Raw genomic sequence first — 115,343 nt, 5'->3', positions numbered from 1 at the left:
ACGGTCTTAACAGCTCACTGGAAATTAAATCCATTGACTTACACCGTTCAATATGTCGATGCTGATAACAATGAAAGTAAGTTAGCACCTGACAAGGTGGTAACAAGTCCGGCTCTTCAACTTGGCGATACCATTACTGAAACAGCCCTTGCTATCACAGGTTACCGTCCAGGTAATAACCAAAAATCTGTAACCCTTGGTTATGAAAATAATGTGATTACTTTCTACTATACTAGAAAACAACCTAGTGTAGATTACACCGTTCGTTACTTACTAGAAGGTACTGAGACTGAATTAAGTCCATCAGTTACTAAGACTGTTACTGGTGATACGGTTCGTGTTAAGGAAGTCGCTCCAGATGTTGGTAGTGACTACTATCCACTAGATGATACTTTGAGTTTGACTTTGACATCTAATGCGGCAAATAACGTCATTACTTTCTACTACAGTCAGAAGTCTGATGGTCACATTACTTTCCACTATCTTGATATGGATGGTAATCCAATTCCTGGTCAAGCACCAGTTGAAGAAACCTTCCATGAAGGTGGTACTTGTAATACTATCGACCATCATCTAGACATTTCAGGTTACACTTATGATTCAGGACAAGATGTCACAAATCAGAATAACCCGACAAGTGTCAAAAATATCTATACCTTTAGAGGTGGTGAAAATATTGATATCAATCTTTATTATAAGAAAGATATTAATATCGTAGCGCGTGATAAAGAAAAATCTTACGATGGTCAAGCTCTTAAGAGTAGTGGTCTATCGGATTTGACAGATGTCTATCGTCAATCCCTTCAAAGTGGTGATAAGTTAGCTTCGGTGACTTACTCAGGTTCACAAACTAACGCTGGAACAAGCAGTACAACACCAACAGCCGTTACCATTACTGATGACGATGGTAATAATCGAAATGATTACTACAATATCATCTATACTCCTGGTACCTTAACTGTTGGACAACAATATGTTTCAGTTATCATTACTGGTGATACGATTTCTAAAGTCTATGACGGAACTTACTCAACAGTAGGTTATGAAGTGACACGTATCAGTACAAATCTGTATTCAGAAAATAAAATTCAATTTAACGGTGCTGAGCCATCTATCACTCAAAAAGACGCTGGTACTTACTTATTGAATTTGTCTAACCAATTTACAAATACAGATCCTAACTTCGATGTTCACTTCCAAGTGTCAAATGGTGCTCTTACTATTTATAAGCGTGATGTTGTTTTGACATCTGCTGAAGCAACGAAGACTTACGATGGTACACCATTGACAGCGCATACCGTCACACCAAGTCCAATGACTGACACCGAAGGATTTATTTTAGGTGAAGGTATTCAATCTTACAACTTCACTGGTAGTCAAACCTATCCTGGTACAAGTTATAACCGCTTTACTTATACTTTGTTACCAAATACTAAACCTACAAACTACAACATTTCCATTACACATGGTCACTTGATTGTTACGCCAACAATTAATTTACAAGTAACTGGAAGTGGCTGGTCACCCGCTCTTTCTGGTGGAAATTTCAAACTTGAAAAACGTGGTGCTGGTGTTTGGGAAGATATCAGTAACGAGTTTAATAGCTTTGATGTGACATCCACAGATGGTTTTAATATCAATGGATTAATGCCAGGACGTTATCGTCTCACTCAAAATTCTGCTCCAGATGGTTATAGAGTTATTAATAAATATGTTTGCTTCAATGTTCTTGAAGATCGTGATGAATTTGATAATTCTATTTATACCATGGAACTTTGTGATGAAGATGGTCACACTGTTTCTGCTGATGATAATAAGCGAATTGTGAATGGTATTGGAAATTACAACTACCGTCTTCAAGTCGTTAACCAAGCTGGTAGTGAATTACCAAGTAGCGGTGGTATCGGAACGAAGAAATTCATTATTGCAGGTGTTATATTAATGGTTGTCGCTGTACTAGTTACTATCTTTAATAGATGGAAAAAAGCTATTAACGATAGTGGTTAGGAGGTGATGCCAAATGATGTCGTTTTAAAACTTTTAGGATAAAATTAGAAAGAAGGTTCACTATGAAAAAGATCAGAAATGTGATGACATTACTCCTCGCAGCTCTTGCACTTCTTTTCACCGGAAGTCAAGTCTTTGCGGATACAACCGGAACCATTACGGTTCAAAACGCCCAATTGGGACAAACTTATACCCTTTATAAACTTTTTAATGCCACAGTAGGTGATAATGGAGCTATTGCTTATACACTACCAGATGGTAAATCAGCAGCAGATGTTGCAACTTACTTTGATGTTGACTCTGCTGGAAACGTCACAGCAAAATCAACGACTACTCAATCTGTAGTGGGAAGTGATGCATTTAAAACTTGGGCTAAAGGTTTTGGTACTCAAGTAGGAAGCCCAGTAGAAGCAACTGGTAACACTGTGTCATTCTCAGGATTGTCATTCGGTTATTACTTTGTTGAATCTTCACTTGGTGCAGCAATTACAGTAGACAGTACCAATCCAAATGCATACGTTGTAGATAAAAATACTCCAAGTCCAAGTGATGCAACTAAGACAGCAAGTGCAGAATCAGCAACAATCGGTGATACTGTTAACTACACAATTCATTACAAAGCAACAAACTATGTGGTGAAAGATGGTGAAGGTAAACAAATCACTGACTACACTATCGTCGATACTCCAACAAACTTGGCTATCAATGCAAGTAGTGTTGTAGTTAAAGTAAAAAGTACTGTTACTCAGACTGAACAAACAATTACTCCACAATCAGTTAATGTAGATTCAACTACTGGTAAATTAACAGTTGTTCTTCCTTGGATTAATACATCAACTGGCGAATCACTTTATGATACTCCATCAGAAGTAACTCTTACTTACTCAGCTACTGTATTGCCTGGTGCAGCTGGTGTTACTAACCGTACTGGTGAAGCAACCAACAGTGCGAAAGTCACTTACAATTATGATGGTGGTTCAGGTAACATCACCACAGAAACTGAAACTGTTAAAACATATGGATTCACAATTAACAAAACAAATGGTACTACTACTTTGACAGGAGCTGAATTCAAAGTTTATGATTCTGAAACAAGTACAACTCCAGTCAAATTTGTGAAACTTTCAGATACTATGTATCGTATTGCTGTTTCAACTGATGCTGCTTCAGATTGTGTAGAAGTTATCCCAGCTGGTATGACTCACATCTCAGGTCTAAAAGATGGAACACGTTTCTTCCTTGAAGAAATCAAAGCACCTGCTGGTTATAACAAATTGACTAGCCGTCAAGAAGTTGTTGTTAACAAAGACCAAACTACAGCTAGCGTTCTTAACCAAAAAGGTACAGAATTGCCATCAACTGGTTCATTTGGTACTAAAATGCTCTATGTCGTAGGTGCTACAGCTATTCTAGTTGCTTTCGTTTACATGGTTGCAAAACGTCGTGTTAAAAATCTTTAATGATTAAAGGATTGGAACATCTTCGAAAGTAGCACGAGTCTATTTTCGAAGATGATTCTTTTTAGAGAAAGTTTGCCAGCAGAAAGGAGAAAAAGCAGTGGCGTGGTTAAAGCAACATTGGAAATCTTTGATAATGCCCTTCGTCTTTCTCATTGGGCTGGGCTTGGTTAGTTACCCTTCATTGAGTGACTATTGGAATTCCTTTCACCAGACAAAAGGAATTATGAATTATGCTAAGAGCGTCTCAAAAATGTCTGATGAAGAATACGCTAAGATTTTAAATCGGGCAAAAGATTACAATAAGAGATTGACTAGCATGAATTGGGACATGAATGATGCGCAAAAAGCAGACTATGAATCTCAGTTAAACTTCAATCATGATGGTGCCATGGGTTACATTAGTATTCCTAAGATCAATATAAAATTAGGTGTTTATCACGGAACAGACGACAAGGTTTTGCAGACATCCATCGGACATCTGGCGGGGACATCTCTTCCAGTTGGCGGAAAAGGCACACACTGTGTCTTATCTGGTCACCGTGGATTGCCTTCAGCTAAGTTGTTTTCTGACTTAGATAAATTGCGTGAAGGAGATACCTTTACCATTCACGTTTTAAATGAAACCTTGACTTATGAAGTCGATCAGATTCGAGTGGTTGAACCAACTGATTTTAGTGATTTGACCATTGATCCAAATCAAGATTATTTAACCTTGGTGACATGTACACCTTATGGTGTTAATACCCAACGTTTGTTGGTTCGTGGGCACCGCATTCCAAATGCTGATGGCGAAGCTAAGACCACTTCCGATGCCCTTCAGCTAAATGCACTTTATATTGCACCGTTTATCGGTATTCCAATCTGTCTTGTTATCGTTATCTACATCTTTGTTGTAACAAGTAGCAGGTACCTCAAACGTCATGGTGACCGAGTTGGTAAATACCTCAGTCAAAAGGGACTTAAACGACCACAAATGAACTCTAAAAACTATCAAGAAACGATTAATCAATTAAAAAGAATTTTTAAGGATGGTTAAAAAAGATTGAAGATGAGCGATAAGCTCATCTTTTTTTGTTACGCTTTCACAAAGTTTTTGTTAAGTCAATTTGAAGTTTATATTAAAAGTTAAATACAAGACTTAATTTTGCAACAATTCATAAAATTTATGCTATAATTGGAGTTATACTAGCGAAAAGCGAGGTAAGGATATGTGGGTTGTTAGGAAGATGTACTGGCGCAGTGGTCAACAGTACGTTCAAGCACAAAAGATTTTTGAAAGTCGTGAAGAAGCAAATGCTTTTAGAAAAGAATTAGATTTTGCAACGGAGATTTATGAGACAAACTTAGCCGTTTCTAATAAAGGCGATTTTTAAGCAAAGAAGCAGAGCACACCTGCTTTTTTGTTTTGGGGATTTTGGGGATATAAATTGATAAAAAAATTTAGGATAAAAACACTTTCTTTCCCGCATATCTCTTGCGCAATTTCTGAAGCTATAGTATAATAGTTTATTGTGAGTATACCTCACTTACTCGTGATTTCGGTCACGGGTCATTAGACCAAAAGGAGGAAAAATATCAATGGCTAAATACGAAATTCTTTACATTATTCGTCCAAACATTGAAGAAGAAGCTAAAAACGCTTTGGTAGCACGCTTTGACTCTATCTTGACTGACAACGGTGCAACTGTTGTTGAATCAAAAGACTGGGAAAAACGTCGTCTTGCATACGAAATCAAAGATTTCCGCGAAGGACTTTACCACGTTGTTAACGTTGAAGCAGAAGATGCTGTAGCTCTTAACGAGTTCGACCGTCTTTCAAAAATCAACGGTGACATTCTTCGTCACATGATCGTTAAACTTGACGCGTAAGAAGGTATTTTATGATTAATAATGTAGTACTTGTCGGTCGCATGACCCGCGATGCAGAACTCCGTTACACACCATCTAATCAAGCAGTTGCGACATTTACACTTGCTGTAAACCGTAACTTCAAGAATCAAAATGGTGAACGCGAAGCAGATTTTATTAACTGTGTTATTTGGCGTCAGCAAGCTGAAAACTTGGCTAACTGGGCTAAAAAAGGCACATTGGTTGGTGTTACTGGTCGTATTCAGACTCGTAACTATGAAAACCAACAAGGCCAACGTGTTTACGTAACTGAGGTCGTTGCAGATAATTTCCAAATCTTGGAAAGTCGTGCTACACGTGAAGGTCAATCAGGTGGTTCTTACAACGGTGGATTTAACAACAATTCATCATTTGGTGGATCTTCTAATGGTGGTTTCTCATCACAATCTTCACAACAAACACCTAACTTCGGTCGTGACGAAAGCCCATTTGGTAATTCAAACCCAATGGATATTTCAGATGACGATCTTCCATTCTAATGGATATGGACACCTCAAGTGTTAAACTTGAAACAACAATAATATAAAGGAGAATAAAACATGGCTCAACAACGTCGTGGCGGATTCAAACGCCGTAAAAAAGTTGATTACATCGCAGCTAACAAAATTGAATATGTTGATTACAAAGATACTGAGCTTCTTAGCCGTTTCGTTTCAGAACGTGGTAAAATTCTTCCACGTCGCGTAACTGGAACTTCAGCTAAAAACCAACGTAAAGTAACAACAGCTATCAAACGCGCTCGCGTTATGGCTCTTATGCCATTCGTAAACGAAGACTAATTCGTTGCGGTGATCAGAAAAAACGACTTCGAAAGAGGTCGTTTTTTTGTGTGGAAAAATCTTTTTTGAGTTTACAAGTTGAAATTATTGTTTTATAATAATTTTAAGAACACGATTATTGTAAAACAATAATTTAGAGGGAGACTTATGAAAGAGATTGCTTTAAAAGTTGGAAGAGAAGTTGTTAAAATAATACGCTATCTATCTCTTGTAGGTATGATTTTGATGGGATTTGGTATTTTTGCAGTATTTTTTGCTGGGCAAAATCATGGTGGCTTATTTACTTTGGATTATGGTTATCAAAGTGTTCAGGTCTCTGTCTGGATTCCGATTGTTGTCTTAATAATGGCTATGATTATTTTTTACCTTCTGTTTAGGATAATGCGAGCTTTGGATAAGCTGTTGATAAATTTTCAAGATGAAGAGTATTTTTGCTCCGAAAACATCAATTTGCTTTCTAAAGTTCTTCTTTACCAGATTTTATTCACAGGTATTCAATTACTTGTTAACATCTCATTTAATTTTTCTAAAATAGCAGATGCAAGCAGCTTATTTGATTTATCTTTAAAAGATTATCTTGTGAATATTGTCTTTATTATTATCAATGATATTGCTATTGTTGTGCTAAAACGTGGTTATGAATTGCAAAAAGATCACGATGAGATTATTTGATATGGAAGAAATAAAAGTACATTTAGATAAGGTGTTAAAATCAAGAAATATCACCTCTAAGGAGCTGGCTGAGAAAATAGGAATCACCGAGGCGAATTTGTCTATTTTGAAGACCGGGAAGGCAAAAGGGGTCAGGTTTAATACCTTGATGAGTATTTGTAGAGAGTTGGATTGTCAGCCGGGAGATATTTTAGAATATAGGAGAGATTATGATGAAAGTAATTAAGGTTTTGGGAGTGGCTTTATTATTTGGGTTGCTATCTGGCTGTGGTATTGTCTCAGAAGCTTCTTATGATACCGCTGGTGCCATTAAAGCAGAAAGTAGTAAAGCTTATCAAAGTGAAGAAGAACAACTAAATGTTAAAGATATTTTAGTAGTAAACAAAGATGAGGTTTTACCTTTAGAGAATCACTTTTCTGGGACAGTGTATGTCATGTTTACAAAAGAAGATTTGAAAGAAGGTCTGAAGACTGATTTTTCACTGAATGACAAATCATTAACAGATGTTAAAGAAGATAGTCAGGATGATTTCAATATCCGCTATCATAAGAAAACATATTTCTCAGCTAAAAAAATTTCGGTTGAAAACCTTGATCAGATTAAAATGACTTCAACTTGGCCAGATGACATTGCTTTAACTTTGCGTTCTAAATAAAAAATAACCTCACTAAAACTTATGCTTAGTGAGGTTATTTATTTTTATTGTTGTGGTGTCATTGCGTTTAGGATGTTGTATTTCTTTTGTAGGAAATAACGTCCGACAAGTGATACAACACCGATGATTAACATTACGATTGGTGGTAATTGTGGATTAAGAACGGCTGGTAAGAATGCAGTTGCGGTGTATAGGAGAACCCAACCAAGCATTGATAAACCAAGTACAAGGAAAGTTTTTTTCCAACCTGGACGTTCGCTCTTAGGTTTACCAGCGAAGCGATAGATGAAGTGGTAAGTTGCGTACATAGCAGCACCTCCACCAAAACCAAGGGCAAGAAGTGAGAAAAGTCCAGAGCTAGTTGCTGCTGAATTAAAGAATCCCATAAGGGCGTTAAGTAGAGCAACGATTCCGATGAAAAGAAGTGATGTATCTAACCACATTAACCAAGGGTTATCATTTTTCTTTTCTTGGTTTGCTTTAGCATCAGAAGCTTTTTCAGTGAAAGAAGCAGCCCAAACCGTTGGTGCACCAAGAAGGGCACGAGCAGTTAAGCCTTTTTTCTGATTTTCAATGATTGTTGGTAAAACTTCTTCCAAAATTGCTTGGATTTCTTCGTCAGATTTACCATCTTCAATCAATTGATTAGTAGCAATGTGAATAAATTCTTGGTTCTTTTTAGTAAGATTAGTTAAATCCATAAATATTCTCCTGTATAAGGTCTTATAAGATAAAGCCAGTTATTAGTTAGAGAAAACAAAACCTTTGCTTTTTCTAACTAGTAAATGCCCAAAATTCATTTTCAATAAAGTCACAACAAGAGAAAAGCGATTCAGTATTAATCACTTTTCAAACTAGTCAGAGAGTTAGGAAATCTCCAACAAAACTACGAATTAGTAAGCTGCCTAGGAAGAATCCTGATAGCTATTTAGTCGCGTAAGTAGGTGATGATTGTTACGACGAGAGAAAAGTGATTCGACATTAATCACTTTTCGAGCTAGTAAGAGAGTTAGGGAAGTCATATAAGACTTCCCGTCGTTTTAAGAGTAGCTTTAGCTACCTTAAAACGTACTCTATTAAAACCATTTCTTCCTGAAGAAGTAGAATACCACAGACAAGCTCATGGCAGCGGCGATGAAGACAATGTACCAAAAGGCATGTGGTAGACCATTTAATGGTAACCAGTTGTTTTGGAAGTTCATCCCGTAGGCAGAGAAGATAACCGTTGGAATATCAAGTGCCATGGTCATCAAAGCCAAGGTTTTCATGATGGTATTCTGGTTGTTGTTGATGATTGAAGCGGTTGTTTCAGTCATGGCATTCAAGACATTTTCGTAAATGCCAGCCATCTCAATGGCCTGTTGCGTTTCAATCAGAGTATCTTCAAGCAAATCTTCGTCTTCGATGTATTTTTTCAAAGAGCTGGTACTACTCGAAAGTTTTTTAACGATACGTTCATTGAATTTCAATGAGGCTTTCAAGTAGACGATAGATTTTTCAAGCTCCATCATGTCGATTAATTGTTCGTTACGTGTAGCATTTTCCAATTCTGCTTCGATTCGGTCGCTTTGACGGTCGATAGAACGAAGGGCTGTTAGGAATAGCTCTGCGTTACGATAAAGCAGTTGAAAAACAAAACGTGTCTTCATGAAGGTATAGAAGTTTTTCACACGACGATTGAAGAAGTTATCAAATAATGTTAATTCTTGTAAACACGTTGTGATAACCGCGTTGTCAGTTACGATGATACCTAGCGGAATTGTCACATAATAGCTTTTGTTATTACGTTCTTCGTAGGTTGGGACGTCGACGATAATCAAAGTATAATCGTCTTCGACAGAGATACGTGACGTTTCTTCAAGGTCGAGTGGTGCACGAAGGTCTGTGATATCGATATTAAATTGTTCGGCTAAACTCACAGACTCTTCCTGGGAGGGGTTAACCAAATTAATCCAAGCTCCTGGCTCGAATGTATTGATTTCTTTAAACTCTAACGCTGTTGATAGAAACATTTGTTCCATAAAAACAACCCCTCCTTTTGCGATGAGATACAAGAACTATTAAACTATGATAACTAGTTAGGACCACCAGCGATAGTGCCGTCTTTAGTTCTTGTTCAATGATTTTTTTAAGTTGTAAAATAATCTCTTTTTAGACAAAACTCTACATACTAGTCTATTATACTACAATTAGCAGTTTTTGGGGACAGAGAAAAGTAGAAAATTTGTTATAATGAAATAAGAAGAAAATGTACTCGCAAAGAAAGGATGGAAAGCTAAGCGTGGCCTAGTGTCAAGCTTAGCTTATCTCATAGATTATGCAAGATAAATTAATTATCCGTGGGGCTCGTGCCCACAATTTAAAAAATGTCAATGTTGAGATTCCGCGGGACAAATTGGTTGTTGTGACTGGTTTGTCAGGGTCTGGAAAATCAAGTTTGGCATTTGATACGATTTACGCAGAAGGGCAACGTCGTTACGTTGAAAGCTTGTCTGCTTATGCCCGCATGTTTCTTGGTAACATGGAAAAACCTGATGTGGATTCGATTGAAGGTCTTAGCCCAGCTATTTCCATTGACCAAAAAACGACAAGTAAAAACCCACGCTCTACCGTAGGGACAACGACAGAAATCAATGATTACCTGCGCTTGTTGTATGCTCGTGTGGGAACGCCTTACTGTATTAATGGGCATGGTGCCATTACAGCGTCATCGGTTGAGCAGATTGTTGATCAGGTTTTAGCTTTGCCAGAACGGACGCGTATGCAGATTTTAGCGCCAGTGGTTCGTCGTAAAAAAGGGCAACACAAGACAATTTTTGATCGCATTCAAAAAGATGGCTATGTGCGTGTGCGTGTGGATGGTGAGATTTATGATATCTCAGAAGTGCCAGAGCTTTCTAAGAGCAAAATGCACAATATTGAAATTGTCGTGGACCGTTTAATTAATAAAGACGGTATTCGTTCACGTCTTTTTGATTCTGTGGAAGCTGCGCTTCGCTTGGCAGATGGTTATGTCATCATCGATACCATGGATGGCAATGAATTGCTCTTTTCTGAACATTATTCATGTCCTGTTTGTGGTTTTACGGTGCCAGAGCTAGAACCGCGTCTTTTCTCATTTAATGCGCCGTTTGGTTCATGTCCAACTTGTGATGGTTTGGGAAATAAATTGGAAGTTGACTTGGATTTGGTGATTCCTGACCGTAGCAAAACGCTTCGTGAGGGAGCGCTAGCGCCATGGAATCCAATCTCATCAAACTATTATCCTGCTATGCTTGAACAAGCCATGGAAGCCTTTGGGGTTGATATGGATACGCCTTTTGAGGATTTGAGCGAAGACGAGCAAAATCTTGTCCTTTATGGTTCAGGTGAGCGTGAATTCCATTTCCACTATGTCAATGATTTTGGTGGCGAACGCAACATTGACCTTCCATTTGAAGGGGTGGTTAATAATATTAACCGTCGTTACCACGAGACAAATAGTGATTTTACCCGCAATGTCATGCGCGGTTACATGAATGAATTGCCATGTCCAACTTGTCATGGTTACCGCTTGAATAATCAAGCGCTCTGCGTTCGTGTAGGTGGTGAAAATGGTTTGAATATTGGACAAGTGTCTGATTTGTCAGTTGCTGACCACTTGGAACTCTTAAATCACCTAGAACTCTCTGAAAATGAAAAGACGATTGCCACACCAATCGTTAAAGAAATCAAAGACCGTTTGACTTTCTTAAATAACGTGGGATTGAATTATTTGACCTTGTCACGTTCTGCGGGGACTTTGTCAGGTGGTGAAAGTCAACGTATTCGCTTGGCAACACAAATTGGTTCAAACTTGTCTGGCGTTCTTTATATCCTTGATGAACCGTCGATTGGTCTTCATCAACGTGACAATGACCGCTTGATTGACAGTTTGAAGAAGATGCGTGACCTTGGCAATACCTTGATTGTTGTTGAACACGACGAAGATACTATGCGTCAAGCTGATTGGTTGATTGATGTCGGACCAGGAGCTGGTGAATTTGGTGGGCAAATCGTCGCTTCAGGAACGCCAGAAGAAGTTGCTAAGAACAAGAAATCAATCACAGGGCAATATTTGTCAGGTGCAAAAGAAATTCCTGTGCCACTAGAACGTCGTAAAGGTAACGGACGTTTCCTACGTGTTCTTGGTGCTTGCGAAAACAATTTGCAAAATATTGACGTGACTTTCCCGCTTGGAAAATTCATCGCAGTGACAGGGGTATCTGGTTCTGGTAAATCAACCTTGGTCAACAGTATTTTGAAAAAAGCTGTCGCTCAAAAATTAAATCGTAATTCTGATAAGCCAGGTAAGCACAAAGCGCTTGAAGGCGTGGAAAACATTGAACGTTTGATTGATATCGACCAAAGCCCAATCGGTCGTACACCGCGTTCAAATCCTGCAACTTATACAGGTGTCTTTGATGATATCCGTGAATTGTTCGCTAAGACAAATGAAGCTAAGATTCGTGGATACAAGAAAGGTCGTTTCTCATTTAACGTCAAAGGTGGACGTTGTGAGGCTTGTTCTGGTGACGGAATTATCAAAATTGAAATGCACTTCTTGCCAGATGTTTACGTGCCATGTGAAGTTTGTCATGGCACACGTTATAACAGTGAAACGCTTGAAGTTCATTACAAAGATAAAAATATCGCTGAAATTCTCGATATGACAGTTAATGACGCGGTTGAGTTCTTTGCGCCAATTCCTAAAATCGCCCGCAAATTGCAAACCATCAAAGATGTTGGTCTTGGCTATGTCACACTTGGTCAGCCAGCCACAACGCTTTCTGGTGGTGAAGCACAGCGTATGAAATTGGCTAGTGAACTTCACAAACGCTCAACTGGTAAGAGTCTTTACATCCTTGATGAACCAACGACAGGTCTTCACACAGATGACATTGCCCGTCTGCTTAAAGTTCTTCAACGTTTTGTGGATGACGGCAATACCGTGCTTGTCATTGAACACAACCTTGATGTGATTAAGACTGCTGACCACATCATCGACCTTGGACCGGAAGGTGGTGTTGGTGGTGGACAAATCATCGCTACAGGCACACCAGAAGAAGTCGCCAAAGTCAAAGAATCTTACACAGGACAATATTTAAAAGATAAATTGAAATAAAAATCACAATTAGTAAGCTTTTTGAAAATTATGGAATTATAAGTGGACAAATCGTAAGCGAGGATATGGAAATTATGGCATTATATTTAGGAATTTTTACTGTTTTTGTTGCAAGTCTTGCAATTTATTTATCGGATAAAAAGAAAAAATAACCCCCAAAAATAGCTTTAGATTTCATCAAGGTAATTTGGAAGAGTACGAAAGGTATTCTTCCATTTTTGTTAAATACTTAAATGTTCTTCTATCACTTGGGATTCTTTGTGTTATAATGATTCTAATTTATGGGAGACGGTATTGGTTACTGTTGAGATTTATTGGAGGATTTATGTCTTATTCAAAAGAAGTTAATCGCTATGTTTTTCCATTGATTGCGACCAATATTGCACAGCTTTTGATTAATCAATTGTCACTGCATTTTGCGGTTAATGATTCCAGTGTTGCCCTTTCTGGAATATCTGTGATTCAAAATTTCTTATTTGCCTTTGGTGGGATTTTAGGGGCTTTTAGCTTGTCTTTTAATATCAAAGGGGCACGTGCTTTTGCAGAAAATGACAAGAAGCGTTTTAAAGATTTGTTTAAGTCCTCTTTCTTACTTGATGTGGTGATAGGTGCTAGTTTTTTAGTCATCTGTGTAGTTTTTGGAAAATCCTTTTTACGTTTATTTTATGGATTTTCAGGAGAATTGCTTGACTTATCAACACTTTACCTCGTTATTATGTCACCGTATATTCTTCTGACCTTGTTAACATTTTTGTTGACAAATGTTTTAAAAGTTGAAAAGAAAACCAAGCCGATTTTTTGGATTGGGCTTGTTAGCTCGCTGCTTGATGTGGTGATGAATTACTATTTGGTTCCAATTTTTGGAGTGAAGGGCGCAGCGATTTCTGCTATAACTTCTTTGTTTTTAGTGGTTTTGGCTTATTTTTATTTAGTTCATGATGTGATTTTTGAGGCTTTGAAATCTCAGTCAACTTGTAAAAAAGAGTTAATTCTTTTTGGGATTCCTTTAACCATTCAAGAAATTTTAGAAAGTGTCCTTTTTATCATGGCTTTTGATGCTTTGATGGGACGTCAAGGCCTAAAAATACTTTCTATCTATGCAGTGATTAGTCAGCTCTTTTCAATGGTGCGTTTGCCTGCTTATATGTATGCTAGTGCGGTTTCTGTCTTTTTGCCGCAAGCTGGTCAAAAGCATGAAAATAAGTCATTTATGCGCGTGATTTATCGAAATAGTTATCTAATGAGTTTTGGATTTGCTGTGATAGTGACGCTTTGTGCTAATATCTTTGCTGAATTCTTATCAAGTCAAATTAATACAAATATCATTGCGCTTACGGCATTTACTATGCTAGTCATGGCAGCCACCCCACTTTACGAAAGTTCAAAAATGCTTTTGCAAAGTAGCCATGCTGAAAAATGGGTGGTCAGTATGACGACTGTGGTCAATCTGCTAAGCATCGCTGTTTTACTGATCATTCAATTTCTGGGTCTTCAAAGCTACCAATCGCTTTATTTTATTTACGGCTTAAGCCTAGTTATTCTAAGTATTTTGTTCATCAAAAAAGCAAATTCAATAACTTAAAAGAACCTGATGGTTCTTTTTTTACGATAAAATTGATTTACCAGCTAAGTATTTTGTGAAAAAACGTGAAAAAGGCGATTGTTTCAAGGATTTTCTGGTATAATTATTTTAAAAAACGAGAGAGGGAGAGGTTCATGTTAGCAAGACTGAAAAGATTTGATGCTAAGTTAGATGAAAAAGAGCTGGACGCCATGTTGGTGACTGGTCAAAATAATATTTATTATTTGACAGGTTTTTGGGGGACAGCAGCAACTGTCTTTATTTCCAAAACACGTCGTTTGTTCGTAACGGATGCTCGCTACACTTTGATTGCTAAGCAAACGGTTCAAGGATTTGATATCATCGAAAGCAGAGATGCACTTTCTGAAATTGCTAAGGCGATTGCGTCTGATGCGATTTCGACGATTGGTTTTGATAGTCAGGTGTCATTTGCTTATTATCAGACTTTGCAGGGTGTGTTTGCAGGTTATGATTTGGTAGCTACGACGAATTTCATGGAAGAATTACGCATGATTAAAGATGCTTCTGAAATTGCGACTATCCGAAAAGCTTGCTCGATTTCTGACCGTGCTTTTGCGGACATGCTAGACTTCATCAAACCAGGTCAGACAACAGAATTGCAAGTAGCGAATTTTCTTGATTTTCGTATGCGTGAGTATGGAGCTTCTGGGGTATCTTTTGAAACCATTGCAGCATCAGGTTACCGCTCTGCTATGCCTCACGGCGTAGCCAGTGAGAAAGTTATCCAGTCAGGCGAAACCTTGACCCTCGATTTTGGTTGCTACTACAATCATTATGTCAGCGACATGACGCGTACTATCCACATCGGTGAGACGACAGATGAAGAGCGTGAGATTTATGATGTGGTTTTGCGCGCTAATCAAGCTGTGATTGATTCGGTCAAAGCTGGTATGACACGCCGTGATTATGATAAGCTAGCGCGTGATGTGATTGAAAAAGCTGGTTATGGTGAGCACTTCACACACGGAATTGGTCATGGAATTGGACTTGATATTCACGAAATCCCATTCTTTGGAAATTCTGATGAATTGGTTGAAGTCGGCATGACCATCACCGATGAACCAGGCATATACCTTGATAACAAATACGGTGTGCGTATCGAAGATGACCTTGTCGTCACTGAAAAAGGGTGCGAGGTTCTGACCTTGGCACCGAAAGAATTGATTATCTTGTAATAACTAAACGTTTAGAAAAGGAGGAAAACAATGACTGAAAGACTTTCTTGGGAAGATTATTTTATGGCAAATGCGGAGTTGATTTCAAAACGCTCAACTTGTGATCGTGCCTTTGTCGGAGCTGTTTTGGTTAAAGATAATCGTATCATCGCCACTGGTTACAATGGTGGTGTTTCTGAAACTGATAACTGTAGCGAAGCAGGACATAAAATGGAAGACGGTCATTGTATCCGTACCGTTCACGCAGAAATGAATGCCCTTATCCAGTGTGCTAAGGAAGGCATTTCAACCAAAGGTACAGAGATTTACGTGACACATTTTCCGTGTATTAACTGTACCAAAGCGCTTCTTCAAGCAGGAATTAAGAAGATTACTTACAAAACAGCTTACCGCATGCATCCATTTGCTATCGAATTGATGAAACAAAAAGGTGTCGAATGCGTTCAGCACGATGTCCCAGAAGTGAGACTTGGCATGGATGATTTTGATGACTAATAAAAAGAGCACTCAAAAGAAGTGCTCTTTTAGTCTTTTTAGTTCAATTTATCTTTTAGAATTTTTTCGTCAATTTCGGAAGCTGGCGTCCAACCTTTTTTTAACAAATCATTGATGTAAAAGTTGTTGTATAAAATAGCAAAAGCAATGTTTAAGCCAAGTCCGATGCCAGTATCGACATTAAGACTTAGTGAGAGCATTCCCCCTAAAATCATTGCTCCAAGCATAATGCCAAGCCATTTCCAATCCTTACGAAAAAGTGGCACAAAGCAATAAAAGAATAGCGTTGTCCAGCTGAAACCAACTTTAACTTCTTTAATCTCTCCCTCTGGACTCTCAAGTTTCACTTTCATATTCAGTAAATCTCCCTTTTTAATAAATTTCTAAAGTTTTATTGTATCAAAATTGGATTTTTTTAACAATGAAGTCTAAAATAGTAGGAGAGGGTTATTCTTTTGAAAACCAAAAAGATTTGAGCCATAGCGTATTTTATGGTAAAATGAAGTGATAAATAATTTATAAGAGGTAATGAATAAATGATTGAAGCAAGTAAGCTTAGAGCAGGTATGACTTTCGTAACATCTGATGGAAAACTCATCAAAGTTCTCGAAGCAAGCCACCACAAACCAGGTAAAGGTAACACAGTTATGCGTATGAAACTTCGTGACGTACGTACTGGTTCAACATTCGATACAACTTACCGTCCAGAAGAAAAATTCGAACAAGCAATCATCGAAACACGTGCTGCACAATACCTTTACAAAATGGATGACACAGCATACTTCATGGATACTGAAAGCTATGAACAATATGAAATTCCAGTTGCTAACGTAGAACAAGAATTGCTTTACATTCTTGAAAACTCAGAAGTTAAAATCCAATTCTACGGAACTGAAGTTATCGGTGTGACTGTTCCTACAACTGTTGAATTGACAGTTACTGATACTCAACCATCAATCAAAGGTGCTACAGTTACTGGTTCTGGTAAACCTGCAACTCTTGAAACAGGTCTTGTTGTTAACGTACCAGACTTTATCGAAATCGGTCAAAAATTGGTAATCAATACGCAAGAAGGTACTTACGTATCACGTGCCTAAGCTTGCCAGTAGAGCGGGTAGAGAGGGCACCGCTCTCTTTACTTTTTAATCCTTAAATTTAATTAGAAAGGAAATGCTTATGACAACTGAAAATATCGGTGATATTGTTATTTCACCACGAGTACTAGAAGTTATCACAGGTATTGCTGCAACAAAAGTTGATGGCGTTCACTCACTTCGTAACAAAGCCATGACTGATACTTTCAGCAAAACAGTTTTAGGTAAAGGTGTTTACCTTCAAACAGAAGAAGATGGTACAGTTAACGCTGATATCTATGTATATCTTCAATACGGTGTCAACGTTCCTGCTGTTTCAATGGCTATCCAAAAAGCTGTTAAAGCTGCAGTTTACGAAATGGCAGAAGTGACTATCTCATCTGTCAACATTCACGTTGAAGGAATCGTTCCTGAAAAAACACCAAAACCTGATTTGAAAGCATTGTTCGACGAGGATTTCTTGGATGACTAATAACTTTACAAATTCAAGACGTGACCTTCGTGAACGTGCCTTCCAGGCACTCTTTAGCCTCGAATTTGGTGGAGACTATTTGGCAGCTGCTGAATTTGCCTACACTTACGACAAGAAAATTGAAGAAGACGAAGAAGTTCAAGTTCCAGTATTTCTTTTAAACCTTGTCAAAGGTGTATGTGATTTGCAATCAGAACTTGATCAACAAATCGAAGCACACTTAAAATCAGGCTGGTCACTAGAGCGTTTAACACTAACTGACAAAGCTTTGCTTCGTTTAGGTCTTTATGAAGTGAAATACTTCGAAGAAACACCTGGACGTGTAGCGGTCAATGAAATCATTGAAATTGCTAAAAAATATTCAGACGAAACATCAGCAAAATTCGTCAATGGATTGTTGAGTCAGTTTGTTACTGAATAATACATGAAAGAGAGATGCTTGTCATCTCTCTTTTTTTTGTACCTAAAAAGCACAGACATAAATGCCTGTGCTTTTGTGTTTATTAGATACTTCCACCGGGAAGAAGTGAAATTGGTAAGATGTAGTCTTTGCTTGTTTTTTCGCCTTTAATACGTTTTAGGAGAATGTCCACAAGTAGACTAGCGATTTCATCGATTGGCTGACGGATAGTTGTCAATTGTGGGAAGAAGTTCTCGATAAATGACGTACCGTCGTACCCGATAATTTTCAAATCTTCAGGGATTTTTAAATCTAATTGTTTTGCGATTTTCATGGTTAAAATGGCTGTCAAATCATCGGAAACAAAGATACCATCAGGTCTAGTTCGTGCGATGATGGATTTGATTTCCATTTCACGGCGAATTGTGGATAAGTTGTTAGGAACTTTGAAAACTTCACCGTGAGGAATTTGAAATGTAAAACCAAGGGCACGTAATTCGGTTGGAGAATCAGTGTTATCGTGTCCGGTGATCATGATGATATTTTCGCAACCATTTTTTTGAAGGGTACGAGCAGCTAGCTTACCTCCTTCAAAGTTATCTGAAGCAATGATAGGAACGTTTGGGGCCAGGTTTCTATCAAAAGCAATAATAGGTGCACTGACGCGTTCGTAATCATCGATACCAAGGTTATGACTTGATGAAATGATGCCGTCAACTTGGTTAGCTTCAAGCATTTCGATGTATTCACGTTCCTTGGCAGGGTCATTTTCACTGTTGCAGATAATCGTTTTATAACCATGTTTGAATAGTTCGATTTCAAGATATTCAATCAGTTCAGAATAAAAGATATTGCTAATATTAGGAAAGATAAGTCCGATGAGTTGGGCTGATTTTCCTTGAAGTCCACGAGCGAGGTTATTAGGTTTATAGCCTAAAGTTCTCATAGCTTCTTGAACTTTTTGTTTTGTCTTTTCTGACAAATAACCTTTGTTGTTGATAACGCGTGAAACGGTTGTTGGGCTAACCCCAGCAAGTTCAGCAACGTCAGTTAATTTTGCTACCATATTAGTACTTCAAATCAAAGTATGTACCAGTAACGTCTCCAGATTTAATAGCGATGCCATTTTGGCCAGCTTCAGGGAAGACACGGCTAGTAAATACTTTTTCTCCTTTATTGATAAAGATTTCAACGACTGAATTATCTACAAAAATATTAGCACTTGTTTCTTTCGCATCGATTGTGCATTCACGGCTTGTGCCAAATTCTGTAGCGTATTGAACACCAGCTTTACTGCGGTCAAGAATAATTTTACCGTCTTTAGTATCGACCGTCAAGCTGAGTCCATTGCCTTTGTCATCAGCAAAGAGAAGGATTTCAGATTTTTGATTTGCAGGGAAATTTAATTCTAATTCATAAGTATTAGTTGTCTCAGATTTATTAGCAAATGCTTCAGAGTCAGCACGAAGTGAGGTGATTGCTTCAACTGGGTATTGGTAAAGTTTACCATCTTTAATAGAAAGTTCTTTAACAAGACTTAAAGCACCTTGGTAATCGTATTTATCTGTTGGGTAATCAACATCAGGAAGTCCAATCCAGCTGACAACTAATGTGCGCCCGTCAGGGGCATTGAATCCTTGAGTAGCATAGGCTTCAAAACCATAGTCAAGGTTTTGAATGTCTGAAGCGCCAACTAATTTTGCATGTTCTGTGTCAAACGATTGACATACTTTATAAGTATTTGGATAAATGTTGCGGTAATCAAGTTCAGATTTATCAAGGCCTTGTGGGCAGTAAAGAAGAACTGGTTTATCATCAACAAAAACAAGGTTTGGACATTCAATCATGTACTCTGAACCAGTACCGCCGAAGTCGAGATTGCCAACTTCTTCCCAGTTTTCAACATTGTTATCAACTGCTTTATAAAGTTTAACAAAGCCTGATTTTTCAGGGCTTTGAGCACCTACGATAGCGTAGAATTGCCCTTTGTAATTGAAAATTTGAGGGTCACGGAAGTGCTCTGTGGCATCTTCAGGTTGGCGGATAAGAACGTCATCCATTTTAGTGATCTTGTGGTCTTTATCCATCCAAGCACCGATTTGAAGTGGGTCACGTACCCAGTTTTCGTCACGAACATTTCCTGTATAGAACAAGAAGAGTTTGTCATTGATTTCATAGGCAGAACCAGAGTAAGCTCCGTGGCTATCGTTTTTAGTGTCAGGGCGAAGTTCTACATTAGTTTCATGGAAATGAACCAAGTCTTCAGATTCAGTGTGAACCCATTGTTTTAGGCCGTGAGCAGCGCCAAAAGGCCAATTTTGATAGAACAATGTATATTTGCCGTTAAAGTATGAGAAACCGTTAGGGTCATTTAATAGTCCAGTTTTAGGCTCGATGTGGTAGCTGGTATGCCAAGGTGATTTTTTCACATTTTCAGTGATTTTAACCACCTCTTCCTCGCTCCAATCAGCGTAAGCACGGTATCGTACTTCTTGAGGTAAATTCATAATTTTCTCCTTTAGTTTATCTATCTACTATTAATATAGTAAACGTTTTCCGCCTAAAAATCAATTATTTTCCCGCAAAAAGAAAAAAATATGATAAACGCTTGACATAAAGCGTTTTTATGATAAAATGTAAATGTAGTTAAGTGAAACGCTTACAACCAAGCTTACAAAAGTAATTTTATATAAAGGAGTTTTTGCAAATGGATAACGCACAGATTGCAAAAGAGATTGTTGCTGCTTTAGGTGGCCGCGAAAACGTACGCAGTGTCGCTCACTGTGCCACACGTTTACGTGTTATGGTTGTTGATGAAGCAAAAATCGACAAAGACAAAATTGAAAATCTTGACAAAGTTCAAGGAGCTTTCTTCAACTCAGGACAATACCAAATTATCTTTGGTACTGGTCTAGTTAACAAAATGTACGATGAAGTTGTTGCTCTTGGTTTGCCAACAGCTTCAAAAGATGAACAAAAAGCAGAAGCTGCTAAACAAGGAAATTGGTTCCAACGCGCTGTCCGTTCATTCGGTGACGTATTTGTTCCATTGCTTCCAGCTATCGTAGCGACTGGTCTTTTCATGGGTATCCGCGGAGCTATCAACAATGATACAATCCTAGGACTCTTCGGAACAACTTCTGAAGCATTCTCATCTACAAACTTCTACACATACACTGTTGTATTGACAGATACAGCCTTTGCTTTCTTCCCAGCTTTGATTTGCTGGTCTGCATTTAACGTATTTGGTGGAAGCCCAATCGTAGGTCTTGTTCTTGGTCTTATGATGGTTAACAACTCACTTCCAAATGCTTGGGATGTTGCCTCAAAAGCTGCAGAACCTATTAACTTCTTTGGATTCATTCCAGTTGTTGGTTACCAAAACTCAGTTCTTCCAGCATTCTTCGTAGGTTTGCTTGGTGCGAAACTTGAAAAATGGTTACACAAAAAAATTCCAGATGTGCTTGACCTCTTGTTGGTTCCATTCTTGACATTCTTGGTAATGTCAATCTTGGCACTCTTTGTCATTGGTCCAGTTTTCCACACTGTTGAAAACTACGTTCTTGCAGGAACTAAATTCTTGCTTAGCTTGCCATTTGGTCTTTCTGGTCTTGTTCTTGGTGGTATTCATCAAGTTATCGTGGTTACAGGTGTTCACCACATCTTCAACTTGCTTGAATCTCAATTGATTGCTGCTGATGGTAAAGACCCATTCAACGCTATCATTACTGCTGCAATGACTGCCCAAGCTGGTGCAACTCTTGCTGTTGGTGTTAAAACAAAAGATGCTAAACTTAAAGCTCTTGCTTTCCCAGCTGCTCTTTCTGCAGGACTTGGTATCACAGAACCAGCTATCTTCGGTGTGAACTTGCGCTTTGGTAAACCATTTGTATTAGGTCTTGTTGCTGGTGCTTGTGGTGGTTGGTTAGCTTCAATCTTCAACCTTGCTGGTACTGGTTTTGGTATCACAATTATCCCAGGTACTCTTCTTTACTTGAACGGTCAAGTTCTTAAATACATCATCATGGTTCTTGCAACTACAGCTCTTGCCTTTGTATTGACTTACATGTTCGGTTACGAAGATGATACAAAAGATGTTAAAGCTGCTAAAGAAGCAAAAGAAGTAGCTGAAGAAGTTACTGCACTTGCTCAAGCTGGTGTTTCTGAAGAAACAGTTGTAAGCCCACTTTCAGGTCAAGCTGTTGAACTTTCTGCAGTTAATGACCCAGTCTTCTCATCAGGTGCTATGGGTAAAGGTATCGCTATTAAACCAAACGGAGACACAGTTTACTCACCAGTTGATGGTACTGTTCAACTTGCTTTTGAAACAGGTCACGCTTACGGTTTGAAATCTGACAACGGTGCTGAAATCCTTATCCACATCGGTATTGATACTGTCTCAATGGCTGGTAAAGGATTTAACCAAAAAGTTGCTGCTAACCAAAAAGTTAAAAAAGGCGATGTTCTTGGAACATTTGATCGCGCAGCTATTGCAGAAGCAGGTCTTGATGACACAACAATGATCATCGTGACAAATACAGCTGACTACCAAGAAGTAACACCAGTTGCTCAAGGTGAACTTGCTGAAGGTGCTGCATTGCTAGAACTCAAATAAGTATATATCTATAATAAAAGAGGTTCTAATGAACCTCTTTTTATATGGAGTTAAATACTGATACAATAAGCTTTGTAGCACTTTTGTACTTGATATATCTTTTGATTTTTTGTATAATATTTGATAGAAAACTAGCAATTAAAAGGGAGATAACATGACTAAATTATACGGTAGTGTCGAAGCAGGTGGAACAAAATTTGTTTGTGCTGTTGGTGATGAGAATTTTCAAGTTATCGAAAAAGTTCAATTTCCAACAACAACACCTTATGAAACAATTGATAAAACAGTAGCTTTCTTCAAACGTTTTGAAGAAGATTTGGCAGGGATTGCTATTGGTTCATTTGGACCAATCGATGTTGATGAAAACTCAAAAACATACGGTTACATCACAACAACTCCAAAACCACATTGGGCTAACGTTGACTTGGTTGGCTTGATTTCAAAACACTTTAAAGTGCCATTTTACTTTACAACTGACGTAAACAGCTCTGCTTACGGTGAAACAATCGTTCGTAAAGGCGTTAAGAGTCTTGTTTATTACACAATCGGTACTGGTATTGGTGCTGGAGCTATTCAAAACGGTCAATTTATCGGTGGTCTTGGTCACACAGAAGCAGGTCACGTATACGTTGCTCCACACCCACAAGATGTTGCTAAAAACTTTAACGGTGTTTGCCCATTCCACAAAGGTTGCTTGGAAGGTATGGCAGCAGGTCCATCACTTGAAGCACGTACAGGTATCCGTGGTGAATTGATTGAACTTAACTCTGATGTTTGGGATGTTCAAGCTTACTACATTGCACAAGCTGCTGTTCAAGCAACACTTCTTTATCGTCCAGAAGTGATTGTCTTTGGTGGTGGTGTTATGGCACAAGAACACATGCTAAAACGTGTTCGTGATAAATTTAAAGCTTTGATGAACGATTATGTTCCAGTTCCAGATGTTACAGAATATATCGTGACACCAGGTGTGGCTGAAAATGGTTCTGCGACTCTTGGTAACTTTGCTTTGGCTAAGAAAGTTTCAGAACGTTAATCGCTTGATTAACAAAATGTTAGCGAGATTGAGGAAAAGTCCATTTGGGATGATTCTTCAATCTTTTTTTACGCTGACAATTCCTTGTGAATTACAGTGCTTTCTTGTTGTTAAGGTGAAAAAAGAGTATAATCGTAGCAGGTGAAATACTCAGAAAATACTAAGAATGATATTAATATAAAACTAAAATATCAAGGCATTTTTATCGCTTGTAGAAGAGAGCTGCAATGGTAGCGCATTCTTGTAATAGAGCGCTTTTTATGATAAAATGTGATGATAAGTTTATCGAAAGGAATTGGGATGGCAAATATTCTACGAACTGTTATCGAAAACGATAAAGGCGAATTAAGAAAATTAGAAAAAATTGCAAAGAAAGTTGAGTCATACGCTGATGCGATGGCTGCTTTGTCTGATGAAGAATTAAAAGCAAAAACACCAGAATTTCAACAACGATATCAAAATGGTGAAACCTTAGATCAATTATTGCCAGAAGCTTTTGCGGTTGTTCGTGAAGCGGCTAAACGTGTTCTTGGTCTTTACCCATACCGTGTCCAAATCATGGGTGGTATTGTAATGCACAATGGTGACGTGCCTGAAATGCGTACTGGTGAAGGTAAAACATTGACTGCGACTATGCCAGTTTACCTTAACGCCCTTGCTGGTGAAGGGGTTCACGTTATCACAGTCAACGAATACCTTGCAACACGTGACGCAACTGAAATGGGTGAAGTCTACAGTTGGTTGGGACTTTCTGTAGGAATCAACTTGTCTGCAAAATCACCATATGAAAAACGTGAAGCCTACAACTGTGATATCACTTATTCTACAAACTCAGAAATCGGTTTTGACTACCTTCGTGATAACATGGTTGTTCGTCAAGAAGATATGGTTCAACGTCCACTAAACTTTGCTTTGGTCGATGAAGTTGACTCAGTTTTGATTGATGAAGCAAGAACACCTTTGATTGTTTCAGGTCAAGTAACTTCTGAAACAAGCCAACTTTACGTTCGTGCTGATAAATTCGTTAAGACTCTTGAAAGTGTTGATTACGTCATCGATGTGCCAACAAAAACAATCGGCCTAACTGACAGTGGTATCGACAAAGCTGAAGAATATTTCCGCTTAGAAAATCTTTACGATTTGGAAAATGTTGCCTTAACACACTACATTGACAATGCCCTTCGTGCAAACTACATTATGCTTTTGGACATTGACTATGTGGTTAGTGAAAATGGCGAAATCTTGATTGTCGATCAATTTACAGGACGTACAATGGAAGGCCGTCGCTTCTCTGATGGCTTGCACCAAGCCATTGAAGCTAAAGAAGGCGTGCGCATTCAGGAAGAATCTAAGACAAGTGCCTCAATTACTTACCAAAATATGTTCCGTATGTACAAAAAATTGGCAGGTATGACTGGTACAGCGAAAACTGAAGAAGAGGAATTCCGTGAAGTTTACAACATGCGCATTATTCCAATTCCAACAAACCGACCAGTAGCACGTATTGACCATCCAGATTTGTTATACCCAACACTTGCTTCTAAATTCAGAGCAGTAGTTGAAGATGTTAAACGTCGTCATGCTAAAGGTCAACCTGTCTTGGTTGGTACGGTTGCCGTTGAAACATCAGACCTTATTTCTAAAAAATTGGTTGAAGCTGGTATTCCACACGAAGTCTTGAATGCTAAAAACCACTTTAAAGAAGCTCAAATCATCATGAACGCTGGTCAACGCGGTGCGGTTACAATCGCAACCAACATGGCTGGTCGTGGTACAGATATCAAACTTGGCGAAGGGGTTCGTGAACTTGGTGGTCTTTGCGTCATCGGTACAGAACGTCACGAAAGCCGTCGTATCGATAACCAGCTTCGTGGACGTGCAGGTCGTCAAGGTGACCCAGGTGAATCACAATTTTACCTATCACTTGAAGATGATTTGATGCGTCGTTTCGGTTCAGATCGTATCAAAGCATTCCTTGATCGCATGAACCTTGATGAAGAAGAAGCTGTTATCAAATCTAAGATGCTCACACGTCAAGTGGAATCAGCTCAAAAACGTGTTGAAGGTAACAACTACGATATGCGTAAACAAGTCCTTCAATACGATGATGTGATGCGTGAACAGCGTGAAATCATTTATGCTGAACGTCACGATGTTATCACAGCAGACCGTGATTTGGCACCTGAAATCAAAGCAATGATTAAACGTACAATTAATCGTGCTGTTGATGCACACAGCCGTGCAGACCGCGAAGAAGGTATCAAGGCTATCTTGAATTTTGCTAAATCAAACTTGGTTGCGGAAGATTCTATTAAACTAGCTGACCTTGAAAATCTAGATTTTGAAGAAATCAAAGAAGAACTTTACAAACGTGCTTTGGCAGTTTACGATGCTCAAATCGCTAAACTTCATGATGAAGAAGCTGTTAAAGAATTCCAAAAAGTTTTGATTTTGATGGTTGTGGATAACAAGTGGACAGACCACATTGATGCCCTTGATCAATTGCGTCAATCTGTTGGTTTGCGTGGATACGCTCAAAATAACCCTGTTGTTGAATACCAATCAGAAGGTTTCCGTATGTTCCAAGCTATGATTGGTGCTATTGAATTTGACGTGACACGTACAATGATGAAAGCACAAATTCACCAACAAGAACGTGAACGCTCAACAGAACGTGCAACAACTATGGCTGAAAAGAATATCTCTGCTCAACATGTTCAAGCACAATCTGATATCGATTACTCTAACGTTAAGCGTAACGATTTGTGCCCATGTGGATCAGGTAAAAAATTCAAAAATTGCCACGGTCGCAAACATTTTTAAAAAAGACAACAGAAAATTCTGACAATTTATTGAAAAACCTCTTGAAAATGGTATAATATATGAAATCTTAACTAATTTCAGGAGAGGGAAAATATATGTCATTTAAAGCAACAAGTAAAAAGATTAATTTCGATGCTCTTAAAGAAGAATCAAAATTAACTGGTGACGTTCTAGCTAAAAAAGAAGCTCGTGATCGCGAACTAGAAGCTATCATTAAAGGTGAAGATGACCGAGTTCTTTTGGTCATCGGCCCTTGCTCATCTGATAATGAAGATGCTGTGCTTGAATACGCTCGTCGTTTGGCTAAACTTCAAGAAGAAGTCAAAGATCGTGTCTTTATGGTAATGCGTGTCTACACAGCAAAACCACGTACGAATGGTGATGGTTATAAAGGTTTGATGCACCAACCTGATACATCAGAAGCACCAAGCTTGATTAACGGTATTAAAGCCGTTCGTCACCTTCATTATCGTGTGATTTCAGAGACTGGCTTAACAACAGCAGATGAAATGCTTTATCCAGAAAATCTTCCATTGGTAGATGATTTGGTATCTTATATTGCTGTTGGTGCGCGTTCGGTTGAAGACCAACAACACCGCTTTGTTGCTTCAGGCATTAGTGTCCCAACAGGGATGAAAAATCCTACTTCAGGTAACTTGAATGTGATGTTTAACGGTATCTATGCCGCTCAAAATAAACAATCATTCTTGTTTAACGGTGAAGAAGTAGAAACATCTGGTAATCCATTTGCACATGCTATCCTTCGTGGTGCACTTAACGAATACGGTAAAAATGTGCCAAACTATTACTACGATAATGTCATCGATACTATCGAACAATACGAAAAAATGGGACTTGAAAATCCGTTTATCGTTATCGATACTAACCATGACAACTCAGGAAAACAATATTTAGAACAAGTTCGTATTGTCCGTCAAACATTGATTAACCGTGATTGGAATGAAAAAATCAATAAATACGTTCGTGGTTTCATGATTGAATCATACTTGGAAGACGGACGTCAAGACAAACCTGAAGTCTTTGGTAAATCAATCACAGACCCATGTCTTGGTTGGGATAATACTGAAAAACTTGTTCACGAAATTTACGATACACTAGGTAAATAATTTATGGGAATACATCAAAAGAGTGCAACGATTGATATTGCACAAGTCAAAGAACTATCAAAACTAGAAGGTGATTTTCTTGCTAAGAAAAAAGCGCGTGATGCTGAATTGGCAAAAATCATCAAAGGTGAAGATGACCGTATTCTCTTGGTCATCGGTCCATGCTCGTCTGATAATGAAGATGCTGTACTTGAATACGCTCATCGTTTAGCGAAAATTCAAGAAGAAGTGAAAGATAAGATTTTCATTGTTATGCGTGTTTATACAGCAAAACCGCGTACAAATGGTGATGGTTATAAAGGGTTGATGCATCAGCCTGATACGTCAAAACTTCCAGATTTGATTAATGGTGTTGCTGCTGTTCGTCATTTGCATTATCGTGTCATCACAGAAACTGGTTTGACAACTGCAGATGAGATGTTGTATCCTGATAACCTTACCTTGGTAGATGATTTGGTGTCATATCATGCTATTGGAGCTCGTTCGGTTGAAGACCAAGAGCATCGTTTTGTTGCCTCTGGAATTGATGCCCCTGCAGGGATGAAAAATCCAACATCTGGTAATTTGAATGTGATGTTTAACGGTATTTATGCCGCACAAAACAAACAAAACTTCATCTACCATAATGCAGAAGTTGAAACTGATGGTAATCCATTGGCGCATGCTATTCTTCGTGGTGCACTAACTGAGCATGGCGAAAATGTACCAAATTACTATTATGATGACTTGTTGAAAGCAATTGCTCATTACGAAAAAATGGGACTTGAAAATCCATTTATCGTTATCGATACGAACCATGACAATTCTGGTAAACAATATCTTGAACAAATCCGTATTGTACGTCAAACATTGATTAATCGCGACTGGAGTGATAAAATTAACAAGTATGTACGTGGATTCATGATTGAATCTTACTTGGAAGATGGTCGCCAAGATACACCAGAGGTATTTGGAAAATCGATCACAGACCCATGTCTAGGATGGGATAAAACTGAAAAATTGATTCGTGAAATCCATGCAACCTTAAGTCATGATTCTTATGAGGAATTGCTATTCTAATTAATTGAATAACCTATGGGGCTGGGGATTTTTCTCAGCTCCTTAGTTTTGGAAATCATTAAGCGATTAAGCTGATAAGAGTTTTGATTTGGTTTAAAATCGTTTTTCACAAAGGAGACGTATGATTATTGGTCATGGCATTGACTTGCAAGAAATAGATGCAATCAAGCGAGCGTATGAGAAGAATAATAGATTTGCAAAGCGCGTGCTGACGGAAAAAGAATTCCAAGTTTTTTCAGGTTTTAAGGCTGAGAAAAGGCAAATGGAATTTTTGGCAGGGCGTTGGGCTGCAAAAGAAGCTTTCGCTAAGGCAATGGGAACTGGAATTGGGACACTTGGTTTTCAAGATATTGAAATTTTGAACAATCAGCTTGGTGCTCCTGAGATTACCCAGTCACCGTTTACGGGTAGATGCTTTATCTCACTTTCTCATACGGGGAATCTTGTGCAAGCCAGTGTTATCTTAGAAGATGATGAGTAACAAGTTTTTTGAAAAATGAAAAGTAGGATTAATCGAGAAATTTTTTACTAGCTTTGGAGGAGAAAAAATGATTTCAAGTTTACACCGACCAACAAGAGCCTTAATTGATTTAGGGGCTATTTGTGATAATATTGAGGCGGTTAAAGCTAATATTCCAGAAGGGAAAAAAGCCTTTGCGGTTGTTAAAGCTAATGCTTATGGACATGGTGCTAAAAAGGTTGCGCAAGCAGTGCATCACTTAGTTGACGGTTTTTGTGTGTCAAATGTCGATGAAGCTCTTGAACTTCGTGAAGCAGGTATTGAAGAAACAATCTTAATCTTAGGTGTTATTATGCCTAATGAAGTTGCTCTAGCGCGTGATTATGACATTACCTTAACAGTGGCTAGTCAAGAATGGCTTGATTTGGCAATTGAGCAAGACATCAGTCTTAAAGGGGTTAACGTTCATTTGAAAGTTGATTCTGGTATGGGACGTATTGGTGTGCGTAGTCTTGAAGAAGCTGAAAGCTTAATGGCTAACTTGAAAAAAGCTGGCGCTAATGTGGAAGGTATCTTCACTCACTTTGCTACAGCTGATGAAGCGGATGATACTAAATTTAATGAGCAATTGGCATTCTTTACAAATATTGTTAATAACTTGAGTGAAAAACCTGCCCTTGTTCATGCTAGTAACTCAGCGACAAGTATCTGGCACAGCGAAACAATCTTCAATATCGTTCGTCTTGGTATCGTGATGTACGGATTGAATCCAAGTGGAACAGATATTGCTCTTCCATATCCGATTAAACCAGCTCTTGGCTTGGAATCAGCTCTTGTTCACGTGAAGACAATTCCAGCTGGTGCGACTGTTGGTTACGGTGCAACTTATAAAGCTCAAAAAGAAGAATATATTGCGACTGTTCCAATTGGTTATGCCGATGGATGGACTCGTGATTTGCAAGGTTTCTCAGTTCTTGTGAATGGACAATTTTGTGAAATCGTTGGGCGCGTGTCAATGGACCAAATCACTATTCGCTTACCAGAAAAATTCCCAATCGGAACTAAAGTAACTTTGATTGGTCAAGAAGGTGACAAGGTTATTTCAGCTACTGATTTGGCTCAAAAACGTGGTACTATCAATTATGAAGTGCTTTGTCTTCTAAGTGACCGTATTCCACGTTTCTATTCAAAATAAGATAAAAAGGATTCTAGATTGTCGTGATTTTCTTACGGCGATTTAGAATCTATTTTTTGTTATAATAGTAGCAAAGTGAGGTCTTATGAATTTACAATCATCAATTGAGGAATTAAAAGGCTTAGGTCCTAAGTCGGCAGAAAAATTCCATAAATTAGACATTTATACGATTGAGGATTTGCTGCTTTATTATCCTTTTCGTTATGAAGATTTTAAGAGCAAGAGTGTTTTAGATTTAGTTGACGGGGAAAAAGCTGTTATTGTCGGAACAGTGGTAACGCCAGCAAATGTCCAGTATTATGGCTATAAGCGTAATCGCCTGTCTTTTAAAATCAAACAAGGCGAAGCCGTTATTGCGGTATCTTTTTTCAATCAGCCTTATTTGGCAGATAAAGTTGAGCTTGGCAGTGATGTAGCGATTTTCGGAAAATGGGATGCTCTAAAATCTGCAGTGACTGGTATGAAGATTTTAGCGCAGGTTGAAGATGATATGCAGCCTGTTTACCGTGTGGCGCAGGGCATTTCGCAAAATGCTTTGATTAAAGCTATAAAAGCCGCTTTTGCTCTAGGTGCACAAAATTGGTTGCCTGAGAATCTACCCCAAGTTTTCTTGGACAAATACCGTTTATTAGGTCGTGCAAAAGCAACAGAAGCCATGCATTTTCCAAAGGATTTAGCAGAATACAAACAAGCCCTTCGTCGTATAAAGTTTGAAGAACTTTTTTATTTTCAAATGAATCTGCAAGCTTTGAAGGCAGATAATAAATCAGAAGCCAATGGTCTTATGATTGCTTACGATGAGCAAAAAGTGACTGATAAAATAGCGAGTCTCCCTTTTGATTTGACGGGTGGGCAAAAGCACAGCCTTAGTGATATTTTGTCTGATATGCGCTCTGGTGGACATATGAACCGTCTTTTGCAAGGGGACGTTGGTTCTGGTAAAACAGTGGTTGCAAGTCTTGCTATGTATGCGGCTTATACGGCAGGTTATCAGTCAGCCTTGATGGTGCCAACAGAAATCTTGGCTGAACAACATTTTGAGAGTTTAACGCAGCTGTTTCCTGATTTATCCATTGCTATTTTGACATCAGGTATGAAGGCAGCTAATAAAAAAGCCGCTCTTGCTGCGATTGCGGATGGTTCTGTGGACATGATTGTGGGAACGCATGCGCTGATTCAAGATGCGGTGAGCTACCATCGTCTTGGACTTGTTATTACAGATGAGCAGCACCGTTTTGGGGTTAATCAACGTCGTATTTTCCGCGAAAAAGGCGAAAATCCTGATGTGCTCATGATGACAGCGACGCCTATTCCACGTACGCTTGCCATTACCGCTTTTGGTGAAATGGATGTTTCCATTATTGATGAATTGCCTGCAGGGCGAAAAACAATTATCACACGCTGGGTCAAGCATGAGCAGTTGGAGGTTGTCCTTGACTGGGTCAAAAAAGAATTGCAAAAAGGTGCGCAAGCTTACGTCATTTCACCTTTGATCGAGGAATCTGAGTCTCTGGATTTGAAAAATGCCATTGCTTTGCATGAAGATTTGTCTGATTATTTTGCAGGATGTGCCAAGGTGGCTTTGATGCATGGTCGTATGAAAAATGAAGAAAAAGAAGCTATCATGCAAGACTTTAAAGCTCAAAAGAGTCAAGTTCTGGTTTCAACGACAGTGATTGAAGTTGGGGTCAATGTGCCAAATGCAACCATCATGATTATCATGGATGCTGATCGTTTTGGACTTAGTCAGCTGCATCAGCTGCGCGGACGTGTTGGGCGTGGTGATAAGCAATCTTATGCGATTTTGGTTGCTAATCCAAAGACCGAGACAGGAAAAAAACGCATGAAAATCATGACAGAAACCACAGATGGTTTTGTGCTGGCTGAAGCTGACCTTAAAATGCGTGGGTCTGGTGAAATTTTCGGAACACGACAATCGGGAATTCCAGAATTTCAAGTGGCAGATATTGTGGAAGATTATAATATTTTAGAAGAAGCTAGGCGAGTTGCTAGCCAGATCGTTTCAAATCCAAATTGGCGGCAAGAACCACAATGGCAAATCATCACTCAAAACCTCAAAGACAAAGGTAACTTTGATTAAGGATTCATTGAGATGCAGACAAATCTGTTTTTAGCTTTACATCAAATGGTTTACAAGCTTCGCTCCTAACAAAAGGAGACTTTCCGCCGTGGTGAAAGTGGCTGTAATATTTAGAATAAGCCACCGGGAAGTTTTGAGACCTTGGACTCAAAACTTAGGCATGGAATTCTGCAGGAATTCGCTGCCGACCACACCACTTAAGGAAAGTATCAAAAAAGACTTTTTCTTGAATCTAAGGAAAGCTTAAGCTTTCCTTTTTATAATGGCTTTACCAAATGAAAGATGAGGTAAGCTTATGATAATAAACGTAACTTATAAGATGACATTTGCTAAAAAAGTCGATGAGAAACCAGCTTACGGTAAGTAGGCTGATAAAAGAGGACTCTTTTTTGATAAATGCTATGGCAGTAAAATCCTTAAAAGACATAAGACCATAGTGATAATTGGCTCAGTCGAATGCGACTGGGCCTTTTTTTAGTGTCATTTGTTGGGAAAAGCCCTTGATTTTGGATAAAATTCTTAAAAAATTACGCAAAAAAATAAAAAAATATCGATTTTCGATAAAAAAGTGTTGCAAAACGAAAAACTTGTGGTATACTAAATATATCGAAAAACGATAAAAGGTTTTCGAAAAAGAATAATTTAATATCGCAAAACGGATTTAACAATTGAGCTCAACCACAAATCCAATAGGAAAACATTTTTTAGGAGATTTATCATGAACACAAAAACTATTGAAAACATCGTCAAAACAGTCGCTAAAGTTGCTATCAATCTTACAAATGTTGTTTTAGTCTTAACAATCCTTGCGGATTTGGTCTCACATGTTTACGGCTACGATACTAAAGCCGTTGGGCAATACGGTGTGATTGAATGGGCAGTCGGAAAAGATACAAACACTTGGCTAGTAACAGCACTGACAATCTTGACAAACAGTGCCATGATTTACGGATTGACAAAACTCAAACATTTCATTGCAAACTTCACTGTAAAAGAAGTACTAGCTGACAAAACATATCGCTTCTTAAAACAAGCAAGCATCTACACATTCTTTGTCTCATTTCTTCAAAACTTTTTATCAACATCAATGCACCAAGCTCAACTTGTTTTTGATTTTTCAATTTGTGCTTATTTCTGCCTTGCTTTTCTACTTGTTAAATACCTACGTGGACGTCACGTGGCCTAACCCAAGAATCATTGTCATTTTACCAATTATCAATTAACTTTAAGAGGAGATTTATCATGAACACAAAAACTATCGAAACTGCTGCTAAAACTATTGCTAAAATTGCTATCAATATCACTATTGTAAGTCTTGTTTTAATCATTCTTGCTGATTTTGCTTCACATTTTTACGGTTACGATAAAATGGCTCTAGGTCAATACGGTATGATTGAGTGGGCAATTAGCAAGAGCCAACATACTTTGGGCATTACATTTTTGACTTGTCTGGTAAATGGTGCCATTATTTACGGACTTACTAAATTGAAAACTTTCCTTTCTGATTTGACAGTTGCTGATATTCTTTCAGACCGAACTTATAGCTTTTTGAAAAAAGCAACTCTTTACACATTTGTGGTATCAGTTTTCCAAAACATCTTGACAAATGCTTCTAATACAAGTAATATGACAGTTGACTTTTCAGTTTGTGGTTTTTTTGCCCTTGCTGTTGTGATTAGTAAATGGCTTCGCGCTCGTCGCTTAGCTTAACGGGAAAATAATTTTAAGGAGACAATCATGAAGAAAACAAACTATAAAGCGTTGAAAGTTGCCAATGTTGTGATTAATATTGCAATCGTCTTAATCGTTTTATCTACAGTAGTTGCTATTTCTCTTTCGTTGACACAACCACATTTGAACTTGATGAATCAAGCTGGAGATGGTTTTTCATTTGATGTTAATATTCCAGAAAAGCTTTTGCATTCACCATCATTTCTTAGTTTGTTTGCTGTAAATTCATGCCTTTGGATTGCGCTCCTTGTTTTTGTGAAAATGTTTTTCAAAAATATTATCGACAATAATATTTTTACTCCAGAAAATGTAAAATTGGCACGTTATGTTGAGTATAATTTTATTGCCCTTGCATTTTTAGATAGTTGGTTCCAAAGTTTGTGTTCTGGTTCAGGAGTTTTGTCTTTTGTTAACTGGGCTTATCTAGTAGCGGCATTTGTTGTTTGGGTATTTTCAATGATTTTAAGAGAAGCTAATGTCATTGCTGAAGAAAATGAATTTACAATTTAGAGGTAGTCATATGATTCAAATTAATCTTGATGTTGAATTAGCAAAACGAAAAATGAAATCAGGTGAATTAGCTGAACGTATCGGTATTACAAATGCCAATCTGTCAATTCTTAAAACAGGGAAGGCAAAAGCAGTTCGTTTAACGACACTAGATGCGATTTGTCGTGAGTTAGGCTGTCAACCTGGTGATATTTTAGAATACATTCCTGATGAAGAATAATAAAAAGCTGAAGCAAATGCTTCAGCTTTTTAGCGTTAATCAGGTGATTAACCTTCGATGTATTCTTTTAATTCTTGTCCTTTTAAGCCTGCATTTAAAGCGATGAGAAGTTTTAAGCGAGCTTTTTGGGCATTGAGTTCTTTGACGAACATAACCCCAGCGTTAGCGAGTTGAACGCCGCCTCCTTCGTAAGCATAAACAGGTTCAGCAATACCGTTAAAGCAACGTGAGACAAGGACAACAGGGACGCCTTGCTTGATGAGGTCGTAGATTTCTTCAGCAGCGCGTGGTGGCATGTTTCCAGCACCAAGTGCTTCGATGACCACACCTTGAACGTTGCTTGGATTAAGGAAGCTAATGATACCATCGCCACCCATACCAGCATAGGCTCTGATAATTGGAACAGTACCTGAAATATCTTGTAAGTCAAAACGAACACGTGGCTCAGCTGTTCGGAAGAAGAGGATATCGTGTTTCATGATGATGCCTAAGGGTCCATGGATTGGTGTTTTAAAGGTTGAAACGTTAGTAGTATGAGTTTTTGTCACGTATTTTGCGGCGTGAATTTCATCGTTCATGACCACTAAAACGCCTTTACCAACTGCTTTTTCGTGACTCGCAACACGAAGGGCGCTGAGGTAATTGTAAACACCGTCACTCCCTAGTTCATTTGATGAGCGCATGGCACCAGTGAGCACGATTGGGATGTTAGGAACTTCCATGGTATCAAGGAAATAAGCTGTTTCTTCAAGAGTATCTGTTCCGTGAGTGATAACCACACCATCAAAGTTGTCAGCTTCCTCTTTAATTTTTTGATAGAGTTTTAACATGTGTTTTGGTGTGATGTGAGGACTTGGAACATTAAAAAAATCAAGTGCTGTCACTTGGATATTATCGAGATTAACACCGACATGATTCATCGGATTATCATTTTCTGGGCGGACATGGCCAGCTTCGTCAGCCTGCATTGAAATGGTTCCACCCGTGTGCAAGACAAGGATTTTTTTCATGACAATAAAACTTCCTTTTAAAAATGTGATATAATCTATTTTAACATAAAGAGGGAGGGCGAGAAACGGTTTGGCAATAAAAGCAGTATTTTTTGATATTGATGGGACACTTTTGAATGATCGTAAGAATGTGCAACAATCGACCTTGAAAGCTATTAATAGCTTGAAAAAACAAGGAATTTTTGTGGGAGTGGCAACAGGACGTGGTCCAGGTTTTGTGCAACCATATCTAGAAAATCTTGGTTTGGATTTTGCGATTTCTTATAATGGTCAGTACATTTTTACACGAGATCAGGTGCTTTATCATAATCAAATGGCTGTGTCGACAATTTATCGTCTGATTCGTTATGCCAACGATCATCGCCGTGAAATCTCTCTGGGAACAGCTTCAGGTTTGGTTGGTTCTCGCATTATCAATATGGGGACAAGTCGTTTTGGTCAAGTTGTCAGCACACTTGTTCCCAAACGTTGGGCAAAAGGAGTAGAACGTAGTTTTAAACATTTTATCCGACGTTTTAAACCTCAAAATTTAAATGGCTTGCTAGCGATTATGCGTCAGCCAATTTATCAGGTGGTATTTGTGGCAACTGAAGGTGAAACAGCCAATATTCAAAATGCTTTTCCTTATATTAAAGTCACACGTAGTAGCCCTTATTCAGCTGACTTGATTTCAAAAGGACAATCCAAAGTCAAAGGAATTGAGCGAGTCGGTGAGATGTTTGGCTTTAGCCTAGATGAGGTCATGGCCTTTGGTGATTCTGATAATGATATTGAAATGTTATCTGGTGTCGGCACTGGCGTTGCCATGGGAAATGCTATCGAGTCTGTCAAGTCCGTAGCAACTTATACAACAGATACTAACAACAATGATGGTATTTCAAAAGCCTTAGCTCACTACGGTTTGATTCATGTTGAAGTTGGTGAACGCTTTGATAGTCAAGATGATAACTTCAATAAAGTCAAAGATTTCCACCATCAAATGGACGGTGAAACTTGTGAGACTCCTAGACTATATGGGGTTGAGGAAGCTGACCATCGCTCTGATTTCAAAGTTGAAGAGATTGTCGAGTTCTTATATGCGACAAGTAAGGGAAATCCAGAAGCTTTCGAGCAGTCAGTAGCTAACTTGCATGAAGCTGTTGATAAAGCTGTGACTAAGATTAAAAGTAAAGAACACCCAGAAACACCGCTTGTCGGTCAGGTGGATGCTCTGACAGATTTATTATACCTGACTTATGGTTCCTTTGTTTTAATGGGAGTTGACCCAAAACCTTTCTTTGATATTGTTCATGAATCAAATATGGGAAAAATCTTCCCTGATGGTCAGGCACACTTTGACCCGACTACTCACAAGATTTTAAAACCAGATGATTGGGAAGAAAAATTTGCACCAGAACCAGCAATTAAACGTGAGCTGGACCGACAAATTCAAAAATCATTAAATCGTAAAAAAAGAAACCAAGCTAGTCATTAGACTAACTTGGCTTTTTTCGTAATTATAGAATAGTTGATTAAAAATTATTATTAAAGAGAATTGATATTACTCAAGACTTAGAATGTCTTTTCGCTATCACGAACAACTAGCAAATCGACTTTTGCATGGCGCATAATGTATTCTGATGAAGAACCGATAAGAAGTCGTTCAAATGTGTTAAGACCAGTAGCCCCAACCATAATCAAATCAGCTTTTTCTTTATCAGGAATATCACGAGCTAGGAGTGTTTTTGGATTACCAAATTCAATAACTTGTTTGATTTTAGTCAATCCTTTATCGCGAGCTTGTTTTTCGTAGTCATCCAATACTTCTTTAGCTTCTTGTTCGAGTTTTTCATAGACGTAAGTATCGAAAGTAGCTACGCTTTGCAAAGCGCGTGTATCAATGACGTGTGTAAGTAGTAACTCTGCGTTATTGCGAAGTGCAATGTTTACCCCTTTTTCAAAAGCCAATTCTGATTCGTAAGAACCATCAATAGCAATTAGGATTTTTTCATAATGATGTGACATAAGCTGCCTCCTTAATTATGCTAGCAAGAGCGTAAAAGTGAGCGAAAACGTAGACTGGTAAGAAATCTTGGTTTTTATCGAGAACTAAGGTTAGTTATCCGTCAGCTGTTAGTAAGTTAACAGCCTTGCGCATTCCAAACTTCCTGCCCATATCAATAATTTTAATAAGCTAGTCGGGATAAGATAATCAAACGTTAACCGCTTACAATTATCATAAGAAATATCCCTAAAATTATTATACTCTATTTGGTTGAAAAATGAAAGCGTTTAAGGAATTTTTCTGAATATTTTTGCTATAATGGTAAAAGTGAGGAAAAGTATGATTAAAGATATAAAATCGGTTTTAAAAGATTTGAATCAACACAAGTATATTTATGTCTTAAGAACAAGTATTCTCCAGTTTTTAATGACGACAATTGGCGCTTATGGATTGTCCCTTATTTTAAGAGTTATCTTGATTAGTTCAAATATTCCAGGAATGACAACGGATAATATCGTAAGCTTTTTAACGAATCCTCTAACTCTAGCTGTCCTTTTTGTGTATTTTTTGTTGCTCGCATTCTTGGTTTATCTAGAATTCTCTTTATTAGTAGAAATCATTGAGTGTAAGGAAGCTAAATTAGGAGTGGGACTTTCTTATTTTAAGGAAAGAAGCTATCATTTTTTTAAATCTATTTCAGGTTGGCATTTTTTAGCTTTTCTCTTCTATTTGATATTAACAATTCCTTTTGTAGAATTTTTGGTGTCATCAGCTTTGTTAGAAAATCTTTATATTCCTAATTTTATTTCTGGAGAGCTGGTGAAGTCCACAAATGGAAAAATAATTTATTTTGGATTATATGCTATCTTTGCTTATCTCAATCTTCGTTTTATCTACGCCCTTCCTTTGGCGGTGACTAAGAAAGACAATCGCTTTGCGGTTGCATTGAAAGAATCTTGGTGGTTGACTAGGGGAACGAAAATCTTTCGAGTGTTGGGCTTTGCTTCTGTTATTTTAATTATCGTGGCTATTATCAGCCTTTTAAGTGCTGTGGGAATTGGCTTAGCAGCTTTGGTTGATGGCAGTGAGAAGACTTTTTGGGTTGAGACGCTATTTTTATCATTTGTTTGGGGTGTTCTTTTTGCAGGACGTTTGGTCTTCAAGTTAGCTTTCCTTTCCTATTTATTAAAAGGTTTTGACGACGAAGCTCCTCAAAAGCTGCCGATAAAAGAAAATAAAAAGCAACATCGCATGTTAGCTTTGACTGGACTTTTACTAGTTATTGGTGGTATTAATTTTACATACAACGCTTTGAAAGCTTCTGGAGGACCTTCAAAAAACTTATCCGTTATCGGACACAGAGGCATGGTTTCTCAAGGTGTTGAAAATTCTTTAGAGTCTTTAGAAGCAGCTGCCAAGGCAGGGGCGACTTATTCAGAATTAGATATTATCTTATCAAAAGATGGCCATTTTATTGTCAGTCATGATGATAATCTTAAACGTCTGACAGGGAAAAATATTACGATTTCTCAATCTCAAGCTGAAGATATCCTTGGTTTGAAGATAAAACAAAATGGTCATGAGTCACACTTGGTTTCTTTTGAAGACTATGTGGCTAAGGCGAAACAACTAGGTATTAAGTTGTTGGTGGAGTTAAAACCAACTGGAAATGAACCTGACAATTATGAGCAACTCTTTGTGGATAAAATGAAGGAGTTGCATGTAGCCTCTTCTTATCTAGTTATGTCGTCTGACTTGAAAACCATTGAGAAGGTCAAAAGGCTTGATTCTGCTATTCAGTCTGGTCACACCATTTCCTTTCAACTGGGTGATTTTACAAGTCAAAAAGTGGATTTTTATGCAATTGAAGACTTCTCTTACAATGAACTTCTAGCGCGTAAAGCTCACCAAAATGGTAAGAAAATCTACGTCTGGACAATCAATTCTAGAGACGATATTGAAAGGTACTTAGAAACGAGTACAGACGGCGTTATTACAGACTATACAGCTAGCGTTCGGAAAATTGAAAAAGAGCTGGCAGCTGATGACAGTTATCTTGATTATTTTTTACGATTAACGAACCTTTCTTGGATTGAAAAATTATAAAGGAAAGTTTATAATGTTTGAAACGAGGTAAAATCTATGAAAATATTTGATAAATCTTCAAAGCTAGAACATGTTGCATACGATATTCGTGGGCCAATTCTTGATGAAGCCAATCGTATGATTGCTAACGGTGAGAAAATTCTTCGCCTTAATACCGGAAACCCAGCTGCCTTTGGTTTTCAAGCGCCAGATGAGGTTATCCGTGACTTGATTGCTCACGCTCGTAATAGTGAAGGATATTCTGATAGTAAAGGGATTTTTTCTGCTCGTAAAGCTATCATGCAATACTGTCAGTTAAAAGGATTTCCACATGTGGATATCGATGATATTTATCTAGGAAATGGTGTCTCTGAGCTTATCTCAATGTCACTTCAAGCCCTTCTTGATGATGGTGATGAAGTCTTGGTTCCAATGCCTGATTACCCATTATGGACAGCTTGTGTCAGTCTTGCTGGGGGAAATGCCGTGCATTACCTTTGTGATGAACAAGCTAATTGGTATCCTGATATTGATGACATCAAATCCAAAATCACATCAAATACCAAAGCCATTGTTATCATTAATCCAAATAACCCAACAGGTGCTTTGTATCCCGATGACCTTTTGAAAGAAATCGTGGAAATTGCTCGTCAAAATGACTTGATTATTTTTGCTGATGAAATCTATGACCGTTTGGTTATGGATGGCAAAAAACATACTGCCATTGCTAGCTTAGCACCAGATGTTTTCTGTGTGTCAATGAATGGTTTATCAAAATCACACCGAATTTGTGGTTTTCGTGTTGGTTGGATGGTCCTATCAGGTCCAAAACAAAACGTTAAAGGATACATTGAAGGACTTAACATGTTAGCCAATATGCGTCTTTGCGCAAATGTCTTAGGACAAAATGTTGTTCAGACTTCTCTAGGTGGTTATCAATCAGTCGATGAACTTTTGATTCCTGGTGGTCGTATCTATGAACAACGTAACTTCATTTATAAAGCAGTAAATGAAGTCCCTGGTTTGTCTGCAGTGAAACCAGAAGCAGGACTTTACATTTTCCCTAAAATCGACCGTGACATGTATCAAATTGATGACGATGAACAGTTCTGTTTAGAACTGCTAAAACAAGAAAAAGTCATGTTGGTTCCAGGTAAAGGTTTCAACTGGAATGAACCTGACCACTTCCGAATTGTCTATTTGCCACGTGTTGAAGAATTAGCTGAGGTTCAAGAGAAGCTAACACGCGTTCTTAGTCAGTACAAACGTTAAGGATTAATTCATTAGAATGATATCGCTTTTTTAGCTTGATAAGGCTTTAAAAGCGAACGTTCTAATGAATTTTTTTAATTAAATTCAGGTTAAAAAGTATCCGCTTACAAAAATGTCAGAAGATACAGAAATTTTCTGATAATTGTTTGCAAAATAAGGGTTCCTTTGATATAATTGTAACGCAAATAACGCAAAGGAAGTAGAAAATGCCGAATTTATTAGAAAAAACACGTAAGATTACATCAATTTTGCAACGCTCTGTTGACAGCCTAGATACTGAATTGCCATATAACACAATGGCCGCTCAACTTGCTGACATTATTGATTGTAACTCTTGCATCATCAATGGGGGAGGAACCCTTCTTGGTTATGCAATGAAATACAAAACTAATACTGACCGTGTTGAGGAATTCTTTCAAGCAAAACAATTCCCAGAAAGTTATGTAAAAGCAGCTAGTCGTGTTTACGATACTGAAGCTAACTTGTCTGTAGATAATGATTTGACAATTTTCCCAGTTGAATCAAAAGATATCTATCCTGATGGATTGACAACAATCGCCCCAATCTATGGTGGTGGTATGCGCCTTGGTTCTCTTATCATCTGGCGTAACGATGAAGAATTCTCAGAAGACGATTTGATCCTTGTTGAAATCGCCTCTACAGTAGTTGGTATCCAATTGCTTAACCTTCAAACTGAAAATCTTGAAGAAACAATCCGTAAACAAACAGCCGTTAACATGGCTATCAACACACTTTCATACTCAGAAATGAAAGCCGTATCTGCTATTTTGGGTGAATTGGACGGAACTGAAGGTCGTTTGACTGCATCAGTTATCGCTGACCGTATCGGTATCACACGTTCAGTTATCGTTAATGCCCTTCGTAAATTGGAATCAGCAGGTATCATCGAAAGCCGTTCATTGGGTATGAAAGGTACATACCTTAAAGTTATCAATGAAGGTATCTTCGACAAATTAAAGGAATATAATTAATGACAAAAGCTCTTATCTCAATTGATTATACCTACGATTTTGTAGCTGACGATGGTAAATTGACTGCTGGAAAACCAGCGCAAGCTATTGAAGATGATATTGTCCGAGTAACTAAAGAAGCGTATGAAGCTGGAGACTATATCTTCTTTGCCATTGATGCTCATGATGAAGGTGATGATTTTCATCCAGAAGCAAAATTGTTCCCACCACATAATATCAAGGGAACAAGTGGACGTGATTTGTATGGTAAACTAGCCGACTTGTATGAAAAAATCCAGTCAGATCAACGTGTCTTTTGGATGGATAAGCGTCATTATTCAGCTTTTTCAGGGACTGATTTAGATATTCGACTACGTGAACGTCGTGTCACAACAGTAGTTTTGACAGGTGTTCTAACGGATATTTGTGTTTTACACACAGCTATTGATGCCTATAATCTTGGGTATGATATTGAGATTCCTGCTGCGGCAGTAGCGAGCTTAACACAAGAAAATCATCAGTTTGCTTTAAATCATTTCAAAAATGTTTTAGGTGCAAAGATTATTTAAGTTGAAAGAAGTGGGTGACCACTTCTTTTTTTGCTTTAGAAGAAAAGTGTGAAAAATTCTCTGGAAAGAGCTTTCTCCCTTTCTTTTACGTGTTAAAGAAAAGTAAAATATGGTATAATTTTAGGGACTATGTTGTAAATTTGGTTTACGATTTAATTTAATCAAGGAGAGATAGAGATGAAAATTTCTGAAGAAGAAGTTCGTCATGTAGCAAATCTGTCAAAATTGTCATTTTCTGAAGAAGAAACAACAGAATTTGCGACAACTTTGTCTAAGATTGTCGATATGGTAGAACTCTTGAACGAAGTTGATACAGAGGGTGTCCCTGTAACAACGACAATGGCAGATCGTAAGACTGTTATGCGCGAAGACGTGGCAGTAGCTGGTGACGATCGCGATGAGCTCTTTAAAAACGTGCCTCAATCTGAAAATTACTATATTAAAGTTCCTGCTATCTTAGAAGACGGAGGAGATGCATAATGTCATTTAATACAAAATCAATTGATGAGTTGCACAATCTTCTTGTCAATAAAGAAATCTCAGCAGTTGAATTAACAAAAGCAACACTTGAAGATATTAAAGAACGTGAAGCAGCTGTTGATTCATTCATCACTGTTTCTGAAGAAGCTGCGCTTGCACAAGCAAAAGCTATCGATGAAAAAGGTATCGATGCTGATAATGTGATGTCTGGTATTCCTTTGGCTGTTAAAGATAACATTTCAACACGTGGTATCTTAACAACTGCAGCATCTAAAATGCTTTATAACTACGAACCAATTTTTGATGCGACTGCTGTTGAAAAAGTTTACGGCAAAGATATGGTGGTTATCGGTAAAACAAACATGGACGAATTTGCCATGGGTGGTTCAACTGAAACATCATACTTCAAGAAAACTAAAAATGCTTGGGACCAAACTAAAGTTCCTGGTGGATCATCTGGTGGTTCTGCAACTGCAGTAGCGTCAGGTCAAGTTCGTTTGTCACTTGGTTCAGATACTGGTGGTTCTATCCGCCAACCAGCAGCCTTCAATGGTGTTGTTGGTTTGAAACCAACATACGGGCGTGTGTCTCGTTTTGGTTTGATTGCATTTGGTAGCTCACTTGACCAAATTGGTCCATTTGCTCAAACTGTTAAAGAAAATGCGCAATTGTTGAACGTTATTGCTGGTCATGATGCAAAAGATGCAACATCATCTGATCGTGAAGTACCTGATTTCACTGGTAAAATCGGTCAAGATATTAAAGGCATGAAGATTGCCCTTCCAAAAGAATATCTTGGTGAAGGTATCGACCCAGAAGTTAAAGAAACAATTCTTAATGCTGCAAAACACTTTGAAAAACTTGGTGCTACTGTTGAAGAAGTTAGCCTTCCACACAGTAAATACGGTGTAGCAGTTTACTATATCATCGCATCATCAGAAGCTTCTTCAAACTTGCAACGTTTCGATGGTATTCGTTATGGTTACCGCACTGAAAACTACAACAACCTTGAAGACATCTACGTGAACACTCGTAGTGAAGGATTTGGTGATGAAGTGAAACGTCGTATCATGCTTGGTACATTTAGCTTGTCATCAGGTTATTACGATGCTTACTTCAAAAAAGCTGGTCAAGTTCGTACATTGATTATTCGCGACTTCGAAAAAATCTTTGCTGACTATGACCTTATCTTAGGTCCAACAGCACCAAGCGTAGCATTTGGCTTGGATACACTTAACCACGATCCTGTTTCTATGTACTTGGCCGATATTTTGACAATTCCTGTTAACTTGGCTGGTCTTCCAGGCATTTCAATTCCTGCAGGATTTGCTCAAGGTCTTCCAGTTGGTATGCAATTGATTGGTCCTAAATATAGCGAAGAAACAATCTATCAAGCAGCAGCAGCTTTTGAAGCAACAACTGATTATCATAAACAACAACCCGTTATTTTTGGAGGTGACAAATAATGAACTTTGAAACAGTCATCGGGCTTGAAGTCCACGTTGAGTTAAATACTAATTCAAAGATTTTTTCACCGACATCAACACATTTTGGTAACGACCAAAATACCAATACAAACGTTATCGACTGGTCATTCCCAGGTGTTCTTCCTGTAATGAACAAGGGTGTTATCGACGCTGGTATTAAAGCAGCACTAGCCCTTAACATGGACATTCACCAAAACATGCACTTTGACCGTAAAAACTATTTCTATCCTGATAATCCAAAAGCTTACCAAATTTCACAATTTGATGAACCAATTGGATACAATGGTTGGATTGAAATTGAACTTGAAGATGGTTCAACTAAGAAAATTCGTATCGAACGTGCTCACTTGGAAGAAGATGCTGGTAAAAACACTCACGGTACTGATGGTTACTCATATGTTGACCTTAACCGTCAAGGTGTGCCACTTATCGAAATCGTATCTGAAGCTGATATGCGTTCGCCAGAAGAAGCTTATGCTTACCTAACTGCTCTTAAAGAAGTTATCCAATACACTGGTATTTCTGACGTTAAGATGGAAGAAGGTTCTATGCGTGTGGATGCCAACATTTCTCTTCGTCCTTATGGTCAAGAAGAATTTGGTACAAAAGCTGAGTTGAAAAACTTGAACTCATTTAACAATGTGCGTAAAGGACTTATCTACGAGCAAAAACGTCAAGCGCAAGTGCTTCGTTCAGGTGGTCAAATCCAACAAGAAACTCGTCGTTACGATGAATCAACTGGTGAAACAATCTTGATGCGTGTCAAAGAAGGTGCATCAGATTACCGTTACTTCCCAGAACCAGACCTACCACTTTATGAAGTGTCTGACGAATGGATTGAAGAAATGCGTCAAACTCTTCCAGAGTTTCCAAAAGAACGTCGTGCTAAATACATTAATGAATTTGGCTTGACAGCTTACGATGCTGCTCAATTGACTGCAACAAAAGCAACTTCTGATTTCTTTGAAAGTGCAGTAGCTCTTGGTGGTGACGCTAAACACGTTTCTAACTGGTTGCAAGGTGAAGTGGCTCAATTCCTTAACAGCGAAAACAAAACACTTTCTGAAATCTTGTTAACACCAGAAAACCTTGTTGAAATGCTTGCTATCATTGCTGATGGTACCATTTCATCAAAAATTGCCAAGAAAGTCTTTGTTCACTTGGCTAAAAACGGTGGTTCTGCGCGTGAATACGTTGAAAAAGCTGGTTTGGTTCAAATTTCTGACCCTGCAGTGCTTATTCCAATTATTCACCAAGTCTTTGAAGACAATGAAGCTGCTGTTGCTGACTTCAAGTCAGGTAAACGTAATGCTGATAAAGCCTTCACTGGATTCTTGATGAAAGCCACAAAAGGTAAAGCAAACCCACAAGTTGCCCTTAAATTGTTGGCACAAGAGTTGGCAAAATTAAAAGAAGAATAAGATAACTAAGAAATCATCCTTCGGGGTGATTTTTTAGCTAATATAAGCCAGATTATAATCTAAAGCTCAGCAAGTGCTGGGCTTTTTATAATGCACAAAACTGAAAGAATTTTTAGAAAGATTACTTTACAAAAAGTGTGAGAATTGGTGTGTTTTCTAGCTGCTAAATGTGTTATACTTGGAGCTGAATTTTATTTGGTAAGGTAGATGGAGTTAAGATGAATAAGATGTTTAAGGGAACTATTATGGTTCTTGTTGCAGGGATATTCTGGGGGATTTCTGGGGTTTCTGGGCAATATTTGATGGCCCATGGAATGAATGTCGATTTATTGTCTTGTGTGCGTTTAATTACCGCCGGTGTGATTATGACGACTATTGCAGCACTTAATCAGCGTGAGACGTTTTTGAAGGCTGTAACGTCATTAAAAGCGCTTGGTGGTATTGCCTTATTTTCTCTGATTGGGCTTGTGCTAAATCAGTACGCTTATCTAAGAGCAATCGAAAGTACCAATGCTGGAACAGCAACGGTTATACAGTACATGGCACCGATTCTTGTTTTGGGGTATGTTTCGATTAGAAAAAAGCAACTGCCACGAGGAAGTGAAGTTCTAGCGATTATTTTAGCTATTTTTGGGACCTATATTATCGCAACGCACGGACGTCTAGATGGCTTAGCAATCACGCCAGTAGGTTTTGCTTGGGGATTATTTTCTGCGGTAACTTATTCGTTTTATATTATTTTGCCAGCGAAATTAATTCGTGAGTTTGGTAGTTTCACGGTGATTGGTCTTGGAATGATTATGGGTGGAATTCTTTTCCCAATCTTGGTAAAACCATGGCAATACACTTTAGTACTAAATCCAGGAAATTTGCTAGGATTGTTTGGCATCATCATTGTCGGGACAGTTTTTGCTTATAGCTTATTTTTAAAAGGAACAGCTATTGTCGGTGCAGTCAAAGGAAGTTTGCTTGCTGCTGTTGAGCCGATCTCTTCAGTATTCTTTTCATTGACGATTATGCACGAAATCTTTTACCCAATGGATTTTCTAGGCATGATTTTCATCGTCGGTGCGGTCCTATTAATTTCTTTACGAGATTTAGTAGTCGTCAAAAAACAATTGCATTAACAATTTCATTAAAGAGTGGTTTTCCACTCTTTTTTATTAAATTAAGGTATTATCCAATTCGCCATATTGGTCTAAATATGTTAAAATAAATAGTAAAATATATTTTTTTGGAGAGTAATTTGAGTATAGACGATTATAGGCCGACCTTCGTGGTAGAGGCAGTTTATGATTTAAAAGCAGATGATTTGTTGCGACATGGTATTCATGCCGTTTTAGTTGACTTAGATAATACACTAATTGCATGGAATAACCCAGATGGAACACCAGAAGTAAGGGCGTGGTTGGATGAAATGACTATGGCTGATATTTCTGTGGTTGTCGTATCAAATAACAGTTATTCGCGTGTTGATCGTGCGGTATCACGCTTTGGCGTGGACTTTGTTAGCCGTTCAATGAAACCTTTCACACGTGGTATTAATAAAGCCATCAAGCGTTATGGATTTGACCGTGATGAAGTTATCATGGTTGGAGACCAGTTGATGACAGATATTCGCGCTGCGCATCGTGCAGAGATTCAATCTGTTTTGGTTAAACCTTTGGTTAAATCTGATGCTTGGAATACTAGAATTAATCGTTGGCGTGAACGTCGTGTTTGGGCTAAACTTGAAGAAAAATACGGAAAAATCCAATATCAAAAAGGAATTTAATGGAAGAATTATTATGTATTGGCTGTGGAGCCAAAATTCAAACAGAAGATAAAGAACAAGCAGGATACACACCGAAAGCAGCTCTTGAAAAAGGCTTAGAAACAGGTGAATTGTATTGTCAAAGATGTTTTAGACTGCGTCACTACAATGAAATCACTGACGTGCACATTACTGATGACGAATTCTTGAAACTTCTTCACGAAGTTGGGGATAGTGATGCACTTGTGGTTAACGTTGTGGATATCTTTGATTTTAATGGGTCAGTTATTCCAGGTTTGTCACGTTTTGTATCTGGCAATGATGTTCTTCTTGTCGGAAATAAAAAAGACATTTTACCAAAATCTGTTAAGACAGGTAAAGTCACTCAATGGTTGACTGAGCGTGCCCACGAAGAAGGTCTTCGTCCAGTTGACGTTATTTTGACTAGTGCACAAAATCATCAAGCTATTAAAGACTTGATTGAAAAAATTGAGAAATTGCGTCGTGGTCGTGATGTCTACGTGGTAGGTGTAACAAACGTTGGTAAATCAACACTTATCAATGCCATTATCAAAGAAATCACAGGAGAAAAAGACATTATCACAACGTCTCGTTTCCCTGGAACAACGCTTGATAAAATTGAAATTCCACTTGATGATGGTTCTTACATTTTTGACACACCAGGTATCATCCACCGTCACCAAATGGCGCACTACCTTGGTGATAAGAATCTAAAATACATCAGTCCGAAAAAAGAAATCAAACCAAAAACTTACCAACTTAATCCAGAACAAACCTTGTTCTTAGCTGGTTTGGGTCGATTTGATTTTATCTCAGGTGACAAACAAGGTTTCACAGCTTATTTTGATAATAATTTGAAATTACACCGTACTAAATTAGCTGGCGCTGATGCCTTTTACGACAAACACGTTGGTAGTCTTTTGACACCACCAAGTGATAAAGAATTGGCTGAGTTTCCAAAATTGGTTCGTCATGAATTTACCATCAAAGATAAAATGGATGTAGTTTATTCAGGACTTGGTTGGATTCGTATTAAAGCCTCACAAGCTAACCCAGTGAAGATTGCAGCTTGGGCACCAGAAGGTGTAGCTGTTCTTCTTCGTAAAGCATTGATTTAAAGAAAACTAAAAGAAAGGAAGTTCAAGTCAAAACAACTTGATTTGAACGGGGCTAGACACCAGGAAAATTGCCTGGTGTTGATAATGCCTTTATATCAAAGAGTATGCTAACAAGTAAACAACGTGCTTTTTTGAAATCACAAGCACATTCAATGAAACCAATTGTACAAATTGGGAAAAATGGTCTTAACGACCAAATTAAAACAAGCGTCCGTAATGCACTTGACGCGCGTGAATTGATTAAAGTCACTCTTCTTCAAAATACTGACGAAGATATTCATGAAGTGGCTGAAATCTTGGAAGATGAGATTGGTTGCGATACTGTCCTTAAAATCGGACGTATCATCATTCTTTACAAAGAATCATCTAAAAAACAAAACCGTAAAATCTCACCAAAAGTAAAAGAACTGAATAAATAGTCTGTTTTTAACGGGCAATGTAGTTGAATGAGCTTGGTAGGTAATACCTAGCTCGGAGGTAGTCGTATGGCATTAGAATTAGTTACTCCATTTACCAAAGTGGAACTGGAGAAAAAAGAAAAAGATAAAAATCGTAAGCAAATTGGTATTTTGGGCGGCAATTTTAACCCTGTCCACAATGCTCATCTCGTGGTTGCTGACCAAGTCCGCCAACAATTGTGTTTGGACAAAGTTCTTCTTATGCCCGAATATGAGCCACCACATCTTGATAAAAAAGAAACGATTGATGAAAAACACCGCTTGAAAATGCTTGAGCTAGCCATTGAAGGTGTTGAAGGTCTGGATATTGAAACAATCGAATTAGAGCGTAAGGGTATCAGCTATACTTACGATACCATGAAACTTTTAATCGAAAAAAATCCAGACGTGGATTACTATTTCATTATCGGTGCTGATATGGTTGATTACCTTCCAAAATGGTACAAAATTGATGAATTAATCAAAATGGTTCAATTCGTTGGTGTGCAACGTCCTAAATACAAGGCAGGAACATCTTATCCTGTCATTTGGGTAGATGTGCCAATGATGGATATTTCATCAAGCTTGATTCGTCATCACTTTGAAACTGGTTGTCGTCCAAACTTCTTATTACCAGAAGCTGTTATCGACTACATTGAGAAAGAAGGTCTTTACCGTGACCTATGAGACTTACACAGCGGGAATCGAACGTGCTGAGCTTTTAGAAAAAGTTGCTGCGGCAATGAGCGAGAAACGCTTTAAACACGTTCTTGGTGTGGAAAAATCAGCGATTGAACTAGCCGAGCGTTATGGTTATGACACCGAAAAAGCTGGACTTGCTGGTTTGATTCATGATTACGCCAAAGAGCTTTCTGACCAAGAATTTTTAGACTTGATTGATAAGTACAAGCTTGACCCAGAACTCAAAAAATGGGGCAACAATGTCTGGCATGGCATGGTTGGTATTTACAAGATTCAAGAAGACTTGGGTGTGACAGATAAGGAAATCTTGCGTAGCATTGAGACGCACACTGTTGGCTCTGGAGCTATGTCACTACTTGATAAGATTATCTATGTTGCTGACTATATCGAGCCAGGTCGCCGTTTCCCATTGGTGGAAGAAGCGCGTGTGATTGCCAAAGAATCGCTTGACAAAGCTGTCGCTTACGAAACAGTTCACACCGTCGAGCACCTAGCCCACCAAGCCTTCCCAATTTTCCCACAAACCATTGAGACTTATAATGCTTATGTGGGGTATATGAGGTCTGATAAATGAAAACTGCTTTGCTAGTCGTAGATATTCAAAATGATTTGATTGAAAATGTACCTTATCAAATGCAGGAGTGCCTGTCTATTTGGCAGCAATTAATAACAAGTTGTCGTGAAAAAGGTGTTGAAGTCATCTATGTTCGACATCATGACGAAGAATTAGTTTTTGGTAGTCATGGATGGAAAATCTACGACGGTGTTGCTCTGAAAGCAGGAGAAAAAATCTTTGACAAGCAATATAATAGTGCTTTTAAAGAAACCTCACTACAAGAATATCTGGCTAGCCAAGCGTTTAGTCATTTAGTGATTATCGGAATGGCAACTGATTACTGTATTGATACGACTGTTAAGGTGGCGTTTGAACTAGGGTATCAAGTGACTATTCCAAAGAATGGAACGACTACTTTTGATAGTGATTTCCTGACAGCAAAGCAACTACAAAAACATTACGAAGCTATTTGGCATAATCGATTTGCCAAGGTAAAGACGATAGAAGAAATATTGAAAGAGGATTTATATTGACTAAAGAAGAACTTTTAGCTGTTGTTGTGAAAGCAGCTGATGAGAAACGTGCAGAAGATATGGTCGTTTTGGACCTTTACGGATTGACTAGTGTGACTGACTATTTTGTGGTCGTTAGCGCTATGAACACTCGTCAATTGGATGCTATTGCAGAAAATATCCGTGAAAAAGTTAAAGAAGCAGGTGGAGATGCTAGTCACGCTGAAGGTGATAGCCGTACTGGTTGGGTACTACTTGACCTTAACGACGTTGTTGTTCACATCTTCTCAGAAGACGAACGTGAACACTACAACATCGAAAAATTGTGGCACGAAGCACCTATGGTCGATGTGTCAGAATACCTTGCTTAATGATAATCTTACCTTGCCTTGCCATTTGGCAAGGTTTTTGAAACTTGAAGAGAAACGAAAATGAACAAAAACTACGAAAAATTTGCAGCGGTTTATGATGCTATCATGGACGACAGCCTTTATGACAAATGGACAGACTTTTCGCTCCGCCATTTTCCAAAAGATAAGAAAAAACTCTTGGAGTTAGCCTGTGGAACTGGGATTCAGTCAGTCCGCTTTTCTAAAGCTGGCTTTGACGTGACTGGGCTAGATTTGAGTGAAGATATGCTTGAAATCGCAAGAAAACGTGCAAAAGCTGCTGGTGAAGATATCGAGTTCAAGCAAGGCAACATGCTTGATTTGTCGCAAGCTGGCAAATACGATTTGGTGACATGCTACTCAGATTCTATCTGCTATATGGCTGATGAAGTTGAAGTCGGTGACGTCTTTAAGCAGGTTTATGACAGCTTAAACGACGGCGGAGTCTTCATCTTTGACGTGCACTCAACTTATAAGACTGATACTGTCTTTCCTGGCTACTCTTACCACGAAAATGCTGAAGAATTTGCCATGGTCTGGGATACTTACGCGGATGAAGCGCCTCACTCAGTTGTCCACGAATTGACTTTCTTCTTGCAAGACGAAGATGGACGCTTCACACGTTACGACGAAGTCCATGAAGAACGCACATACGAAGTCTTGACTTACGACATCCTCTTGGAACAAGCAGGCTTCAAATCATTTAAACTCTACGCTGATTTCGAAGACAAAAAGCCACGCAAAAAATCAGAACGCTGGTTCTTTGTGTGCCAGAAGTAGGAGAGAAGATTCTCTAAGGAGCACATCATGACTATCACTGGTATCGTTGCTGAATTTAATCCTTTTCATAATGGGCATCGTTATTTGTTGTCGCAGGCTGAAGGGGTCAAGATTGTTGCCATGTCTGGGAATTTTGTGCAGCGTGGTGAACCTGCGGTTGTGGACAAGTGGACGCGTGCGGAAATGGCGCTGAAATGTGGGGCTGATTTGGTGGTTGAGTTGCCATTTTTGGTTGCTGTTCAGTCAGCTGACTACTTTGCTCAAGGTGCGGTGGACATTTTAGAGCGTCTTGGTGTGGATAAGTTGGCGTTTGGCACGGAAGAAAATCTGGATTATCAACACTTTTCACAGATTTATGCGGATAATCAACAGAAAATGGTGGATTACTTGCAAAGTTTGCCAGATAATTTGTCTTATCCACAGAAAACGCAGAAAATGTGGGAGACTTTTGCTGGTGTTAAGTTCACAGGTGATACGCCAAACCACATTTTAGGGCTTTCTTATGCTAAAGCTTGTGCTGGGAAGGCGATTAAGCTCAGTCCTATCAAGCGTCAGGGAGCTGGTTATCATTCGCTAGACACCGATGTGGCTTTTGCTTCCGCGACAAATTTGCGTATGCACAGGCAAGACAAGGATTTTGTGGACAAATTCATGCCAGAAGCTGACCTTTTCCTAAGTGCTCCACAGGTGACTTGGGACAATTATTTTCAATTGCTCAAGTACCAAATCTTGACAAATCCTGATTTGACGGGGATTTTCCAAGTAAATGAAGAACTTGCCAGTCGTATCCGCTCTGCTATTAGGAGCGTAGCGACTGTGGATGAATTGGTGGATAAAGTCGCCACGAAACGCTATACGAAAGCCCGTGTGCGCCGCATTTTGGCATATATCTTGGTTGGAGCTGTGGAAAAACCACTGCCAGAGGCGGTACATGTGCTGGGATTCACTGAAAAAGGGCAAAAACACCTGAAAACGGTGAAAAAGTCTGTGGATATCGTTGCTCGAATCGGTGCCAAACCGTGGGATGCGGTGACCCAGCAAGCTGACCAAGTCTATCAGCTAGGTAATCCACACCTTCAAGAACAAATTTGGGGAAAAGTCCCGATTAGAATCACAAAATAAGCATTTTTCTCTTGACTCTAACGTAACGTTATAGCCTATACTTGTCATCAAGAGGAGGTAACTCATGAAAACTGTAAAAGAGATGAGTCAGATATCAGGTATTAGTGTGCGGACTTTGCACTACTATGACCATATTGGTCTTTTAAAACCATCCTTTATCGGAGAAAATGGCTATCGCTTTTATGATATGGATGCATTTGAACGCTTGCAAGAAATTCTTCTGTTTCGTGAGCTAGAATTTCCTCTTAAAAAAATAAAGGAAATCCTGTCGGATCCAAGCTATGACAAAAAAGAAGCTTTACGTGAGCAGATAAAGTGGCTTGAATTAAAAAAAGACCATTTGGAAAAAGTTATTTGTCATGCCAAGTCCTTGCAGGAAAATGGAGAAAATATGATGACATTTAGAGCCTATGACAAGACAGATTTAGAAGCTTTCCAAAAAGAAGCTAAAGAACGCTGGGGAAAGACAGAAGCCTACCAAGCTTTTGAAAAAAGTTCACAAGCTGATTTTTCGGTTATTACAGAAGAAATGGCAGCAATCATGAAAGACTTTGCAGCACTAAAAGAGCTTTCTCTTTCTGATAACAAAGTTCAAAAACAAGTTGAAACCTTACAAACTTACATTAGCGAGAAATTTTACCCGTGTGATTTAAATGTGCTGTCTGGTCTAGGACAGATGTATGTCGCTGATAATCGTTTCACAACTTTTATCGACAAAGCGGCAGGTCAAGGAACAGCTAGTTTTGTTAGTTCTGCTATTGCAGAATATGTCCAAAATAGATAATTTTAAAACCAAGCTTTGAGAAAATCTGCGATTAGAACCAAAAAAGCGCTTACATAAATAAACTAAAAACTGGGCTTTTGTTGAGCTCAGTTTTCGCTTTTAATTTTTAGGAACATTTTACACAGCCCTGTCAAAGTGCTATAATAAAAAGGATTACGAATTTAGCTTTGCTAATTCAGTAGTTCAATGATTTGGCTATTTTATTGGTCAAATCACTTAATCATGCTAAAATAAATAATAATCTTTACAAAGGAGACTACCCATGGGACGTAAGTGGGCCAATATTGTTGCCAAAAAAACTGCCAAAGATGGTGCTAACTCAAAAGTTTACGCTAAATTTGGTGTTGAAATCTATGTAGCTGCTAAAAAAGGTGAACCAGATCCAGAATCAAACTCAGCTCTTAAATTCGTACTTGAACGTGCAAAACAAGCACAAGTTCCAAAACACGTTATCGACCGCGCAATCGATAAAGCAAAAGGTAATACAGACGAAACTTTCGTTGAAGGTCGTTACGAAGGATTTGGACCAAACGGTTCAATGATCATCGTTGATACTTTGACAAGTAACGTTAACCGTACTGCTGCTAACTTGCGTACTGCATTTGGTAAAAACGGTGGTAACATGGGAGCATCTGGTTCAGTTTCTTACATGTTCGACAAAAAAGGTGTTATTGTATTTGACGGTGACGATGCAGATAGCATTTTTGAACAATTGCTAGAAGCTGATGTTGATGTTGAAGATGTTGAAGCAGAAGATGGTGTAGTAACTGTCTACACAGCCCCAACTGACCTTCACAAAGGTATCGAAGCTTTGCGTGCTAACGGCATCGAAGAATTCAAAGTTACTGAACTTGAAATGATTCCTCAATCAGAAGTAACTCTTGAAGGTGAAGACCTTGAAACATTTGAAAAACTTGTTGACGCTCTTGAAGATGACGAAGACGTTCAAAAAGTTTACCACAACGTATCTGATTTCTAATCTGATAGTATAAAAAAAGAGGACATTCAGTCGAAAGACTGGGTGTCTTTTTTTGGTTATAGCTAAAGCCTATCTCCCTGATAAAAAATAACTATTGGTAATCTTTGAGTATTTGGTTTACAATATTTCTAACTTAGAAAATGGCTTCTTATAATTGATAGAAAGTGGGGTGCTTGTATGGAGAAAGTTATTGTTGGCATTTCGGGAAATATCAAAGAATTTCCAGCACGGTCTGGTTTGCCATATGATATGGTGTCAAGACGTTTATCTGACGGGGTCAAGGAAGCTGGGGGACTTCCGATTGTTATTCCTGTTGCTAGTCCAGACTTGGCTAAAGATTACATCGACATGATTGATAAATTAATCCTCTCAGGCGGCCAAAACGTGACTCCTGAGTTTTATGGTGAAAGAAAATCAATTGACAGTGATGATTATAGCTTGGAACGTGATGAATTTGAATTGGCTTTGATTAAAGAAGCTTTGAAGCAAAAGAAACCGATTTTTGCAGTTTGCCGCGGTATGCAATTGCTTAATGTTGCTTTGGGTGGAACCTTGAACCAAAAGGTTGAACACCACTGGCAAAAAGAGTTTTCAGGGACATCACAAGAAGTGGAGATTCTACCAAATAGCCGCGTTAGTAAGCTAGTTGCTAATGGTGCTTGGGTTAATTCTTTCCACCAACAAAGTGTGAAAGAGTTGGCACCGAGCTTGGTTGCGACAGCGCGTGACCCACGTGACGGCACAATTGAAGCTTATGAAAGTAAGGATGGAACGCCCATTTTAGGCTTTCAATGGCATCCAGAATTACTGTTAGAAAAAGCAGAAAGCCGGAAGATTTTTGACTATTTAGTACAGCAACTGTAGTTTTAGTGGAGTTTGAGGTATGAAAATGAAAAAAAGTTTATTAGGATTAACTATTTTATTAAGTGCAGGACTGACAGTTCATGTTGAGGCAGATGATCAGAAAGCTGTCGTTGCCACAGCAGGGGATATCAAACCTTTTTCTTATCAAAATACTAAAGGTCAACTGACTGGCTATGATATTCAAGTGATTAAATCAGCTAGTAAATACATTGACGGTTATGAGTTTACTTTTAAAAAGACAGCTTGGGATTCTATTTTTGTCGGGCTCGATAGTGAAATTTACCAAGTGGCTGCCAATAATCTATCTTACACGAAAGAACGTGCAAGCAAATATCTTTATTCTGTGCCAATTGCCAAAAATCCGCTGGTGCTAGTCACTAAGGATGGTTCTGACATTAAGTCACTTGATGATATTGCTGGTAAGGTTACCCAAGATGATACGGGAACATCAACAGCAAAATTTGTCGATGATTGGAATAAGAAGCACAGTAATTCACCGTCAAAAATTGAATATTCTGGCGAAGACGTGACAAAGCGTTTGCTTGATTTGGACAGCGGCGAATTTGATTATTTAATCTTTGATAAAATTTCCGTTGAGACGATTATCAAGCAAAAGGAACTCGACTTGACTGTTACTGATTTAAAAACAGATGATAATCCAAATAATTATATTATTTTCTCAAGTGACAGCAAGAAGTTGAAGTTAAAATTTGATAAAGCAGTGAAAAAACTTTATGATAAGGGTGTCTTAGAGACGTTAAGTCAAAAATATTTAGGTGGTAGTTACTTACCAGATAAGCAAGCGATAGAGGAGTCAAAATGACATCAGATTTTTATGCTAAATTAGCAGAGATTCGTCATCATATTCATGCGCATCCTGAGGTTTCGGAGAATGAATTTGAGACGACAGCCTTTTTGAAAGAATACATTTCAAATTTAGGGATTCGTATTCTTGAAACAGATTTACCAACGGGTTTTATTGCCGAAATTGGGCATGGTAAGCCCGTTATTGCTTTGCGTGCAGATATTGATGCTCTACCAATCAAGGAGCGAAATACCTTTGATTATGCCAGCCAGAACGGCGCTATGCACGCCTGTGGACATGATTTCCACCAGACTAGTCTTTTAGGTGCTGCTGAGATTTTAAAAGCAAAAGAAGAGCAGCTAAAAGGAACTGTGCGCTTGATTTTTCAGCCAGCTGAAGAAGTGTCGGTTGGTGCCTATCAAGTGATTGAAGCTGGCGGTCTTAAGGATGTTTCAGCTATTATTGGTTATCATAATTATCCTCATCTTAAGTCTGGGCAAATCGGACTTCGCTCAAAAGCTATCATGGCAGCGGTCGATAAGTTTAAAGTCACTGTTAGTGGTGTGAGCGGGCATGCTGCGCGTCCAGATTTTGGGACAGATACGGTCTTAGCCATTACAACTATTGTCAATAATCTTCAGGCGATTGTCAGCCGTACGGTATCGCCTTTTGAGCCTGCAGTCTTGTCAGTGACACACATTGATGTGGGCAGCGCGTGGAATGTCATGCCAGAATCAGGTTATTTTGAAGGGACAATGCGCTCATTTTCTGCGGAGACACGTCAGCATTTGCGTGAGTCATTTACTAAAATTATCGAAAATACAGCTGACCAATTTGCGGCTCAAGTATCGATTGAATGGGGCAAAACGCCGACATTAACTTTTAATGATGAAGAGTTAACCCCCTTAATTGCTAAAAATTCTGAGCGATTTGCCAAGGTTTTAGAAGTTGAACCTCTGACCATTGGTGAGGACTTTGCGGCTTATCAAGAGAAGATTCCAGGTGTTTTTGCTTTGATTGGAAGTAATGGCGATGAAAATGCGGCAGGGCTTCATCAAGATACTTTTACGGTCAAAGACGAAGCACTCAAAACAGCCGTGCAGTATTTTGTTGAGAATGCTCTTTATTTGCTAGATTATTTTGCAAAGGGAAAAGACTAGCTGGGTGATAAGATTTCTTTATCGCGGTGATAGAATTTAAGTATTTGTTAAGAAGTCGCTTGGATGTTAAGATGTAAGCAACTCTTAAAGAAGGTAGGAAACGATATGACGATTATGAAAAAAATGCTAGGAATAACAGGACTAGCTCTCGTCTCAGCAACGCTTCTTGCAGCTTGCTCATCAAAGTCATCATCAGATGCATCATCTGATAAGAAAGAGCTGACTTTTGCGACAGTTGGAACGACAGCACCTTTCTCTTACGAAGAATCAGGTAAACTAACTGGTTATGATATCGAGGTGGCAAAAGCTGTCTTCAAAGATTCTGATAAGTACAAAGTGACTTTCAAGAAGACAGAGTGGTCATCTATTTTCACAGGACTTGATTCTGGGAAATATCAGCTTGGCGGCAACAATATCAGTTATACCAAAGAACGTTCAGCAAAATACCTTTATTCTTATCCAATCGGGTCAACACCATCAGTTTTGGTAGTGCCAAAAGACTCAGATATTGCTTCATACGATGATATTGCAGGACATTCAACACAAGTGGTTCAAGGAACAACAACAGCAGCACAGCTTGAAAAATTTAACACTGAAAATAGCAGCAAACCTGTTGACCTCAACTACACTAACGAAAACATTACTCAAGTTTTGACAAATCTGAATGATGGTAAGTTTGATTTCAAGATTTTTGATGCTCCTACGGTAAATACCATTATTAAAAATCAAAAATTGAATAATTTGAAAACTATCGAGTTGAAATCTGATGAACAACCATTCATTTATTTCATTCTGGGACAAGATCAAAAAGACTTGCAAAGCTTTGTTAATAAGCGTTTGAAGACCTTGCAAAAGGATGGCACTTTGTCAGACTTGGCACAGAAATATCTTGGCGGAGATTATGTCCCAAACGCGAAAGACTTGACGGTTCCATCAGAAAAATAATTTAGTTATAGTTTAAAACTATAACTAAACCTTGATTTTAACAATTTGAAACCTATAACTAATTAGGTTAGAATGAAATCACGAGTTAAAGGAGAGAGGAAATAGATATGAAATTAAAAAAATTACTTGGATTGGCTAGCGTAGCTCTTGCCTCAACACTTTTATTGGCAGCATGTGGTGGTTCAAAATCAGCTTCAAATGATTCAAAACTTAAAGTTGGTATCATGACTTTGGATGATGCAACTGAACCACTTTGGGATAAAGTCAAAGAATTGGCTAAAGACAAAGGCGTGGAAATCGAATTGGTTGAGTTCACTGATTACAACCAACCAAACGAAGCTCTTCAAAATGGTGAAGTTGACGTCAATGCCTTCCAACACAAATATTTTTTGAACAACTGGAACTCTGAAAACAAAGGAACTTTGGTAGAAGCCGCTGACACACTTCTTAGCCCAATCCGTATCTTCTCAGGTACAGAAAATGGCAAAGCTAAATACACTGATGTCAAAGACATTCCTAACAAAGCAACTATCTCAGTTCCAAATGATGCTTCAAACGAAAGCCGTGCTCTTTACCTTCTTCAATCAGCAGGTTTGATTAAATTGGACGTTAATGGTGACGAACTTGCAACAATCAAAAACATTTCATCAAATCCTAAAGATTTAGATATCAAAGAAGTTGATGCTGCACAAACGGCTTCAACATTGTCATCAGTCGATGCCGCTATCGTTAACAACTCTTACGCTCAAGCAGCAAAAGTTGATTACAAAACAACACTTTACAAAGAAGCAGTTGACAAAAACTCAGATCAATGGGTCAACGTTATTGCAGCTCAAAAAGATTGGAAGAAATCTGACAAAGCTAAAGCTATCAAGACTTTGATTTCAGTTTACCAAACTGACGAAGTTGGTAAAGTCATCCAAGATGCTTCAAATAACGTTGATATCCCAGCATGGAAGGGTGCAAAAGTTTCTTCTAAAGACTAAAGGATTTTATTGAAGATTTAGAGTTGGCGTGTGTGAAACACGCCATTCTCTATTTTTAAAAACAACAGAATATGGTAGAATATGATGTTGGAAAGTTTTGAAAATTGTTTTAAAATGATAGAATTGATAAAACAATAAGTGAGTAAATCTTGAGGAGTTGAGTAAGAGTTATGACAAAACCGATTATTAATTTAGAGCATATCGATATTACTTTTCGCCAGAAAAAACGTGTGATTGAAGCGGTAAAAGATGTTTCAATTGCGATTAATAAAGGCGATATTTATGGAATTGTTGGGTATTCTGGTGCCGGAAAATCAACTTTGGTACGTACGATTAATTTGTTACAAGCCCCAACAGCAGGAAAAATCACAATTGGTGATGATGTGACATTTGCGGATGGAAAAGTTCAATTAAAAGGAGCTGCCCTTCGTCAAAAACGTCAAAAAATTGGGATGATTTTCCAACACTTTAATTTGATGGCACAAAAAACAGCGCGCCAAAATGTAGCATTTGCTCTTCGTCATTCAAAATTAAGCAAAGAAGAAAAAGATCAAAAAGTTGCTGAATTGTTGGAATTGGTAGGTCTAGCTGATCGAGCTGAAAACTATCCATCACAATTATCAGGTGGTCAAAAACAACGTGTGGCGATTGCGCGTGCGCTTGCTAATGACCCAGAAATTTTGATTTCTGATGAATCAACATCAGCTCTTGACCCAAAAACAACCAAACAAATTTTGGCACTATTGCAAGAATTGAACCAAAAACTTGGTTTGACAGTGGTTATGATTACTCACGAAATGCAAATTGTGAAAGACATCTGCCATCGTGTCGCTGTCATGCAAAATGGTCGCTTGATTGAAGAAGGATCAGTTCTAGACATCTTCTCAAATCCTAAAGAATCATTAACACAAGAATTTATTAAAACAGCAACTGGTATTGAAGATGCCTTGGTTAAAATTGAAAAACAAGCTATTGTACAAAATCTGCCAAAAGATGATTTGCTTGTTCAATTGAAGTACGCTGGAACATCAACTGATGAACCAATTCTTAATCAAATCTACAAACAATTCGAAGTTACAGCTAATATTCTTTACGGAAATATTGAAATTTTAGATGATACACCAGTTGGTGAGATGATTGTTGTCTTGTCTGGTGAAGCCTTTGCACTGGCGGGTGCGCAAGAAGCTATTGTTGCTGCTGGAATCGAATTAACAGTATTGAAACGAGGTGCCTAAATGATTGAATGGATTTCTACAAATATGCCTGATGTTTACCGCATTGGTTGGGAAGGGACAAATTCTTGGTCAGATGCCTTTTCAGCGACTATTTATATGACAGGTTGGTCTTTTGTCATTGGTGGTCTTTTAGGACTTGTTATGGGCTTGTTTTTGGTTCTAACAGGACCAAATGGTGTTTTGAGCAATCGTTTTGGTTTTAAAGTTTTGGATATTTTCACGTCAATTGTGCGTGCCATTCCATTTATTATCTTGCTTGCGATTTTAAAAGGTTTCACTTATGCTCTTGTTGGAACTAACCTTGGTAAAACAGCGGCTTTGATTCCACTGTCTGCGGCAACATTTGCCTTCTATGCTCGTCAAGTTCAAGTTGTCTTTTCTGAAATGGACAAGGGAGTTATCGAAGCGGCACAAGCTTCAGGTGCGACACTTTGGGATATTATCAAGATTTACCTTAGCGAAGGTTTGCCAGAATTGATTCGTGTGTCAACTGTGACTCTAATCTCACTCATCGGTGAAACAGCAATGGCTGGTGCCATCGGTGCTGGTGGTCTTGGTTATATTGCTATTTACTACGGATACAACCGTTCAGCAACGGATGTCACAATTATCGCGACACTATGTATTTTGGTTCTTGTCTTTATCATCCAATTTGTCGGTGATTTCTTAACTAAAAAACTTAGTCATAAATAAATCTAAAAAGAGGCTCACATTTGTGAGTCTCTTTTTAGATTAACTTTTTAAGGTTTTTCAGGGAGATTTTTGAAATCTATTTTTTCTAATTGCTGGTCCATATCCTCAATCAGGTTTGCTAGGTTAACGGCTTTTAGGGATGCTTGGAAAGTTTCCTGAATTTTGTTAATGCGTGGTTGAAGAACTGAATTAACCACACGACCAACAGGACAATTTGGATTGGTATCATCACTAGCTTTGAAAATCGGTTTATTCTTATCTTCAACAGCTTGGAAGATATCCCAGAGTGTTAGTTCTTCAGGTTTCTTTGTTAAATGAGCTCCGCCAACACCAGCTTCTACTTTGACTAAGTCAGCTTTTTGCAATTTTCCTAGTAAGTTACGCACAATAACAGGGTTAGTCTGGATACTTTTAGCTAGAAAAGTAGAAGTTACTTTTGCTTCATTTTCAAAATGATAAATGGCTAACAGAATATGAACGGAAGTTGCTAGTCGAGTTGAATAGGGCATTTTTTCTCCTTATGGGAATTTAGTTAAGCTCATTATAGCATATTTGAGTTGTCATTAAAAAAGTTACAACTTTTTGTTGTAACTCTTGACATTACATCGAGATAAAGGTATATTAAAAGTGTAGTTGTAACAAAAGGTGTTACAACGAAGAAGGTAATTTTTTCGGAGGAATTCTTATGAAAATTGCAGTCGTTGCCGCAAATGGTAAAGCAGGTCGATTAATTGTTGAAGAAGCTCTTAATCGTGGCCATGATGTCACAGCAGTTGTTCGTAGTTCAAATAAATCAAAAGCTCAAAAAGTTATTGAAAAGGACTTATTTGACTTAACCAAAGAAGATTTGGTAGGGTTTGATGTTGTGGTTGATGCTGTTGGATATTGGAAAGAAGACCAACTTCATCTTCACAGCGATTCGCAAAAACATTTGGCTGATTTGCTTTCAGGTACTGACACACGTTTGATGATTGTCGGTGGTGCAGGAAGTCTTTATGTTAACCCAGAGCACACGGTGCAATTGGTTGACACACCAAAATTTCCAGAAGCTTTTAGACCACTTGCTAGTGCTCAACGTCAGTCCTTAGCAGAAATCCGTGAACGTCATGATGTCAAATGGACTTTCATCAGTCCAGCCATTGATTTCCAAGCAGATGGTAAACGTACAGGAGAATACATTCTTGCTGGTGAAGAATTAACTTTCAATGATAAAGGCGAAAGTGCTATTAGTTATGCGGATTATGCTCTTGGATTTGTTGATGAGGTTGAAAATGCCAAACACATTCAAGAACGTATTAGTTTACTTGGAAAATAAACAACAAAAAAGCCAACCCTCGTTATGAAGGTTGGTTTTGCTATTATTAAGCTTTTTTAGTCTTGTGTAGGATAAATCCAACAATGAATCCAACGATGGCAAAGCTAATCCATTCAAGGGAGAATTGTCCTAGTGGAACGAATCCATTGAAGAAATTAACAAGGCTTGCTGGTAGGCTGAAAAGTCCAGTCATTTTAGCAAGTGTTGAGAGGGCATCGTAAAGAGCTGGGATAGCTGCAAAACCAATTGTAATTTGGTAAACGATGCGATCTTTCTTGAAGAATTTTGATAGCAAGGCTAAGAAGATAATAACGACTGTTAATGGATAGAGCAAGTAAAGTACTGGAAGTGACCACTTAATCAATTCAGAAAGGCCACCGAAGTAGAAGAATAGTGCAATCAAAGTGAAGAGAGTTGCCCAAGAAACGTGAGAAACTTTTGGTTGCAATTTGTGGAAATACTCTGCACAGGCAGTAATCAAACCAGTTGCTGTTGTTAAGCAAGCAAGGAAAATAGCTGCAGCAAGGATGATTTGTCCGATACTTCCAAGATAGAAGTGAGCTGCTTGTCCAAGGATGTTACCACCATCGATTGCTTCACCTTTAAACATAAAGTGTCCGTTAGAAAAATCAAAGAGATTTTGTGATGAAGCTCCGATACGAGCTACAAAGATATAAATAAGAGCAAGTAGTACAGTAGCAATTAATCCTGATTTGAAAGTAAGTGTAGCAACTTCAGCTTTTCCTTTTGCTCCGTGTGATTTGCTAGCGTCGATAACGATAATGGCAAAGGCTAGTGAAGCAAGGGCATCCATTGTTCCATAACCTTGAATGAGTCCCGCAACAAATGGAACATCTTTAAAGGCATTACTGATATCATTGGCAGCGTTGTAAGCTGTTCCGATATCACCAGCTGGTTTTACAAATGAAGCTACGACTAAAATTGCGATGATAATCAAAAGTGCAGGTGTTAGGTATTTCCCGATACGGTCTGCGATTTTATTGGGTTTAATCGCTAAGAAGTAAGAAATACCAAAGAAAACCAAACCGTAGACTACTTTAGCAATCAGATTGTCACCAAAGATAGGTTCAATACCGATTGAAAATGAAGTAGCACCCGTTCTTGGAATGGCAAAGAATGGCCCGATTGATAAGTAAAGTGCGATTGAAAATAGCAAAGCATAGTGACGAGAAACTGGACGTGCAAAATCTTCAATATCACTCGCACCTGAATAGGCTACTGCGACTACCCCTAAAAGCGGAAGAGTCACACCAGTTAAACAGAAACCAAGAATGGCCAATGCAAGGTTACTACCAGAATATATCCCTAAAAAGGCGGGATAAATCAGATTACCTGCCCCAAAGAATAAAGCAAATAACATGAAACCGATGATAATATAGATATTTTTGACAGGTTTCATTAATGTCCTCCTAATAAAAAACGATATAGCATTTTGCTTAGTTAAACTCTCTCATTAAGCAAAATGATGCGCAGCTTATTATATCGAACTCCATTTCTAACGTCAATAGAAGAAAATCGCTGTTTTTTTACTAAAAAGCTGACATTCCTTGTCATATCAAGGAGGAGCCATGTTAGAAATAATCACAAAATTTTCAAAAAATTGAAAAAACCCACGATAAAAGCGCTGTCATGGCATAAAAACTGCCATAATTCGTTTGACGAAGCGCTTGTTTTATATTATGATTAAAACCGTTAATATTTTTTTGAGGAGCTACCATGAAACGATTTATTAATGTTTGGAATAGAACTAGTCTCATCAAACGAATCATCATTGGTGTTATTCTTGGATTTATTTTAGGAATGACTCTTCCTAAGGTTTCAGCTATTGGTATCCTAGGTGATTTGTTCGTTGGTGGGCTAAAAGCGGTAGCGCCATTACTTGTCTTTGTTTTGGTTGCTAGTGCATTGTCACAAAATGAAAAGGGACAAAAGACCAATATGTCAACGATTATTGGACTTTATCTTGTTGGGACCTTAGCAGCTGCCCTAGTAGCAGTTGTGGTGAATTACCTTTTCCCAATCACTCTGACCTTGGATACTGCCACGCAACCAAAATTGTCATCTCCGGAAGGAGTTGGGCAAGTTTTCCACAGTCTTCTACTAAAAATGGTTGATAACCCAATTAATGCATTGGGAACAGCTAACTATATCGGTGTATTGACTTGGGCTGTTATCTTTGGTCTTGCTTTTAGAAATTCAAATAAAGAAACGAAAGAGCTTTTACAAACCATCGCTGATGTTACGTCACAAGTGGTTCGTTGGATTATTAATTTAGCACCATTTGGTATTTTAGGCCTTGTCTTTAAGACAATCTCAGATAACGGGGTTAAGATTTTAGCAAACTATGGTTTCTTGATTTTAGCTCTTGTGGGGACAATGCTTTTTGTAGCTTTAGTAATTAATCCGTTTATTGCTTTTCTCTTCATGCGCAAAAATCCATATCCATTGGTTTTCCGTTGCTTGAAAGATTCTGGATTGACAGCTTTCTTCACACGTAGTTCTGCAGCTAACATTCCCGTTAATATGAAACTTTGTGAAGAGTTAGGCTTGAACAAAGATACTTACAAGGTATCTATCCCACTTGGTGCTACAATCAATATGGGTGGTGCTGCCATCACAATTAATGTTTTGACACTTGCTGCGGTTAATACGCTAGGCATTCACGTCGATTTTCCAACAGCTTTCTTGCTAAGTGTCTTGTCTGCAGTATCAGCTTGCGGTGCATCTGGTGTTACTGGAGGCTCACTTCTTCTAGTACCAGTTGCATGTAGCTTATTCGGTATTTCAAACGACCTTGCAATGCAAGTAGTTGGTGTCGGATTTATTGTTGGGGTTGTTCAAGACTCATGTGAAACAGCCCTAAACTCTTCAACAGATGTTCTCTTTACAGCAGTTGCTGAAAAATCTGTTTGGGGTAAAAAGAAAAAAGTTAATTAATACTAGATAGCTGGGCGAAAGCTCGGCTATTTTTTATATAAAGCCCTTTTATGACTAGTTCAAATAAATAAGCGTCTTTAAAATGTCCTTTATTTGTGGTAAAATAAAACGGCGTTAAAATAGGGTTTCTAAAGCATTATACTTAGAAAAATAGATAAGTTTATTATAAAGGAGAATAAGTCATGAAAAATAATTCAATCAAGACTGTTGTGGCTACAGGGATTGGTGCTGCACTGTTTATTATCATCGGAACATTGGTTAATATTCCAACACCAATTCCAAATACAAATCTTCAATTGCAATACGCAGTGGTTGCTCTATTTGCCGTTGTTTATGGTCCAACTGTTGGATTCTTTTCTGGCTTTATCGGACATGCTTTGAAAGATGCTCTTCAATATGGTTCACCATGGTGGACATGGGTCCTTGTGAGTGGTTTGATTGGTCTAGCTATCGGACTTGTGGCTAAAAAAATCAAGATTGAAAAAGGTCAATTAACTGAAAAAGATTTGGTATGGTTTAACAGTGCACAAATCCTAGCTAATGTTATTGGTTGGGGCATCATTGCACCGTATGGTGACATTTTGATTTATAGTGAACCAGCAAGTAAAGTCTTTACTCAAGGTATTCTATCAGCTGCTATTAATAGCTTGACAATTGCTATTGGTGGGTCATTGCTTTTAGCTGTCTACTCAAAAACACGTACACAATCAGGTAGTCTAACAAAAGATTAATTCTTTTGAAAAGCAGGGCTAGGAGTTCTGTTTTTGGCTATCACATAGCATTCTAGTATTATCCAGGCTCGCATGAGAGCCGTTTTTAACGGGGTAGGATGACAAGGTTATCCTACTCTTAATCATTTTTTAGGAGAAGATTCATGGAGCCCCTTATTCAGTTTAAGGATTTCACTTTTAAATATGATGCTCAAGCAGAGCCTACCTTAAAATCCCTTAATCTATCTATTGAGAAAGGGCAGAAGGTATTGATTGTTGGACCATCGGGATCAGGAAAATCAACCATTGGACAATGTTTAAATGGGATTATTCCAAATATTAATCACGGAGAAAAAAGTGGTCAATTAACCATTGCAGGTAAAGATGCTTTTAATTTGTCGATTTATGATAAATCGCATCTTGTGTCTACGGTGTTACAAGACCCAGATGGCCAGTTTATTGGCCTAACAGTGGCAGAGGATTTAGCATTTGCGCTTGAAAATGACTGTCTTCCGTTGGATCAAATGACTGACAAGATCAATTATTGGGCTAGTAAGCTCGATTTGACGGCATTCCTAGATAGCCGTCCACAGGATTTATCGGGTGGTCAGAAACAGCGTGTGAGCTTAGCAGGTGTTTTGATTGATGAAAGTCCAATTTTACTTTTTGATGAACCACTAGCTAATTTAGATCCTAAATCTGGGCAAGAAACGATTGAACTGATTGATCGTATTCACCAAGAAGGGCAAACGACAACGATTATTATTGAACACCGTCTTGAGGATGTGCTTTATCGTCAGGTGGATAAAGTTATTTTGATTAATGATGGTCAGATATTATTTGATGGGCATCCAGATGATCTTCTAAAGACTAACTTGTTGGTTGAAAATGGAATTCGTGAGCCTCTTTATGTGACAGCTTTGAAAGATTTAAATGTCGATGTGACCAAAGCAGAGCATTTGTCAGATTTAAATCAACTGGACTTGTCAGATATTACTGTGACAGGTTTGAGCCAATCAGGAAATATGGTGCCAGCAGAGCCGATTCTAGAAGTGAAGCAACTGCAGTTTGCTTATCGGCCCGATACTCCGATTTTAAAAGATGTCAGCTTTGCTATTCATAAAGGTGAACGTATTGCCATCGTTGGGAAAAATGGTGCAGGAAAATCAACCTTAGCCAAAGCTCTTTGCCAATTCATCAAACCAACAGCAGGTGATATTTGCTACCAAGGACAATCAATCATGGAAGATTCTATCAAAGAACGCGCTGAGAAAATCGGCTACGTCCTTCAAAATCCAAATCAGATGATTAGTCAAACTATGATTTTTGATGAGGTTGCATTAGGTCTTCGCTTGCGTGGGGTGAATGAGCAAGAAGTTGAAAAACGTGTTCTTGAGACCTTAAAAGTTTGTGGTTTGTATGAATTTAGAAAATGGCCGATTTCAGCTTTATCATTTGGACAGAAGAAACGTGTGACCATTGCTTCTGTTTTGGTTATGAATCCAGAGATTATTTTATTGGATGAGCCAACAGCTGGGCAAGATAAACGCCATTACACTGAAATCATGACCTTCCTCAATCAGCTAAACAAAGCTGGACACACTATTATCATGATTACGCATGATATGCAGCTGATGTTAGAGTATTCAGACCGTAGTATTGTGGTGAGCGATGGGAAAATCATTGCAGATTGTTCCCCAGTTGCCCTTTTTAGTCAAGCCGAAGTATTGGAAAAAGCTAATCTGAAAAAAACAAGTCTTTTTGACTTGGCTGAAAAAATCGGTATTAACCCGATTGATTTGACGCATTATTATATTAAACAGCAAGGAGGATGCAATGGCTAATCATTTTATTGGTTATCAAAGTGGTCAAGGCTTCCTGTACCACTTATCTGGAGCTAGTAAATTAATCTTTTTCATCTTGGTATCAGTAGCTTGCATGACAACTTATGACACACGCTTAATTGCACTTGTTGCTGTGACTTCGCTTTTATTATTTAAATTGGCAAATATCCGCTGGAAACAAGTATCATTTGTGATTAAGTTCATTGGCTTCTTTGCGCTTTTGAATGTGATAATGGTCTATTTATTTGAACCAAGTTATGGTGAGAGCATATACGGCGCTAAAACGGTCTTATGGCAAGGTTACGGGCGTTTCTATCTAACTAGTCAGGAATTATTTTATCTCTTTAATTTGGCCTTAAAATACTTCTGTACAGTGCCCTTGGCAGTTCTGTTTTTGATGACAACCCATCCAAGTCAATTTGCATCAAGCCTTAATCAAATTGGTGTTCCTTATAAAGTGGCTTATGCCGTTAGCTTAACGCTGCGCTACATTCCAGACGTGCAGGAAGAATTTTACATGATTCGAATGTCTCAAGAAGCTCGCGGTCTTGAATTATCTAAAAAAGAGAAATTGCTAGCGCGCATCAAAGGAAATTTACAAATTGTGATTCCCTTGATTTTCAGCTCTCTTGAACGTATTGACACGGTCTCAACTGCGATGGAGCTGCGCCGTTTCGGGAAAAATAAAAAGCGTACTTGGTACACTTATAAAAATTTCACCCCAGCAGATATTATGACAATTGTTTTAGCTGTTTTGATTGTGGCAGTGACATTGTTACTTTTTAAATGGAATCATGGTAGATTTTACAATCCATGGCAATAAAATAGAAAAGCGTAATGCTCTTTAGAGCATTACGCTTTTTGTTTATTTTAAATAACCAAGGTAATCGAATTTTTCAAAGGTATCATCACTGGCGATTGCAATGACTTCTGTATCAGCTTCAAATGCTTTGTTGGGATCGATGTGAGTATCGATAGCTGATGATGTTGTTTGACGAGTGCCGATGATATTGATTTCGTATTTGTTTCGAACATCTAATTGAATTAGATTTTTACCAACCCAAGAATCTGGAACAGAAAATTCTACCATGGCTAATTTTTCTTCCAAGTGAACGATGTTTTCGATGTGATGGCGAAGCATATTGGCTGCAACACGTTTACCTGAGTCGCGTTCTGGCATGATGACTTTGCTAGCCCCAATACCGTAAAGAACTTCTTCATACGTTTTGGTTTTAGCTTTAGCGATGATATTTTTCACACCAAGTTTCTTACAGTGCATTACCGCTAGAACTGATGATTCGAGGTTATTACCAGTAGCAACCACGACAGTGTCACATTGATTAATCCCAAGAGCCTTCAAAAAGTCAATGTCAGTAATGTCTCCCACGGCAGCTTTTTTGACCACCTCAGAAACATTTTGAACAAGGCTTGGGTTGGCATCAATAGCGATAACGTCTTGTTCAAATTTACTAAGTTCTTTGGCAACGTTTCGTCCGAAAATTCCAAGGCCAAGAACACCAAATATTTTTTTTCTCATAAATTTCCCTCTCTAACCGACGGTAATATTTGTCTGTGCGTATTGAATATCTTTTTCTTTCTTTTGAAGTAGGCTAAGAAGAACGGTAAGCGGACCGACACGTCCGATAAACATCATAGCCATGATAATGAGTCTTCCACCAGTTGATAATTGCGGTGTTAAATCCATGGAAACTCCGACCGTAGCAATGGCAGAGACAGCTTCAAATAGCAGTGCTAAGGGGTCGTGATGTGGTTCTAGTTGAAGAAGAAGCACATAGCCAACAATTAAGACTGAGAAGAAGAAAATCAGAACTGTCAACGTTTGTTTGATGACACGATTTGGAATAATGCGGTGGCGGAAAGTTACTTCTGTTTGACCAGCTAATTCTGATTTAAAGAGTAAGAAAGTAATGGCTACCGTTGTCACTTTCACCCCACCAGCAGTACCACCTGGAGCACCACCGATAATCATCTGAATCATGTAGAGGATGTTAGTGGCGGGATGAGTGTCCAGATAAGAAATGGTTGCAAAGCCAGCGGTCCTCATTGTGACCGTTTGAAATAAGCTAACCATAAGTTGCTGGAATGGATTGTATTGCCCAATGGTTTTAGGGTTATTAGCCTCGATAAGCCAAGTTAACACAGTTCCTAGAAGTAAGAGAACAGCTGTAGTGGCAAGCACCAAGCGTGTTTGATTGCTTAGTTGGCGTGTAAAAGTTTTGAAGCGATATGGTCTATCCGCAAAGAAGTGCTTGATAGCTCTTTTGATATCAACCCAAACAGCAAAACCAATCCCCCCAGAAATAATCAAAGCCATAAAGAGTAGATTAAGCAGTGGATTGAGAACAAAAGGTTTTAAACTATCTCCACCAAGGTTATCAAAACCAGCATTACAAAAAGCAGAAACTGCAAGGAAGATAGCATTGAAAATTCCGTGTCCCAGTCCGAATCTCGGAATAAAATCGATGAGAAATAGCGCTGCAATCAAGCTTTCAATAATAAAGGTAATCTTATAAACGTTGAACAAATAACGTTTAAGGTGACCACTATTGTCATAACTAAGGGCGGATTGTAAGATATGTTGTTCAGATAAGTTCATCCTTTTTCTAAGGATATAGGTACTAACGGCAAGCAAGGTTACCAATCCAAGACCACCAATTTGCATCAAAATGACAGCAATGACTTGTCCAAGACCGTTGTAAACATCAGCCACAGGAAAGACCGATAAACCAGTCACACAAACCATCGAAACCACTGTAAATAAGTGGTCAAGATATCCTGTTGCTGGGGCGTTTTGGTAGTGGGTAATAGGAAGTGATAACAAGATGCTTCCTATCAAGATGACAATCAAAAAACTAAAGGTTAACCGTTGAGTGCCAGATAGCCGTTTTAAAAATCTAGTCAATTGAAATATCCCTTTCCATAAAGATAGCAATTAAGTGGCTATTATAGCAAGCCACTTAGTTTTTGTATCGTCCCATTAAAGAGGTTTTTTATTTGGCATACCTGCTTTGCGTGGGTATTTGTTTGGTGTTTCTTTTTTCTTTTCAAGAATAGTGATTTGACGACTATCACCATTTGGTAATTCATAATGATAGTTTTCAATGAGTTTTGAAAAGAGAACTGACATGGCATTTTTGGCATCAGCTAATTCTTCTTCGGCAGCAGAAGCTTTAAGTGCAATCAATTGACCGCCGACTTTCAAGAAAGGAATAGTTAATTCTGTTAGAACTTGAAGACGGGCAACAGCGCGTGCTGTTACGATGTCATAGCTAGCGCGAAAAGCCTTATCTTGTCCATAATCTTCAGCGCGTCCATGGTAGAAGTGAACACCGTCTAAACCAAGTTCATCAGCCAAAAGATTAAGGAAATTGATGCGTTTGTTTAGTGAATCGATGATTGTCACATCAATAGCTGGGCACAAGATTTTGATAGGAATACTTGGAAAACCAGCTCCAGCTCCAATATCCAAGAGGCGAACATCTTGATTAGTGATTTTGCCTTGCAAAACAGGTGCGATAGAATCGTAAAAGTGTTTAAGATAAACGCCTTCTTTGTCAGTGATGGCTGTCAAATTGATTTTTTGATTCCATTCAACCAAAAGCTCGAAGTAGCGTTCAAATTGTTTCTTTTGAGTATCAGTCAAGTCAAAGCCTTGCTGACGAAGTTTGTCATAAAATTCTTCAGGTGTCATATTGTTTGTTTAAAGAAAGTGATTTAAACTCCTTTTCTTTAAGTGTCCTTTCCATTTCAATCTATATCACCTTATTTTACCATAAAAAGTTTTGGAGTGATATCTATGACCTGTTTTGGATACGGTCAATTTTAACAGACTTTAGCTAATTTCTTTTAGATTGTGATGAAAATTGATATAATGGTTTTGAAAAGATTTAAATCGTTTTCGTGGGAAGCTTTTTACCTAGAGCCTTGGGGTTAGAAAGCTTAATTCAGTTAGAATGGGTGTCATACCCGAGGAGGAATTTATGATTTTTATTATTATTGCTATCATTGCCGTTCTAGTACTCTGGGGAGTTACTGCTTATAATGGACTTGTGAAAAGCCGCATGCAAACCAAAGAATCTTGGAGTCAAATCGATGTTCAATTGAAACGTCGTAATGACCTGATTCCAAACTTAATTGAAACAGTTAAAGGTTATGCTGCTTACGAAGAAAAAACATTTGCTAAAATTACAGAATTGCGTAGCCAAGTAGCACAAGCACAAAGCCCTGCAGAAGCAATGCATGCTTCAAACGCTCTTACAAAACAATTGTCAGGCTTGATTGCTGTTGCTGAAAATTATCCTGAACTTAAAGCAAATAATAGCTTTATTAAATTGCAAGACGAATTGACAAATACTGAAAATAAAATTTCTTATTCACGTCAATTGTTCAACACAACTACAGCAAACTACAACGTGAAGTTGGAAACATTCCCAACTAATATTATTGCAGGTCTTTTCGGATTTAAACCAAGTCAATTCTTGGAAACACCTGAAGATGAAAAAGAAACACCAAAAGTATCATTTGATTTTTAATCAATTCAAAAAATAACTTTTAAGACAAGTTATCTTAAACGAAAGGAATATAAAGAGTCTCTTTAGGTGGTTCAATGAGCTTAGAGAGACTCTTTCATTATAAGAGAAAATTATGTTATATGATCAAATTGCCAGCAATAAGCGCAAGACAGTTGTTTTGCTTTTTGTCTTCTTCTTGATTTTGGCAGCTATCGGTGCAGCAGTTGGATACCTTTGGTTAGATAGTTTAAGTTTTGGTGTTGTCATTGCTCTGATTATCGGTGGTATTTATGCAGTGAGCATGATTCTTCAATCCACTAATGTCGTCATGGCAATGAATAATGCGCGTGAAGTGACTGAAGAAGAGGCACCACAACTTTATCATATCGTTGAAGATATGGCTATGGTTGCACAAATTCCAATGCCACGTGTCTTTATTGTTGAGGATGAGTCGCTTAATGCTTTTGCCACAGGGTCAAGCCCTGAAAATGCTGCCGTGGCAGCAACAACAGGTTTGTTAGCTTTGATGAATCGTGAAGAACTTGAAGGAGTTATCGGACACGAAGTTAGCCACATTCGAAATTATGATATTCGTATTTCAACAATTGCTGTTGCTCTTGCTAGTGCTGTAACAATGATTGCAAGTTTTGGAAGTCGTATGATGTGGTTTGGTGGAAGTAATCGCCGCCGCTCTAATGATCGTGATGAAGGTGCTATGGGAATTATCGTGCTTATCTTGTCATTGATTTCGCTTTTCTTGGCACCACTTGCTGCTACCTTAGTTCAGCTTGCCATCTCACGTCAACGTGAATTTCTTGCCGATGCCAGCTCTGTGGAATTGACACGAAATCCAGAAGGCATGATTAAGGCACTTCAAAAACTTGAAGACTCATCACCAATGCATCATTCAGTAGACCAAGCTAGTGCTGCTTTGTATATTAATGACCCACTTAAAAAAGGTGAACGATTTAGTTCACTCTTTAACACCCATCCATCTATTGCCGATCGAATCGATCGTCTTCGTCATATGTAAATGGTAAAAGCTCACAAGTTATTGTGAGCTTTTATCCATTATTCATAAGAATTCTAATATAATGAATTTGACATCAATATCATAAAGACAAGAGCTAAAAAAGCTGGTATAATGGTAAGGAAATTTAAAAGAGGTAGAATAATGATGATAGCTATTTCAGAAATAAAGAAAAATGCTGAGGGGATTGCTTTTAATGAATCTTTTAATATTAAAGAAAAATTAATGCAACGCTCAAGCGAAGTTTTAGACGTCAAAGCAGTTTCTGTAAACGGAATTGTTTCATACGATGATGGATTGTACCTATTGAATTATCGATTGGATTATACAATTACTTTACCATCAAGTCGTTCAATGCAACCTGTCGATGTTCATCAAGTTGAAGACGTTTCAGAGGTCTTTGTTGAGTCAGCTGACCTTCACGCCAAAGAAGACTTGGTCAAAGAAAATCTTGCTTTAGTATTAGAAGAGGATGTTATTGATTTGGAAGAAAGTGCCATTGATAATATTCTTTTAACAATTCCTATGCAAGTCTTGAGTGATGAAGAACGTCAATCAGATGACATGCCATCAGGACAAAATTGGTCTGTCATGACAGAAGAACAATACGAAGCATTACAAGATGAAAAGAAAAAAGAAAACAACCCATTTTCTGCTTTAAATGGCTTGTTTGAGGATTAATATAATTTTCATTAAAAAGATAAAATTTTCTTGAATTATCGTTTATACTTTGATATACTTTTAGGGCAATATAGTATACTTGGCTGAGTAGGTCATTTTTGAGAATTGTATTAAAAAGGGATAGAGTGATGGATGGATTCTTTCTCATAAATTGAGCGAAAATTAAAACGGTAACGATAGCTGTGTACTAGGCAATTATTAGATTTTATAATCTTTACATTAAATAAAAGGTTGGTGACAATGAGTAAAAAGATTTTAATTATTGAGGATGAAAAAAATCTTGCACGCTTTGTGTCTTTAGAATTACAACATGAGGGGTATTCAGTAGTTGTTGAGACAAATGGACGTTTAGGACTTCAAACTGCATTGGATGATGATTTTGATTTGATCCTATTAGATTTGATGTTACCTGATATGGACGGATTCGAAATTACACGTCGTCTTCGCTTGGAAAAGGACACATCAATTATCATGATGACTGCTCGTGATTCTATTATGGATATTGTTGCTGGTCTTGACCGTGGAGCAGATGATTATATTGTAAAACCATTTGCTATTGAAGAATTACTCGCTCGTGTTCGTGCAGTATTCCGTCGTCAAGATGCTAATTCTAAACAAGACAAAGAAGGTCAAGCAAAAGAAGGTCTCTTAGGTCTTCGTTTGAACCCACAAAATCGTTCTGCAGTGCGTGGTGATGATGAAATTTCATTAACAAAACGTGAATACGATTTGTTGAGCGTGCTTCTTTCAAATGTTAATCGCGTAATGACACGTGAAGAACTTTTGGCAAGTGTTTGGCGTTATGATACAGACATCGAAACAAATGTCGTGGATGTTTACATCCGTTACCTACGTGGTAAAATTGATATTCCTGGTAAAGAATCATATATCCAAACAGTTCGTGGAATGGGTTATATTATTCGAGAAAAATAATGATAAAGTACTTTAAAAAGTCATTATCTAAAAAGATTTCCTTAACGTCTCTTCAGTGGGTTTTGGTTATTTTATCGGTCTTCAACTTGCTTATTTATTTTGGGGTAACTCAGATATTTCTTGAACGAGACCGTTACAATACCGAACAAGCCACTGAAGTTGTTAGGGAGTTTTTGTCTAAAGAAACTTTTTTAACAGAAGAAAAATTATTAGACTTGTTGGAACAGTACAATGCTACAGGTTCACTTGTCGAAGAAGGTAATAAAACTTATATCTTTGATAAGCAGGGGGGCATTGATGACTTGGTTTTTGATAATCAAGATGTTTCCATTTTTAATAAAAATAAACAATTAGTTTTGACAACCAATAAAGTCTTATCAACAATAAAAATTGGAAAAGTTGGTGAAACGATTAAACATCGTTCATCAGCTTTTAATGGTTTTTATCAAAGTGAAAAAGTTTATTCCAAAGATAGCCGTGAAGTTATCGGCTATGTAATGGTTTACCAAGACCTTACGACCTATTATATGGCGCGTCATGTTTTGGTTGTGATTTTGTTGGTTTCTGAACTGATTGAAGCTTGTTTGATTTTTAAAATGTTACTGGTAGTTTCTCATCGTTCACTAAAGCCTTTAAGAGAGTTTCAAGCGTTTATAGATGAACTTTCTGAAAATCCAAGTGATTTAGCTTTAAGGTCAGATATTAAATCTGGTGATGATATTGAGAGATTATCAACGACTTTTGATAATATGTTAGAGCAAATCGAAGGTTATGCAAGACGTCAGACGCGCTTTGTTAGTGATGTGAGTCATGAATTGCGAACACCGATTGCTGTTATTAAAGGGCACCTAGGTTTGCTTCAACGTTGGGGAAAAGACGACCCTGAAATATTGTGCGAAAGTCTTGATGCTGCTTACCATGAAGCTGATCGAATGTCGATTATGGTAAATGATATGCTTGATATGGTTCGTGTTCAAGGAAGTTTTGACCTTCATAAAGGTGAAATTACTGATTTGAAACAATCTATTGACCTTGTGTTAGGGAATTTCCGAATCTTGTATCCTGATTTTCGTTTCTCTTTGACATCGACGATTGATGATTGTATCTATGCTGAAATTTACAAACATCATTTTGAACAAGCTATTTTGATTTTAATTGATAATGGTGTTAAATATTCTTCAGGTAGTAGAAATATCCATGTGACTTTGGATGTTTTAGGCGATGATGCGGTTGTGAAAGTTCGAGATGAGGGTGAAGGAATCTCGCAGGAAGATTTGAATCACATCTTTGAGCGTTTCTATCGCACAGATAAGTCACGTAATCGTGTTTCGACACAAGGTGGGCTTGGAATTGGCTTAGCTATTCTTAAGCAAATCGTAGATGCTTATAACCTCAAAGTTAGCGTTAGCAGTGTGGTTGACGAGGGAACTGAGTTTACTTTAGTTATCCCTAGGGTTATGGCAAAATAACATTAAAAGACAGACTGAGCTCTCTTCTCGGTCTGTTCGTTTTTCTAATGAAGTATGTCAGGATATTTTGTTAGAAAAGGGAAAGCGACAACTGAGCCAGCGAGGGCTGGTATTACTTTCATAATGAGTGAATTTATGTTAAAATTAAGTATTAGAATAATTGGTAGAATGGGGTGTTTGTATGCGTTGTCCAAAATGTAATTATAATAAATCGAGTGTCATCGATAGCCGTCAAGCAGAAGATGGTAATACGATTCGACGACGCCGAGAATGTGAAAATTGTCATGCGCGTTTTACAACCTTTGAACGCGTTGAAGAACTACCCTTGTTAGTCATTAAAAAAGATGGAACGCGTGAACAATTTTCTCGTGAAAAAATCCTAAATGGAATTTTTCAAAGCGCACAAAAACGTCCAGTATCAAGTGATGATATTGAACAAGTGGTGTCTCGTATTGAACAAAAAATTCGTAGCGAATACGAAAGTGAAGTTCCGAGTACTGTGATTGGTAATCTGGTCATGGATGAGCTGGCAGAACTTGATGAAATTACTTACGTTCGTTTTGCCTCAGTTTATAAATCATTTAAAGATGTTGATGAGATTGAGGAACTTTTGCAGCAAATTACGAATCGTGTGCGTAGCAAGAAGAAAAGAAGTAAGCTAAATGAGACCGATTGATGAATTTTCTTATGTCAAAAACAATAAGGTTTTGCTTGATTCAGATAGCTTGAGTCAGCTTTATCATCCTGTTATCGGGAATCATGCGGTGCTTTTGTATGAGTATCTGCTTGCTTTCTTTGATGATGGTATCAAACGTCATAAGTTTAGTGAGATTTTGAATCACTTACAGTTGAGCATGCAAGAAGTCGAGGAAGCTCTGGCTATCTTAACCGCAGTAGACTTACTGGTTTTATACCAAACACGAGATGCTTATGTTTTGAAATTACAACCTGCCTTAAATCGCGAAACGTTCTTAGCCAATGCAATTTACCGTCGTTTATTAGAACAAAGGATTGGTGATGTTGCGGTGGCTGAGTTGGATGTGACTTTGCCTGATGGTGCGCGTGATATTTCTAAAAAATTCTCTGATATTTTTTCAGTTGATGAAAATCCAAAAGTGCCTAAGACAGTGTCAAAAAATCATTTTGATTTGGATAGTTTTGAGCGCTTGATGTTACGCGATGGCTTGCAATTCAAAGATGAAAAAGCTGATGTAGTGATGATTTATAGCCTAGCTGATAAGTACAGCATGAATTGGTTTGACACTTATCAACTGGCAAAAAGTACAGCCATTAATGGTAAGATTTCGCCACAACGAATGACGGTACAGCTTGAGCAGAAAAAAACAGCTAATAACCAAACCAAAGAGCAATTTGATGCTAAAGAACAAGTGATTATCCGAGAAGCTAAGCAAGCATCTGCCAAGGAATTTCTTGAAAAAATCAAAGCGCCACGTCGTGCTGTGGTTACTGAAAGTGAGCGCAAAGTTTTAGAAGAACTGGCTAATATGGATTTCCTAGATGAAGTCATTAATGTGATGGTTCTTTACACTTTGAATAAAACGCAGTCAGCCAATATCAACAAACCTTATATCATGAAGGTGGCAAATGATTTTGCTTACCAAAAAATTACGACAGCAGAAGCGGCTGTTCTTAAGATGCGTAGTTTTGCGCAACGAAATAAAGAACGCAAAGCTAAAGCAAAAGTGACTAAAACTAATGTTCCAGAATGGACAGCAAAAGAATACAAACATGTTGCGACAGCTGAAGAAAAGGCAAAACTTGAAGAGCTTAGACGTAGCATGTTAGAAGATTAAGGAGTGAGTGATGGAAAAAATCGGACAAACCTTGGCTAAACAGCTTCGCCAAAGTCGAACTGATCTTAATGAATTGACTCAAGCTATTTTAGCGGATAAGGAAATTGCTGATTTTATCACGTCAAATGGCTTGACTCAAGAGCAGATTAATCGTAGCCTCCCTAAGTTTAACCAATTTATGGTTGAACGCGAGAAGTTTCAAAATCAAGATGCTTCATATGTGGCAAAAGGTTATAAGCCAGCTCTTAGCATGAATGAAGGATATGCTGATGTCATTTATTTAGAGACTCGCGAGTTGGTAGAAGCTAAAAAACGTCAAGATATTAAAAACCGTGTGACCCTGATTGGTTTGCCAACAAGTCTTAAGCATATTTCAACCGATGACATTGACCTTGGGGATCCTAATCGTATTGAGATTTATAATTATTTGAATGATTATATTAAAAATCTTGAAGATAAACCGCAAAAGGGACTTTATGTTTTTGGAACCTTTGGTGTCGGGAAATCTTACTTGATGGCTTACTTAGCAAATCGCCTGTCAGCTAAGTATGGTAAGTCAACAACTCTCTTGCATTTTCCAACTTTCTGTGTTGACATTAAGAATGCCATTAATACTGGTACTGTGAAAGAGCAGATTGACCAAATTAAGCAATCTGAGATTTTGGTACTGGATGATATTGGTGCTGAACAACAAAGTTCTTGGATTCGTGATGATGTGCTCCAAGTGATTCTTCAGTATCGCATGCAAGAAAATCTTCTAACGTTCTTCACTTCTAACCTTGATTTTAAAGGACTTGAAGAACACTTCTCAATCTCACGTTCTGGTGATGAAACTTGGCAAGCCAAACGTGTTATGGAACGTATCCGTTATTTAGCTCGAGAAATTCATCTTCAAGGTGAAAATCGACGTTAATTGTACAAATCATTAATAGTGATAATAGATAAAAGAATGTGAAAGGAATTTCGGCGAAGACATCCAAGATGTTTTCGTGTGGCAAGTAGTCACTTAAAGTAGCGCTGAGCTGTTTTAACGAACAGGTATTAAGAATTATGGCTTTACCTACAGTTGCTATTGTCGGACGTCCAAACGTCGGCAAATCGACTTTGTTTAACCGTATCGCAGGTGAGCGTATTTCAATTGTTGAAGATGTCGAGGGTGTTACTCGTGACCGTATCTATACAACAGGTGAATGGCTTAACCGCAAGTTTTCATTGATTGATACTGGTGGTATCGATGATGTTGATGCACCATTTATGGAACAAATCAAACACCAAGCTGATATTGCGATGACAGAAGCAGATGTTATCGTCTTTGTGGTATCAGGAAAAGAAGGTGTTACAGATGCTGATGAGTACGTTTCAAAAATCTTGTACCGTACCAATAAACCAGTCATCTTAGTTGTCAATAAAGTAGATAATCCAGAAATGCGTAATGATATCTACGACTTCTACTCACTTGGTCTTGGTGATCCATACCCAGTTTCATCTGTTCACGGGATTGGTACAGGGGATGTTTTGGATGCAATCGTTGAAAACCTTCCAGTGGAAGAAGAAGACGAAAATCCAGACATTATCAAGTTCAGTTTGATTGGACGTCCAAACGTTGGTAAATCAAGCTTGATTAATGCAATTCTTGGTGAAGAACGTGTTATCGCAAGTCCAATTGCTGGTACAACACGTGATGCCATTGATACTAACTTTACTGACAGCGAAGGTCAAGAATACACAATGATTGACACCGCTGGTATGCGTAAATCTGGTAAAGTTTACGAAAACACTGAAAAATACTCAGTGATGCGTTCAATGCGTGCTATTGACCGTTCAGATATTGTTCTTATGGTTATTAACGCTGAAGAAGGTATTCGTGAGTATGATAAACGTATCGCTGGTTTTGCACATGAAGCTGGTAAAGGGATTATCATCGTTGTTAACAAATGGGATACCATCGAAAAAAATAACCACACTGTAGCAAAATGGGAAGAAGACATTCGTGATCAATTCCAATTCTTGTCATATGCTCCAATCATCTTCGTATCAGCAGCAACAAAACAACGTTTGAACAAATTGCCTGAAATGATTAAGAAAATCAGCGAAAGTCAAAACAAACGTATTCCATCAGCTGTTCTTAACGATGTTATCATGGATGCGATTGCTATTAACCCAACACCAACAGATAAAGGTAAACGTTTGAAAATCTTCTACGGCACACAAGTTTCCGTTAAACCACCAACGTTTGTTATCTTTGTTAACGAAGAAGAGCTTATGCACTTCTCATACATGCGTTTCTTGGAAAATCAAATCCGTGCAGCCTTTGGCTTTGAAGGAACACCAATCAACTTGATTGCCCGCAAACGTAAATAATAAAATTTAAAGCACCCAACGGGGTGCTTTTTGGGTGCCTTTGAAAAAATAAAATCAAAAAGCCGTTTTTCTAAGCTAAAGAGGCTTGAATTTGATATAATTAAAGGATAAGGAAAAAGGTGGTGGCTTAGATTGGGTAGAATGATTCCAGGTCGAATTCGCAATCAAGGTATAGAACTTTACGAACAAGGTTTGGTTGAAATTATCAGTAAGCGAGAAGATTTAATTCAGGCAAAGGTTGGCGAACATCATCTTCAATACTCATTAGAAGATGAACAAGTAAGATGTGATTGTGACTTTTTTGCCAAGAAAAAATATTGTGAGCATTTAGCAGCCGTAGAATATTATCTTAAAAATAATTCAGAAGGAAAAGAGTTATCAGATGAACTGAGCTCACATCAAGAAACACAACAAGAAACCAAGAAGAATACCTCGTTTGGTAGTGTTTTTTTGGATGGTTTGGTTATTAATGATGACGATACCACAAAATATCGTCTAGCAGCTCATGGTAGTCAAAGTCCTTATTCATCCGATTATTGGTGGACTCTAAAAATTAACCGATTACCAGATGAGCGTTCTTATGTCGTTCGTGACATAAAAGCTTTTTTGACCGTTGTTAAAAATGAAGGGTACTATCAAATTGGGAAAAATTATTTTGAGCCTTTGTCATTGATCCAATTTGACGAGCCTAGTCAAGAATTAATCCAATTTTTGTGGCGAATCTTGCCAGATGGTGATCATCTTGATATTGATTATATTTTGCCAAATCATGGCCGAAATCTATCATTAACAAGTGGTACTTTTGAAGAAGGTATCAATCTTCTAAATGAACTTTATGATTTTTCATTTGAACACAATCATCAAACTTATGGGCAGCTGATTTTTAGACCACTAAGTGGTTCAGAAGACTTAATTCAATTTAAAGTGGTGGTTCACCGTCAATCGATTGAATTAATCATTAGCGAAAAAGAATATCAACCGCTCTTTAATAATGCCTTTTTGTTCACAAATGGGTTTATTTATAGTTTGAATTTGAAGCAACAAAAGATTTTAACGGCTATTCGTAGTTTGCCAATTGAGGCTGATTTGGCAAAACATTTGTTCTTTGATTTAGACGACCAAGCAAAATTAGCTGCTAGTCTTTTAGATTTTAAAGAACTGGGTAAGGTTGAAGCGCCGAAGAGTTTTGATATTCGTGATTTCAAGGTAGCCTTTTATTTAGAACTCAATGAATACCGAGAAGTTGCTTTGCACGTCTCTTTTGATTATGGCAATGTGACCGTTCATAGTAAACGTGAGCTTGAAGAATTACCGTTTGCCAGTCATTTTAAACATGAGGAAAAAGTCTTTAGAACTTTGGAAGCTAATGGTTTTTCAGCCTCATTCTCGTCTTATCATGCGCCACTAGCTGATAAGGATTTGTACGATTTCTTCACACGAACTTTGGGACAATTAGCACGGCTAGGTCAAGTTACTTTGTCTGATGAACTTGAAGAGATGCGTCAATTTGAAGAACCACAGGTTTCTGTTCATACTAAAGGTGGTCTGCTAGATATTTCATTTGATTTTTCAACTGTTTTTGAAAATGATATTGATGATGCCTTAGAAGCACTCTTTAAAAATCAACCTTATTTTATCAATGGGGCTGGTAAGTTAGTTGTCTTTGATGAAGAAACTCAGCGTGTTAGTAGCACTCTTCAAAACTTACGTGCCAAACAACTGGATAATGGGCATTTGCAACTAGATGCTATTTCAGCTTTCCAAATTTCAGATTTGTTCCAAGGAAATGATCGTATTTCCTTCTCAAAAGAATTTGAACAATTAGCACATGATTTAACACATCCAGAAGAATTCGAGGTCACTTTGCCACCTCTACAAACACAATTGCGTGATTACCAAATGACTGGTGTTCGTTGGATGTCCATGCTTGACCACTACGGCTTTGGTGGTATTCTAGCCGATGACATGGGGCTGGGTAAAACCCTTCAAACCATTGCTTTTCTAGCTTCGCACTTAAAAGAAGAAACGCGTATTTTAATCTTATCACCGTCAAGTTTGATTTATAACTGGAAAGACGAATTCACTCGCTTTGCGCCTGAGATTGACGTGGCTGTTTCTTATGGTTTAAAAGCTGTGCGTGATGAAATTATCGCTGAAAATCATCAGGTGGTGATTACAAGCTATTCTTCTTTCCGCCAAGATTTTGCAGAATACAATCAGTTGAATTTTGATTATTTGATTTTGGATGAAGCACAGGTGATGAAAAACACCCAAACGAAGATTGCGCATTACTTGCGTCAATTTGAAGTTAAAAATTGCTTCGCCCTTTCAGGAACGCCAATTGAAAATAAACTCCTTGAAATTTGGTCAATTTTCCAAATCGTATTGCCAGGTTTATTACCAGATAAAAAACGCTTTTTAAAAATGGATGCCAAACAAGTCGCACGATTTATCAAGCCGTTTATTATGCGTCGTCGCAAAGAAGAAGTTCTGCCAGAGTTGCCAGATTTGATTGAAATCAATTATCCAAATGAGCTTGACCGTAAGCAAAAAGCCATTTATCTTGCGCAGCTCCGTCAAATGCAAGAAACCATTGCTGGAGCTTCAGATGCGGATATTAATCGTCGTAAAATCGAGATTTTATCAGGAATCACACGCCTGCGTCAAATCTGTGATACCCCAGCGCTCTTTATGGATTATCAAGGGGAAAGTGGAAAACTTGATAGTCTTCGTGATTTGTTAACGCAAATCAAAGAAAATGGTCACCGAGCACTTATCTTCTCACAATTCCGTGGCATGCTAGACATTGCTGAAAAAGAGATTGAAGAACTAGGCTTAACTTCTTATAAGATTACTGGTTCGACCCCAGCTAATGCTCGTCAAGAAATGACTCGTGCCTTTAACAATGGTTCAAAAGATACCTTCTTGATTTCTTTGAAAGCAGGAGGAGTTGGCTTGAATCTAACAGGGGCTGATACAGTTATTTTGATTGACCTTTGGTGGAACCCAGCGGTGGAAATGCAAGCCATCAGCCGTGCTCACCGTATTGGTCAAAAAGAAAATGTTGAAGTCTATCGTTTGATTACGCGCGGGACTATTGAAGAAAAAATCCTTGAGATGCAAGAAAGCAAGAAAAATCTTGTCACGACAGTTCTTGATGGTAATGAAACAAGAGCAAGCATGACCATCGAAGAAATCAAGGAAATCCTTGGATTAGAGCATTAAGTTTTAAGTCAGTCTAACCTTTAAGGGAGACTGACTTTCTTTTTATGAAAACTTTGAAAAATGGAATGAATTAGTTTATAATAAAAATGCTACAAAGTTGGAGCTACGTTTAAAAAGTTAGGGGCTTAGGCCTAGTTTTTAAGCGCTAGCATTTAGTTACTAGGACGAGGGGTTGTCAAGGATAAGTTCCCCATATTTCTTAGTGAGTGATGATAATTAATAAACATAATACGTTAAGAGAGGATGTGACGCTGTGATTAGAAATCAAAGACGCTTTCCGCTTGTTGCAGACGGGGAGCCAGTAAGCAATCCACCCAAAGTAATGGCTTTATATGAAAATGAAGATTTGATTACCAATATTCACGGAGCTTATCAAGATAAAAACTATGATGATGTTACTAGAGACTATAATTTTGTTGGCAAAGATGAACAAGATGCCAGCCGCATAGAATCGGTGACTCAAGGTAAATCTTATGCTGAGTTAGCGCGTGAAGAAGCAAGACGTGATATTCGAAGAAAACGTCAAGCTTATCTTTCAAAAGAAGTTAAAGCGCCTTCTAAGGCAGCTTTACAGCAACAGCTTAAGGCAACATTGCCTAAGAAAACAGCAAAGCCTACAAGCAGTCTGAGTCATTTAACCGAAAGGTTGCATCAAGATGATTATATCTTGGCAGAAATTCCCGTAACTTATAAAAAGCCAGATAATTCATCAACAACTAAACCTAAGAAAAATAATTATGACTTCTTAAAAGAAAGTCAAATTTATAATAAGGAAGTCTTGCAAAGTCAAAGAGAACACAAAGTGGCTCAAGAATTGAATTTAACACGCTTTGACGATGCAAAATAAACTGCACTGCAGTTGTATATAGAGGAGAAAACATGTCTAAAACCTATCATTTTATCGGAATTAAAGGATCTGGTATGAGTGCTCTTGCTTTGATGTTGCACCAAATGGGACACAAAGTTCAAGGAAGTGACGTTAGTAAATACTATTTCACACAACGTGGTTTAGAACAAGCAGGAATTGAAATTCTTCCATTTTCTGAAGACAACATCACATCAGATGTTGAATTAATTGCCGGTAATGCTTTCCGTGAAGATAACAATGTCGAAATTGCTTATGCTGTCAAAAATGGTTTCAAATTCAAACGTTACCATGAATTCCTCGGTGATTTCATGCGCCAATTCACAAGCTTTGGTGTAGCAGGTGCACACGGAAAAACATCAACAACAGGTTTGATGGCACATGTTCTTAAAAATATTACAGATACATCATACTTAATCGGTGATGGTACTGGACGTGGTTCAGCAAACAGCAATTACTTTGTTTTTGAATCTGACGAATACCAACGTCACTTCATGCCTTACCACCCAGAATACTCAATCATCACAAACATCGACTTTGACCACCCTGATTATTTCAAGAGCATTGATGATGTTTTTGATGCTTTCAATGATTACGCAAAACAAGTTCAAAAAGCTTTGTTCTTGTTCGGTGATGATCCATATCTTCGTAAAATCACATCTGATGCAGATATTTACTACTATGGATTTAAAGATAGCGATGATTTCATGGCTTATGATGTTGTTCGTACAACAAATGGTTCAGCTTTCAAAGTAAAACATGGTGATGAAGAACTTGGTTCATTCCATCTCCCAGCTTTTGGTCGCCACAATATCTTGAATGCGACAGCTGTTATTGCTAACCTTTACGTAGCAGGTATTGATATGGAATTGGTAGCAGAACACATGAAGACATTTGCTGGTGTTAAACGTCGTTTCACTGAAAAAGTAATTAACAACACAACAATCATTGATGACTTTGCTCACCATCCAACTGAAATCATTGCAACACTTGATGCGGCACGTCAAAAATACCCAAGTAAAGAAATCGTGGCTGTTTTCCAACCACACACATTCACACGTACAATTGCACTTTTAGATGAATTTGCAAATGCTTTGAATCAAGCTGATTCAGTTTACTTGGCACCAATCTATGGTTCAGCACGTGAAGTTGACCACGGTGATGTTAAAGTTGAAGACTTGGCTGTTAAAATTAATAAATCAGCTAAAGTTATCAGCCTTGAAAATGTATCACCATTGCTTGACCATGATAATGCTGTTTATGTCTTCATGGGTGCTGGTGATATCCAAATGTATGAACGTTCATTTGAAGAATTGTTGGCAAGCTTGGCTAACAACACACAATAATAACCAATTATCTTGAAAAGGAGCGAAAGCTCTTTTTCTTTTGTGGGGGATTTTATGATTATCAGAAATGTACGCCTTGAGGATTTAGAGGCTATCGTAGCTATTGAGCGTGAGAATTTTTCTGCGCAAGAAGCAGCAAGTCAAGAAGATATGAAAGAGCGCATTTTGACCATTCCAGATACTTTCTTGGTAGCTGAGCTTGATGGAGAGATTTGTGGTTACATTGAAGGACCGGTGATTGGACAACGTTACTTAACAGATGATTTATTCCATCACGTTGTTAAAAATCCTGACCACGGAGGTTTTATTGCTATTACGAGTCTTTCGATTGCTCCTGATTTTCAGAATCAAGGTATCGGGATGGCTTTGCTTGCTACGATGAAAGATTTAGCTGTTGCTAGAAAGTGCATAGGTCTCACCTTGACCTGTCATGAGCAGCTTATCCCTTACTATGAGAGAAATGGTTTTATCGATGAAGGGGAGGCAGACTCAGCACACGGTGGAACCACTTGGTTTAATATGATTTGGGAGTCTCCAGCGGTAGCGTAAGAAGTGACAAAGTGATTGTTAAGAATAGATAACAAAGACTGCTGCGAGTTGATTTTCACTATATTTTAGGATATAATGTCGATTGATTAAGAGTAGGAGGATAAGCTTTGACCGAATTTAACGACGATAAGCCAAAAACTCAAAAAGAAAAAAGTTTTAAGGAGCAAATTTTAGCTGAACTTGAAGAAGCTAATCGCTTACGCAAGCAACATGATTTAGAACTTCGCCAAAAGGAAAAAGAAGCAGAAGAATTTGCGCGTCGAACGGCTGAACTAATGGCTGAATACGAAGCAGAAGATCGAAGAGAGCGTCAAGAGGCTAAGATTCGAGAAGAAAAACGTCGCCTTGAAGAGAAAGCGAAAACTGCTTTAGCTGAGAATCAGATTGAAACTAAAATAGATAATCAAAAAATTAAAGACGTACTGAGAAATATCGATCAGACCTTTAACCCTGATGGAGCAGAGTCAGCTAAGGCTGATGATGAACAAGAAAGTTATCTTGTGAGAGCAACAGATGGTGTAGGTTATGATGGTAATCCAGATATTTCTGATATCCCTTCAGGTGAGTCTGAATCAGAAGATAATCTTCAATTTGAGCAAGATTCTGACCAATCAGATGAAACAGAGACAGACTTGGAGAATAAAGTGGGAACAAAACGCAGAAGAAAACGTCAAAAGACAAATAGTTTAGCAGGAAAAATTGCTTTATTTTTAATTTCAGCAATTATCATTGCCTTAATCGCAACAGGTTTCTTTGTATACCGCTATGTTGATAGTTCTATTAAGCCACTTGATAGTTCATCAAAGAAATACATTACGGTTGATATTCCAGAAGGATCTGGGAACAAATACATCGGGCAAATCCTTGAAAAATCTGGTGTGATTAAGAGTGCAACTGTCTTTAATTACTACACAAAATTTAAAAATTACAGCAATTTCCAAAGTGGATACTATAATTTGCAACCAAGCATGGATTTGGATGAGATTTGTAAACAACTTAAAGAAGGTGGAACACCTCAACCAGAAAAACCATCACTTGGTAAAATCTTGGTAACTGAAGGTTATACGATCAAGCAAATTTCTGAAGCTGTGACTAAAAATTCAGCTAAGAAACACGCTTCAACGCCATATACGGCTGATGATTTCTTGAAAGTCGTTCAAGATGATGCCTTTATTTCAAAAATGGCAGCTAAGTATCCAAAACTTTTAGGTAGTCTTCCTGAGGCTGATAAAGTAACTTATCGACTAGAAGGGTACCTTTTCCCAGCAACGTACAGCTACTATGAAAAGACAAGTATGGAAGATATTGTTGAGGACATGATTTCAACAATGGATTCTTACATGTCTCAGTACTACGATACTATTGCTGCAAGTGGAAAATCAGTTAATGATGTTTTAACACTTGCATCATTAGTTGAAAAAGAAGGTTCAACTGATGATGATCGCAGAAATATTGCTAGTGTCTTCTATAATCGCATGAATAATAACATGCCACTCCAAAGTAATATTGCTATTTTGTATGCAATGGGTAAACTTGGTGAAGAGACGAGTCTAGCGGCTGATGCAAGTATTGACACATCGATTGATTCACCGTATAATGTTTATACCAACACTGGTTTGATGCCTGGTCCGGTAGACGCTCCTAGCCTATCAGCTATCGAAGCAACCGTTAACCCTGCTTCAACGAATTACTATTACTTCGTTGCAGATGTTAAGACAGGTAAGGTCTACTACTCAGAAAACTTTGATGACCACAAAGCTAATGTTGAAAAATATGTTAATAGTCAAATAAATGAATAATTGATGACAAACATGGTGTGACTAACATCATGTTTGTATTTGTAGATTATCCAAAAAATAAATTTTTAGAAAAGAGATAGAAAATGGCAGAAAAAACTTATCCAATGACCCTTGCTGAAAAAGAACAACTTGAACAAGAATTAGAAGAACTAAAATTAGTTCGTCGCCCAGAAGTTGTTGAACGTATTAAAATCGCTCGTTCATACGGTGACCTTTCAGAAAACTCTGAGTATGATGCAGCAAAAGACGAACAAGCATTCGTTGAAGGTCAAATCCAAATCATTGAAACTAAAATCCGTTATGCTGAAATCATTGATAGTGATGCTGTAGCGAAAGATGAAGTTGCTATCGGTAAAACAGTTACTGTTCAAGAAGTTGGAACAACTGATAAAGATGTTTACCATATCGTTGGTGCTGCTGGTGCTGATATCTTCTCAGGTCGTATCTCTAACGAAAGCCCAATCGCTCAAGCTTTGATTGGTAAAAAAACAGGTGACATCGTGACAATTGAATCACCTGCTGGAAACTACGATGTTGAAATCATTAGCGTTGAAAAAACTGCTTAATCATAAAAAAGGCTGTTAAGCCTTTTTTGTTTGTTCTGTTATTAAAAGGAAACTAAAACACCAGAAATAATTTTCTGGTGTTTTAGTTTATGAATTATTTGCGGTGACGTTGTTTACCAGCATTGCGGTTACTTTTCTTAGGTTTGTTAAGTTGAGTTGTTGCAGCAGGTGTAACGTCTTTGCGTTTAGTTGATTTGTAAGTTTTTGGAGGGTTCTTTTCAAATTCTTCAGCGATTTGTTTACGAAGTTTTGGTTTAATGATAAACATTGTAATCAATTGTTGAATGATTGAGAAGAAACCACCGACCAACCAGTAAAGGAGAACACTTGCTGGCATGCTCATACCAAAGAAGACCATCATGAGCGGCATAACATACATTGTTCCTTTCATGGCTGCACGTTGTTCTTCAGCGACAGCTTGCATTGATAACCATGATTGGAAGAAGTAGAGGATAGCGATAACAGCTGTTAGTGGCATACTACGGCTTCCAAGGTCAATGCCTAGGAAAGTACTTTCAGAAACACCTTGTGTGTATTGAGCTGCGAAGTACATAGCTGAGAAGAATGGCATTTGAACAAGAAGTGGAAGACATCCCATACCGCCAAGCATGTTAATGCCGTTTTCTTTTTGTGCAGCCATTAATTCTGTTTGTGCAGCCAATTTTTCTTCTTGAGTAGTTGCATTACGCATGCGTTCGTTGATTGGTGCAAAGATTGGTTTTAAGTAAGCCATCTTTTCTGATTGGTAGCTTGCTTTCCATGATTGGTAAAGTCCAAGCGGAAGAATGATACAACGAACAATGATTGTTACTAAGATAATGGCTAAGCCAAATCCAAGGTCCATGTTGTTGGCAAAGTATTGGATAAGTTTTGCCATTGGTTCACCGAGCAAGTGCCAAATAGTCCCTGTTGGGTTACCATGTGAATCTCGGCTGACACAACCACTTAGTAAGAACAATAACGATAAGCTTAGTCCTGAAAAGAGGACGCGATTTAGTTTCTTTTTCAATTGATTGTTTCCTTTTATTATAGTACCCTATTATTTTACTGTTTTTTCTGTATTTTCTCAATACATCTGTAGTCTTATTTATAGAATTAGTTGGCAATTTGAAAATCAGTATAATCTTTAAAATTTGCCATTTTGACATCAACGTAGGTCACTTTTGCCCATTTAGATGGTCCTTTGCGGATTTCTTGGATAAATTTTGCCATTTTAGCGGAATCGTCGGACTGGGCGAGGATTTCAACGGTACCATCATCATTATTCCAGACGCGACCGTAAATATCACCTAGACTTTGAGCAAGGGCGAAAGTCGAATAACGAAAACCCACTCCTTGAACTCGGCCTGAGACAATTAGACGAACTTTTTTCATCTCAAATTCCTCCTATTATATGCTATAATCTTCTTATGACTATTATAACTTCTAAATCAAATAATCTCATTAAAAAGACTAAAAAATTATTGAAAAAAAAATACCGTGAGCATTCTTACTTAATTGAAGGATGGCACTTGTTTGAAGAAGCTCAAAAAGCTGATGCAGAATTCTTGAACATTTTTGTTCTTGAAGAGTTTTCAGACCGCGTTGAGGGCTTATCTCATGTAACTTATGTGACGCCTGAGGTTTTAAAAGAATTAACAGACTCTAAGACACCACAGGGCATTATTGCAGAAGTGGTGATGCCAAGCTTACCGCTAGCTGACTTGAAAGCTGGTCGTTACTTGGTATTAGAAGATGTTCAAGACCCTGGGAATGTCGGAACCATGATTCGTACGGCTGATGCTGCTGGTTTGGATGGGGTATTGATTTCTGAGAAAACGGCAGATATTTACAATCAAAAAACTCTTCGTTCAATGCAAGGTAGTCATTTTCATTTGCCAGTTTGGCGTACCAATGTTTATGAAGCTTGCCAAAAATTGCAAAGTCTTGGTGTGCCGTTAGTTGCTACGACGCTTTCAAAAGATTCTGTTGACTACAAGACTGTTGAGCACAAGGGTGAGTTTGCTCTTGTTATGGGAAATGAAGGAAATGGCATTTCAGAGCAAATGACAAAACAAGCTGACATCTTGGCCCACATCATTATGCCTGGACAAGCAGAAAGTTTGAATGTTGCTGTGGCAACAGGGATTGTTCTCTTTAGTTTAATTTAATCTTAAACGGTTTCATACTTTGAATTTTTTAGTCATCGTTTCAGTCTATTTTAAGCTGATATGCTATAATTAGGGTGAAAGAAGGTGATTCTAATGGGTGCATATAAAAAAGATAAAGAGTTCATGGAACTCGTTGGTCATCTCATCAAACACCCCCGTTTTCAGAAGCTAGATAAAATTCCGCAGCATCATTATTCAACCCGTATGGAACATTCAATTAATGTGGCTTATACGAGTTATAAGATTGCTAAAAAACTAGGTTGGGATGAAAAAGCCACTGCGCGTGGAGGTCTTTTGCATGATTTCTTTTATTATGATTGGCGAGAAACCAAGTTTAATAAGGGGCATGCGTGGGTACATCCAAGAATTGCCGTTCGAAACGCTAGAAAATTAACGACTTTAAATAAGCGTGAAGAAGATATCATTTTAAAACACATGTGGGGGGCAACGATTGCTCCGCCGCGTTATAAAGAAGGTTACATTGTGACGATGGTCGATAAGTATTGGGCTGTCAAAGAAGCCATTACACCATTTCGCAATCGTTTTGGTAAGAAAAGACGCTACAGCCGTAAGATTTTACCAAGTAACCATCGTTAATGGATAGAATTTATCAGGAAGGGAGATTCTTTTGAATCAGAACGATATTATTTACACACAGACCGATAGTGGTTTGAATCGCTTTTTTGCTAAAATTTATGGATTAGTTGGTATGGGAATCGGCTTGTCAGCCTTTGTCTCATTCTTGATGCTTTATGTCTTTACTGACAATATGATTAACATCATGACTAATCACCCATTTATTTATTATGGTGCAGTTTTCTTAGAGTTGGCTTTGGTTTTCTTAGCTAGTGGTGCTGCTCGTAAAAATACACCATCTGCTTTGCCTTTGTTTTTATTTTATTCAGCTCTGAATGGCTTTACCTTAAGTTTCATCATTGTTGCTTACACACAAACAACGGTTTTACAAGCCTTTGTCTCATCTGCCTTAGTCTTTGGTGTGATGTCAGTCCTTGGTTTTGTCATTAAAAAAGATTTGTCTGGCTTTGCAAAAGCAGCCTTGGCAGCTTTGATTGGTATTATCATTGCAAGCTTTGTCAATATTTTTATTGGCTCAGGGATGATGAGCTTTGTTATCAGTATTATTTCAGTATTGATTTTCTCAGGGCTTATCGCTTATGACAATCAAATGATTAAGCGTGTTTATGAAGCGACAGGTGGTCAAGTTGGTGATGGCTGGGCTATTTCAATGGCACTTAGTCTTTACCTTGACTTTATCAACTTATTCTTGAATTTGCTTCGCTTGTTCGGAAGCGATGATTAATGAATTAACTAGTGCAACTTTGTTTGCACTAGTTTTTTTTGTTTTTCAGACCAAGGTCATTGGTCATTTCTTGTCTTTATGTTATAATAGTCCTAATATTTTGAAAATTCGAGGAATTAATTATGAAAACACCATTTATTTCAGCCAAAGAGCTTCAAAACATTACGAATGAATTTCCAACGCCATTTCACCTTTACGATGAAAAAGGGATTCGTGAAAAGGCTCGCGCTTTGAACAAGGCCTTTGCTTGGAATAAAGGGTTTAAGGAATATTTTGCCGTAAAAGCTACCCCAACACCAGCTATCTTGAAGATTCTACAAGAGGAAAATTGCGGGGTGGATTGTGCGACAGAAGTGGAACTTTTGATGAGCCACAAGCTAGGTTTTACTGATATCATGTTCTCATCAAATGATACGCCAGCGCGTGAATTCAAGTACGCTAGAGAAATCGGTGCAACTATCAACCTTGATGCTTACGAACATATCGCCTTTTTAAAAGAGGTGGCAGGCTTACCCGATACTGTATCACTTCGATACAATCCAGGTGGTGTTTTTTCGCTTGGAACAGATATTATGGACAATCCTGAAGAATCAAAATTTGGGATGACCAAAGACCAGCTGATTCAAGGTTTTAAAGATTTGAAAGCAGAAGGCGTCAAAAACTTTGGTATTCATTCATTCCTTGCTTCAAACACAGTGACCAATGATTACTACCCAGAGTTAGCCCGCCAGTTATTTGAATTAGCTGTTGAGGTGAAGGAAAAAACTGGCGTCGTGATTAACTTTATCAATTTATCTGGTGGTGTTGGAGTCAACTACCGTCCAGAACAAAAAGCTAATGATATTGCAATCATTGGTGAGGGGGTCCACCGTGTCTTTGATGAGGTGTTGGTTCCTGCTGGACTTGGTGATGTGAAAATCTTTACTGAACTTGGTCGTTTCATGTTAGCGCCGCATGGTTTGCTTGTAACCAAGGTTCGTCACCGTAAACAAACTTACCGAACTTATATTGGCGTTGATGCATCAGCGGTTAATTTGATGCGCCCAGCCATGTATGACGCCTATCATCACATTACTAATATGACTAATCCTAATGGCAAACTAGAAGTGGTAGATGTTGTTGGATCACTTTGTGAGAACAATGATAAATTTGCTAAACAGCGTGAATTACCTGAAGCGCGTGTTGGAGATACGCTTGTCATTCATGATACTGGTGCGCATGGTTTTTCAATGGGCTATCAATATAATGGACGTTTGCGTTCAGCTGAGGTTCTTTATCAAGAAGATGGCAGTGCACGTTTAATCCGCCGTGCCGAAACACCAGAAGATTATTTTGCAACCATTAAAGGATTTGATTTTGATAACTAAATAACATCATAAAGCACTCGCTTGTGCAATCAAAAAATAGATTGACATAAAGCGGGTGTTTTTTAGTTAAAGTTTTATATCTGAGAATATCTGAAAGTCTGTTTATTTTATGCTATAATACTTAGAAAAACGATTACTTGGGAGAGATTTATGAAGATTAAGATGAGCGAGGTCATAGAGCAGCGTGATAGCCTCAAAAGCTCTATCAGCCAAACAAAGAGTCAACTATCAAGTGCCAAGAAAAAACTAAAAAGCGCAGCCAATTCAGAGGCGCTAAAAGGTGATGTTAAAGATGCGATTGATAATAAAATTAATAATTACCAAGTGCCTTTGTTAACTATGTGAACAGTTTGGATGTCATCTCACAAGGTTATGATAACCTTATCAGCACTTTTAAGAGTATTGTGAGTGAAAATAGCGACTCTGCCATTATTGATACGGATGTCTTACAACAAATGGTAGACAAGTTCGACTCGCCGCTAGAGCAATTAAAGACAGGCTCCGACGCGATTAACAAGGCAATTGATGAAGTCGCAGACATTGTCACGCTGACTAAAGTGACAACAGACGATGCCGTCTCAGAATTCAAAGGTGCTAAAAAAGTCCTAACCAACACCATCAAGGACATGGGGATTTTTAATAATACTGTCTTTACAAGCGAAGTAGGCGATGTTTTAGACGAACAGAACACGCAAATCAGTAGTTTGTCAGACCTAGGCAGTAGCTCATATACAAGCAAAAAAGCTAAAGATTTTTACAAGAAGACAGACTTCAAAACGGAAGTTAAAGAAGTTAAATCAGTCGTTAACGGCAAAGCTAGGAAAGACCATCTCAAAAACGAACTCGCTAAAAATTTGTATGATTCCAAGTATAGTGGGTATATGATGGAAAATGTTGTGATGAAAAATATATCTTACAGTGATTCAATTGATTTGACTAACTTTGTTAATAATAACAGAGATAGCATAGTTAATGATTTAAGTAACGATATTTTTTCAACTTCTGTAGAGCAACTTGGATTGGGATACCAAAGAATTGGTGGAATTGTTACGGTGTCTGAAGGTATCAAAGGTCCTGCTAAAAATAACTCGTTTGTGTTAGTGAATTTGAATGGTGCTGGAGTTTCAATGGTTTCCCATGGTAAGAAAATTGCGAGTACAGGGAACTATATAGGTAAAGCTTTTATGGGGGCAGGATTTGTTTTAGGAATGTACGATGACATTAAAAATGATGGTAGCTCGGTTGGACAAGCTATCTCTCACAATGCTATTTCAACGGGGATTGGTTGGGGGGCTGGTTCGGTAACTACTGCGGCGCTTACAACATTTTTAGTTTCAAATCCAGTTGGTTGGGCAGCCGTTGGGGTTGCAGCTGCTGGAATTGCGGTTGGAACTATTGCTAGTGTAGGTTTTGAGTATCTTTATGAAAATGATAAAAATGTAAAAAATAAAGTTGATCAATTTGGAAATACAATTGATAATGTTGGAAATTGTTTTCAAGGTTCTCTTGCTGATTAAAATAATATAGGAGTATATTGTGAGAATAAAGTTTAGTCAAGTAAACTTTCGTTATTTAGTTTTTAATTATAAAGATAAGTTCTTTTTATTCGATAGATATCCTGTTAATTTACTTTGCTTTATTTTTTTGCCCATGAGTTGGATTTTTACACAGAATTGTTACGAAATTTCTAAAGAAACTTATCAGAATTTGAGGACACTAAATCAAGAAAATAAGAGCGAAACTATCAGCATAACTTTTATTACCTCTTTAATTATTTTTCTTAGTTCAATTTTTAAAAAAATTATCTATCTATTGGAGGTAGATTTTGGGTTTAGTATTAATTTATTAATATTATTATTTATTGTCCTTGCAGATATTTTGTTGATTAATTTATGGAGCAAAAGGGAATTTAACAAAGTGAGTGAAAATTACCCACAGATTTTTATGGAAAAACAAAAAGTAAAGATTAGACTTGATGGATACAAGAAAATTACAAAATTAATGTTTTTATACTTAATGATTTATTTTATAGCTGCCGTTTCAGTTTGGATTGAATTGAAATATGGAAATTATTTCTTTATGATAGGATCAGGAATTATAATATTTATTGTTTTACTTTTAGCATTTGGATCATTTAACGAAGGAGCTGAATACAAAGTTCGATTGTTGAAGGAAATTTAGTTAATGGAGTTTAGAATAACACAAGTTTCAGGAAGCTACCATGTTATCAGAATGAATGGAAAAAAATATATTTTAGATAATGTGAGTATGAGTTCAAAATTATATTTTTGGGGACATAAAGCACAGAATGTTGAAGCAATTTTATTTGAAAGTGATGATAAAGACAATTTGTTTAATCTTAAAAAATCACAATTGGGAACAACGGCGGTTGTTTTGATGGTACAGCCATTTTTAAAAATATTGTATAACTTTTTAGAAAATAATTTGAAGGCAACTGGAATTGTAGATAATCTCTTTCAAAAAGTATTGTTGTTCATTTTATCATTAACTATTGGATATTTCATTTACCTAGGTGTTTTTAAGTATGAGGACAAAAGAGTGAAAAAGAAATTAGTAAACAGGAAATGCATGAAATTGGTGCTAAAAACAGATAATCAACGTGTTTATGGCTTAGGCCCGATATTTGTAATGTTTACGCTCTTTTGCTTGGGATTTTATCTTTTTTATGATGAAATAACACTTTTAATTCTAAGTGGTTTGTTTTCATTTGCTATATTTACTTTTTCGTATCGAATTTTGCCAATTGGGGTAAATTACAATTTAAATCATCTTGATTTTGAAAAAATCGAAGAAATTTAATAAATGGGGGAGTTTTATGTTAAATATATTACCAATTGGGAGTATTGTGTATTTAAAAGATGGTAGTCAGAAATTGATGATTTTAAATCGTGGTGTAACAATTAAGCAAAATGGAGAAGATGTTCTATTTGATTATTCATCAGCGATTTATCCAATGGGATTAAATCCTGAACAAATTTTTTATTTTAATCAGGAAGATATCGACCAAGTTTGTTTTTAACGGCTACAGTGACGATGAAGAAATGAGATTTGCTGAGCTGTATAAAAAGTGGTTGTCTGAGAATAATTTTAAAAAAGGAAATACAAATAATTGAAATGGTCTCCCAATTTTATTGTTTTTATGCTTAAGAAAAAGCTTTCAAGAATTTGTAAACTCTTTCCATTTTTGCTATAATGAATTATGTAAAAAACTTAGGAGAAAATATTCATGACAACATTTCTTTGGATTTTGTTAGTTTTGGTTGCTTTGTTTGGTGGCCTTGTTGGTGGCGTTTTTATCGCTCGTAAACAGTTTGAAAAGGAAATCGGTGAACACCCACGCTTGACGCCTGATGCGATCCGTGAAATGATGAGCCAAATGGGTCAAAAACCTAGTGAAGCAAAAATTCAACAAACGTACCGTAACATTATCAAACAATCAAAAGCAGCTGCAGCAAAAGCTAAAAAATAATCTTTACGCTTTGGTTTGAAAAATGCTAAAGGCGGATGACTTATTGTTTGATAGTTTTTGACCTTACATACAAGTCAGTCTTTAACAAACGTTTTCGAGCACAGAGCTCAGAAATGAATGACTCAGTTGGCTCACCAACTGGGTTTTTTCTAAGTCTAATTCCCTTATTAGAAAGAAGATTCTATGGATAATAGACCAATTGGTTTTTTAGATTCTGGAGTTGGTGGTTTAACAGTTGTGCGTGAATTGATGCGCCAACTGCCACATGAAGAAATTGTATATATTGGAGACTCAGCAAGAGCTCCTTACGGTCCTAGACCTGCTGAGCAAATTAGAGAATACACTTGGGAATTGGTTAATTTCTTGTTAACTAAAAATGTTAAGATGATTGTCTTTGCTTGTAATACAGCGACAGCAGTTGCTTGGAAAGAAGTTAAAGAGAAACTTGATATTCCTGTTCTTGGTGTTATTTTACCAGGTTCTAGTGCCGCGATTAAATCGACGCGTAACGGTAAAATTGGGATTATCGGAACTCCGATGACCATTAATTCAGAAGTTTACCCTGAAAAGATAAAATCATTATCACCCAAAATGGAAGTTAGCGGTCTAGCTTGTCCCAAGTTTGTTCCAATCGTTGAGTCAAATGAAATGGGTTCAAGTGTTGCTAAAAAAGTCGTTTACGAAAGTTTAGCGCCGCTTGTTGGCAAAGTTGACACATTGGTTCTTGGATGTACGCATTACCCACTACTTCGTCCAATCATTCAAAATGTGATGGGACCGAACGTTAAACTAATCGATAGTGGTGCTGAATGTATTCGAGATGTGTCGGTGTTATTAAATTACTTTGAAATTAATCATAGTCGCACTGAAAATGCTGTTGATCACCATTTCTACACAACGGCAAGTAGCCAGCGCTTTAAAGAAATTGCTGTGAACTGGCTAGGAACTGACATTGATGTGCAACATGTTGATTTGGAAAAGTTGAACAAATAGAAATGAGATGGTAATAAATGGCTGATAAAATTTATGAGTATAAAGATAAAGAAAATTGGTTCCTTGGCGAGTGGGGTGGCTTCAATGCCATTTCAGGTCTTGGAAATGTCTGCGGTGACGATCTTTATGAATTGAGCCAACAAGTCGCAAAACTTGTTGCAAGCAAATGCTGTGGCAAATGTCACGGACACGGTGAAGGTGGCTGCCATAAAGATGAATTCAACGGCTACAATGTCACTGTTGTGAAAAAATCATCTGATTTTCAATTGATTCGCTTTGTTGTTGGCATGATTAACGAAGAAACTAATCGTCATTTAGAAGTGCAACAACGTGCGGGTGCGGTTGTGGTTACTGAAGATGACCAATTGTTATTTGTGCATCTGCCTGAAGATGGTGTTGCTGCGTCAGCCTTTTTTGGAAAATCATCTGAAAATGCTTTTGGTGATACAATCTTGATTGCCACACGCAATGAAGGTAAAACCAAAGAATTTCGTAAAATGTTTGATCAACTTGGCATCAAAGTTGAAAACCTAAACAACCACCCAGAATTGCCTGAAGTGGAAGAAACAGGAATGACTTTTGAAGAAAATGCACGCTTGAAAGCCGAAACAATTTCAAAATTAACTGGAAAAATGGTTCTGGCTGATGATTCTGGCTTGAAAGTTGATGTCCTTGGCGGTCTTCCTGGTGTGTGGTCAGCTCGTTTCTCTGGCCCAGACGCTACAGACGAATCAAATAACGCTAAATTGCTTCATGAATTGGCAATGGTATTTGATATGAAAGACCGTTCAGCGCAATTTCACACAACACTTGTGGTTGCTGCACCAGATAAAGAAAGTTTGGTTGTTGAAGCAGATTGGCCTGGCTACATTGCTATGGAAGCCAAAGGCGACAACGGCTTTGGTTATGACCCACTATTTTTAGTTGGTGAAACTGGACGTCATGCTGCTGAATTGACAGCAGATGAAAAAAATGAAATCTCACATCGCGGGTTGGCTGTTAAGAAATTAATGGAGGCATTCCCAGTATGGAAAGCAGAACAATAATTGTAATGAGTGATTCTCACGGTGATCGTGAGATTATTAGCAATATTAAACAACGTTATCAAGGAGAAGTTGATGCCATTTTCCATAATGGTGATTCTGAACTACCAAGTTCAGATCCTATTTGGGATGGTATTAAAGTGGTTCGTGGTAATTGTGATTACGACAATGGCTATCCTGAAAGATTAACGACTTATCTTGATGATATTGTCATAGCACAGACTCACGGACACCTTTATAACATTAATTTTACATGGGATAGATTGGATTTATTTGCTCAAGAAGAAGATGCAGATATCTGCCTTTACGGTCACTTGCACCGAGCAGCAGCTTGGCGTAATGGAAAAACTGTCTTTATCAATCCAGGTAGTGTTCTTCAACCTCGTGGTGATGTCAAAGAAAAGCTTTATGCGAAAGTGACTATCACTAAAGACAAGATTAAGGTTGATTTTTACACACGTGACCACAAACTCTATCCGGTACTTTCAAAGGAATTTGACAGATGATAGCAAAAGAATTTGAAGAATTTCTTCTTAGCCATTTGGATCATTACTTGATTCCGGCAGAAGATTTAGCGATTTTTATTGATACGCATAATTCAGACCACGCCATGTTGCTTTTAGCTAATAATGGTTATTCACGTGTTCCTGTCATCACAAAAGATAAAGAATACGTTGGAACTATCAGCATTGCTGACATTATGTCTTATCAAGCTAAAAATCAATTGACTGATTGGGAATTGGCTCAGACTGATATTGGTAAGATGGTTAATACCAAATTACAAACCATTAGTGATACTTCAAGCTTAACAGATATCATGCACTTATTGGTAGATTATCCTTTCTTGCCAGTCTTAGATAAAAATAACCACTTCCTAGGCATTATTACGCGTAAATCGATTCTAAAGGCTGTTAATAGTCTCTTACACGATTTCACTGATTATTATACGATTACCCCGAAAGATGATTGATTTTATCCAAGAATTTATTGACAGTAAGTCTCTCTCAGAGAATTCTAAAAATGCTTATTTTTATGATTTGCAGCAATTTGTTGAGGCTGTTGATGGCAAGGTCAGCAAAGAAAAGCTGGCGCTTTATGAGCATTCATTGGCACCTTTAAAAACCTCAGCCAAAAAGCGTAAGATTTCAGCGGTAAATCAGTTTTTGTATTTTTTGTATGATACTGAGCGCTTAGATCGTTTTTATAAGTTAAGCAATAAAGAAAAATTGGCTACTAAACCGGTTAGTAAGGAGTTGCTGGATTATTCGGCTTTTTATCAAGAAAGTCCTTACCAGGCTGGTCAGTTAATTGCGCTTTTGATGATTGAACTGGGCTTGTCGTCTAGTGACCTTCAAGGCTTAAAAGTTGCTGATTTGGACAAGACTTTTGCTGTTTTGCGCGTGCAGAAAGCTGGCTTGGTCAGAGTGCTAGAAGTTCCTGCAAAATTGCTTGATTACATAACTGCCAATTTGTCTGAAGAACAGATTTATCTTTTTGATAATCAAGGTAAATCTTATTCAAGACAATGGTTCTTTAATCAATTAAAGGCATTTTTGGCTTCTTTGGGTTTAGAAGACTTATCAGCGCAGGATATGCGCCGTCAATATGTTTTACATCAAAAAGCAGCAGGAAAATCTTTATTAGAAGTTAGTCGCAATTTAGGGCTTAAGAGTCCAGTGACTTTAGAGAAATTTTATAACTAATGGATATTAAATTAAAAGATTTTGAAGGGCCTCTGGATTTGCTTTTGCACTTGGTCTCTAAATATCAGATGGATATTTACGATGTTCCAATCGTGGAAGTTATCGAGCAGTATTTGGCTTATATCTCAACCTTACAAGCCATGAAATTAGAAGTGGCTGGTGAATATATGGTTATGGCCAGTCAGCTGATGCTGATTAAAAGCCGTAAGCTACTTCCAAAAATTGTTGAAGCAGAGCCAGAAGAAGATGACCCTGAACAAGAATTGTTGACACAAATCGAAGAATATCGTCGCTTCAAGGCGATTAGTGAGGAAATGTCAGCCCAGCACGATGAACGTGCTAAATTTTACTCAAAACCAAAACAAGAATTAATTTTTGAAGATGCGGTTCTGGCTCACGACAAGACGATTATGGATCTTTTCTTGTCATTTTCACATGTTATGGCTGAAAAGCAAAGAGAATTGAAAAACAGTCATACGGTTGTTGAGCGTGATGATTATCGCATTGAGGACATGATGACAGTTATTTCAGAACGTCTCAGTCAGTCTAAAAAACTTGTTTTGAACAAGGTTTTCAAAGAATGTCAATCTATTCCAGAAATGATTACCCTATTTTTAGCGACTTTAGAATTGATTAAAGTCCATGAGGTGGAAGTAGAACAAGAGGAAAACTTTGGAGATATTGTTTTACGAAGTGTTAGTTGAGTGAAAAAACGATAACCCTTGGTAAACAAACTTAAGAAAGGAAGTTATATGAACTATTTAGCTCAGATTGAAGCCCTTCTTTTTGTAGCAGGTGAAGAAGGCTTGAGCTTACGTCATTTGGCTAGTATGGTTAATTTAACACCAACGGCGCTCCAACAACAGCTGGAAAAATTAGCACAGAAATACGAAACTGACGAGTCATCAAGTCTTTGTTTGATTGAGACAGCAGGTTGTTATAAAATCGTGACTAAAGAGATTTTTGCTGATTTACTTCGTGATTTTGCAAAAGCGCCAGTCAATCAAAGCTTATCACGTGCAAGTTTGGAAGTTTTATCCATTATTGCTTACAAACAGCCGATAACACGTATTGAAGTTGATGATATTCGTGGTGTGAATTCTAGCAGTGCCATCAGCAAATTAATGGCTTTAGGTTTAATTTGCGAAGCTGGTAAAAAAGAAGTGATTGGGCGACCAAATCTTTATGCGACAACGGATTATTTCCTAGATTTTATGGGAATTAATGACCTAAGTGAGCTGATCGACGTGTCAAATATCGAAGTGGTTGATGAAGAAATGACCCTTTTTGAAGAGCCAGAATTAGCCCAAGAAGAAACAGAACTCGCTAAAACTGACGAAATGATGTAAAATAGCTAAAAAGCAGTTAAAGGAAAGAATATGAGAATTAATAAATACATTGCCCACGCGGGAATTGCCAGCCGTCGTAAAGCTGAAGACTTGATTAAAAGAGGTTTGGTAACCATCAACGGTAAAGTTGTCACAGAACTAGCTACAACGGTTAAAGCTGGTGATGTTGTTGAAGTTGAAGGGACACCAATCTATAACGAAGAAAAAGTTTACTACCTTCTTAATAAACCTCGTGGTGTGATTTCAAGTGTATCAGATGACAAAGGCCGTAAAACGGTTGTTGACTTGCTACCAAATGTTACAGAACGTATCTACCCTGTTGGACGTTTGGACTGGGATACTACTGGACTTTTGATTTTGACAAATGATGGTGATTTCACAGATGAAATGATTCACCCGCGTAATGAAATTGATAAAGTCTACTTGGCGCGTGTTAAAGGGCTTGCGACAAAAGAAAATCTTCGTCCATTGACACGTGGTGTTGTTATCGATGGCAAAAAGACAAAACCAGCTCGTTACAACATTATCAAAGTGGATCCTGAGAAAAATCGTTCAGTGGTTGAATTGACTATCCATGAAGGACGCAACCACCAAGTTAAGAAAATGTTCGAATCAGTTGGACTTTTGGTGGATAAATTGTCTCGTACGAACTTTGGTACTTTGGATTTATCAGGACTTCGCCCAGGTGAATCACGTCGTTTGAGCAAAAAAGAAATTAGCCAATTGCATAATTTGGCTGTTAACAAACAAAAATGATAAAAAAACTACTTATTGCGCTTGTTAAATGGTATCAAAAACGAATTTCCCCCATGACCCCTCCATCATGTCGCTATCGACCAAGCTGTTCGAATTACATGATTGAAGCGATTGAAAAGCATGGGCTAAAGGGGGTCATTATGGGAATGGCAAGGATTTTGCGTTGCCATCCCTTTGTAGAAGGTGGGGACGATCCAGTGCCAGACTATTTTACTTTGAAGCGCAATAAAGATTATCGCAAAAAGAAAGAGGAAAGCTGAGCTTTCCTCTTTTTGTGTATTAATATTTAGACCATGTTTTTGGAATGAAGAGAAGCAGCATTGGGTAAATTTCCAAGCGTCCTGCAATCATGGCAAATGACATGAGTAATTTTGAAAATGGACTAAAGATGGCAAAAGTTTGGCTTGTGCCAAGCATTGGTCCGATGTTGTTAAAGGTTGATGTTGCTGCGCTGACAACAACCATAAAGTTATTATTATCAAGCGATAACATCAAGGTCAATCCTAGAAGTAAGAAAACGTAAAGCGTCAAATACTTAAGAACACCGTGCTGAATTTCCTTATCAAGGGGTTGTTCGTTGATGTGAATAGTCATGATACGGTTTGGATAAAGAGTTGAGAGCACTTGATTTCTTGCGATTTTCGTTAGAATTAGTGCACGCATGACCTTAATACCACCTGCAGTTGATCCAGCAGATCCTCCGACAAACATGAGAAAGAGCAGAATAACCTGAGCAAATAAAGGCCAAACGGTCAAATCAGTTACTCCAAATCCTGTTGTTGTCATAACGTTAGCCACTTCAAATAATGAATTTTCCAAAGCTTTACCAGCGCTTGGGTAAAGGCCGCTGACATTCAACCAGATTAGAGCTGTTGCAATCACAACAATCCCAATATAAGTTCTTAGTTCTTCGTCTTTAAAGAATGCTTTAAACTTACGAAGTAATAAGAAGTAGTACAAGTTAAAGTTAATACCAAAAAGAAGTACGGCGATTGAGACAATATTTGTGATTAGTGAACTGTTGTAATGGGCAATTGAATCATTGTAAACCCCAAATCCACCAGTACCAGCACACCCCATTGCAGTGATAACACTGTCAAAGGCAGGCATGCCAGCTACCATCAAAATAACCATCAAAATGGCAAACATGCTGAGGTAAATGACATAAAGAATTTGCGCTGTTTCTTTCAGTTTAGAAACCACTTTACCAAAAACAGGTCCAGGCACTTCAGCACGCATGACTTCCAAGTGACTATTTTTACTATTTTCCATAATGGCTAGCGCAAACACCAGCACTCCCATACCACCGATAAGGTGGGCGAAACTTCGCCAGAAGAGGAGAGAGTGTGATAGCACCGCAACATCAGGTAAGATAGTGGCACCAGTCGTGGTAAATCCAGAAACCATTTCAAAGAAAGCGTCAATGATGCTTGGAATTTGTCCTGAAAGTACAAATGGCAGTGCTCCAAAGAATGACCAGAGTATCCAACATAGAGCAACGATTAAGAGTCCCTCTTTGGTGTAGACATGGTAATTCTTTGGCTTGAAAGCAACTCCAAGAAGTCCAATGATGACAAGCATTCCAATTGTGATGACCAGACTGTTAATCACGCGCATGTCTTCATGATAAATGAAAGCCACAATCACAGGCACCAACATCAAAGAAGCTTCGATTAAGAGTAATTTTGAAAGGAGGTAACGAACCATACTTTTATTCATAGCTTACCTCGCTAACAAATCGTAGATGCGCGTGATGTTTTTCAAGAAGGTTACAACGACAATCTTATCACCAACTTCAAAGACATCCTCACCAGTTGGGTAAATGGTTTTGCCTTTGCGGATAATCGCAGCGATAAGAATATTTTCCTTGAATTTTAGTGATGACAGACTCTTACCTGCCATTTTATTGTTTTCACGAATTTCAAATTGCAAGGTTTCGATACGACCGTTAGCAACATGGTGCATGGCATCAAGGTTTGAGTCTTGGGCGTTTACACGACCACGAATGAAGTGCATCATGCTATCAACCGCAATACTTTTTGGTGTGACAATACTTGAAAATTGGCTAGTATCGATAATCTCAAGCAAGCTAGTACGGTTAACTTTGGTGATGTTTTTTCGCACACCAAGTGTTTCAAGGAACATAGAAGTGATGATGTTTTCTTCATCCACCCCTGTTAGTGTTGCGACTGCATCAAAGTTTTCCACACATTCTTCCAAAAGCACACTCTTAGCCGTACCATCGCCTTGGACGACATGGACATTTGGAAATTCTTGGCTGAACATTTGAGCTTGCTCAGGATTATTTTCAATGACCTTAAGATTCATCTTAGTGTTCTTAAGAATGTTGAGCAAGTAGTAAGCAATTCGTCCAGCACCAATAATCATCATATTTTTGATGGATTTGGTTTTTACAGAATTGTGGAAAAGAATCATGTCAATACGATTTCCTGTAACGAAAATCTTATCAGCTGTTTGTAGCGTTGCATCACCGTCAGGTATGATTAATTTTCCACGACGCTCGATAGCACAGATCACTAAATTACCGAATTTTTTACGGAATTGACTTAGACTCATGTGGCAAAGCTTGCTGCCATCAGAAATCACAAATTCCATCAGCATGACACGACCATTGACAAAGTGCTCGACAGAAAGGGCATTTGGAAAGTCAACAGTGTTAGCGATATAGCGTGCTGTTAACAGCTCTGGGTTGACCACCAAAGAAAAGCCAAGGAAATTCTTATCTTTGAAATAAGCATTTGAGTATTCTGGGTTACGAACACGGACAACCGTTTCTTTAGCCCCCATTTGTTTGGCAAGAACGGCTGAAATCATATTAACTTCGTCTTTATCAGTCAGAGCAATGAAGATATCGCAGTTAGCAACATCAGCCTGCTCAAGAATTTTAAAGTTAGCCCCATTACCAACGATTCCCATAATATCGTGACGTTTGGTAATGTTTTTTAAAACGGCTTCTTTTTCTTCAATTAAGACGACATTGTGTTTTTCTTCAACAAGTGAGCGACAAAGTGCGGTACCGACCTTACCTCCGCCGACAACAATTATTTTCATTTTAACCTCCGAAATGTATCGTATCTATATTACTCTATTTTTCTTAAAAATACTAGCCATTCCAACTGTTGACAAGGGATTAAGCTTGATTTATCAAAGCTAACAATGATTGTTAAAATTAGGTTACAAATCATCAAAACGCTTGCGAAATGTCAGTGAGAGAACTATAATGAGTCGTTATCTAATTTTAGGGAGAAATTTCAATGCTTGAAAAGTTACGAAATGTTTTTATTGGTAATCCCCTGGAATCAGCTGGCGAGACTGACGAGGATCATCTGCTATCCAAATCACAAGCCTTGGCGATGCTGTCCAGCGATGCCCTTTCATCAATTGCTTATGGTCCAGAACAAGTTATCTTAGTTTTGACAACTATTTCTGCGGCGGCAATTTGGTGGTCTTTACCAATTGGACTTTTGGTTTTGGTATTGTTAGCAAGCCTAACGATTTCTTATCAACAAGTTATCCATGCTTACCCTAAAGGCGGCGGTGCCTACATGGTATCTACGGAAAATTTATCACCAAGTATGGGATTAATTGCAGGTGGTAGCTTGTTGGTTGACTATATGTTAACAGTAGCCGTTTCGGTTTCATCTGGTGCCGATGCTATTACATCAGCTTTTCCAGCCATTAAGGAATTTAATTTAGAAATTTCGATTGTTCTGGTTTTGGCCTTGATGTTTATGAATTTGCGTGGTTTGCGCGAATCGGCAAAATCTTTGATGATTCCAGTTTATTTGTTCATTGTAAGTATTTTATTCTTGATTGCTTATGGTGCCTTTCAAATTCTGACGGGGCACTTGGCTTATACGGCAACAGCTCACATTGGTAAAGTGGTTCCAGGAGTGTCTATCATTCTTTTGCTGAGAGCCTTTACCAGCGGTTCAGCTTCGCTTACTGGTGTTGAAGCTATTTCAAATGCGGTGCCATTTTTCAAGAAACCAAAAGAAAAAAATGCAGCTGGTACCCTTGCTATCATGTCACTAATTCTTGGTATTATGTTTGCAGGGATTACATTCCTAAACTACTGGTTAGGAATTACGCCATCAGCTCATGTAACGATTTTGGCTCAAATTGCGCAACGTATCTTTGGTGATTCAACAATCGGAAATGCTTTGTTCTACATTTTCCAATTATCAACAGCCTTAATCTTGGCAGTTGCTGCAAATACTGGCTTTTCTGCCTTTCCAATGTTATCTTTCAACATGGCTAAGAACAAATACATGCCTCACCTCTTTATGGAAAAAGGGGCACGTCTTGGCTATTCAAATGGTATCATCACCCTGGCAGTTGGAGCGATTGCTCTTCTTTGTATCTTTAACGGTTCAACTGAGCGTCTTATTCCGCTTTATACCATTGGGGTATTTATTCCATTTGCCCTTTCACAAACAGGGATGGTCATTCACTGGAAACGCAAATTTGGCCAAGGCTATTTGAAACATTCTGTGGCTAATATCTTAGGAGCTATTATTTGTTACCTCATCATTTTGATTTTATTGATTTTTAGAATTGGTGAAATCTGGCCATTCTTCCCAATCATCTTTGTCTTGATGTTCTTGTTCCATTCTATTAAGAATCACTACAAGAATGTTGCCATGCAACTTCGTTTGACAGATGATGTTAAGAATATCCATTATGATGGTAATACGGTTTTGATTTTGGTCGGCAATATGACACAAGCAAGTATTCGTGCTATCAACTATGCTAAAAGTATTGGACAAACGGTTGTTGCCATGCACGTATCAACTTTGGAAACACGTGAAAAAGACTTAGAAGTTGAAGAAGAATTCAAACACTATTTCCCAGATGTTACCTTTGTCAATATTGAATCAAACTACCGTGATATTGTGAAACCAACCATGATGTTTGTTCAAAAAATGAATCATGAAGCTAAGAAAAATAATCACACCATGACAGTTATTATTCCAAAATTCATTCCAAAACACAGTTGGCAAAATATGCTTCACAACCAAATGAGTCTACGTATCCGTGCGCGTTTGCGTTGGTATGAAGACATCATCATTGCAACTTATTCATATCATTTGAAGAAATAATAAATCTTTAAGAAGCCTTTCATATCAAGGCTTCTTTTAATTTTTTAAAAGAAAAGGCTTACATCGAAAAAACATTGAAAAAAGCTGTAAAAACGTGACATTTTCGCGTCAAATACGTTGACTTTGCATGTTAAAGTGTTATAATAATTTACAAGAATTCGTTAGTTTAAATCAAACCTGTTATGATTTAAGTTAATGAATCGCCGCCAACCACGCTGTTTGCTGAGCTTGACTCCGGGCAGTGTGGTTTATTTTTATGTCAAAAAACGGAGAGGAATAGTTATGAATATCGAAGAACTTGATTACCAAGAAGAGGCTACTAAGGCTGTCAATCATGTCGTTCTTTTTCAACCACAAATTCCACAAAATACAGGAAATATTGCTAGAACTTGTGCTGCAACCAATACACCACTACACATCATTCGTCCAATGGGATTCCCAATTGATGACCGCAAAATGAAACGCGCAGGGCTTGATTACTGGGACAAACTTGATGTGACTTTCTATGATAGCATTGAAGAATTTATGGAAAAATGTGATGGGCAAGTTCACTTGATTAGTAAATTCGCTGAAAAAGTTTATTCTGACGAAAACTACAATGATGGCAAACATCATTATTTCCTTTTCGGTCGTGAAGATAAAGGACTTCCTGAAGACTTCATGCGAGCAAATCCTGAAAAAGCGCTTCGTATTCCGATGAATGATGAACACGTGCGCAGCTTGAATTTGTCAAATACCGTCTGCATGATTGTTTATGAAGCTCTTCGCCAACAAGCATTTCCAAATTTGGAACTCAGCCACACTTACGAGCATGATAAACTAAAATAAAAGAAAAGCAGTCCTTAAGGGCTGCTTTTAACGTATAAAAGTCCAAAAAGTGAGGAAAATCAGCATAAAATCAAGCTTTTTCAGCCAAAAACATTGCAGAGCTTGATTTTTTTTGATATTCTAAGGGTGTCTTCAGGGCAGGGTGCAATTCCCGACCGGCGGTGTTGCCTCTCGTTGTTTGCTAAGAGAACGAGAGCAATATGAAAGTCCGCGAGCTGCTTGGCAGTTGATCTGGTGAGATTCCAGAACCGACAGTAAAGTCTGGATGGGAGAAGACCAAGAGTTTGCTTAGGCTTTTTGGCTACAGCAATATACTCGAACGCCTTCTTTCAATTTGAGAAAATTGGAGGAACTTTTTTATGCCTGAAACTATGACTAACACACGTAAATTGGCGCATATTGCCATTTTATCGACGCTTTCGTTTTTGTTGATGTATTTGCAATTTCCCTTGATTCCATCAGCTAGCTTCTTGCAATTTGATTTTTCAATCTTACCAGTCTTAGTTGGTCTTGTGATGATTGACTTGCAAAGCGCGCTTGGAATTTTGATTTTGCGAACACTTCTAAAACTCATGCTAAATAATGGCGGTATTACCACCTTGATTGGTATGCCGATGAATGTGGTTGCTTTAGGAGTTTTCTTGCTAGCGATGGCTTTCATCTGGAATCGAAAACCAAGTTTGAAAACTTTTGTTTTGGCTTCAGTTGTGGGAACGATTGGTTTGACCGTGGCTATGTTGGTATTAAACTATATCTATGCAGTGCCACTTTATGCTCAATTTGCTAACTTTGATATTTCAGCTATTCTAGGTTTAGGAAATTACCTTTTTGCAATGGTTGTCCCATTTAACTTGATTGAAGGAGTGATTTTCTCTATTTCCTTCTTTATCTTATGGACATGCCTAAAACCGATTTTAACCAAATAAATACATGATAAGTCTGGGACAGAGTCCTAGGCTTTTTAGTTAATCTGCTATCGAACTTAACCTTTGTTTAAACTGCCACAGTTTTGCCACAGAATTTAGAGGCTTTGGCTAGGCTTAAAAAATGAACTGCGTTATAATAATACTGTTGCACTAAATTCTCGTGAAAGGTATAAACATGAAACACAAACAAACCTATTTTACACTTGGCTCAACGTTTCTCGTGATATTTATGGTGTTAGGCTACGTTGTAAAATTCTATCCTGAAGCTGTCTCAGGACTTGATTCAAGTATTCAATTAAGCGTTCGAGGAGACTTACCAGCTCATCTGACTTCTTTCTTTAAAGTCATCACAAATTTTGGTCATGAAGCTTTAGTCTTTGTCTATACATTTGCAATTGCAGCTTTTTTCTATTTCCGAAAAAATTGGAAAACGGAAGGCCTTCTCTTAGCTGGCAATTTGGTTTTAATGGGGGCTTTTTCAACAGTCTTTAAGTACCTTTATAATCGTCCAAGACCAAGTTTGGAATTCTTGGTTAAACGTCCAATGGGGCCATCGTTCCCAAGTTGGCATGCGGCATCAAGTATGGTTGTGGCTATCAGCTTGATGATTATTATCGAGCAACATTTGACCAAAACAGCTGCTAAGCGACTTTTGCAAGCTTTGGTGCTAGTACTTGCGCTTTTAACGGCTGTCTCTCGTATCTATCTAGGTGTGCATTACCCAACAGATATCTTAGGTGGCTGGTTGCTAGCTCTTGCTATCTCTCTAGCTGTATACCCAATTTATGACAAGAAGCGTTTTGAATGGCGTTTCCAAGGAAAACAAGATTAAGTATTAAGGAGGCGACCGACGGGTCGTCTTTTTAAGATGACTTAAGTTTGTCTCGTGCTTAGAAAGTGTTATAATAAAAGCTATGAAAAAACGTTACAATACTCTAAATGATTATTATCGCGAAATTTTTGGAGAAAAGATTTTTAAAGTTCCTATTGATGCGGGCTTTGATTGTCCTAACCGTGATGGAACGGTAGCGCATGGTGGCTGTACTTTCTGTACGGTATCAGGTTCTGGTGATGCTATCGTAGCTCCAGATGCTCCAATTCGTGACCAATTTTATAAAGAAATAGATTTCATGCACCGCAAATGGCCAGAAGTTAAGAAATACTTGGTTTATTTCCAAAACTTTACCAATACTCATGACACGGTTGATGTGATTCGTGAACGCTATGAACAAGCGATTAACGAACCTGGTGTTGTTGGAATTAATATCGGAACACGTCCTGACTGCTTGCCTGATGAAACCATTGCCTACATTGCTGAGTTGTCTGAACGCATGCACGTAACTGTTGAGCTTGGTTTGCAGACCACTTATGATGAAACGTCTAAAATCATTAACCGTGCTCACACTTATGACCTTTACGTTAAAACGGTGAAACGTCTGTGTGAATTAGCTCCTAAGGTTGAAATTGTTTCTCACTTGATTAATGGTCTTCCAGGGGAAACCCATGAGATGATGGTTGAGAATGTTCGACGTTGTGTGACTGATAATGAAATTGACGGAATCAAACTTCATTTGCTTCATTTGATGACAAGTACGAAAATGCAACGTGATTACCATGAAGGGCGTTTGAAATTGCTCAGTATGGACGAGTACGTTAACATCATTTGTGACCAATTGGAAATTATTCCGAAAAATATTGTTATTCACCGTATTACAGGTGATGCTCCGCGTGATATGTTGATTGGTCCAATGTGGAGTCTTAAAAAATGGGAAGTCTTGAATGCTATTGATAAAGAAATGGAACGCCGTGGCTCTTATCAAGGCTGTAAGGTAGAAGAGGAGTCTAAATCATGATAAAACGACCTTTGCATTTGTCGCATGATTTTTTGGTAGAAGTGCTAGATGCTAGTGCAGTAGCTGTTGATGCGACAATGGGAAATGGTAATGACACAGCTTTTTTAGCCCAGCATGCTAAAAAGGTTTATGCTTTTGATGTGCAAGAACAAGCTTTAAAAAGCACCAAAGAACGCTTAGAAAAACAAGCTATTTCAAATGCACAGTTGATTCTTGATGGGCATCAAAATCTTGACAAGTACGTTAGTGAGCCTATCCGCGCAGCGATTTTCAATCTGGGCTATTTGCCAAGTGCTGATAAAACAGTGATTACCAAACCAGATACGACGCTTGTAGCGATTGAAAAAATCTTAGAACGTCTTGAAATCGGTGGGCGTTTAGCCATCATGATTTATTATGGTCATGAAGGTGGCGACATGGAAAAAGACGCAGTGCTTGACTTTATCTCAGCGCTCGATCAAAAAGAGTTTGCAACCATGCTTTACAAACCTCTTAACCAAATTCACCAACCACCATTTTTGGTAATGGTTGAAAAATTACGTTAACAAGAAAACCTCTATGAGTAATCATAGAGGTTTTTCGTTATTTAAATTCAGGTTTGATGTAGACACGTTCATCACCAAGTGGCACGATTGAGACTGGTTGGTCATAAAAATCAGATAAAATCTTTTCAGTCAGAACTTCATTTTTTGGTCCTTTGGCGATGATGTTTCCTTTTTTGAGCAGGAGAACATGGGTGAAGGAACGTGTGATTTCTTCAGCGTGGTGAGTAACATAGATAATAGTTGGCGCATTTGGCAAACTAGTGATTTGTTCAATTTGCGTCAGCAATTTTTCACGTGCAAAAAGGTCAAGTCCACTAGTTGCTTCATCGAGAATTAGGATTTCTGGACTTTCCATTAAGCTCCTTGCGATAAGAAGAAGTTGCTTTTCACCTTGTGAAAGGCTAGCGTAAATACGTCCAAGCAGATGTTCACCTCCGATTGAGATGAGCATTTGTCTGGCTTCTTCAAGTTCTTTTTCGCCGTATTCTGTGTAGAGAATGCTGGATTTATATTTTCCAGTTAGGACGATTTTTTCAGCTAGCATGTGTGGGGATAATCGTTCGGCGATGAAAGAGCCAACGATACCAATTTTGGTACGCATATTGCTGATATCTGTGCCACCAAATTTATTTCCAAGAACTTCCACATTTCCCTGGCTGGTCCAATATTCTGCTGTGATGAGTTTTAGAAGGGATGTTTTGCCAGAGCCGTTAAGCCCAAGAATTGCCCAGTGTTCACCCTTGTTGACTTGCCAAGTGACATTATTTAAGAGTTTTTTATTCTGTCGTTCTAGACTAACATTGGTTAAAGAAAGTTGAATCATAGGAGAACCTCCGTCAAGTATTTGATAGTTATTATATCATTTTTCAGAAAATTTAGATATTTATTTCTGAAATAGTTTGATAAATAAAACTAAAAATTAGTAAAACTTTACTAAAACTTATTAACTTTGTTTAGGAAAGCGTTTACTATAATCATGTAATCAAAAAACAAAGTTGTTAGAAGAAGGAGAGTTCTATGAATCAAACGACTCATGCAAGCAAAGATTTGAAAAAATCCGCAGCTACTTCACGCATTTCATATGCTTTTGGGGCATTTGGTCACGATATTTTTTATGCGACCTTGTCAACATACTTCATCACTTTTATTACCTCACACTTATTTAATACAGGTGATGCAGCACAAAATAATCGCATGGTTTTGTATATCACTCAGATTATCGCAGGTTTGCGTATTGTTGAATTGATTATTGACCCTTTTATTGGAAATATGATTGACAATACAAAGACACGCTGGGGAAAATTTAAACCATGGGTAGTAGCTGGTGGTACAATCAGCTCACTTGCTTTATTGATTTTATTTACTGATATGGGTGGACTTAACAAGACAAATCCAGTGCTTTACTTGATTATCTTTGCCTTCATCTATATCACGATGGATATTTTTTATTCTTTTAAAGATATCGGTTTTTGGTCAATGGTTCCAGCACTATCATTTAGCTCTGAAGAACGTGAAAAAACAGCAACTTTTGCACGTATTGGTTCAACTATCGGTGCTAATATCGTTGGTGTTGTGATTATGCCAATCGTTCTTTTCTTCTCACTTCATCGTAATGGCGGTGCAGGAGATAACCGTGGTTAGTTCTGGTTTGCTTTTATTGTGGCTTTGTTGGGTGTGTTAACCGTTTTGGCTGTAGCCTTTGGTACACATGAAATCGAGTCCGACCTTCGTAAAAATACCGAAAAAACAGGCTTTAAAGATGTTCTTAAAGTCTTAACTAAAAACGATCAATTAATGGCGATTGCTTTGTCATATGTTTTGTATACAACTGGGATTAGTATTTTAAATGCTTCTGAATTGTATTACTTCACTTACATCATGGGACACGCCGCTCAATTTTCAATCTTAGGTACGATTAATACGGTTGTCGGTTTGCTTTCAGTTTCTCTTTTCCCACAATTAGCTGGAAAATTGAATCGTCGTAATTTGTTCTTTGCTTGTATCGCTGTAATGCTTTGTGGTATCGGGCTCTTTTCAG

Annotated in this window: 117 protein-coding genes, 2 pseudogenes and 1 riboswitch (2 of these 120 cut by a window edge); of the genes and pseudogenes, 102 read left to right on the top strand and 17 right to left on the bottom strand. The window is 37.9% G+C overall.

Annotated features, from left to right (window positions below):
- The 10 genes from BMX18_RS03385 to BMX18_RS03340 form a co-directional block, all read left to right on the top strand.
- On the top strand, nt 1-2,007 hold the end of the coding sequence (locus BMX18_RS03385) for an InlB B-repeat-containing protein (RefSeq protein WP_093815077.1). It extends 2,937 nt beyond the left edge of the window; the window shows 2,007 of its 4,944 coding nt (coding positions 2,938-4,944); its start codon lies off the left edge, out of view; it ends in the stop codon at nt 2,005-2,007.
- A gap of 62 nt (nt 2,008-2,069) precedes the next feature.
- Nucleotides 2,070-3,467: a SpaH/EbpB family LPXTG-anchored major pilin gene (locus BMX18_RS03380; RefSeq protein WP_093815075.1), complete on the top strand. Its 1,398-nt coding sequence runs from the start codon at nt 2,070-2,072 to the stop codon at nt 3,465-3,467.
- 133 nt (nt 3,468-3,600) lie between these two features.
- Complete coding sequence (locus BMX18_RS03375) at nt 3,601-4,503, top strand: class C sortase (protein ID WP_180366620.1); 903 nt, start codon at nt 3,601-3,603, stop codon at nt 4,501-4,503.
- Between the two features lie 190 nt (nt 4,504-4,693).
- Nucleotides 4,694-4,840: an ATP-dependent protease gene (locus tag BMX18_RS03370; protein WP_228380491.1), complete on the top strand. Its 147-nt coding sequence runs from the start codon at nt 4,694-4,696 to the stop codon at nt 4,838-4,840.
- Between the two features lie 205 nt (nt 4,841-5,045).
- The gene (gene rpsF, locus BMX18_RS03365; RefSeq protein WP_006531977.1) at nt 5,046-5,336 is read left to right on the top strand and encodes a 30S ribosomal protein S6; all 291 of its coding nucleotides are present in this window, start codon (nt 5,046-5,048) and stop codon (nt 5,334-5,336) included.
- Between the two features lie 11 nt (nt 5,337-5,347).
- The gene (locus BMX18_RS03360) at nt 5,348-5,854 is read left to right on the top strand and encodes a single-stranded DNA-binding protein (RefSeq protein WP_039696324.1); all 507 of its coding nucleotides are present in this window, start codon (nt 5,348-5,350) and stop codon (nt 5,852-5,854) included.
- Between the two features lie 60 nt (nt 5,855-5,914).
- Complete coding sequence (gene rpsR / locus BMX18_RS03355; RefSeq protein WP_000068664.1) at nt 5,915-6,154, top strand: 30S ribosomal protein S18; 240 nt, start codon at nt 5,915-5,917, stop codon at nt 6,152-6,154.
- Nucleotides 6,155-6,301: 147 nt separating this feature from the next.
- Nucleotides 6,302-6,826, top strand: coding sequence for a hypothetical protein (locus BMX18_RS03350; RefSeq protein WP_093815071.1), 525 nt, complete (start codon nt 6,302-6,304; stop codon nt 6,824-6,826).
- A 1-nt stretch (nt 6,827) separates the two neighbouring features.
- Nucleotides 6,828-7,052: a helix-turn-helix domain-containing protein gene (locus BMX18_RS03345; protein WP_043895293.1), complete on the top strand. Its 225-nt coding sequence runs from the start codon at nt 6,828-6,830 to the stop codon at nt 7,050-7,052.
- The gene (locus BMX18_RS03340) at nt 7,036-7,482 is read left to right on the top strand and encodes a hypothetical protein (RefSeq protein WP_052071095.1); all 447 of its coding nucleotides are present in this window, start codon (nt 7,036-7,038) and stop codon (nt 7,480-7,482) included. Before BMX18_RS03345 ends, BMX18_RS03340 begins: the two co-directional genes overlap by 17 nt.
- A 44-nt stretch (nt 7,483-7,526) precedes the next feature.
- On the opposite strand, the gene BMX18_RS03335 is transcribed toward BMX18_RS03340, so the two are convergent.
- On the bottom strand, nt 7,527-8,183 hold the full coding sequence (locus BMX18_RS03335; protein WP_093815069.1) for a DUF1129 domain-containing protein: 657 nt from the start codon (nt 8,181-8,183) through the stop codon (nt 7,527-7,529).
- A 375-nt stretch (nt 8,184-8,558) separates the two neighbouring features.
- Complete coding sequence (locus BMX18_RS03330; RefSeq protein ID WP_020917419.1) at nt 8,559-9,503, bottom strand: magnesium transporter CorA family protein; 945 nt, start codon at nt 9,501-9,503, stop codon at nt 8,559-8,561.
- A gap of 296 nt (nt 9,504-9,799) precedes the next feature.
- Between BMX18_RS03330 and uvrA the strand changes: the two genes are divergently transcribed.
- The 4 genes from uvrA to BMX18_RS03310 all read left to right on the top strand — a co-directional run bounded on the left by uvrA (nt 9,800) and on the right by BMX18_RS03310 (nt 15,898).
- On the top strand, nt 9,800-12,625 hold the full coding sequence (uvrA, locus tag BMX18_RS03325) for an excinuclease ABC subunit UvrA (RefSeq protein WP_093815067.1): 2,826 nt from the start codon (nt 9,800-9,802) through the stop codon (nt 12,623-12,625).
- 325 nt (nt 12,626-12,950) lie between these two features.
- Nucleotides 12,951-14,207 (top strand): MATE family efflux transporter, encoded by a 1,257-nt coding sequence (locus BMX18_RS03320; protein WP_093815065.1) that lies wholly within the window; start codon nt 12,951-12,953, stop codon nt 14,205-14,207.
- Between the two features lie 134 nt (nt 14,208-14,341).
- Nucleotides 14,342-15,403: a M24 family metallopeptidase gene (locus tag BMX18_RS03315; protein WP_074965022.1), complete on the top strand. Its 1,062-nt coding sequence runs from the start codon at nt 14,342-14,344 to the stop codon at nt 15,401-15,403.
- Between the two features lie 30 nt (nt 15,404-15,433).
- A complete protein-coding gene (locus BMX18_RS03310; RefSeq protein ID WP_006531991.1) occupies nt 15,434-15,898 on the top strand; it encodes a deoxycytidylate deaminase in 465 nt (154 codons plus the stop codon).
- Nucleotides 15,899-15,936: 38 nt separating this feature from the next.
- Here the strand turns inward: BMX18_RS03310 and BMX18_RS03305 are convergent, their stop codons facing one another.
- Complete coding sequence (locus BMX18_RS03305; RefSeq protein ID WP_024343581.1) at nt 15,937-16,251, bottom strand: membrane protein; 315 nt, start codon at nt 16,249-16,251, stop codon at nt 15,937-15,939.
- A gap of 183 nt (nt 16,252-16,434) precedes the next feature.
- Between BMX18_RS03305 and efp the strand changes: the two genes are divergently transcribed.
- The 3 genes from efp to nusB all read left to right on the top strand — a co-directional run bounded on the left by efp (nt 16,435) and on the right by nusB (nt 17,885).
- Entirely contained in the window at nt 16,435-16,995 is a 561-nt protein-coding gene (efp, locus tag BMX18_RS03300) for an elongation factor P (RefSeq protein WP_074560860.1), read from the top strand.
- A 79-nt stretch (nt 16,996-17,074) separates the two neighbouring features.
- On the top strand, nt 17,075-17,464 hold the full coding sequence (locus tag BMX18_RS03295) for an Asp23/Gls24 family envelope stress response protein (protein WP_014335250.1): 390 nt from the start codon (nt 17,075-17,077) through the stop codon (nt 17,462-17,464).
- Entirely contained in the window at nt 17,457-17,885 is a 429-nt protein-coding gene (gene nusB / locus BMX18_RS03290; RefSeq protein WP_093815063.1) for a transcription antitermination factor NusB, read from the top strand. Before BMX18_RS03295 ends, nusB begins: the two co-directional genes overlap by 8 nt.
- 82 nt (nt 17,886-17,967) lie before the next feature.
- On the opposite strand, the gene BMX18_RS03285 is transcribed toward nusB, so the two are convergent.
- Nucleotides 17,968-18,930 carry a LacI family DNA-binding transcriptional regulator gene (locus tag BMX18_RS03285; RefSeq protein WP_039696332.1) on the bottom strand — a complete coding sequence of 321 codons (963 nt, stop codon included), beginning with the start codon at nt 18,928-18,930 and terminating at the stop codon, nt 17,968-17,970.
- A 1-nt stretch (nt 18,931) separates the two neighbouring features.
- Complete coding sequence (locus BMX18_RS03280; RefSeq protein WP_093815061.1) at nt 18,932-20,371, bottom strand: sucrose-6-phosphate hydrolase; 1,440 nt, start codon at nt 20,369-20,371, stop codon at nt 18,932-18,934.
- 200 nt (nt 20,372-20,571) lie between these two features.
- On the opposite strand from BMX18_RS03280, the gene BMX18_RS03275 reads away from it, so the two are divergent.
- The 12 genes from BMX18_RS03275 (at nt 20,572) to BMX18_RS03220 (ending at nt 34,741) form a co-directional block, all read left to right on the top strand.
- Complete coding sequence (locus BMX18_RS03275; protein ID WP_093815059.1) at nt 20,572-22,479, top strand: sucrose-specific PTS transporter subunit IIBC; 1,908 nt, start codon at nt 20,572-20,574, stop codon at nt 22,477-22,479.
- Nucleotides 22,480-22,633: 154 nt separating this feature from the next.
- Nucleotides 22,634-23,515 (top strand): fructokinase ScrK, encoded by an 882-nt coding sequence (scrK, locus tag BMX18_RS03270; protein WP_093815057.1) that lies wholly within the window; start codon nt 22,634-22,636, stop codon nt 23,513-23,515.
- Nucleotides 23,516-23,815: 300 nt separating this feature from the next.
- On the top strand, nt 23,816-26,338 hold the full coding sequence (secA, locus tag BMX18_RS03265; RefSeq protein ID WP_039696336.1) for a preprotein translocase subunit SecA: 2,523 nt from the start codon (nt 23,816-23,818) through the stop codon (nt 26,336-26,338).
- A 95-nt stretch (nt 26,339-26,433) separates the two neighbouring features.
- Nucleotides 26,434-27,465: a 3-deoxy-7-phosphoheptulonate synthase gene (locus BMX18_RS03260; RefSeq protein ID WP_074564363.1), complete on the top strand. Its 1,032-nt coding sequence runs from the start codon at nt 26,434-26,436 to the stop codon at nt 27,463-27,465.
- A 3-nt stretch (nt 27,466-27,468) separates the two neighbouring features.
- Nucleotides 27,469-28,524 carry a 3-deoxy-7-phosphoheptulonate synthase gene (locus BMX18_RS03255; RefSeq protein ID WP_074482524.1) on the top strand — a complete coding sequence of 352 codons (1,056 nt, stop codon included), beginning with the start codon at nt 27,469-27,471 and terminating at the stop codon, nt 28,522-28,524.
- Between the two features lie 121 nt (nt 28,525-28,645).
- Nucleotides 28,646-29,005, top strand: coding sequence for a holo-ACP synthase (gene acpS, locus BMX18_RS03250; protein WP_006532004.1), 360 nt, complete (start codon nt 28,646-28,648; stop codon nt 29,003-29,005).
- Nucleotides 29,006-29,072: 67 nt separating this feature from the next.
- Nucleotides 29,073-30,179: an alanine racemase gene (alr, locus tag BMX18_RS03245; RefSeq protein ID WP_093815055.1), complete on the top strand. Its 1,107-nt coding sequence runs from the start codon at nt 29,073-29,075 to the stop codon at nt 30,177-30,179.
- Nucleotides 30,180-30,264: 85 nt separating this feature from the next.
- On the top strand, nt 30,265-32,280 hold the full coding sequence (gene recG, locus BMX18_RS03240; RefSeq protein ID WP_093815053.1) for an ATP-dependent DNA helicase RecG: 2,016 nt from the start codon (nt 30,265-30,267) through the stop codon (nt 32,278-32,280).
- Between the two features lie 718 nt (nt 32,281-32,998).
- Nucleotides 32,999-33,466, top strand: coding sequence for a hypothetical protein (locus BMX18_RS03235; protein ID WP_093815051.1), 468 nt, complete (start codon nt 32,999-33,001; stop codon nt 33,464-33,466).
- Nucleotides 33,467-33,522: 56 nt separating this feature from the next.
- Nucleotides 33,523-33,990: a hypothetical protein gene (locus BMX18_RS03230; RefSeq protein WP_093815050.1), complete on the top strand. Its 468-nt coding sequence runs from the start codon at nt 33,523-33,525 to the stop codon at nt 33,988-33,990.
- A gap of 27 nt (nt 33,991-34,017) precedes the next feature.
- Complete coding sequence (locus tag BMX18_RS03225) at nt 34,018-34,521, top strand: DUF2975 domain-containing protein (RefSeq protein ID WP_074560849.1); 504 nt, start codon at nt 34,018-34,020, stop codon at nt 34,519-34,521.
- 10 nt (nt 34,522-34,531) lie between these two features.
- Nucleotides 34,532-34,741, top strand: coding sequence for a helix-turn-helix domain-containing protein (locus tag BMX18_RS03220; protein WP_014335241.1), 210 nt, complete (start codon nt 34,532-34,534; stop codon nt 34,739-34,741).
- A 47-nt stretch (nt 34,742-34,788) separates the two neighbouring features.
- Here the strand turns inward: BMX18_RS03220 and BMX18_RS03215 are convergent, their stop codons facing one another.
- Nucleotides 34,789-35,751, bottom strand: a complete 963-nt coding sequence (locus tag BMX18_RS03215) for an asparaginase (protein WP_006532010.1) — start codon at nt 35,749-35,751, stop codon at nt 34,789-34,791.
- 70 nt (nt 35,752-35,821) lie between these two features.
- Here BMX18_RS03215 and BMX18_RS03210 point away from each other — a divergent pair, with 70 nt between their 5' ends.
- Nucleotides 35,822-37,225: a Cof-type HAD-IIB family hydrolase gene (locus BMX18_RS03210; protein ID WP_074868443.1), complete on the top strand. Its 1,404-nt coding sequence runs from the start codon at nt 35,822-35,824 to the stop codon at nt 37,223-37,225.
- A 77-nt stretch (nt 37,226-37,302) separates the two neighbouring features.
- Here BMX18_RS03210 and BMX18_RS03205 read toward each other — a convergent pair whose 3' ends face one another.
- Nucleotides 37,303-37,755, bottom strand: coding sequence for a universal stress protein (locus BMX18_RS03205; RefSeq protein ID WP_074560846.1), 453 nt, complete (start codon nt 37,753-37,755; stop codon nt 37,303-37,305).
- Nucleotides 37,756-38,074: 319 nt separating this feature from the next.
- Between BMX18_RS03205 and BMX18_RS03200 the strand changes: the two genes are divergently transcribed.
- The 26 genes from BMX18_RS03200 (at nt 38,075) to BMX18_RS03075 (ending at nt 61,861) form a co-directional block, all read left to right on the top strand.
- Entirely contained in the window at nt 38,075-39,841 is a 1,767-nt protein-coding gene (locus tag BMX18_RS03200) for a glycerophosphoryl diester phosphodiesterase membrane domain-containing protein (protein ID WP_093815048.1), read from the top strand.
- Between the two features lie 36 nt (nt 39,842-39,877).
- The gene (locus BMX18_RS03195) at nt 39,878-41,092 is read left to right on the top strand and encodes a pyridoxal phosphate-dependent aminotransferase (protein ID WP_039696347.1); all 1,215 of its coding nucleotides are present in this window, start codon (nt 39,878-39,880) and stop codon (nt 41,090-41,092) included.
- Nucleotides 41,093-41,298: 206 nt separating this feature from the next.
- Complete coding sequence (gene codY, locus BMX18_RS03190; protein WP_006532961.1) at nt 41,299-42,084, top strand: GTP-sensing pleiotropic transcriptional regulator CodY; 786 nt, start codon at nt 41,299-41,301, stop codon at nt 42,082-42,084.
- Entirely contained in the window at nt 42,084-42,632 is a 549-nt protein-coding gene (locus tag BMX18_RS03185; protein WP_093815046.1) for a cysteine hydrolase family protein, read from the top strand. Before codY ends, BMX18_RS03185 begins: the two co-directional genes overlap by 1 nt.
- 177 nt (nt 42,633-42,809) lie before the next feature.
- Nucleotides 42,810-43,112 carry an Asp-tRNA(Asn)/Glu-tRNA(Gln) amidotransferase subunit GatC gene (gene gatC / locus BMX18_RS03180; protein ID WP_006532958.1) on the top strand — a complete coding sequence of 101 codons (303 nt, stop codon included), beginning with the start codon at nt 42,810-42,812 and terminating at the stop codon, nt 43,110-43,112.
- Complete coding sequence (gene gatA / locus BMX18_RS03175) at nt 43,112-44,578, top strand: Asp-tRNA(Asn)/Glu-tRNA(Gln) amidotransferase subunit GatA (protein WP_093815044.1); 1,467 nt, start codon at nt 43,112-43,114, stop codon at nt 44,576-44,578. Before gatC ends, gatA begins: the two co-directional genes overlap by 1 nt.
- Entirely contained in the window at nt 44,578-46,020 is a 1,443-nt protein-coding gene (gatB, locus tag BMX18_RS03170; protein WP_074965035.1) for an Asp-tRNA(Asn)/Glu-tRNA(Gln) amidotransferase subunit GatB, read from the top strand. The genes gatA and gatB overlap by 1 nt, the downstream gene beginning before the upstream one ends.
- A 218-nt stretch (nt 46,021-46,238) precedes the next feature.
- Nucleotides 46,239-47,147, top strand: coding sequence for a DMT family transporter (locus BMX18_RS03165; protein ID WP_074560841.1), 909 nt, complete (start codon nt 46,239-46,241; stop codon nt 47,145-47,147).
- A 119-nt stretch (nt 47,148-47,266) separates the two neighbouring features.
- On the top strand, nt 47,267-47,794 hold the full coding sequence (locus tag BMX18_RS03160; protein ID WP_180366619.1) for a YqeG family HAD IIIA-type phosphatase: 528 nt from the start codon (nt 47,267-47,269) through the stop codon (nt 47,792-47,794).
- Nucleotides 47,794-48,912 (top strand): ribosome biogenesis GTPase YqeH, encoded by a 1,119-nt coding sequence (gene yqeH, locus BMX18_RS03155; protein ID WP_074564343.1) that lies wholly within the window; start codon nt 47,794-47,796, stop codon nt 48,910-48,912. The genes BMX18_RS03160 and yqeH overlap by 1 nt, the downstream gene beginning before the upstream one ends.
- 104 nt (nt 48,913-49,016) lie before the next feature.
- Nucleotides 49,017-49,331, top strand: a complete 315-nt coding sequence (yhbY, locus tag BMX18_RS03150) for a ribosome assembly RNA-binding protein YhbY (RefSeq protein WP_039696356.1) — start codon at nt 49,017-49,019, stop codon at nt 49,329-49,331.
- Between the two features lie 66 nt (nt 49,332-49,397).
- A complete protein-coding gene (locus tag BMX18_RS03145) occupies nt 49,398-50,036 on the top strand; it encodes a nicotinate-nucleotide adenylyltransferase (RefSeq protein ID WP_093815042.1) in 639 nt (212 codons plus the stop codon).
- Entirely contained in the window at nt 50,026-50,625 is a 600-nt protein-coding gene (yqeK, locus tag BMX18_RS03140) for a bis(5'-nucleosyl)-tetraphosphatase (symmetrical) YqeK (protein WP_093815040.1), read from the top strand. Before BMX18_RS03145 ends, yqeK begins: the two co-directional genes overlap by 11 nt.
- Nucleotides 50,622-51,140: a cysteine hydrolase family protein gene (locus BMX18_RS03135; RefSeq protein WP_074564340.1), complete on the top strand. Its 519-nt coding sequence runs from the start codon at nt 50,622-50,624 to the stop codon at nt 51,138-51,140. Before yqeK ends, BMX18_RS03135 begins: the two co-directional genes overlap by 4 nt.
- Nucleotides 51,137-51,490 carry a ribosome silencing factor gene (rsfS, locus tag BMX18_RS03130; RefSeq protein WP_013852201.1) on the top strand — a complete coding sequence of 118 codons (354 nt, stop codon included), beginning with the start codon at nt 51,137-51,139 and terminating at the stop codon, nt 51,488-51,490. The genes BMX18_RS03135 and rsfS overlap by 4 nt, the downstream gene beginning before the upstream one ends.
- A 60-nt stretch (nt 51,491-51,550) precedes the next feature.
- Nucleotides 51,551-52,288 (top strand): class I SAM-dependent DNA methyltransferase, encoded by a 738-nt coding sequence (locus BMX18_RS03125; RefSeq protein WP_074482499.1) that lies wholly within the window; start codon nt 51,551-51,553, stop codon nt 52,286-52,288.
- Nucleotides 52,289-52,315: 27 nt separating this feature from the next.
- Nucleotides 52,316-53,410 carry a nucleotidyltransferase gene (locus BMX18_RS03120; protein WP_093815038.1) on the top strand — a complete coding sequence of 365 codons (1,095 nt, stop codon included), beginning with the start codon at nt 52,316-52,318 and terminating at the stop codon, nt 53,408-53,410.
- A gap of 64 nt (nt 53,411-53,474) precedes the next feature.
- Entirely contained in the window at nt 53,475-54,194 is a 720-nt protein-coding gene (locus BMX18_RS03115) for a MerR family transcriptional regulator (protein ID WP_093815036.1), read from the top strand.
- 262 nt (nt 54,195-54,456) lie between these two features.
- Nucleotides 54,457-55,173 (top strand): YebC/PmpR family DNA-binding transcriptional regulator, encoded by a 717-nt coding sequence (locus BMX18_RS03110; protein WP_024343611.1) that lies wholly within the window; start codon nt 54,457-54,459, stop codon nt 55,171-55,173.
- Nucleotides 55,174-55,350: 177 nt separating this feature from the next.
- Complete coding sequence (locus tag BMX18_RS03105) at nt 55,351-56,037, top strand: gamma-glutamyl-gamma-aminobutyrate hydrolase family protein (RefSeq protein WP_093815034.1); 687 nt, start codon at nt 55,351-55,353, stop codon at nt 56,035-56,037.
- A 25-nt stretch (nt 56,038-56,062) separates the two neighbouring features.
- Nucleotides 56,063-56,860: a transporter substrate-binding domain-containing protein gene (locus BMX18_RS03100; RefSeq protein WP_093815158.1), complete on the top strand. Its 798-nt coding sequence runs from the start codon at nt 56,063-56,065 to the stop codon at nt 56,858-56,860.
- Nucleotides 56,857-58,002, top strand: coding sequence for an amidohydrolase (locus BMX18_RS03095; RefSeq protein ID WP_093815033.1), 1,146 nt, complete (start codon nt 56,857-56,859; stop codon nt 58,000-58,002). Before BMX18_RS03100 ends, BMX18_RS03095 begins: the two co-directional genes overlap by 4 nt.
- Before the next feature lie 105 nt (nt 58,003-58,107).
- Nucleotides 58,108-58,947 carry an amino acid ABC transporter substrate-binding protein gene (locus BMX18_RS03090; protein ID WP_093815031.1) on the top strand — a complete coding sequence of 280 codons (840 nt, stop codon included), beginning with the start codon at nt 58,108-58,110 and terminating at the stop codon, nt 58,945-58,947.
- A 107-nt stretch (nt 58,948-59,054) separates the two neighbouring features.
- The gene (locus tag BMX18_RS03085; protein ID WP_074564328.1) at nt 59,055-59,933 is read left to right on the top strand and encodes a MetQ/NlpA family ABC transporter substrate-binding protein; all 879 of its coding nucleotides are present in this window, start codon (nt 59,055-59,057) and stop codon (nt 59,931-59,933) included.
- A gap of 170 nt (nt 59,934-60,103) precedes the next feature.
- Nucleotides 60,104-61,168: a methionine ABC transporter ATP-binding protein gene (locus BMX18_RS03080; RefSeq protein WP_093815029.1), complete on the top strand. Its 1,065-nt coding sequence runs from the start codon at nt 60,104-60,106 to the stop codon at nt 61,166-61,168.
- Nucleotides 61,169-61,861 (top strand): methionine ABC transporter permease, encoded by a 693-nt coding sequence (locus tag BMX18_RS03075; RefSeq protein WP_074560827.1) that lies wholly within the window; start codon nt 61,169-61,171, stop codon nt 61,859-61,861.
- 47 nt (nt 61,862-61,908) lie between these two features.
- On the opposite strand, the gene BMX18_RS03070 is transcribed toward BMX18_RS03075, so the two are convergent.
- Nucleotides 61,909-62,370 (bottom strand): Rrf2 family transcriptional regulator, encoded by a 462-nt coding sequence (locus BMX18_RS03070; protein ID WP_074868393.1) that lies wholly within the window; start codon nt 62,368-62,370, stop codon nt 61,909-61,911.
- A gap of 176 nt (nt 62,371-62,546) precedes the next feature.
- On the opposite strand from BMX18_RS03070, the gene BMX18_RS03065 reads away from it, so the two are divergent.
- A complete protein-coding gene (locus BMX18_RS03065; RefSeq protein ID WP_074868390.1) occupies nt 62,547-63,176 on the top strand; it encodes an NAD(P)-dependent oxidoreductase in 630 nt (209 codons plus the stop codon).
- A gap of 46 nt (nt 63,177-63,222) precedes the next feature.
- On the opposite strand, the gene brnQ is transcribed toward BMX18_RS03065, so the two are convergent.
- On the bottom strand, nt 63,223-64,596 hold the full coding sequence (brnQ, locus tag BMX18_RS03060; RefSeq protein ID WP_074868386.1) for a branched-chain amino acid transport system II carrier protein: 1,374 nt from the start codon (nt 64,594-64,596) through the stop codon (nt 63,223-63,225).
- Nucleotides 64,597-64,913: 317 nt separating this feature from the next.
- Between brnQ and sstT the strand changes: the two genes are divergently transcribed.
- The 4 genes from sstT to BMX18_RS03040 all read left to right on the top strand — a co-directional run bounded on the left by sstT (nt 64,914) and on the right by BMX18_RS03040 (nt 69,511).
- Nucleotides 64,914-66,134, top strand: coding sequence for a serine/threonine transporter SstT (gene sstT, locus BMX18_RS03055; protein ID WP_074626240.1), 1,221 nt, complete (start codon nt 64,914-64,916; stop codon nt 66,132-66,134).
- Nucleotides 66,135-66,316: 182 nt separating this feature from the next.
- On the top strand, nt 66,317-66,865 hold the full coding sequence (locus BMX18_RS03050; RefSeq protein ID WP_006532926.1) for an ECF-type riboflavin transporter substrate-binding protein: 549 nt from the start codon (nt 66,317-66,319) through the stop codon (nt 66,863-66,865).
- 143 nt (nt 66,866-67,008) lie between these two features.
- Complete coding sequence (locus BMX18_RS03045; protein ID WP_093815027.1) at nt 67,009-68,688, top strand: ABC transporter ATP-binding protein; 1,680 nt, start codon at nt 67,009-67,011, stop codon at nt 68,686-68,688.
- Nucleotides 68,681-69,511: an energy-coupling factor transporter transmembrane component T family protein gene (locus BMX18_RS03040; RefSeq protein WP_093815025.1), complete on the top strand. Its 831-nt coding sequence runs from the start codon at nt 68,681-68,683 to the stop codon at nt 69,509-69,511. The genes BMX18_RS03045 and BMX18_RS03040 overlap by 8 nt, the downstream gene beginning before the upstream one ends.
- A gap of 42 nt (nt 69,512-69,553) precedes the next feature.
- Here BMX18_RS03040 and ktrA read toward each other — a convergent pair whose 3' ends face one another.
- The 3 genes from ktrA to rsmG all read right to left on the bottom strand — a co-directional run bounded on the left by ktrA (nt 69,554) and on the right by rsmG (nt 72,400).
- A complete protein-coding gene (gene ktrA / locus BMX18_RS03035) occupies nt 69,554-70,225 on the bottom strand; it encodes a potassium uptake transporter gating subunit KtrA (RefSeq protein ID WP_074564317.1) in 672 nt (223 codons plus the stop codon).
- 12 nt (nt 70,226-70,237) lie between these two features.
- Entirely contained in the window at nt 70,238-71,611 is a 1,374-nt protein-coding gene (locus BMX18_RS03030) for a TrkH family potassium uptake protein (protein WP_180366618.1), read from the bottom strand.
- A 75-nt stretch (nt 71,612-71,686) separates the two neighbouring features.
- Nucleotides 71,687-72,400 carry a 16S rRNA (guanine(527)-N(7))-methyltransferase RsmG gene (gene rsmG / locus BMX18_RS03025; RefSeq protein WP_074564313.1) on the bottom strand — a complete coding sequence of 238 codons (714 nt, stop codon included), beginning with the start codon at nt 72,398-72,400 and terminating at the stop codon, nt 71,687-71,689.
- Nucleotides 72,401-72,689: 289 nt separating this feature from the next.
- On the opposite strand from rsmG, the gene BMX18_RS03020 reads away from it, so the two are divergent.
- The 15 genes from BMX18_RS03020 (at nt 72,690) to greA (ending at nt 89,858) form a co-directional block, all read left to right on the top strand.
- Nucleotides 72,690-73,241 (top strand): LemA family protein, encoded by a 552-nt coding sequence (locus tag BMX18_RS03020; RefSeq protein ID WP_014335211.1) that lies wholly within the window; start codon nt 72,690-72,692, stop codon nt 73,239-73,241.
- Nucleotides 73,242-73,353: 112 nt separating this feature from the next.
- Nucleotides 73,354-74,253, top strand: a complete 900-nt coding sequence (gene htpX, locus BMX18_RS03015) for a zinc metalloprotease HtpX (RefSeq protein WP_074868366.1) — start codon at nt 73,354-73,356, stop codon at nt 74,251-74,253.
- Nucleotides 74,254-74,394: 141 nt separating this feature from the next.
- The gene (locus tag BMX18_RS03010; protein ID WP_093815021.1) at nt 74,395-74,931 is read left to right on the top strand and encodes a YceD family protein; all 537 of its coding nucleotides are present in this window, start codon (nt 74,395-74,397) and stop codon (nt 74,929-74,931) included.
- A 240-nt stretch (nt 74,932-75,171) separates the two neighbouring features.
- Entirely contained in the window at nt 75,172-75,864 is a 693-nt protein-coding gene (locus tag BMX18_RS03005) for a response regulator transcription factor (protein WP_006532917.1), read from the top strand.
- Nucleotides 75,864-77,333, top strand: a complete 1,470-nt coding sequence (locus BMX18_RS03000) for a HAMP domain-containing sensor histidine kinase (RefSeq protein ID WP_093815019.1) — start codon at nt 75,864-75,866, stop codon at nt 77,331-77,333. Before BMX18_RS03005 ends, BMX18_RS03000 begins: the two co-directional genes overlap by 1 nt.
- A gap of 181 nt (nt 77,334-77,514) precedes the next feature.
- On the top strand, nt 77,515-78,009 hold the full coding sequence (gene nrdR, locus BMX18_RS02995; RefSeq protein WP_074560815.1) for a transcriptional regulator NrdR: 495 nt from the start codon (nt 77,515-77,517) through the stop codon (nt 78,007-78,009).
- Nucleotides 77,996-79,147, top strand: a complete 1,152-nt coding sequence (locus BMX18_RS02990) for a DnaD domain protein (RefSeq protein WP_074868358.1) — start codon at nt 77,996-77,998, stop codon at nt 79,145-79,147. Before nrdR ends, BMX18_RS02990 begins: the two co-directional genes overlap by 14 nt.
- Before the next feature lie 10 nt (nt 79,148-79,157).
- On the top strand, nt 79,158-80,060 hold the full coding sequence (dnaI, locus tag BMX18_RS02985) for a primosomal protein DnaI (RefSeq protein ID WP_074560813.1): 903 nt from the start codon (nt 79,158-79,160) through the stop codon (nt 80,058-80,060).
- Between the two features lie 137 nt (nt 80,061-80,197).
- Nucleotides 80,198-81,508 carry a ribosome biogenesis GTPase Der gene (der, locus tag BMX18_RS02980; RefSeq protein ID WP_039696382.1) on the top strand — a complete coding sequence of 437 codons (1,311 nt, stop codon included), beginning with the start codon at nt 80,198-80,200 and terminating at the stop codon, nt 81,506-81,508.
- 132 nt (nt 81,509-81,640) lie between these two features.
- Nucleotides 81,641-84,733 (top strand): pilus expression-regulating Snf2 family helicase, encoded by a 3,093-nt coding sequence (locus tag BMX18_RS02975; RefSeq protein ID WP_093815017.1) that lies wholly within the window; start codon nt 81,641-81,643, stop codon nt 84,731-84,733.
- Between the two features lie 322 nt (nt 84,734-85,055).
- Nucleotides 85,056-85,580 (top strand): divisome accessory protein ZapJ, encoded by a 525-nt coding sequence (locus BMX18_RS02970; RefSeq protein ID WP_014335205.1) that lies wholly within the window; start codon nt 85,056-85,058, stop codon nt 85,578-85,580.
- A gap of 32 nt (nt 85,581-85,612) precedes the next feature.
- Complete coding sequence (gene murC / locus BMX18_RS02965) at nt 85,613-86,944, top strand: UDP-N-acetylmuramate--L-alanine ligase (protein ID WP_093815015.1); 1,332 nt, start codon at nt 85,613-85,615, stop codon at nt 86,942-86,944.
- A 54-nt stretch (nt 86,945-86,998) separates the two neighbouring features.
- Entirely contained in the window at nt 86,999-87,493 is a 495-nt protein-coding gene (locus BMX18_RS02960; RefSeq protein WP_093815013.1) for a GNAT family N-acetyltransferase, read from the top strand.
- 107 nt (nt 87,494-87,600) lie between these two features.
- The gene (mltG, locus tag BMX18_RS02955) at nt 87,601-89,292 is read left to right on the top strand and encodes an endolytic transglycosylase MltG (RefSeq protein WP_093815011.1); all 1,692 of its coding nucleotides are present in this window, start codon (nt 87,601-87,603) and stop codon (nt 89,290-89,292) included.
- Between the two features lie 83 nt (nt 89,293-89,375).
- On the top strand, nt 89,376-89,858 hold the full coding sequence (greA, locus tag BMX18_RS02950; RefSeq protein WP_020917348.1) for a transcription elongation factor GreA: 483 nt from the start codon (nt 89,376-89,378) through the stop codon (nt 89,856-89,858).
- A gap of 94 nt (nt 89,859-89,952) precedes the next feature.
- Here greA and yidC read toward each other — a convergent pair whose 3' ends face one another.
- Nucleotides 89,953-90,867, bottom strand: coding sequence for a membrane protein insertase YidC (gene yidC / locus BMX18_RS02945; RefSeq protein WP_093815009.1), 915 nt, complete (start codon nt 90,865-90,867; stop codon nt 89,953-89,955).
- Nucleotides 90,868-90,953: 86 nt separating this feature from the next.
- Nucleotides 90,954-91,232: an acylphosphatase gene (locus BMX18_RS02940; protein ID WP_020917345.1), complete on the bottom strand. Its 279-nt coding sequence runs from the start codon at nt 91,230-91,232 to the stop codon at nt 90,954-90,956.
- Between the two features lie 35 nt (nt 91,233-91,267).
- Here BMX18_RS02940 and BMX18_RS02935 point away from each other — a divergent pair, with 35 nt between their 5' ends.
- From BMX18_RS02935 to yidD, 19 genes and pseudogenes are all read left to right on the top strand, one after another.
- Complete coding sequence (locus BMX18_RS02935) at nt 91,268-92,008, top strand: TrmH family RNA methyltransferase (protein ID WP_074564297.1); 741 nt, start codon at nt 91,268-91,270, stop codon at nt 92,006-92,008.
- Between the two features lie 93 nt (nt 92,009-92,101).
- A complete protein-coding gene (locus tag BMX18_RS02930) occupies nt 92,102-92,605 on the top strand; it encodes an HDIG domain-containing metalloprotein (RefSeq protein WP_074564296.1) in 504 nt (167 codons plus the stop codon).
- 31 nt (nt 92,606-92,636) lie between these two features.
- A complete protein-coding gene (locus tag BMX18_RS02925) occupies nt 92,637-93,329 on the top strand; it encodes a Bax inhibitor-1/YccA family protein (RefSeq protein WP_006532901.1) in 693 nt (230 codons plus the stop codon).
- A 122-nt stretch (nt 93,330-93,451) separates the two neighbouring features.
- Entirely contained in the window at nt 93,452-94,696 is a 1,245-nt protein-coding gene (locus BMX18_RS02920) for a diaminopimelate decarboxylase (RefSeq protein ID WP_074868336.1), read from the top strand.
- 150 nt (nt 94,697-94,846) lie between these two features.
- A complete protein-coding gene (locus tag BMX18_RS09450) occupies nt 94,847-95,041 on the top strand; it encodes a hypothetical protein (RefSeq protein ID WP_257609169.1) in 195 nt (64 codons plus the stop codon).
- Nucleotides 95,038-96,213 (top strand): LXG domain-containing protein, encoded by a 1,176-nt coding sequence (locus tag BMX18_RS09445; protein ID WP_257609168.1) that lies wholly within the window; start codon nt 95,038-95,040, stop codon nt 96,211-96,213. Before BMX18_RS09450 ends, BMX18_RS09445 begins: the two co-directional genes overlap by 4 nt.
- A 19-nt stretch (nt 96,214-96,232) precedes the next feature.
- Nucleotides 96,233-96,877 carry a DUF443 family protein gene (locus BMX18_RS02910; RefSeq protein ID WP_074450745.1) on the top strand — a complete coding sequence of 215 codons (645 nt, stop codon included), beginning with the start codon at nt 96,233-96,235 and terminating at the stop codon, nt 96,875-96,877.
- Between the two features lie 3 nt (nt 96,878-96,880).
- The gene (locus tag BMX18_RS02905; RefSeq protein WP_074868334.1) at nt 96,881-97,516 is read left to right on the top strand and encodes a DUF443 domain-containing protein; all 636 of its coding nucleotides are present in this window, start codon (nt 96,881-96,883) and stop codon (nt 97,514-97,516) included.
- Between the two features lie 16 nt (nt 97,517-97,532).
- Nucleotides 97,533-97,830 (top strand): annotated as a pseudogene (locus BMX18_RS02900) (DUF4176 domain-containing protein).
- Between the two features lie 113 nt (nt 97,831-97,943).
- Nucleotides 97,944-98,186, top strand: a complete 243-nt coding sequence (locus tag BMX18_RS02895; protein WP_006532899.1) for a YneF family protein — start codon at nt 97,944-97,946, stop codon at nt 98,184-98,186.
- Between the two features lie 183 nt (nt 98,187-98,369).
- Nucleotides 98,370-99,179 (top strand): glutamate racemase, encoded by an 810-nt coding sequence (gene racE, locus BMX18_RS02890; protein WP_014335198.1) that lies wholly within the window; start codon nt 98,370-98,372, stop codon nt 99,177-99,179.
- Between the two features lie 17 nt (nt 99,180-99,196).
- Nucleotides 99,197-100,225, top strand: coding sequence for a nucleoside-triphosphate diphosphatase (locus tag BMX18_RS02885; protein WP_006532897.1), 1,029 nt, complete (start codon nt 99,197-99,199; stop codon nt 100,223-100,225).
- Nucleotides 100,207-100,728: a metallophosphoesterase gene (locus BMX18_RS02880; protein WP_074560802.1), complete on the top strand. Its 522-nt coding sequence runs from the start codon at nt 100,207-100,209 to the stop codon at nt 100,726-100,728. Before BMX18_RS02885 ends, BMX18_RS02880 begins: the two co-directional genes overlap by 19 nt.
- Nucleotides 100,725-101,192 carry a cyclic-di-AMP-binding protein CbpB gene (gene cbpB / locus BMX18_RS02875; protein WP_006532895.1) on the top strand — a complete coding sequence of 156 codons (468 nt, stop codon included), beginning with the start codon at nt 100,725-100,727 and terminating at the stop codon, nt 101,190-101,192. The genes BMX18_RS02880 and cbpB overlap by 4 nt, the downstream gene beginning before the upstream one ends.
- On the top strand, nt 101,185-101,925 hold the full coding sequence (gene xerD, locus BMX18_RS02870) for a site-specific tyrosine recombinase XerD (protein ID WP_093815005.1): 741 nt from the start codon (nt 101,185-101,187) through the stop codon (nt 101,923-101,925). Before cbpB ends, xerD begins: the two co-directional genes overlap by 8 nt.
- Nucleotides 101,925-102,629, top strand: coding sequence for a segregation/condensation protein A (locus BMX18_RS02865; RefSeq protein WP_039696395.1), 705 nt, complete (start codon nt 101,925-101,927; stop codon nt 102,627-102,629). Before xerD ends, BMX18_RS02865 begins: the two co-directional genes overlap by 1 nt.
- 48 nt (nt 102,630-102,677) lie before the next feature.
- Nucleotides 102,678-103,274, top strand: coding sequence for an SMC-Scp complex subunit ScpB (gene scpB, locus BMX18_RS02860; protein WP_093815003.1), 597 nt, complete (start codon nt 102,678-102,680; stop codon nt 103,272-103,274).
- 30 nt (nt 103,275-103,304) lie between these two features.
- The gene (locus BMX18_RS02855) at nt 103,305-104,030 is read left to right on the top strand and encodes a pseudouridine synthase (protein WP_003066095.1); all 726 of its coding nucleotides are present in this window, start codon (nt 103,305-103,307) and stop codon (nt 104,028-104,030) included.
- The gene (gene yidD / locus BMX18_RS02850) at nt 104,027-104,290 is read left to right on the top strand and encodes a membrane protein insertion efficiency factor YidD (protein ID WP_074560799.1); all 264 of its coding nucleotides are present in this window, start codon (nt 104,027-104,029) and stop codon (nt 104,288-104,290) included. The genes BMX18_RS02855 and yidD overlap by 4 nt, the downstream gene beginning before the upstream one ends.
- A gap of 19 nt (nt 104,291-104,309) precedes the next feature.
- On the opposite strand, the gene BMX18_RS02845 is transcribed toward yidD, so the two are convergent.
- Together BMX18_RS02845 and trkA are read right to left on the bottom strand one after the other, a co-directional pair.
- Entirely contained in the window at nt 104,310-105,749 is a 1,440-nt protein-coding gene (locus tag BMX18_RS02845) for a TrkH family potassium uptake protein (protein ID WP_093815001.1), read from the bottom strand.
- Nucleotides 105,750-105,752: 3 nt separating this feature from the next.
- Entirely contained in the window at nt 105,753-107,102 is a 1,350-nt protein-coding gene (trkA, locus tag BMX18_RS02840; RefSeq protein WP_074560797.1) for a Trk system potassium transporter TrkA, read from the bottom strand.
- Between the two features lie 203 nt (nt 107,103-107,305).
- Between trkA and BMX18_RS02835 the strand changes: the two genes are divergently transcribed.
- From BMX18_RS02835 to BMX18_RS02810, 6 genes are all read left to right on the top strand, one after another.
- Nucleotides 107,306-109,153 (top strand): APC family permease, encoded by a 1,848-nt coding sequence (locus tag BMX18_RS02835; protein ID WP_039696399.1) that lies wholly within the window; start codon nt 107,306-107,308, stop codon nt 109,151-109,153.
- A 282-nt stretch (nt 109,154-109,435) separates the two neighbouring features.
- Complete coding sequence (locus BMX18_RS02830) at nt 109,436-109,981, top strand: tRNA (cytidine(34)-2'-O)-methyltransferase (RefSeq protein WP_074602710.1); 546 nt, start codon at nt 109,436-109,438, stop codon at nt 109,979-109,981.
- Nucleotides 109,982-110,105: 124 nt separating this feature from the next.
- Nucleotides 110,106-110,262, top strand: a riboswitch (FMN riboswitch).
- Between the two features lie 78 nt (nt 110,263-110,340).
- Nucleotides 110,341-110,907, top strand: a complete 567-nt coding sequence (locus tag BMX18_RS02825) for an ECF transporter S component (protein WP_074602707.1) — start codon at nt 110,341-110,343, stop codon at nt 110,905-110,907.
- Nucleotides 110,908-111,082: 175 nt separating this feature from the next.
- Nucleotides 111,083-111,739, top strand: a complete 657-nt coding sequence (locus BMX18_RS02820; protein ID WP_093814999.1) for a phosphatase PAP2 family protein — start codon at nt 111,083-111,085, stop codon at nt 111,737-111,739.
- An 82-nt stretch (nt 111,740-111,821) separates the two neighbouring features.
- A complete protein-coding gene (locus BMX18_RS02815) occupies nt 111,822-112,760 on the top strand; it encodes a tRNA modification radical SAM protein MnmL/YtqA (protein ID WP_093814997.1) in 939 nt (312 codons plus the stop codon).
- On the top strand, nt 112,757-113,305 hold the full coding sequence (locus tag BMX18_RS02810) for a tRNA 5-(aminomethyl)-2-thiouridylate-methyltransferase MnmM (RefSeq protein WP_093814995.1): 549 nt from the start codon (nt 112,757-112,759) through the stop codon (nt 113,303-113,305). Before BMX18_RS02815 ends, BMX18_RS02810 begins: the two co-directional genes overlap by 4 nt.
- Before the next feature lie 37 nt (nt 113,306-113,342).
- Here the strand turns inward: BMX18_RS02810 and BMX18_RS02805 are convergent, their stop codons facing one another.
- Nucleotides 113,343-114,128, bottom strand: a complete 786-nt coding sequence (locus BMX18_RS02805; RefSeq protein ID WP_093814993.1) for an ABC transporter ATP-binding protein — start codon at nt 114,126-114,128, stop codon at nt 113,343-113,345.
- Nucleotides 114,129-114,322: 194 nt separating this feature from the next.
- Here BMX18_RS02805 and BMX18_RS02800 point away from each other — a divergent pair.
- A pseudogene (locus BMX18_RS02800) lies at nt 114,323-115,343 on the top strand (PTS sugar transporter subunit IIA); it runs 902 nt beyond the window's last position.

This window comes from Streptococcus sp. 45, from assembly GCF_900108865.1.
Lineage (GTDB): Bacteria > Bacillota > Bacilli > Lactobacillales > Streptococcaceae > Streptococcus > Streptococcus ruminicola.
This window is presented reverse-complemented; position numbering and strand designations above follow the sequence as displayed.

Coding starts and splice junctions, on each gene's coding strand:
- BMX18_RS03380 (WP_093815075.1), top strand. CDS start 2,070: ATGAAAAAGATCAGAAATGTGATGACATTACTCCTCGCAGCTCTTGCA.
- BMX18_RS03375 (WP_180366620.1), top strand. CDS start 3,601: ATGCCCTTCGTCTTTCTCATTGGGCTGGGCTTGGTTAGTTACCCTTCA.
- BMX18_RS03370 (WP_228380491.1), top strand. CDS start 4,694: ATGTACTGGCGCAGTGGTCAACAGTACGTTCAAGCACAAAAGATTTTT.
- rpsF (WP_006531977.1), top strand. CDS start 5,046: ATGGCTAAATACGAAATTCTTTACATTATTCGTCCAAACATTGAAGAA.
- BMX18_RS03360 (WP_039696324.1), top strand. CDS start 5,348: ATGATTAATAATGTAGTACTTGTCGGTCGCATGACCCGCGATGCAGAA.
- rpsR (WP_000068664.1), top strand. CDS start 5,915: ATGGCTCAACAACGTCGTGGCGGATTCAAACGCCGTAAAAAAGTTGAT.
- BMX18_RS03350 (WP_093815071.1), top strand. CDS start 6,302: ATGAAAGAGATTGCTTTAAAAGTTGGAAGAGAAGTTGTTAAAATAATA.
- BMX18_RS03345 (WP_043895293.1), top strand. CDS start 6,828: ATGGAAGAAATAAAAGTACATTTAGATAAGGTGTTAAAATCAAGAAAT.
- BMX18_RS03340 (WP_052071095.1), top strand. CDS start 7,036: ATGATGAAAGTAATTAAGGTTTTGGGAGTGGCTTTATTATTTGGGTTG.
- BMX18_RS03335 (WP_093815069.1), bottom strand. CDS start 8,183: ATGGATTTAACTAATCTTACTAAAAAGAACCAAGAATTTATTCACATT.
- BMX18_RS03330 (WP_020917419.1), bottom strand. CDS start 9,503: ATGGAACAAATGTTTCTATCAACAGCGTTAGAGTTTAAAGAAATCAAT.
- uvrA (WP_093815067.1), top strand. CDS start 9,800: ATGCAAGATAAATTAATTATCCGTGGGGCTCGTGCCCACAATTTAAAA.
- BMX18_RS03320 (WP_093815065.1), top strand. CDS start 12,951: ATGTCTTATTCAAAAGAAGTTAATCGCTATGTTTTTCCATTGATTGCG.
- BMX18_RS03315 (WP_074965022.1), top strand. CDS start 14,342: ATGTTAGCAAGACTGAAAAGATTTGATGCTAAGTTAGATGAAAAAGAG.
- BMX18_RS03310 (WP_006531991.1), top strand. CDS start 15,434: ATGACTGAAAGACTTTCTTGGGAAGATTATTTTATGGCAAATGCGGAG.
- BMX18_RS03305 (WP_024343581.1), bottom strand. CDS start 16,251: ATGAAAGTGAAACTTGAGAGTCCAGAGGGAGAGATTAAAGAAGTTAAA.
- efp (WP_074560860.1), top strand. CDS start 16,435: ATGATTGAAGCAAGTAAGCTTAGAGCAGGTATGACTTTCGTAACATCT.
- BMX18_RS03295 (WP_014335250.1), top strand. CDS start 17,075: ATGACAACTGAAAATATCGGTGATATTGTTATTTCACCACGAGTACTA.
- nusB (WP_093815063.1), top strand. CDS start 17,457: ATGACTAATAACTTTACAAATTCAAGACGTGACCTTCGTGAACGTGCC.
- BMX18_RS03285 (WP_039696332.1), bottom strand. CDS start 18,930: ATGGTAGCAAAATTAACTGACGTTGCTGAACTTGCTGGGGTTAGCCCA.
- BMX18_RS03280 (WP_093815061.1), bottom strand. CDS start 20,371: ATGAATTTACCTCAAGAAGTACGATACCGTGCTTACGCTGATTGGAGC.
- BMX18_RS03275 (WP_093815059.1), top strand. CDS start 20,572: ATGGATAACGCACAGATTGCAAAAGAGATTGTTGCTGCTTTAGGTGGC.
- scrK (WP_093815057.1), top strand. CDS start 22,634: ATGACTAAATTATACGGTAGTGTCGAAGCAGGTGGAACAAAATTTGTT.
- secA (WP_039696336.1), top strand. CDS start 23,816: ATGGCAAATATTCTACGAACTGTTATCGAAAACGATAAAGGCGAATTA.
- BMX18_RS03260 (WP_074564363.1), top strand. CDS start 26,434: ATGTCATTTAAAGCAACAAGTAAAAAGATTAATTTCGATGCTCTTAAA.
- BMX18_RS03255 (WP_074482524.1), top strand. CDS start 27,469: ATGGGAATACATCAAAAGAGTGCAACGATTGATATTGCACAAGTCAAA.
- acpS (WP_006532004.1), top strand. CDS start 28,646: ATGATTATTGGTCATGGCATTGACTTGCAAGAAATAGATGCAATCAAG.
- alr (WP_093815055.1), top strand. CDS start 29,073: ATGATTTCAAGTTTACACCGACCAACAAGAGCCTTAATTGATTTAGGG.
- recG (WP_093815053.1), top strand. CDS start 30,265: ATGAATTTACAATCATCAATTGAGGAATTAAAAGGCTTAGGTCCTAAG.
- BMX18_RS03235 (WP_093815051.1), top strand. CDS start 32,999: ATGAACACAAAAACTATTGAAAACATCGTCAAAACAGTCGCTAAAGTT.
- BMX18_RS03230 (WP_093815050.1), top strand. CDS start 33,523: ATGAACACAAAAACTATCGAAACTGCTGCTAAAACTATTGCTAAAATT.
- BMX18_RS03225 (WP_074560849.1), top strand. CDS start 34,018: ATGAAGAAAACAAACTATAAAGCGTTGAAAGTTGCCAATGTTGTGATT.
- BMX18_RS03220 (WP_014335241.1), top strand. CDS start 34,532: ATGATTCAAATTAATCTTGATGTTGAATTAGCAAAACGAAAAATGAAA.
- BMX18_RS03215 (WP_006532010.1), bottom strand. CDS start 35,751: ATGAAAAAAATCCTTGTCTTGCACACGGGTGGAACCATTTCAATGCAG.
- BMX18_RS03205 (WP_074560846.1), bottom strand. CDS start 37,755: ATGTCACATCATTATGAAAAAATCCTAATTGCTATTGATGGTTCTTAC.
- BMX18_RS03200 (WP_093815048.1), top strand. CDS start 38,075: ATGATTAAAGATATAAAATCGGTTTTAAAAGATTTGAATCAACACAAG.
- BMX18_RS03195 (WP_039696347.1), top strand. CDS start 39,878: ATGAAAATATTTGATAAATCTTCAAAGCTAGAACATGTTGCATACGAT.
- codY (WP_006532961.1), top strand. CDS start 41,299: ATGCCGAATTTATTAGAAAAAACACGTAAGATTACATCAATTTTGCAA.
- BMX18_RS03185 (WP_093815046.1), top strand. CDS start 42,084: ATGACAAAAGCTCTTATCTCAATTGATTATACCTACGATTTTGTAGCT.
- gatC (WP_006532958.1), top strand. CDS start 42,810: ATGAAAATTTCTGAAGAAGAAGTTCGTCATGTAGCAAATCTGTCAAAA.
- gatA (WP_093815044.1), top strand. CDS start 43,112: ATGTCATTTAATACAAAATCAATTGATGAGTTGCACAATCTTCTTGTC.
- gatB (WP_074965035.1), top strand. CDS start 44,578: ATGAACTTTGAAACAGTCATCGGGCTTGAAGTCCACGTTGAGTTAAAT.
- BMX18_RS03165 (WP_074560841.1), top strand. CDS start 46,239: ATGAATAAGATGTTTAAGGGAACTATTATGGTTCTTGTTGCAGGGATA.
- yqeH (WP_074564343.1), top strand. CDS start 47,794: ATGGAAGAATTATTATGTATTGGCTGTGGAGCCAAAATTCAAACAGAA.
- yhbY (WP_039696356.1), top strand. CDS start 49,017: ATGCTAACAAGTAAACAACGTGCTTTTTTGAAATCACAAGCACATTCA.
- BMX18_RS03145 (WP_093815042.1), top strand. CDS start 49,398: ATGGCATTAGAATTAGTTACTCCATTTACCAAAGTGGAACTGGAGAAA.
- BMX18_RS03135 (WP_074564340.1), top strand. CDS start 50,622: ATGAAAACTGCTTTGCTAGTCGTAGATATTCAAAATGATTTGATTGAA.
- BMX18_RS03125 (WP_074482499.1), top strand. CDS start 51,551: ATGAACAAAAACTACGAAAAATTTGCAGCGGTTTATGATGCTATCATG.
- BMX18_RS03120 (WP_093815038.1), top strand. CDS start 52,316: ATGACTATCACTGGTATCGTTGCTGAATTTAATCCTTTTCATAATGGG.
- BMX18_RS03115 (WP_093815036.1), top strand. CDS start 53,475: ATGAAAACTGTAAAAGAGATGAGTCAGATATCAGGTATTAGTGTGCGG.
- BMX18_RS03110 (WP_024343611.1), top strand. CDS start 54,457: ATGGGACGTAAGTGGGCCAATATTGTTGCCAAAAAAACTGCCAAAGAT.
- BMX18_RS03105 (WP_093815034.1), top strand. CDS start 55,351: ATGGAGAAAGTTATTGTTGGCATTTCGGGAAATATCAAAGAATTTCCA.
- BMX18_RS03100 (WP_093815158.1), top strand. CDS start 56,063: ATGAAAAAAAGTTTATTAGGATTAACTATTTTATTAAGTGCAGGACTG.
- BMX18_RS03095 (WP_093815033.1), top strand. CDS start 56,857: ATGACATCAGATTTTTATGCTAAATTAGCAGAGATTCGTCATCATATT.
- BMX18_RS03090 (WP_093815031.1), top strand. CDS start 58,108: ATGACGATTATGAAAAAAATGCTAGGAATAACAGGACTAGCTCTCGTC.
- BMX18_RS03085 (WP_074564328.1), top strand. CDS start 59,055: ATGAAATTAAAAAAATTACTTGGATTGGCTAGCGTAGCTCTTGCCTCA.
- BMX18_RS03080 (WP_093815029.1), top strand. CDS start 60,104: ATGACAAAACCGATTATTAATTTAGAGCATATCGATATTACTTTTCGC.
- BMX18_RS03075 (WP_074560827.1), top strand. CDS start 61,169: ATGATTGAATGGATTTCTACAAATATGCCTGATGTTTACCGCATTGGT.
- BMX18_RS03070 (WP_074868393.1), bottom strand. CDS start 62,370: ATGCCCTATTCAACTCGACTAGCAACTTCCGTTCATATTCTGTTAGCC.
- BMX18_RS03065 (WP_074868390.1), top strand. CDS start 62,547: ATGAAAATTGCAGTCGTTGCCGCAAATGGTAAAGCAGGTCGATTAATT.
- brnQ (WP_074868386.1), bottom strand. CDS start 64,596: ATGAAACCTGTCAAAAATATCTATATTATCATCGGTTTCATGTTATTT.
- sstT (WP_074626240.1), top strand. CDS start 64,914: ATGAAACGATTTATTAATGTTTGGAATAGAACTAGTCTCATCAAACGA.
- BMX18_RS03050 (WP_006532926.1), top strand. CDS start 66,317: ATGAAAAATAATTCAATCAAGACTGTTGTGGCTACAGGGATTGGTGCT.
- BMX18_RS03045 (WP_093815027.1), top strand. CDS start 67,009: ATGGAGCCCCTTATTCAGTTTAAGGATTTCACTTTTAAATATGATGCT.
- BMX18_RS03040 (WP_093815025.1), top strand. CDS start 68,681: ATGGCTAATCATTTTATTGGTTATCAAAGTGGTCAAGGCTTCCTGTAC.
- ktrA (WP_074564317.1), bottom strand. CDS start 70,225: ATGAGAAAAAAAATATTTGGTGTTCTTGGCCTTGGAATTTTCGGACGA.
- rsmG (WP_074564313.1), bottom strand. CDS start 72,400: ATGACACCTGAAGAATTTTATGACAAACTTCGTCAGCAAGGCTTTGAC.
- BMX18_RS03020 (WP_014335211.1), top strand. CDS start 72,690: ATGATTTTTATTATTATTGCTATCATTGCCGTTCTAGTACTCTGGGGA.
- htpX (WP_074868366.1), top strand. CDS start 73,354: ATGTTATATGATCAAATTGCCAGCAATAAGCGCAAGACAGTTGTTTTG.
- BMX18_RS03010 (WP_093815021.1), top strand. CDS start 74,395: ATGATGATAGCTATTTCAGAAATAAAGAAAAATGCTGAGGGGATTGCT.
- BMX18_RS03005 (WP_006532917.1), top strand. CDS start 75,172: ATGAGTAAAAAGATTTTAATTATTGAGGATGAAAAAAATCTTGCACGC.
- BMX18_RS03000 (WP_093815019.1), top strand. CDS start 75,864: ATGATAAAGTACTTTAAAAAGTCATTATCTAAAAAGATTTCCTTAACG.
- nrdR (WP_074560815.1), top strand. CDS start 77,515: ATGCGTTGTCCAAAATGTAATTATAATAAATCGAGTGTCATCGATAGC.
- BMX18_RS02990 (WP_074868358.1), top strand. CDS start 77,996: ATGAGACCGATTGATGAATTTTCTTATGTCAAAAACAATAAGGTTTTG.
- dnaI (WP_074560813.1), top strand. CDS start 79,158: ATGGAAAAAATCGGACAAACCTTGGCTAAACAGCTTCGCCAAAGTCGA.
- der (WP_039696382.1), top strand. CDS start 80,198: ATGGCTTTACCTACAGTTGCTATTGTCGGACGTCCAAACGTCGGCAAA.
- BMX18_RS02970 (WP_014335205.1), top strand. CDS start 85,056: ATGGCTTTATATGAAAATGAAGATTTGATTACCAATATTCACGGAGCT.
- murC (WP_093815015.1), top strand. CDS start 85,613: ATGTCTAAAACCTATCATTTTATCGGAATTAAAGGATCTGGTATGAGT.
- BMX18_RS02960 (WP_093815013.1), top strand. CDS start 86,999: ATGATTATCAGAAATGTACGCCTTGAGGATTTAGAGGCTATCGTAGCT.
- greA (WP_020917348.1), top strand. CDS start 89,376: ATGGCAGAAAAAACTTATCCAATGACCCTTGCTGAAAAAGAACAACTT.
- BMX18_RS02940 (WP_020917345.1), bottom strand. CDS start 91,232: ATGAAAAAAGTTCGTCTAATTGTCTCAGGCCGAGTTCAAGGAGTGGGT.
- BMX18_RS02935 (WP_074564297.1), top strand. CDS start 91,268: ATGACTATTATAACTTCTAAATCAAATAATCTCATTAAAAAGACTAAA.
- BMX18_RS02930 (WP_074564296.1), top strand. CDS start 92,102: ATGGGTGCATATAAAAAAGATAAAGAGTTCATGGAACTCGTTGGTCAT.
- BMX18_RS02920 (WP_074868336.1), top strand. CDS start 93,452: ATGAAAACACCATTTATTTCAGCCAAAGAGCTTCAAAACATTACGAAT.
- BMX18_RS09450 (WP_257609169.1), top strand. CDS start 94,847: ATGAAGATTAAGATGAGCGAGGTCATAGAGCAGCGTGATAGCCTCAAA.
- BMX18_RS02905 (WP_074868334.1), top strand. CDS start 96,881: ATGGAGTTTAGAATAACACAAGTTTCAGGAAGCTACCATGTTATCAGA.
- BMX18_RS02895 (WP_006532899.1), top strand. CDS start 97,944: ATGACAACATTTCTTTGGATTTTGTTAGTTTTGGTTGCTTTGTTTGGT.
- racE (WP_014335198.1), top strand. CDS start 98,370: ATGGATAATAGACCAATTGGTTTTTTAGATTCTGGAGTTGGTGGTTTA.
- BMX18_RS02885 (WP_006532897.1), top strand. CDS start 99,197: ATGGCTGATAAAATTTATGAGTATAAAGATAAAGAAAATTGGTTCCTT.
- BMX18_RS02880 (WP_074560802.1), top strand. CDS start 100,207: ATGGAAAGCAGAACAATAATTGTAATGAGTGATTCTCACGGTGATCGT.
- cbpB (WP_006532895.1), top strand. CDS start 100,725: ATGATAGCAAAAGAATTTGAAGAATTTCTTCTTAGCCATTTGGATCAT.
- xerD (WP_093815005.1), top strand. CDS start 101,185: ATGATTGATTTTATCCAAGAATTTATTGACAGTAAGTCTCTCTCAGAG.
- BMX18_RS02865 (WP_039696395.1), top strand. CDS start 101,925: ATGGATATTAAATTAAAAGATTTTGAAGGGCCTCTGGATTTGCTTTTG.
- scpB (WP_093815003.1), top strand. CDS start 102,678: ATGAACTATTTAGCTCAGATTGAAGCCCTTCTTTTTGTAGCAGGTGAA.
- BMX18_RS02855 (WP_003066095.1), top strand. CDS start 103,305: ATGAGAATTAATAAATACATTGCCCACGCGGGAATTGCCAGCCGTCGT.
- yidD (WP_074560799.1), top strand. CDS start 104,027: ATGATAAAAAAACTACTTATTGCGCTTGTTAAATGGTATCAAAAACGA.
- BMX18_RS02845 (WP_093815001.1), bottom strand. CDS start 105,749: ATGAATAAAAGTATGGTTCGTTACCTCCTTTCAAAATTACTCTTAATC.
- trkA (WP_074560797.1), bottom strand. CDS start 107,102: ATGAAAATAATTGTTGTCGGCGGAGGTAAGGTCGGTACCGCACTTTGT.
- BMX18_RS02835 (WP_039696399.1), top strand. CDS start 107,306: ATGCTTGAAAAGTTACGAAATGTTTTTATTGGTAATCCCCTGGAATCA.
- BMX18_RS02830 (WP_074602710.1), top strand. CDS start 109,436: ATGAATATCGAAGAACTTGATTACCAAGAAGAGGCTACTAAGGCTGTC.
- BMX18_RS02825 (WP_074602707.1), top strand. CDS start 110,341: ATGCCTGAAACTATGACTAACACACGTAAATTGGCGCATATTGCCATT.
- BMX18_RS02820 (WP_093814999.1), top strand. CDS start 111,083: ATGAAACACAAACAAACCTATTTTACACTTGGCTCAACGTTTCTCGTG.
- BMX18_RS02815 (WP_093814997.1), top strand. CDS start 111,822: ATGAAAAAACGTTACAATACTCTAAATGATTATTATCGCGAAATTTTT.
- BMX18_RS02810 (WP_093814995.1), top strand. CDS start 112,757: ATGATAAAACGACCTTTGCATTTGTCGCATGATTTTTTGGTAGAAGTG.
- BMX18_RS02805 (WP_093814993.1), bottom strand. CDS start 114,128: ATGATTCAACTTTCTTTAACCAATGTTAGTCTAGAACGACAGAATAAA.